This is a genomic window from Rhizobium sp. 1399 (assembly GCF_031455475.1).
Lineage (GTDB): Bacteria > Pseudomonadota > Alphaproteobacteria > Rhizobiales > Rhizobiaceae > Rhizobium.
Genome location: NZ_JAVDSU010000004.1, coordinates 1 through 113,088, shown reverse-complemented (window position 1 = coordinate 113,088; position 113,088 = coordinate 1). Strand labels below are relative to the sequence as shown.

110 protein-coding genes, 1 tRNA gene and 1 pseudogene (1 of these 112 only partly in view) are annotated in these 113,088 nt (G+C 60.6%); 63 read left to right on the top strand and 49 right to left on the bottom strand.

All coding sequences use genetic code 11. The annotated features are described in order from the left end of the window. From J2X71_RS14880 to J2X71_RS14860, 5 genes and pseudogenes are all read left to right on the top strand, one after another. Positions 1–1,962, top strand: partial view of a LysM peptidoglycan-binding domain-containing protein gene (locus tag J2X71_RS14880; protein ID WP_310382829.1) — the 3' portion only. Its footprint begins 84 nt before the window's first position; 1,962 of the gene's 2,046 nt are visible here — the last part of the coding sequence; its start codon lies off the left edge, out of view; the stop codon is at positions 1,960–1,962. A 163-nt stretch (positions 1,963–2,125) separates the two neighbouring features. Then, positions 2,126–4,003: an ABC transporter ATP-binding protein/permease gene (locus tag J2X71_RS14875; RefSeq protein WP_310382828.1), complete on the top strand. Its 1,878-nt coding sequence runs from the start codon at positions 2,126–2,128 to the stop codon at positions 4,001–4,003. A gap of 133 nt (positions 4,004–4,136) precedes the next feature. Next, positions 4,137–4,838 (top strand): annotated as a pseudogene (locus tag J2X71_RS14870) (phosphatidylserine decarboxylase); the annotation flags it as partial. Between the two features lie 18 nt (positions 4,839–4,856). Next, complete coding sequence (pssA, locus tag J2X71_RS14865; RefSeq protein WP_113324910.1) at positions 4,857–5,702, top strand: CDP-diacylglycerol--serine O-phosphatidyltransferase; 846 nt, start codon at positions 4,857–4,859, stop codon at positions 5,700–5,702. A gap of 166 nt (positions 5,703–5,868) precedes the next feature. Beyond that, entirely contained in the window at positions 5,869–6,003 is a 135-nt protein-coding gene (locus J2X71_RS14860; protein WP_018115574.1) for a hypothetical protein, read from the top strand. Positions 6,004–6,190: 187 nt separating this feature from the next. Here J2X71_RS14860 and J2X71_RS14855 read toward each other — a convergent pair whose 3' ends face one another. Next, positions 6,191–6,955: an SOS response-associated peptidase gene (locus tag J2X71_RS14855; RefSeq protein ID WP_310382827.1), complete on the bottom strand. Its 765-nt coding sequence runs from the start codon at positions 6,953–6,955 to the stop codon at positions 6,191–6,193. A 95-nt stretch (positions 6,956–7,050) separates the two neighbouring features. Beyond that, the gene (locus J2X71_RS14850; RefSeq protein WP_113324908.1) at positions 7,051–7,371 is read right to left on the bottom strand and encodes a YnfA family protein; all 321 of its coding nucleotides are present in this window, start codon (positions 7,369–7,371) and stop codon (positions 7,051–7,053) included. Between the two features lie 106 nt (positions 7,372–7,477). Between J2X71_RS14850 and J2X71_RS14845 the strand changes: the two genes are divergently transcribed. From J2X71_RS14845 to J2X71_RS14810, 8 genes are all read left to right on the top strand, one after another. Continuing rightward, positions 7,478–7,894 (top strand): NUDIX domain-containing protein, encoded by a 417-nt coding sequence (locus tag J2X71_RS14845; RefSeq protein ID WP_310382824.1) that lies wholly within the window; start codon positions 7,478–7,480, stop codon positions 7,892–7,894. Positions 7,895–7,945: 51 nt separating this feature from the next. Then, entirely contained in the window at positions 7,946–8,416 is a 471-nt protein-coding gene (locus J2X71_RS14840; protein ID WP_310382823.1) for a TIGR02301 family protein, read from the top strand. A 103-nt stretch (positions 8,417–8,519) separates the two neighbouring features. Next, positions 8,520–8,777: a hypothetical protein gene (locus J2X71_RS14835; protein WP_007820178.1), complete on the top strand. Its 258-nt coding sequence runs from the start codon at positions 8,520–8,522 to the stop codon at positions 8,775–8,777. Positions 8,778–8,796: 19 nt separating this feature from the next. Beyond that, complete coding sequence (locus J2X71_RS14830; RefSeq protein WP_310382822.1) at positions 8,797–9,549, top strand: hypothetical protein; 753 nt, start codon at positions 8,797–8,799, stop codon at positions 9,547–9,549. A gap of 162 nt (positions 9,550–9,711) precedes the next feature. Next, positions 9,712–10,551 carry a folate-binding protein YgfZ gene (locus J2X71_RS14825; RefSeq protein ID WP_310382821.1) on the top strand — a complete coding sequence of 280 codons (840 nt, stop codon included), beginning with the start codon at positions 9,712–9,714 and terminating at the stop codon, positions 10,549–10,551. Next, positions 10,548–11,156: an HD family hydrolase gene (locus J2X71_RS14820; RefSeq protein WP_310382820.1), complete on the top strand. Its 609-nt coding sequence runs from the start codon at positions 10,548–10,550 to the stop codon at positions 11,154–11,156. The genes J2X71_RS14825 and J2X71_RS14820 overlap by 4 nt, the downstream gene beginning before the upstream one ends. After that, positions 11,153–11,683, top strand: coding sequence for a tyrosine phosphatase family protein (locus J2X71_RS14815; RefSeq protein ID WP_310382819.1), 531 nt, complete (start codon positions 11,153–11,155; stop codon positions 11,681–11,683). The genes J2X71_RS14820 and J2X71_RS14815 overlap by 4 nt, the downstream gene beginning before the upstream one ends. A 54-nt stretch (positions 11,684–11,737) precedes the next feature. Then, the gene (locus tag J2X71_RS14810; RefSeq protein ID WP_310382818.1) at positions 11,738–12,658 is read left to right on the top strand and encodes a mechanosensitive ion channel domain-containing protein; all 921 of its coding nucleotides are present in this window, start codon (positions 11,738–11,740) and stop codon (positions 12,656–12,658) included. A 1-nt stretch (position 12,659) separates the two neighbouring features. Here the strand turns inward: J2X71_RS14810 and J2X71_RS14805 are convergent, their stop codons facing one another. Together J2X71_RS14805 and J2X71_RS14800 are read right to left on the bottom strand one after the other, a co-directional pair. Continuing rightward, a complete protein-coding gene (locus J2X71_RS14805) occupies positions 12,660–13,175 on the bottom strand; it encodes a superoxide dismutase family protein (protein ID WP_310382817.1) in 516 nt (171 codons plus the stop codon). Between the two features lie 126 nt (positions 13,176–13,301). After that, complete coding sequence (locus J2X71_RS14800) at positions 13,302–13,643, bottom strand: hypothetical protein (RefSeq protein ID WP_310382816.1); 342 nt, start codon at positions 13,641–13,643, stop codon at positions 13,302–13,304. Between the two features lie 469 nt (positions 13,644–14,112). Here J2X71_RS14800 and J2X71_RS14795 point away from each other — a divergent pair, with 469 nt between their 5' ends. From J2X71_RS14795 to J2X71_RS14785, 3 genes are all read left to right on the top strand, one after another. Continuing rightward, positions 14,113–16,014 (top strand): EAL domain-containing protein, encoded by a 1,902-nt coding sequence (locus J2X71_RS14795; protein WP_310382815.1) that lies wholly within the window; start codon positions 14,113–14,115, stop codon positions 16,012–16,014. A gap of 73 nt (positions 16,015–16,087) precedes the next feature. Beyond that, positions 16,088–16,732: an HD domain-containing protein gene (locus J2X71_RS14790; RefSeq protein ID WP_113324897.1), complete on the top strand. Its 645-nt coding sequence runs from the start codon at positions 16,088–16,090 to the stop codon at positions 16,730–16,732. 9 nt (positions 16,733–16,741) lie between these two features. Next, positions 16,742–17,599, top strand: a complete 858-nt coding sequence (locus J2X71_RS14785; RefSeq protein ID WP_310383296.1) for an MOSC domain-containing protein — start codon at positions 16,742–16,744, stop codon at positions 17,597–17,599. A gap of 8 nt (positions 17,600–17,607) precedes the next feature. On the opposite strand, the gene J2X71_RS14780 is transcribed toward J2X71_RS14785, so the two are convergent. The 14 genes from J2X71_RS14780 to rpoZ all read right to left on the bottom strand — a co-directional run bounded on the left by J2X71_RS14780 (position 17,608) and on the right by rpoZ (position 31,039). Continuing rightward, complete coding sequence (locus tag J2X71_RS14780) at positions 17,608–18,603, bottom strand: aldo/keto reductase (RefSeq protein ID WP_310382814.1); 996 nt, start codon at positions 18,601–18,603, stop codon at positions 17,608–17,610. A gap of 110 nt (positions 18,604–18,713) precedes the next feature. Then, positions 18,714–19,484 carry a DNA repair protein RecO gene (gene recO / locus J2X71_RS14775; protein WP_310382813.1) on the bottom strand — a complete coding sequence of 257 codons (771 nt, stop codon included), beginning with the start codon at positions 19,482–19,484 and terminating at the stop codon, positions 18,714–18,716. 54 nt (positions 19,485–19,538) lie between these two features. Further along, positions 19,539–20,030 carry a chemotaxis protein CheY gene (locus J2X71_RS14770; RefSeq protein ID WP_310383294.1) on the bottom strand — a complete coding sequence of 164 codons (492 nt, stop codon included), beginning with the start codon at positions 20,028–20,030 and terminating at the stop codon, positions 19,539–19,541. A gap of 867 nt (positions 20,031–20,897) precedes the next feature. Next, positions 20,898–22,733, bottom strand: coding sequence for a methyl-accepting chemotaxis protein (locus tag J2X71_RS14760; RefSeq protein WP_310382811.1), 1,836 nt, complete (start codon positions 22,731–22,733; stop codon positions 20,898–20,900). Positions 22,734–22,925: 192 nt separating this feature from the next. Then, positions 22,926–23,147 carry a hypothetical protein gene (locus J2X71_RS14755; protein WP_310382809.1) on the bottom strand — a complete coding sequence of 74 codons (222 nt, stop codon included), beginning with the start codon at positions 23,145–23,147 and terminating at the stop codon, positions 22,926–22,928. A gap of 50 nt (positions 23,148–23,197) precedes the next feature. Then, positions 23,198–23,950 carry a Crp/Fnr family transcriptional regulator gene (locus J2X71_RS14750; RefSeq protein WP_310382808.1) on the bottom strand — a complete coding sequence of 251 codons (753 nt, stop codon included), beginning with the start codon at positions 23,948–23,950 and terminating at the stop codon, positions 23,198–23,200. Positions 23,951–24,203: 253 nt separating this feature from the next. Next, entirely contained in the window at positions 24,204–25,142 is a 939-nt protein-coding gene (gene era / locus J2X71_RS14745) for a GTPase Era (RefSeq protein ID WP_310382807.1), read from the bottom strand. 8 nt (positions 25,143–25,150) lie between these two features. Then, positions 25,151–25,867 carry a ribonuclease III gene (gene rnc / locus J2X71_RS14740; RefSeq protein WP_007820142.1) on the bottom strand — a complete coding sequence of 239 codons (717 nt, stop codon included), beginning with the start codon at positions 25,865–25,867 and terminating at the stop codon, positions 25,151–25,153. Next, on the bottom strand, positions 25,864–26,607 hold the full coding sequence (lepB, locus tag J2X71_RS14735) for a signal peptidase I (RefSeq protein ID WP_007820140.1): 744 nt from the start codon (positions 26,605–26,607) through the stop codon (positions 25,864–25,866). The genes rnc and lepB overlap by 4 nt, the downstream gene beginning before the upstream one ends. A gap of 111 nt (positions 26,608–26,718) precedes the next feature. Further along, positions 26,719–27,126 (bottom strand): holo-ACP synthase, encoded by a 408-nt coding sequence (gene acpS / locus J2X71_RS14730; protein WP_310382806.1) that lies wholly within the window; start codon positions 27,124–27,126, stop codon positions 26,719–26,721. Positions 27,127–27,160: 34 nt separating this feature from the next. Further along, positions 27,161–27,751, bottom strand: a complete 591-nt coding sequence (locus J2X71_RS14725; RefSeq protein WP_310382805.1) for a DUF2062 domain-containing protein — start codon at positions 27,749–27,751, stop codon at positions 27,161–27,163. Between the two features lie 145 nt (positions 27,752–27,896). Beyond that, a complete protein-coding gene (locus tag J2X71_RS14720) occupies positions 27,897–28,046 on the bottom strand; it encodes a DUF3563 family protein (RefSeq protein ID WP_018115599.1) in 150 nt (49 codons plus the stop codon). A 194-nt stretch (positions 28,047–28,240) separates the two neighbouring features. Next, entirely contained in the window at positions 28,241–30,475 is a 2,235-nt protein-coding gene (locus J2X71_RS14715; protein WP_113325272.1) for a bifunctional (p)ppGpp synthetase/guanosine-3',5'-bis(diphosphate) 3'-pyrophosphohydrolase, read from the bottom strand. 159 nt (positions 30,476–30,634) lie between these two features. Further along, positions 30,635–31,039 (bottom strand): DNA-directed RNA polymerase subunit omega, encoded by a 405-nt coding sequence (gene rpoZ / locus J2X71_RS14710; RefSeq protein WP_007820129.1) that lies wholly within the window; start codon positions 31,037–31,039, stop codon positions 30,635–30,637. Between the two features lie 297 nt (positions 31,040–31,336). Here rpoZ and J2X71_RS14705 point away from each other — a divergent pair, with 297 nt between their 5' ends. Continuing rightward, a complete protein-coding gene (locus J2X71_RS14705) occupies positions 31,337–31,918 on the top strand; it encodes an NYN domain-containing protein (RefSeq protein ID WP_007820126.1) in 582 nt (193 codons plus the stop codon). Positions 31,919–31,957: 39 nt separating this feature from the next. On the opposite strand, the gene smpB is transcribed toward J2X71_RS14705, so the two are convergent. Then, positions 31,958–32,437 carry an SsrA-binding protein SmpB gene (smpB, locus tag J2X71_RS14700; RefSeq protein WP_007820124.1) on the bottom strand — a complete coding sequence of 160 codons (480 nt, stop codon included), beginning with the start codon at positions 32,435–32,437 and terminating at the stop codon, positions 31,958–31,960. Between the two features lie 150 nt (positions 32,438–32,587). Continuing rightward, a complete protein-coding gene (dapA, locus tag J2X71_RS14695; protein ID WP_113325274.1) occupies positions 32,588–33,472 on the bottom strand; it encodes a 4-hydroxy-tetrahydrodipicolinate synthase in 885 nt (294 codons plus the stop codon). Positions 33,473–33,687: 215 nt separating this feature from the next. Between dapA and J2X71_RS14690 the strand changes: the two genes are divergently transcribed. Beyond that, positions 33,688–35,766: a lytic transglycosylase domain-containing protein gene (locus tag J2X71_RS14690; RefSeq protein WP_310382804.1), complete on the top strand. Its 2,079-nt coding sequence runs from the start codon at positions 33,688–33,690 to the stop codon at positions 35,764–35,766. A gap of 64 nt (positions 35,767–35,830) precedes the next feature. After that, complete coding sequence (locus J2X71_RS14685; protein WP_310382803.1) at positions 35,831–36,724, top strand: alpha/beta hydrolase; 894 nt, start codon at positions 35,831–35,833, stop codon at positions 36,722–36,724. A 118-nt stretch (positions 36,725–36,842) separates the two neighbouring features. Here the strand turns inward: J2X71_RS14685 and J2X71_RS14680 are convergent, their stop codons facing one another. Then, entirely contained in the window at positions 36,843–37,880 is a 1,038-nt protein-coding gene (locus J2X71_RS14680; RefSeq protein ID WP_310382802.1) for a porin, read from the bottom strand. Between the two features lie 193 nt (positions 37,881–38,073). On the opposite strand from J2X71_RS14680, the gene J2X71_RS14675 reads away from it, so the two are divergent. Further along, positions 38,074–38,478, top strand: a complete 405-nt coding sequence (locus J2X71_RS14675; RefSeq protein ID WP_310382801.1) for a hypothetical protein — start codon at positions 38,074–38,076, stop codon at positions 38,476–38,478. Positions 38,479–38,566: 88 nt separating this feature from the next. After that, positions 38,567–38,899 (top strand): hypothetical protein, encoded by a 333-nt coding sequence (locus J2X71_RS14670; RefSeq protein WP_310382800.1) that lies wholly within the window; start codon positions 38,567–38,569, stop codon positions 38,897–38,899. A gap of 138 nt (positions 38,900–39,037) precedes the next feature. Here the strand turns inward: J2X71_RS14670 and J2X71_RS14665 are convergent. The 3 genes from J2X71_RS14665 to J2X71_RS14655 form a co-directional block, all read right to left on the bottom strand. Further along, positions 39,038–39,127, bottom strand: a tRNA-Ser gene (locus J2X71_RS14665). A 141-nt stretch (positions 39,128–39,268) separates the two neighbouring features. After that, positions 39,269–40,486 (bottom strand): FAD-dependent oxidoreductase, encoded by a 1,218-nt coding sequence (locus J2X71_RS14660; RefSeq protein WP_310382799.1) that lies wholly within the window; start codon positions 40,484–40,486, stop codon positions 39,269–39,271. Between the two features lie 86 nt (positions 40,487–40,572). After that, positions 40,573–41,688, bottom strand: coding sequence for a Gfo/Idh/MocA family oxidoreductase (locus J2X71_RS14655; protein WP_310382798.1), 1,116 nt, complete (start codon positions 41,686–41,688; stop codon positions 40,573–40,575). 207 nt (positions 41,689–41,895) lie between these two features. Here J2X71_RS14655 and J2X71_RS14650 point away from each other — a divergent pair, with 207 nt between their 5' ends. From J2X71_RS14650 to J2X71_RS14615, 8 genes are all read left to right on the top strand, one after another. Further along, a complete protein-coding gene (locus tag J2X71_RS14650) occupies positions 41,896–42,768 on the top strand; it encodes a MurR/RpiR family transcriptional regulator (protein ID WP_310382797.1) in 873 nt (290 codons plus the stop codon). Positions 42,769–42,861: 93 nt separating this feature from the next. Next, positions 42,862–44,796 (top strand): 5-dehydro-2-deoxygluconokinase, encoded by a 1,935-nt coding sequence (gene iolC, locus J2X71_RS14645; protein ID WP_310382796.1) that lies wholly within the window; start codon positions 42,862–42,864, stop codon positions 44,794–44,796. Between the two features lie 24 nt (positions 44,797–44,820). After that, on the top strand, positions 44,821–46,671 hold the full coding sequence (gene iolD, locus J2X71_RS14640; RefSeq protein ID WP_310382795.1) for a 3D-(3,5/4)-trihydroxycyclohexane-1,2-dione acylhydrolase (decyclizing): 1,851 nt from the start codon (positions 44,821–44,823) through the stop codon (positions 46,669–46,671). A gap of 66 nt (positions 46,672–46,737) precedes the next feature. Next, complete coding sequence (iolE, locus tag J2X71_RS14635; protein ID WP_310382794.1) at positions 46,738–47,655, top strand: myo-inosose-2 dehydratase; 918 nt, start codon at positions 46,738–46,740, stop codon at positions 47,653–47,655. Between the two features lie 16 nt (positions 47,656–47,671). After that, the gene (gene iolB / locus J2X71_RS14630; RefSeq protein ID WP_310382793.1) at positions 47,672–48,469 is read left to right on the top strand and encodes a 5-deoxy-glucuronate isomerase; all 798 of its coding nucleotides are present in this window, start codon (positions 47,672–47,674) and stop codon (positions 48,467–48,469) included. Between the two features lie 91 nt (positions 48,470–48,560). Then, the gene (locus tag J2X71_RS14625) at positions 48,561–48,806 is read left to right on the top strand and encodes a DUF1127 domain-containing protein (protein WP_113324165.1); all 246 of its coding nucleotides are present in this window, start codon (positions 48,561–48,563) and stop codon (positions 48,804–48,806) included. A gap of 49 nt (positions 48,807–48,855) precedes the next feature. Continuing rightward, complete coding sequence (locus J2X71_RS14620) at positions 48,856–49,689, top strand: helix-turn-helix domain-containing protein (protein ID WP_310382791.1); 834 nt, start codon at positions 48,856–48,858, stop codon at positions 49,687–49,689. A gap of 88 nt (positions 49,690–49,777) precedes the next feature. Then, positions 49,778–49,942 (top strand): hypothetical protein, encoded by a 165-nt coding sequence (locus J2X71_RS14615; protein ID WP_310382790.1) that lies wholly within the window; start codon positions 49,778–49,780, stop codon positions 49,940–49,942. A gap of 96 nt (positions 49,943–50,038) precedes the next feature. Here J2X71_RS14615 and J2X71_RS14610 read toward each other — a convergent pair whose 3' ends face one another. Together J2X71_RS14610 and J2X71_RS14605 are read right to left on the bottom strand one after the other, a co-directional pair. After that, the gene (locus J2X71_RS14610; RefSeq protein WP_310382789.1) at positions 50,039–51,406 is read right to left on the bottom strand and encodes an MATE family efflux transporter; all 1,368 of its coding nucleotides are present in this window, start codon (positions 51,404–51,406) and stop codon (positions 50,039–50,041) included. A 37-nt stretch (positions 51,407–51,443) separates the two neighbouring features. Next, on the bottom strand, positions 51,444–51,884 hold the full coding sequence (locus J2X71_RS14605; protein WP_310383292.1) for a glyoxalase superfamily protein: 441 nt from the start codon (positions 51,882–51,884) through the stop codon (positions 51,444–51,446). A 368-nt stretch (positions 51,885–52,252) separates the two neighbouring features. Here J2X71_RS14605 and J2X71_RS14600 point away from each other — a divergent pair, with 368 nt between their 5' ends. Next, entirely contained in the window at positions 52,253–52,591 is a 339-nt protein-coding gene (locus tag J2X71_RS14600; protein ID WP_112544807.1) for a hypothetical protein, read from the top strand. Between the two features lie 72 nt (positions 52,592–52,663). Here J2X71_RS14600 and J2X71_RS14595 read toward each other — a convergent pair whose 3' ends face one another. Beyond that, on the bottom strand, positions 52,664–53,110 hold the full coding sequence (locus J2X71_RS14595) for a host attachment protein (protein WP_007821673.1): 447 nt from the start codon (positions 53,108–53,110) through the stop codon (positions 52,664–52,666). Between the two features lie 155 nt (positions 53,111–53,265). Between J2X71_RS14595 and J2X71_RS14590 the strand changes: the two genes are divergently transcribed. The 3 genes from J2X71_RS14590 to J2X71_RS14580 all read left to right on the top strand — a co-directional run bounded on the left by J2X71_RS14590 (position 53,266) and on the right by J2X71_RS14580 (position 55,454). Continuing rightward, a complete protein-coding gene (locus J2X71_RS14590) occupies positions 53,266–53,667 on the top strand; it encodes a DUF2177 family protein (protein ID WP_310382788.1) in 402 nt (133 codons plus the stop codon). 181 nt (positions 53,668–53,848) lie between these two features. Beyond that, complete coding sequence (locus tag J2X71_RS14585) at positions 53,849–54,247, top strand: hypothetical protein (protein ID WP_007821677.1); 399 nt, start codon at positions 53,849–53,851, stop codon at positions 54,245–54,247. Positions 54,248–54,341: 94 nt separating this feature from the next. Further along, positions 54,342–55,454: a pyridoxal phosphate-dependent aminotransferase gene (locus J2X71_RS14580; protein WP_310382787.1), complete on the top strand. Its 1,113-nt coding sequence runs from the start codon at positions 54,342–54,344 to the stop codon at positions 55,452–55,454. A gap of 178 nt (positions 55,455–55,632) precedes the next feature. Here J2X71_RS14580 and J2X71_RS14575 read toward each other — a convergent pair whose 3' ends face one another. After that, a complete protein-coding gene (locus J2X71_RS14575; protein ID WP_007821684.1) occupies positions 55,633–55,902 on the bottom strand; it encodes a sel1 repeat family protein in 270 nt (89 codons plus the stop codon). A 431-nt stretch (positions 55,903–56,333) separates the two neighbouring features. Between J2X71_RS14575 and J2X71_RS14570 the strand changes: the two genes are divergently transcribed. The 3 genes from J2X71_RS14570 (at position 56,334) to amn (ending at position 58,558) form a co-directional block, all read left to right on the top strand. Continuing rightward, positions 56,334–56,672 (top strand): DUF2147 domain-containing protein, encoded by a 339-nt coding sequence (locus J2X71_RS14570; protein WP_113324171.1) that lies wholly within the window; start codon positions 56,334–56,336, stop codon positions 56,670–56,672. Between the two features lie 131 nt (positions 56,673–56,803). Further along, on the top strand, positions 56,804–56,983 hold the full coding sequence (locus J2X71_RS14565; RefSeq protein WP_113324199.1) for a hypothetical protein: 180 nt from the start codon (positions 56,804–56,806) through the stop codon (positions 56,981–56,983). A 72-nt stretch (positions 56,984–57,055) separates the two neighbouring features. After that, positions 57,056–58,558 carry an AMP nucleosidase gene (gene amn / locus J2X71_RS14560; RefSeq protein WP_310382786.1) on the top strand — a complete coding sequence of 501 codons (1,503 nt, stop codon included), beginning with the start codon at positions 57,056–57,058 and terminating at the stop codon, positions 58,556–58,558. 46 nt (positions 58,559–58,604) lie between these two features. On the opposite strand, the gene J2X71_RS14555 is transcribed toward amn, so the two are convergent. Next, the gene (locus tag J2X71_RS14555) at positions 58,605–58,772 is read right to left on the bottom strand and encodes a hypothetical protein (RefSeq protein ID WP_310382785.1); all 168 of its coding nucleotides are present in this window, start codon (positions 58,770–58,772) and stop codon (positions 58,605–58,607) included. A gap of 155 nt (positions 58,773–58,927) precedes the next feature. Between J2X71_RS14555 and J2X71_RS14550 the strand changes: the two genes are divergently transcribed. Genes J2X71_RS14550 through J2X71_RS14535 form a run of 4 tightly spaced genes read left to right on the top strand, consistent with a single transcriptional unit; the run spans position 58,928 to position 61,267 of the window. Further along, the gene (locus tag J2X71_RS14550; protein WP_310382784.1) at positions 58,928–59,278 is read left to right on the top strand and encodes a YciI family protein; all 351 of its coding nucleotides are present in this window, start codon (positions 58,928–58,930) and stop codon (positions 59,276–59,278) included. Positions 59,279–59,290: 12 nt separating this feature from the next. Continuing rightward, entirely contained in the window at positions 59,291–59,650 is a 360-nt protein-coding gene (locus J2X71_RS14545; RefSeq protein ID WP_310382783.1) for a YciI family protein, read from the top strand. 2 nt (positions 59,651–59,652) lie between these two features. After that, the gene (locus J2X71_RS14540) at positions 59,653–60,012 is read left to right on the top strand and encodes a YciI family protein (protein WP_310382782.1); all 360 of its coding nucleotides are present in this window, start codon (positions 59,653–59,655) and stop codon (positions 60,010–60,012) included. 19 nt (positions 60,013–60,031) lie between these two features. Then, entirely contained in the window at positions 60,032–61,267 is a 1,236-nt protein-coding gene (locus J2X71_RS14535) for an RNA polymerase sigma factor (RefSeq protein ID WP_310383288.1), read from the top strand. Here J2X71_RS14535 and J2X71_RS14530 read toward each other — a convergent pair. Beyond that, a complete protein-coding gene (locus tag J2X71_RS14530; protein WP_113324176.1) occupies positions 61,257–62,225 on the bottom strand; it encodes a lysylphosphatidylglycerol synthase domain-containing protein in 969 nt (322 codons plus the stop codon). The genes J2X71_RS14535 and J2X71_RS14530 overlap by 11 nt on opposite strands. 79 nt (positions 62,226–62,304) lie before the next feature. Here J2X71_RS14530 and J2X71_RS14525 point away from each other — a divergent pair, with 79 nt between their 5' ends. Next, the gene (locus tag J2X71_RS14525; RefSeq protein ID WP_007821703.1) at positions 62,305–63,315 is read left to right on the top strand and encodes a glycosyltransferase family 2 protein; all 1,011 of its coding nucleotides are present in this window, start codon (positions 62,305–62,307) and stop codon (positions 63,313–63,315) included. Between the two features lies 1 nt (position 63,316). Further along, the gene (locus J2X71_RS14520; protein ID WP_310382781.1) at positions 63,317–64,807 is read left to right on the top strand and encodes a glycosyltransferase family 39 protein; all 1,491 of its coding nucleotides are present in this window, start codon (positions 63,317–63,319) and stop codon (positions 64,805–64,807) included. Here the strand turns inward: J2X71_RS14520 and J2X71_RS14515 are convergent. Beyond that, positions 64,804–66,171, bottom strand: coding sequence for an aspartate aminotransferase family protein (locus tag J2X71_RS14515; RefSeq protein ID WP_310382780.1), 1,368 nt, complete (start codon positions 66,169–66,171; stop codon positions 64,804–64,806). The two genes, J2X71_RS14520 and J2X71_RS14515, sit on opposite strands and share 4 nt — an antisense overlap. A gap of 45 nt (positions 66,172–66,216) precedes the next feature. On the opposite strand from J2X71_RS14515, the gene J2X71_RS14510 reads away from it, so the two are divergent. Then, positions 66,217–67,593 (top strand): glutamine synthetase family protein, encoded by a 1,377-nt coding sequence (locus tag J2X71_RS14510; RefSeq protein WP_405049715.1) that lies wholly within the window; start codon positions 66,217–66,219, stop codon positions 67,591–67,593. A gap of 164 nt (positions 67,594–67,757) precedes the next feature. After that, positions 67,758–69,536, top strand: coding sequence for a diguanylate cyclase (locus J2X71_RS14505; RefSeq protein ID WP_310382778.1), 1,779 nt, complete (start codon positions 67,758–67,760; stop codon positions 69,534–69,536). 3 nt (positions 69,537–69,539) lie between these two features. Here J2X71_RS14505 and J2X71_RS14500 read toward each other — a convergent pair whose 3' ends face one another. Further along, positions 69,540–70,484 carry a diacylglycerol kinase family protein gene (locus J2X71_RS14500; protein WP_113324182.1) on the bottom strand — a complete coding sequence of 315 codons (945 nt, stop codon included), beginning with the start codon at positions 70,482–70,484 and terminating at the stop codon, positions 69,540–69,542. Positions 70,485–70,786: 302 nt separating this feature from the next. On the opposite strand from J2X71_RS14500, the gene J2X71_RS14495 reads away from it, so the two are divergent. Beyond that, positions 70,787–72,019 (top strand): MFS transporter, encoded by a 1,233-nt coding sequence (locus J2X71_RS14495; protein ID WP_310382777.1) that lies wholly within the window; start codon positions 70,787–70,789, stop codon positions 72,017–72,019. Here J2X71_RS14495 and J2X71_RS14490 read toward each other — a convergent pair. Continuing rightward, the gene (locus J2X71_RS14490) at positions 71,987–72,388 is read right to left on the bottom strand and encodes a helix-turn-helix domain-containing protein (RefSeq protein WP_310382776.1); all 402 of its coding nucleotides are present in this window, start codon (positions 72,386–72,388) and stop codon (positions 71,987–71,989) included. The genes J2X71_RS14495 and J2X71_RS14490 overlap by 33 nt on opposite strands. A 104-nt stretch (positions 72,389–72,492) precedes the next feature. On the opposite strand from J2X71_RS14490, the gene J2X71_RS14485 reads away from it, so the two are divergent. Together J2X71_RS14485 and mgtE are read left to right on the top strand one after the other, a co-directional pair. Further along, a complete protein-coding gene (locus J2X71_RS14485; RefSeq protein ID WP_310382775.1) occupies positions 72,493–73,506 on the top strand; it encodes a zinc-binding alcohol dehydrogenase family protein in 1,014 nt (337 codons plus the stop codon). A 316-nt stretch (positions 73,507–73,822) separates the two neighbouring features. Next, positions 73,823–75,196, top strand: a complete 1,374-nt coding sequence (gene mgtE / locus J2X71_RS14480; protein ID WP_029868602.1) for a magnesium transporter — start codon at positions 73,823–73,825, stop codon at positions 75,194–75,196. A 316-nt stretch (positions 75,197–75,512) separates the two neighbouring features. Here the strand turns inward: mgtE and J2X71_RS14475 are convergent, their stop codons facing one another. From J2X71_RS14475 to J2X71_RS14455, 5 genes are all read right to left on the bottom strand, one after another. Further along, on the bottom strand, positions 75,513–76,325 hold the full coding sequence (locus tag J2X71_RS14475; RefSeq protein ID WP_310382774.1) for an ABC transporter ATP-binding protein: 813 nt from the start codon (positions 76,323–76,325) through the stop codon (positions 75,513–75,515). After that, positions 76,322–77,326, bottom strand: coding sequence for an iron ABC transporter permease (locus J2X71_RS14470; RefSeq protein WP_310382773.1), 1,005 nt, complete (start codon positions 77,324–77,326; stop codon positions 76,322–76,324). The genes J2X71_RS14475 and J2X71_RS14470 overlap by 4 nt, the downstream gene beginning before the upstream one ends. Beyond that, entirely contained in the window at positions 77,323–78,336 is a 1,014-nt protein-coding gene (locus J2X71_RS14465; protein ID WP_310382772.1) for an iron ABC transporter permease, read from the bottom strand. The genes J2X71_RS14470 and J2X71_RS14465 overlap by 4 nt, the downstream gene beginning before the upstream one ends. 6 nt (positions 78,337–78,342) lie before the next feature. Then, positions 78,343–79,275, bottom strand: coding sequence for an ABC transporter substrate-binding protein (locus tag J2X71_RS14460; RefSeq protein ID WP_310382771.1), 933 nt, complete (start codon positions 79,273–79,275; stop codon positions 78,343–78,345). Between the two features lie 134 nt (positions 79,276–79,409). After that, positions 79,410–79,883, bottom strand: coding sequence for an Lrp/AsnC family transcriptional regulator (locus J2X71_RS14455; RefSeq protein ID WP_113014089.1), 474 nt, complete (start codon positions 79,881–79,883; stop codon positions 79,410–79,412). A 144-nt stretch (positions 79,884–80,027) separates the two neighbouring features. On the opposite strand from J2X71_RS14455, the gene J2X71_RS14450 reads away from it, so the two are divergent. Then, positions 80,028–80,933, top strand: coding sequence for a DMT family transporter (locus J2X71_RS14450; RefSeq protein ID WP_310382770.1), 906 nt, complete (start codon positions 80,028–80,030; stop codon positions 80,931–80,933). 77 nt (positions 80,934–81,010) lie between these two features. On the opposite strand, the gene J2X71_RS14445 is transcribed toward J2X71_RS14450, so the two are convergent. Both J2X71_RS14445 and J2X71_RS14440 read right to left on the bottom strand, forming a co-directional pair. Further along, positions 81,011–81,631 (bottom strand): L,D-transpeptidase, encoded by a 621-nt coding sequence (locus J2X71_RS14445; RefSeq protein ID WP_029868659.1) that lies wholly within the window; start codon positions 81,629–81,631, stop codon positions 81,011–81,013. Between the two features lie 229 nt (positions 81,632–81,860). Next, positions 81,861–83,525 carry an electron transfer flavoprotein-ubiquinone oxidoreductase gene (locus J2X71_RS14440; protein WP_310382769.1) on the bottom strand — a complete coding sequence of 555 codons (1,665 nt, stop codon included), beginning with the start codon at positions 83,523–83,525 and terminating at the stop codon, positions 81,861–81,863. 255 nt (positions 83,526–83,780) lie between these two features. Between J2X71_RS14440 and J2X71_RS14435 the strand changes: the two genes are divergently transcribed. Continuing rightward, positions 83,781–84,569: an SDR family oxidoreductase gene (locus tag J2X71_RS14435; protein WP_310382768.1), complete on the top strand. Its 789-nt coding sequence runs from the start codon at positions 83,781–83,783 to the stop codon at positions 84,567–84,569. A gap of 9 nt (positions 84,570–84,578) precedes the next feature. Here the strand turns inward: J2X71_RS14435 and J2X71_RS14430 are convergent, their stop codons facing one another. Further along, the gene (locus J2X71_RS14430; RefSeq protein ID WP_310382767.1) at positions 84,579–85,448 is read right to left on the bottom strand and encodes an aminoglycoside phosphotransferase family protein; all 870 of its coding nucleotides are present in this window, start codon (positions 85,446–85,448) and stop codon (positions 84,579–84,581) included. A 296-nt stretch (positions 85,449–85,744) separates the two neighbouring features. Here J2X71_RS14430 and J2X71_RS14425 point away from each other — a divergent pair, with 296 nt between their 5' ends. Together J2X71_RS14425 and J2X71_RS14420 are read left to right on the top strand one after the other, a co-directional pair. Continuing rightward, positions 85,745–87,064, top strand: a complete 1,320-nt coding sequence (locus J2X71_RS14425; protein WP_310382766.1) for an efflux RND transporter periplasmic adaptor subunit — start codon at positions 85,745–85,747, stop codon at positions 87,062–87,064. Continuing rightward, the gene (locus tag J2X71_RS14420) at positions 87,061–90,177 is read left to right on the top strand and encodes an efflux RND transporter permease subunit (protein ID WP_310382765.1); all 3,117 of its coding nucleotides are present in this window, start codon (positions 87,061–87,063) and stop codon (positions 90,175–90,177) included. Before J2X71_RS14425 ends, J2X71_RS14420 begins: the two co-directional genes overlap by 4 nt. 36 nt (positions 90,178–90,213) lie before the next feature. Here the strand turns inward: J2X71_RS14420 and blaOXA are convergent, their stop codons facing one another. After that, positions 90,214–91,038, bottom strand: coding sequence for a class D beta-lactamase (blaOXA, locus tag J2X71_RS14415; RefSeq protein ID WP_310382764.1), 825 nt, complete (start codon positions 91,036–91,038; stop codon positions 90,214–90,216). Positions 91,039–91,142: 104 nt separating this feature from the next. Between blaOXA and J2X71_RS14410 the strand changes: the two genes are divergently transcribed. The 5 genes from J2X71_RS14410 (at position 91,143) to J2X71_RS14390 (ending at position 94,982) form a co-directional block, all read left to right on the top strand. Further along, a complete protein-coding gene (locus tag J2X71_RS14410; RefSeq protein ID WP_310382763.1) occupies positions 91,143–92,033 on the top strand; it encodes a LysR family transcriptional regulator in 891 nt (296 codons plus the stop codon). A gap of 144 nt (positions 92,034–92,177) precedes the next feature. Beyond that, positions 92,178–93,473, top strand: a complete 1,296-nt coding sequence (locus J2X71_RS14405; RefSeq protein ID WP_310382762.1) for an Hsp70 family protein — start codon at positions 92,178–92,180, stop codon at positions 93,471–93,473. 68 nt (positions 93,474–93,541) lie between these two features. Beyond that, positions 93,542–94,444, top strand: coding sequence for a uracil-DNA glycosylase family protein (locus J2X71_RS14400; RefSeq protein ID WP_310382761.1), 903 nt, complete (start codon positions 93,542–93,544; stop codon positions 94,442–94,444). Between the two features lie 134 nt (positions 94,445–94,578). Continuing rightward, complete coding sequence (locus J2X71_RS14395) at positions 94,579–94,770, top strand: hypothetical protein (protein WP_113324116.1); 192 nt, start codon at positions 94,579–94,581, stop codon at positions 94,768–94,770. 65 nt (positions 94,771–94,835) lie between these two features. After that, a complete protein-coding gene (locus tag J2X71_RS14390; RefSeq protein ID WP_310382760.1) occupies positions 94,836–94,982 on the top strand; it encodes a hypothetical protein in 147 nt (48 codons plus the stop codon). On the opposite strand, the gene J2X71_RS14385 is transcribed toward J2X71_RS14390, so the two are convergent. Both J2X71_RS14385 and J2X71_RS14380 read right to left on the bottom strand, forming a co-directional pair. Beyond that, positions 94,983–95,855 (bottom strand): hypothetical protein, encoded by an 873-nt coding sequence (locus J2X71_RS14385; protein ID WP_310382759.1) that lies wholly within the window; start codon positions 95,853–95,855, stop codon positions 94,983–94,985. Positions 95,856–96,102: 247 nt separating this feature from the next. After that, positions 96,103–97,041 carry a DMT family transporter gene (locus J2X71_RS14380; protein ID WP_310382758.1) on the bottom strand — a complete coding sequence of 313 codons (939 nt, stop codon included), beginning with the start codon at positions 97,039–97,041 and terminating at the stop codon, positions 96,103–96,105. A gap of 452 nt (positions 97,042–97,493) precedes the next feature. On the opposite strand from J2X71_RS14380, the gene J2X71_RS14375 reads away from it, so the two are divergent. From J2X71_RS14375 to J2X71_RS14365, 3 genes are all read left to right on the top strand, one after another. After that, the gene (locus J2X71_RS14375) at positions 97,494–98,600 is read left to right on the top strand and encodes a methyl-accepting chemotaxis protein (protein WP_310382757.1); all 1,107 of its coding nucleotides are present in this window, start codon (positions 97,494–97,496) and stop codon (positions 98,598–98,600) included. Between the two features lie 186 nt (positions 98,601–98,786). Further along, the gene (gene pepN, locus J2X71_RS14370; protein WP_310382756.1) at positions 98,787–101,435 is read left to right on the top strand and encodes an aminopeptidase N; all 2,649 of its coding nucleotides are present in this window, start codon (positions 98,787–98,789) and stop codon (positions 101,433–101,435) included. A 204-nt stretch (positions 101,436–101,639) separates the two neighbouring features. Continuing rightward, positions 101,640–103,955, top strand: coding sequence for an ATP-binding protein (locus J2X71_RS14365; protein WP_310382755.1), 2,316 nt, complete (start codon positions 101,640–101,642; stop codon positions 103,953–103,955). A gap of 12 nt (positions 103,956–103,967) precedes the next feature. On the opposite strand, the gene J2X71_RS14360 is transcribed toward J2X71_RS14365, so the two are convergent. The 4 genes from J2X71_RS14360 to J2X71_RS14345 all read right to left on the bottom strand — a co-directional run bounded on the left by J2X71_RS14360 (position 103,968) and on the right by J2X71_RS14345 (position 110,839). Further along, on the bottom strand, positions 103,968–106,925 hold the full coding sequence (locus tag J2X71_RS14360; RefSeq protein WP_310382754.1) for a bifunctional [glutamine synthetase] adenylyltransferase/[glutamine synthetase]-adenylyl-L-tyrosine phosphorylase: 2,958 nt from the start codon (positions 106,923–106,925) through the stop codon (positions 103,968–103,970). Positions 106,926–107,006: 81 nt separating this feature from the next. After that, a complete protein-coding gene (locus J2X71_RS14355) occupies positions 107,007–108,413 on the bottom strand; it encodes a HAMP domain-containing sensor histidine kinase (protein WP_113324124.1) in 1,407 nt (468 codons plus the stop codon). Then, positions 108,410–109,156: a response regulator transcription factor gene (locus J2X71_RS14350; RefSeq protein WP_029616368.1), complete on the bottom strand. Its 747-nt coding sequence runs from the start codon at positions 109,154–109,156 to the stop codon at positions 108,410–108,412. Before J2X71_RS14350 ends, J2X71_RS14355 begins: the two co-directional genes overlap by 4 nt. A gap of 117 nt (positions 109,157–109,273) precedes the next feature. Next, positions 109,274–110,839, bottom strand: a complete 1,566-nt coding sequence (locus J2X71_RS14345; protein ID WP_310382752.1) for a Do family serine endopeptidase — start codon at positions 110,837–110,839, stop codon at positions 109,274–109,276. A 242-nt stretch (positions 110,840–111,081) separates the two neighbouring features. Here J2X71_RS14345 and J2X71_RS14340 point away from each other — a divergent pair, with 242 nt between their 5' ends. The 4 genes from J2X71_RS14340 to J2X71_RS14325 are packed head-to-tail and all read left to right on the top strand — an operon-like array spanning position 111,082 to position 112,754. Next, positions 111,082–111,429: a metalloregulator ArsR/SmtB family transcription factor gene (locus J2X71_RS14340; RefSeq protein WP_310382751.1), complete on the top strand. Its 348-nt coding sequence runs from the start codon at positions 111,082–111,084 to the stop codon at positions 111,427–111,429. Positions 111,430–111,469: 40 nt separating this feature from the next. After that, positions 111,470–111,946 carry an SRPBCC domain-containing protein gene (locus J2X71_RS14335; RefSeq protein WP_310382749.1) on the top strand — a complete coding sequence of 159 codons (477 nt, stop codon included), beginning with the start codon at positions 111,470–111,472 and terminating at the stop codon, positions 111,944–111,946. A gap of 5 nt (positions 111,947–111,951) precedes the next feature. Continuing rightward, positions 111,952–112,368 carry a VOC family protein gene (locus J2X71_RS14330; protein WP_310382747.1) on the top strand — a complete coding sequence of 139 codons (417 nt, stop codon included), beginning with the start codon at positions 111,952–111,954 and terminating at the stop codon, positions 112,366–112,368. After that, complete coding sequence (locus J2X71_RS14325) at positions 112,365–112,754, top strand: DoxX family protein (RefSeq protein WP_310382745.1); 390 nt, start codon at positions 112,365–112,367, stop codon at positions 112,752–112,754. The genes J2X71_RS14330 and J2X71_RS14325 overlap by 4 nt, the downstream gene beginning before the upstream one ends. A gap of 43 nt (positions 112,755–112,797) precedes the next feature. Here the strand turns inward: J2X71_RS14325 and J2X71_RS14320 are convergent. Next, positions 112,798–113,088, bottom strand: a 291-nt coding sequence (locus tag J2X71_RS14320) for a cytochrome c-type biogenesis protein (protein ID WP_310382744.1), incomplete at its 5' end; no start/stop codon positions are given.

Genomic DNA, 113,088 nt, shown 5'->3' with positions numbered 1-113,088 from the left:
CTCGGCTCTGATGTGGCGAAGGTTGGTGACGCCATCAACCAGGCCGGCACCGAGGTCAACAACACGGTTAACGAAGCGTCTAAGACTTCCCGCTCCGCTGCAGCGGATGCCACAGAGGCCGCCCAGAAGATCGGCAGCCTCACCGCCGATGCCGTGCGGTCTCTCTCCGGCCTGAAGGCGCTGTTTGCGGACAGCAAGGTGCCTGCGGCCGATGCGCTTGCAGGCGCGAAGACTGCCACCGTGAATACGCTGACCACGATCGTCGATTTCGCTGCCCCCGAAGGTCTCGACACCACCACCGCAAGCCTCGTCTCCAAGGCCAAGGACGGTGCGGGCAAGGCGCGCGACATTATCCGCAATCTCCCTGAAAATGCGGCCGACGCATTGGCCGCCCTCGCACGGGCCGAAGCCGCGCTGACCGGTGCGCCGGAGCCAGCCGGCCAAGCGGCCGCAGCCAATAACCAGACTGCTCCCACAGCCGATATCGCTGCCAGCACCGGCCCGAAGATCCCTGCTTTCGACGTGCTGCGTGTCGAGCCGGATGGTTCGACCGTCATTGCCGGCTCGGCTGAGCCGCATGGCAAGCTGGAAGTGCTCGACGGCGACAAGGTGGTCGTGACAACCGATGTCGACGGCACCGGTGATTTTGCGGCCGTTCTCGACAACCCGCTTCCAGCCGGCGACCACCAGCTCGTGCTGAAGGTAACCGGCAAGGATGGCAAGACCACGCTGTCTGAAGAAGTTGCAACCGTTTCCGTGCCGAAGGACGGCAGCGGCAGCGAGTTGCTCGCCATGGTTTCCAAGCCGGGCACGGCAAGCCGCATCATCACCGCACCGAAGGCTGAGGTCGCAAACGCCCAGCCGCCGGCTGCTGACGGCTCGCAGCCTGCTACTAACAGTGGTGCTCCGAGCGACCAGGTCGCGATGCAGACGCCGAATATGCCCGTGACATCTGGTGATGCGGGCAATACGGCACCTCCTGTTCCCGGCACTCAGCAGGGCACCGATGCTGTTGCCGATGTGGTGATCACCGCCGTGGAGATCGAAGGCAACAAGATCTTCGTGGCCGGCACGGCGCGCGCCAATGCCAAGGTTATCGGTTACGCCGATGACGCGCTGATCGGCCAGGATACGGCGGAGCCTGATGGTCACTTCGTCATCAGCGGCGCGATGGACCTCCCGGTCGGCGATCACAAGATCCGTGTCGATGTCGTCGATGGCACGGGCAAGGTCCTCATCCGCGCGACCGTCAATTTCAACCGTCCGGAAGGCGATCAGGTAACGGTTGCCGCGCAGTCCGGCAGTAATGCCAATGTCAATCCGGCGACGGTGCCGCTCGACGAGGGCCAGCTCGGCAAGCTCAAGGGCGATGCGACGAAAGCCTTCGGCCTGCTGAAGGGGCTGTTCGCAGACGGCAAGTTGCCGGGTGCCGAGCAGCTTGCGGCAGCCCGCTCGGCCACCGAGTTCGCGCTGCGCTCTCTCGTCGACTTCCGTCCGGGCATCGATGCTACCGACGCCTTCAAGCAGGCATCGGCTTCCGCCTCGCAAGTTGCGGCGAATGCGCTGACAGTGCTGCAGAGCCTGCCGAAGGATGCCAAGTCGGTCGGCGCGGCACTCGACAAGCTCGGCTCGATCATCGCCGAACTGACGGTTCCCGGTGCCAATGTCGCGCCGATGCCCTCAAACGATGTATCGGACGCCAGCCAGCCAAAGACGATCGAGCAAGCGCCGCTGACGGCAAACAACAACGCGGTCATCATCCGCCGTGGCGATACGCTCTGGCAGATCTCCCGGCGTACCTATGGCCTTGGTGTGCGCTATACGACGATCTACATCGCCAATGAGGACAAGATCCTCAATCCGGACCGCATCCGTCCGGGCCAGGTCTTCGGCCTGCCGAAGGATGCGCTTCCGAATGCCGAGGAGCTGCACCGCAAGCGGCTCTCGGGCGGGCATCTCTAAATCAAAAAAACGGCGGCCCATCGGCCGCCGTTTTCGTTAGGACCGGCGCGCAACACCTCGCCTATAAAATCCCTGTCAATGTTGTAATCCGCCAGCCGGTGGCATATCTCGCGGGAGCGGCGACAAGCCGCGGCGATAGCGGCCCGCCGGGCTGGAGAAAAGCATGGCAAACGGCAAGACAGTTTCAGACTCCAACCTGTTGGGAACGCTCTACAATCTCTGGCCTTATATGTGGCCGAAGGATAGGCCGGATCTCAGGATGCGGGTCGTATGGGCCTCGGTCTACCTGCTGATCTCGAAGTTCGTCCTGCTGCTGGTGCCCTATTTCTTCAAGTGGTCCACCGATGCGCTGAACGGCAGGATGGATCTGCAGGGCACGCTGCCGCCGCTGCTGATCGGCGTTACCGCCCTCGTCATCGCCTATAACCTGACGCGCCTCATCCAGCTCGGCCTCAACCAGCTCAGAGACTCGCTCTTTGCCAGCGTCGGCCAATATGCGGTGCGCCAGCTTGCCTACCGCACCTTCGTGCATATGCATGAGCTTTCTCTGCGCTTCCATCTGGAGCGCAAGACGGGCGGGCTTTCGCGCATCATCGAGCGCGGCACCAAGGGCATCGAAACGATCGTGCGTTTCACGATCCTGAACTCGATCCCGACGGTCATCGAATTCCTGCTGACGGCGGCGATCTTCTGGTGGGGTTACGGCTTCTCCTATCTCGCCGTCACCGCCTTCACCGTTTGGGCCTATATCTGGTTCACGATCCGCGCTTCCGACTGGCGCATCTCGATCCGTAGGGCGATGAACGACAGCGATACGGACGCCAATACCAAGGCAATCGACTCGCTCCTCAATTTCGAGACCGTCAAATATTTCGGCAATGAAGAGATGGAGGCCAAGCGCTTCGACAAGTCGATGGAGCGTTATGAGAAGGCGGCAACCGACGTCTGGACCTCGCTTGGCTGGCTGAACTTCGGCCAGGGCGTGATCTTCGGCATCGGCACGACGATCATGCTGGTTCTCTCGGCCTGGTCGGTACAGAGCGGCGAACATACGGTCGGCGATTTCGTTTTCGTCAATTCCATGCTGCTGCAGCTTTCCGTGCCGCTGAATTTCATCGGTTTCGTCTATCGCGAAATCCGACAGGGGCTGATCGACATCGAGCAGATGTTCGATCTTCTGGAAGTGAAGGCCGAAGTGCTGGACGCGCCTGACGCGAAGGACCTTGCCGTCGCCCAGGGCGCCATCTCCTTCAAGGACGTGCATTTCGCCTATGATCCGGCCCGGCCGATCCTGAAAGGCATTTCCTTCGAGGTGCCCGCCGGCAAAACGGTTGCTGTCGTCGGCCCCTCGGGTGCCGGCAAATCGACAATCTCGCGCCTGCTCTATCGCTTCTACGATATCCAGGGCGGCTCGATCACTGTCGACGGACAGGACATCCGCACGATCACGCAGAAGAGCCTGCGCTCGGTGATCGGCATGGTGCCGCAGGATACGGTGCTGTTCAACGACACCGTCGCCTATAATATCCGCTACGGCCGCCCTTCGGCCAGCGAAGCCGAGGTGAAGCAGGCGGCTGAAATCGCCCAGATCGGGCATTTCATCGAAATGCTGCCGGAGGGTTTCGAAACCAAGGTCGGCGAACGCGGGTTGAAGCTTTCAGGCGGCGAAAAGCAGCGCGTGGCGATTGCCCGCACCATCCTGAAGGCTCCGCCGATCCTGATCCTCGACGAGGCGACATCGGCCCTCGACACGACGACAGAGCGGGAAATCCAGACGGCACTCGATGTCGTTTCCAAGAACCGCACGACGCTGGTCATCGCCCACCGCCTGTCTACCGTGATTGGTGCCGACGAGATCATCGTGTTGAAGAGCGGGGAGATTGCCGAGCGCGGCACGCACGCGGCCCTTCTCGAACAGAATGGCCTCTATGCCTCGATGTGGAGCCGTCAGCGCGAAGCGACACAGGCCGAAGAGCATCTCAAGCAGGTTCGCGAAAGCGACGAGCTCGGCATCGTCAACCGGCTGGCGCCGGCGAGCTAGCGCAGTAAACGGGCGAGATCGTCCGTTTTGTTGTTCAGAACCGACGCGCTGGAGGCGGCCTGAGATCCACGCCATTGCTCCTCCTGTCGTTTTTCTGTAACCAGCGGATACGAAAAACGACAGGAGACCGGCATTCATGAGCTTGTTCGATACGGTTCGCAACACGATCGTTCCGGTGCACAAGGAGGGTTACCCCTTCGTCGCCGCCTTCTTCGTCGCGTCGCTCGTATTGGGCTGGATCTTCAAGCCGCTCTTCTGGATCGGCCTCATCCTGACGCTCTGGTGCGCCTATTTCTTCCGTGATCCCGAACGCGTCACGCCGCAGGACGACGATCTCGTCATTTCGCCGGCCGACGGCAAGGTCTCTTCGATCCAGATGGTCACGCCGCCCGCCGAGCTGAACCTCGGCAACGAACCGATGCTGCGCATCTCCGTCTTCATGAACGTCTTCAACTGCCATGTGAACCGTGCGCCGATGCGCGGCCGCATCGTCAGCATCAATTACCGTCCCGGTACCTTCGTGAATGCCGAGCTCGACAAGGCGAGTGAAGAGAATGAGCGCAACGGCCTCGTGATCGAGACCCACCACGGCCAGATCGGCGTGGTGCAGATCGCCGGCCTCGTAGCACGGCGTATCCTCTGCTTCTCGCATGCCAATGAACCTCTCGATGCCGGCGAGCGTTTCGGCCTCATTCGCTTCGGTTCGCGCCTCGATGTCTTCCTGCCGGCGGGTGCCGCCCCGCGCGTCTCGCTCGGCCAGACGGCGGTTGCCGGCGAGACTGTTATCGCCGAATTCGCCTCGACCAAGGGTCCGGTCATCAGCCGCCGCAGCTAATATTCAGGAGAGCGCGATATGGAAACACCCTTTCCGCCCTTCGAACCGAACGGCCCGAACGACGATTCGGCCCGCGGGCCGCGCCTGCGCGAGATTCCGATCCGGCTCGTCGTTCCGAACCTCATCACTATCCTTGCCATCTGCGCCGGCCTGACCGGCATCCGGCTTGCCTTCGAAGGCCGCTACGAACTGGCTGTCGCCATGGTGCTCGTCGCCGCATTCCTCGACGGCATCGACGGCCGTGTCGCGCGGCTGATGAAGGCCACGTCGAAATTCGGTGCGCAGATGGATTCGCTTGCCGATATCGTCAATTTCGGCGTCGCCCCTGCCCTCGTGGTCTATGTCTATGCACTCGACGCGGCGCGTTCGCTGGGCTGGATCGCGGCGCTCATCTACACGATCGCCGCCGGCCTCAGACTGGCGCGCTTCAACGTGATGTCGGAGCGCGAGAACCGCGCGCCCTGGCAATCGGAATATTTCGTCGGCGTGCCGGCCCCGGCCGGCGCGATGCTGGTGCTTCTGCCTGTCTATCTCGGCTTCCTGGGCCTCACCACCGACCGGACCTTCGCCTTTCTCTCCTCGGGCTACACGGTCCTCATCGCCTTCCTGCTCATCAGCCGTCTGCCTGTCTGGTCCGGTAAATCCGAAAGCCGGATGCGGCGCGATCTCGTGCTGCCGGCCATGCTCGGTGTGGTGATCTACGTCGCGCTGCTGATGAGCTTTACCTGGGAAGTGATGGTCTTCACCGTCTGCGCTTACCTCATTTCGCTGCCCTTCGGCGCACGAAAGTGGAAGCGCAAATATGGCACGCTGACGATCGAGGAACCCGGTATCGGCGAGGACGACATCGGTCGTCACATCTGAGCATCTACTTTATTAAGTAAGTATTAACGAACGCAGGCTTCGGTTAAGCCTCGCGAATTATGGTCTGTGTTTACATTTCCTGATAGGCGATGCCTCTCTTTTGTCGCTATTAAAGACAAAAGAATAAGACAGATAAAATTCTAGAGAAACACGTAAGGAGAGTATCGTGACCTCGAAGAAGTCGGAACAGCAGCAGGCAGCCAAGCCGGATCTCGCGACCAACTACCGCCCACTCGGCCTCAAGGCCGTGGCTGCGGCCTCGATGATGGCAAAGCCGGCACCGGTCAAGAAACTCGCCTAAGCGGGTGCGAAGAAGCGCACGAGCAGGCTGTTTGACAGCAGGCTCATGACGATGCCGGATACGGACATCCAGAACCCGCCATGCGGTGGGTCTGGCAAAAACGGGCTGCGGGAGAAGCGCCCCTCGGCCAAAACCGGCCGGCAGAGATCACCGGGTTTTCCATTCAACAGGATGGTGGGTTCGGTTTTCAAAAGAAGCTGAGCTGGCCGTCGTCAGATGTCTTTTTCTGCGGCTGCTTCGGCACCTTTTCGAGCGGCACTGGATCCTGCAGATCCGGCCCCATATTGGCGACCTTGTTGACCTTGTCGGAGACCGGGATCGCCTCGAAGAAATCCTCCTGGACCGGCTGCATCAGGTCGGCGACCTCACGCGGCTCCTGCGTCTTGCAGTCCAGCCAGCGGGAAAAATCCTCAGGCTTGATGACGACGGGCATGCGATCGTGGATCGAGGAGATCGCGCTGTTGGCCTTGGTCGTCAGGATGGCGCCGGTATCGACCTCCGAACCATCGGCCGAGGACCATGTCTCCATGAGGCCGGCGAAGGCGATAACGCCGCCGCGGCGCGGCCGGATCCAATAGGCCTGTGCCTTCTCGCCGCTTTCCTTCGAAGGGCGATGCCATTCATAGAAGCCGGAGGCCGGGATGAGGATGCGGCGATGGCGCATGGCGGCGCGGAAGGAGGCTTTGCCGATTGCGGTTTCCGAGCGCGCATTGATCAGCAGCGGAAATTCCTTGGGATCCTTGACCCAGCCCGGCGTGAAACCCCAACGCACCAGCAAAGCGCGGCGATCCGGCAGGTTGCTGCCCGGTTCCTGCCCCTCGCCGGCGATGACGACGAGGATCGGCTGCGTCGGCGCAATATTGTAACGCGCCGGAAAGCCTTCCAGCTCAGCGAGACTGAAAGCTTCGGCGATATCCTTGACCACTTCTGTCAGGGCAAAACGTCCGCACATGGGGATGTCTTTGCATCGTGCCCGACATCGGTCAAGGCGGTTTACCCTCAAGCAATTCCGAATGGGAGACGCTGCACATCTTTTGCGCAATTGTTCTAACTGCGCGGTGCAAAGAGGATGATCGCCGTGCCGGCGAGGCAGACCATCGCGCCGCCGATGTCCCAGCGGTCGGGAACGCGGTTTTCCGCCAGCCATAGCCATAACAGCGAGGCGACGATGTAGATGCCGCCATAGGCCGCGAAAGTGCGCCCGGCCGCCTCGCTCGGCACCAGCGTCAGCAGCCAGGCAAAGAGCGCCAGCGACACCATGCCGGGCGCCAGCCACCAGACGGGCTTTGCCAGCCGCAGCCAGGCCCAGAAGGCGAAGCAGCCGGCAATTTCGAAGAGGGCGGCAAGAGCATAGATCAGGTAGGTCACGGGCGTCTCGCAGGAATCATGGAGCCATATTCCACGCAATGCCGACAGTTGCGCAAGGTGAGCCGCCCGTGGGATAAGGCGCCATCACAGCAAAGCGTGCGAAGCAATGACCTCCCAAGCCAAACCCGCCTCTTCCGCCATCCTTGAACGTGATGGCCGGTTCCTTCTCGTGCTCAGGCGAAACCCGCCTTCGGCGGATATGTATGCCTTTCCCGGTGGACGCGGCGAACCCGGCGAGACGCCCGAGGAAACCGCACTGCGCGAATGCCTCGAGGAGACCGGCATTCAGGCACGAAATCCGCGCCTGTTCTCCACCTATGACCTGAAGACGCATGCACCCGATGGCAGCATCAGCAGCCATTACTTCCTCTCCGTCTTCCGCGTCGAGGCGGACCGCCACCTGGTGGCTGAAGCCGCCGACGATGCGGCAGCGATCGGATGGTACAGCGTGGAAGAGATCCGGCGCATGCCGGTGCCACAGAGCGTGCTCGAATGCGCGGAGCGGTTGGCGGTCGGTGAATGAGGCCCTCGCTAGAATAGAAGTGGAAATTGCCGCATCCGCCTTGTTCCTGTCATGCTCCCTGTATCAACTGGGAGCATGATTCCCGTTCGACGCGTTGTTTTGTCATCTCTCGTCTTTGGCGGCCTCGTCTGGGCCGGTCCCACAATGGCGCAAGGTGGGGCGCAGGGCGGCAAGAATGCGCCTCCGCCGGTGGAGGAGGTAGTGCCGCAGGTTGCGACCGTACCCTATGACGACAAGCTCGCGCGGCTGGCGGAGGTTCTGGGCTCGGTGCATTATCTGCGCACGCTCTGCAAGGCGCCGGGGGCGGACGAATGGCGGGCCGACATGCAGCAACTACTTGATTCCGAAACGAATGGGGAGCCGCAGCGCAAGGAAAAACTGACCGCAGCCTTCAATCGCGGATACCGAGCATTCGCCTCTGTTTACACGGATTGCACGCAGGCGGCCATCGTGGCAGAAGAGCGCTACCGTAACGAAGGTGCAACACTTGCCACAGAAATTACTTCGCGCTTTGGAAATTAACGTTTAATTAACCTGATTTCGCATGCGGCCGTGTCGTTTTGGGAAAAGGCTGTTAGTGTTGTTAACGTAGCGGTAAGACATGAGAAGTTCTGAGGAAAAGATAATGGAACCAAGCCTCAACGACATCGACGACATGATCGTCCACGAAAAGATGCAGGCGGCTCTGGAATACCAGAACGAGGCTTGGGCTGACGGCATGGCCGATGGTATCGAGCCTGAAATCATTGCCGATGCTGCGATTGCTCATGCGCTGCGCGAGACGATCAGACTGCATGGAGAAAACAGTGCCGAGGCCTTGCTGGACTCGTTGCGCGACCGCATGCTGGCAGGTGAGTTTTCCACCAACAGGACCCTGCAATAGGGGCAATACAGAGAGTCTCATGCGTACCGGTAAAGATATTTCCTCGCGAATTTCGCTCGCGCCGGTCCTGCTTGCCGTCGGCCTCGCCGCAGGCAGCATGCTGTCCGCTTCTTCCGCCTACGCGCTTTCCGAACTTCAGAAGATCCCGGGCCAGCCCGATGCGCCTGCCACGGCGCAGCAGAGCCCACAGCAGCCCGCTCCACCGCAGAACGGTTCGTCAGGCATTCCCCAGCCCGATCCGCTCGTCAACAAAGAGAGCGGTCAGAGCGTCGACAAGACGCCAGGCGCATCCGACGATTCCAAACCCGTCGAAGTGATCTACGACATCAGCAAGGCGCCGGAACCGGTGCGCAAGATGCGCGAACAGATCGTCGAGGCAGCCGCCTCAGGCGATCTCGAACGCCTGCGCCCGCTGATGGGGACCGGTGCCGATCAGACCCAGGTGACGGTCGGCGAACCTACGGATGATCCAATCGGCACACTGAAGGATCTCTCCGGCGATCCTGATGGCGACGAGATCCTCGCGATCATGCTCGACGTTATCTCGACTGGTTTCGTGCATGTCGGTCAGGGCACGCCCGAGGAAATGTATGTCTGGCCCTATTTTGCTGAAAAAGACTTGAAATCGCTGACACCGCCGGAACGCGTGGAACTCCTGCGCATCGTCACGGCAGGCGACCTCTCCGACATGCAGGAATTCGGCGGCTATAATTTCTATCGCGTCGGCATTGCGCCGGATGGCAAATGGAAGTTTTTCACAGCCGGCGACTGACGCTGGAGCGCCGTGCGTCCATTCGGACGCACTAACTCCTTGAATCTACGCATCAGGCTTTTTGAAAATCGATTCCGATTTTCGGGCCGATACTGTAGAGCGCTTGCACCATCCGCTTCAAAGACTTACCTCTGAGCGATCACCAACGCGACAGGTTTCGCCATGCCAGCCGTATTCCTGAAAGACCGCTCGCTCATTGCCGTCGGCGGCGTGGAAGCAGAATCCTTCCTGCAGAATCTGATCACCACAGACATCGTCTCGCTCGGTGCGGACGAGGCGCGGCCGGGCGCATTGCTGACGCCGCAGGGCAAGATCTTGTTCGACTTCGTCATCTGGCGCGAGGGTGATGACTTCATCATCGAAACGGATGCGACCCAGCGAGAAGCCCTGCTGAAGCGGCTGACCATGTATCGCCTGCGCGCGCCGGTGACGCTGACGCCAGGTGCCGAAGATGGTGTTACCGTTTCCTGGGGCGAGGATGCCGAAAAAGGCGTCAAGGACAGTCGCTTTGCCAAGGCTGATGTTACCGTTCTGCGTCGTGCCGGTCATCATGGCAGCGATGATGCGGCGCTCTACGATGCGTTGCGCATCGAGAATGGCATCGTCACGTCAGGACCTGATTATGCGCTTCAGGATGCTTTTCCGCATGATGTGCTGATGGATTTCAACGGCGGCCTCTCCTTCAAGAAGGGCTGCTATGTCGGCCAGGAAGTAGTGTCCCGCATGCAGCATCGCGGCACGGCACGACGCCGTGTCGTGACCGTTTCGGCCGGGGCCGCGCTGCCTGCAAGCGGCACCGAAATAACCGCCAATGGCAAGCCGGTCGGCATGCTCGGCTCCGTCGAGGGGTCGAGCGGATTGGCGATCGTGCGCATAGACCGCGCAGGCGAAGCCATGACATCCGGCACGCCGCTGCTTGCCGGCGATGTTTCCGTGACGCTCAGCCTGCCCGCCTGGTCCGGGCTCAGCTTCCCGACTTCCTCAGACGAGGCCAGCGCGTGACGACTGCGAAGGCTCCACGTGCCTGGCAACGCATGCTGTCCGGCCGGCGGCTCGATCTGCTCGATCCCTCGCCGCTCGACGTCGAATTGAGCGATATCGCCCACGGACTTGCACGCGTCGCCCGCTGGAATGGCCAGACGTCGGGTGACCATGCCTTTTCCGTTGCGCAGCACTGCCTTGTCGTCGAATCCATCTTCCGGCATTTCAATGAGGCCACACCTGGCGATTGCCTGATGGCGCTGCTGCATGACGCGCCCGAATATGTGATCGGCGACATGATCTCCCCCTTCAAGGCCGTCGTCGGCGGCGGATACAAGACCGTCGAGAAGCGACTGGAAGCGGCCGTGCATCTGCGTTTCGGCCTGCCGCCGCACCCCTCCCGCGAGCTCAAAGACAAGATCAAGAAGGCCGATACGATCGCCGCCTATTTCGAGGCAACTGTCCTTGCCGGCTTCACGCCTGCGGAGGCGCAAAAATTCTTCGGTCAGCCGCGTGGCATCACCCGGGATATGCTCTCGATCGATCCCGTCCCGGCGCTCGAAGCGCAGCGGCTCTTCTGTGAGCGTTTCGCTGAGATCGAGGCGAAGCGGGGCATCGCGTCGTGACCGTCATCGTGGTTTCTCCACTGGCGCGCATCGCCGAAATGGCCGTGCGGCACAAGGCGCGCGAGATGATCAGCCTGATGGCAAAGGAGCAGGCCTTTCACCGGCCGGGCGTCATCCAGGCCGACCGGCATCTGCTGCTCAACATGAACGATATTGCCTTCAAGGGCACGGGCGATCTAGTGGCGCCTGACGAACAGCATGTGCGGGCGATTATCGATTTTGCCGCCGGCTGGCAGCAGGACGCACCGCTGATCGTCCATTGCTGGATGGGCGTGTCGCGCTCGCCTGCCGCGGCGCTGATAGCGGCTCTCTCGCTCGCGCCCGAGCAGGAGGATATGGCGCTTACCCGGCGGCTGCGAACCGCCTCGCCCTATGCGACGCCGAATGCCCGGATCGTCGAAATTGGCGATGCGCTGCTTGACCGGCGCGGCCGGCTCGTCGATGCCGTGAGAGCCATCGGCCGTGGTGCGGACGCCGACGGCAACGCGCCCTTCGTGCTGACCGTCAGGGGCGATTCAAACGGTTGACGCTCCTCACCCCTGCTCCATCTAGCCTTCGACAAGGCATTCGAGGAGCACGTGATGGAACAGCAGGCCACCGACCTTATCATCGCAACCCGCTCAGCGCTCGATCAGGCGAGCGCGCTTGCCGTACAATATTCCTTTTCCATCCTCGGGGCGATCATCCTGCTCATCGTTGGCTGGGTGACGGCGAGCCTCATCAGCCGCTGGGCCTATGAGGGCATCTCGCGCGTGCGCGGCATCGACGAGACGCTCGCCCGTTTCTTCACCAATGTGGTGCGCTATGCGCTGCTGGTGCTGGTCTTCGTCACCGTTCTCGGGCAGTTCGGCGTGCAGACGGCATCGATTATCGCCACACTCGGCGCCGCCGGCCTTGCCGTCGGTCTGGCGCTGCAGGGCACGTTGCAGAATATCGCTGCCGGCATCATGCTGCTCGTGCTGCGCCCGTTCCGCGTCGGGGAATATATTGAGACGAGCAGTGTCTCGGGAACGGTTCTTGAGATCGGCCTGTTTGCCACCGAGCTTAGAACCGGAGACGGTCTCTACCGGTTGGCACCCAATTCAACGCTCTGGAACACGCCGATCACCAATTACAGCCGCCAGCCGACGCGACAGAACGAAGTGAAGATCAACATTACGCATCAGGAGGATCTCGATCTCGCCATGGAGACGCTGATGAAGCTTGCAACCGCCGATAAGCGCGTACTCAAGACGCCGGCGCCGAGTGTCTTCATTGATAGTCTCAGCGACAGTGCGGTCAGCGTGACGTTGCGCTACTGGGCATCGACCGGCGACTGGTGGGGCCTGAGTCGCGACATGATCAAGCGCGTCAAGCTTGCCTTTGACAAAAGGGGCGAGGTTGGCGACGCTCCGGCGGAGGTTTCGAACGCTCCCGTTCCCGAACCTGCACCAGAGGAAGCGCAGGTCAGGGTTTCGGCCCGCAAGAGGACGCCGAAGACGTCCGCGCAAACGCAGCCATAACCTATTTGATCACGCCGCAGGCGATCCTGTCGCCGGCGCCGCCCGAAGGCTGGGTTCGATAATCATCGGAATCGGCATGCACCATCAGCGCGCGGCCACGCACACCATCCTCCTTGCCGTCGAGCGAGATCATGGTGTCGAAGACCTGTGCGCGCAGGATGCCGTCCTGACCGACATATTGGTTCGGCATATCGCCGGCATGCGGTCCCTTGGCGGCCAGGAAACCATGCTCGGCCTTGGTCGGATTGAAATGACCGCCGGCCGATTCGTGATGGGTTGCGGCATCGCAGCGGCCGGTCTCATGAATATGAAAGGCGACCCATTTGTTGACGGGCAGGCCGGAGATTTCCGCCTCGATGAAGACGCCACCATTGGCCGCAGCGGTCAGTGTGGCGCGGCCGGCCTCCTTGCCGTCAGGGCCGATAAAATTTGCCGTCGCCGTCTGCTTGTCCTGGGCAAAGCCTTGGGACGCCGCCGCAAGCAGCCCGAGGGCAGCGATGGTGCATATGATTTTCATCAGGTTTCCTTCCGTTTCGGGGACTGTGTCCCAACGCCTCACGAAAGAAGGTGTTCCTGCCTGCATAAAAGGCAAGAAAAAGCCGGCCACGAGGCCGGCTCGACTTCTGCAGCCTACGACTAAGGCTCAGGCGGCGATACCGAGATCGAACTCGCCGTAGGTATTGCGATAGATCTGCATCGCTTGGTCATCAGCATCAGGAGCAACCTGCTGCAGCGCATAGGGAACGGCCGTGCCGGTTGCCGAGCCGTTGTCGCTGTATTCCATCATGAGTGCGACGAGGCTGCTCGGATATTTCGGCTGCGTATTATCGCTATCATCATCTTCGAGAAACTCTCTGATGATGCCGGGCTTCTCATCTGCCGCACGTTCCGTGCGGCTCAAGACGCCGTCACCATTGGCATCAAGCCGCGAGAGCGTTGCCAAATATGCATAAGAGATGTTTGGAAATGATGAAATAACAGTCATACAAACCTCCGTTCACCGCTTCTTCCGGCGAGAGTTCTGTACGCAATACGCGGGTGGGAAATATCAAGGACTGGATTGTTGACTAAACTGATTTGCGGCTTCGGTCAATAAGCTGTTAACACTCGATTAACCATAGTTGACAAAGTGTAACGACCCATTTCCGCGGCACTTTCCAATTGCCTCGAAAAACCAGGTTTCCTCGGTATTTCAGTAGTTTGCGAGATACACACAAATTGCCGGCTAGCTATAATGGCCGGCGAGTTGCAACCGATTATTAATCGGCCCGGTAGAAGATGCCGCTTGCGAGTTGCCGGAAATGGCCACCTGCTGCTTACAAAAAATGATTCTTGCATTCATTTTAGAGAGGTCTTTTTCATGCCCGGCTCGATATGGCACCTTTGCCAGTCGAAGACGCCTTCGCCTTTTGCCATGCTTCCATCGCAATCGTCCCGCGAGGGGACTCGTGCGCATGAAAGCTGAGACGCTTTTCTGGCAACAGTGCACGCAGGCCGTCGATGAGGACGGATCGATCGATGCAGAGCATCTGATGGAGCTCGTCATCGCGACCTATCGCAGCCATGAAAGCGAATATGATGAAATCGAGCGCAGCGCCGGAACGTTGCTCATCGAAAACCGCGAACTGAAGAAGACGATCAGTTCCACCACGCAGGTCCTTACGGAACAGCGCAAGCTCTTCGAAATCGTCCTGAACAACCTGCCGCTCGGCCTCAGCGTGTTCGATGCGGACCAGCGGCTGACCCTTTCCAACCTGCGCTTCCGCCAGCTCTTCGGCTTTAGCGACGGCGATGTTGCGCCCGGCACGACGATTGCCGACCTGATGCACAAGACGCGTGGCACTGAGCAAGCCGGAGCCAGGACACGCAGCAGGAAGGAAGGCCAGGAAGCTTCCTCGAAGGCAGGGCGCATCCGCCGGCGCGAATGGCTGATGGATGATGGCCGCATCATCCAGAGCGTCGTTACCATCCTTGCCGACGGCAGCAATATCGCCATCCATGCCGACATTACCGAAGACCGCAGGGCCGCCGAGCGCATTACCTATCTCGCCCATCACGATCCGCTGACCGGTCTGCCGAACCGCATTCGCTTCCGCGAGCAACTCGATGCGGCCCTTGCCGAGCGCAAGGAAGACGAGCAGATCGCGCTCGTGCATCTCAATCTCGACCGGTTCAAGTCGATCAACAATACGATGGGTGTTTCTGCTGGCGACAAGATCCTGCAGCAGGTCGCAGAGCGCATCCGCGCCTCGGCCGGCTCGGAAAACATTCTTGCCCGTCTCGGCTCGGACGAATTCGCGATCCTGCAGACGCACCGCCAGCAGCCGTGGAACATCACAGCACTTGCCGATCAGATCCGCCGTGAGCTCAGCGAACCCTTCTTCCGCAGCGACAAGCAGGTGGAACTCAGTGTTTCCATGGGTATTTCGATTGCCCCTGACGATGCTGTCGAGACCGACAAGCTGCTGCGCAATGCGGCGATGGCACTCTCCCACGCCAAGGCGGACGGACGCCGGCACGAGCGCTTCTTCACCGTCGAGATGGACGAGAAGATGCAGGCTCGTCACGCGCTGGAGGCCGATCTGCGGGCCGCCGTGCAGAACGAGGAATTCGAGCTTCACTACCAGCCGCTCTATGATCTCACGCAACACCGCATCTGCGGCTTCGAGGCGCTGATCCGCTGGAATCATCCAGTGCGCGGCCGGGTCTCGCCGATGGAATTCATTCCGCTTGCCGAGGAGGTCGGCCTCGTGGTCGATATCGGCCGTTGGGTTTTGCGCCAGGCCTGCAACGATGCAGCACAATGGCCCGAGGACATCAAGATTGCCGTCAATGTCTCGGCTATCCAGTTCAGCAGCAGCGACCTGCCGAAGGATGTCGGCGAGGCGCTTGCTGCCGCAGAACTTTCTCCTTCGCGTCTCGAACTGGAGATCACCGAAAGCGTGCTGATGGAAAATCGTGATGAGGTAATGCCGATCCTGCATGCGCTCAGGGAACGCGGCCTCCGCATCTCCATGGACGATTTCGGGACCGGCTATTCGTCGCTGAGCTACCTCTCGAGCTTCCCGTTCGACAAGATCAAGATCGACAAGTCCTTCGTGAACGACATCGCCGAGAACAGGGAAGCACATGCGATCATGCGTGCGATCATCCTGCTTGGCGATGCGCTTGGCATGCGCGTGACCGTGGAGGGCGTGGAAACCGCAGAGCAGATGGCGCTGCTCGAACGCGAGGCATGTGACGAGATCCAGGGCTATTATATCAGCGCCCCAAAACCGTTCGGCGATGCGACCCGCATGCTGTCCATGCCGCCAAAGGCGAATGGCATTACGCCGTTCGCCAAATTCCGGCGCTGATCTCGGCACGTTGCGACTCGCCGGCCAAGCCGTTATCGACGGTATACGAACCCTTTGAAAACCGGTGACGACGATGTTCAAGGCCGAAGCCTTCTCTCCCCACGAGTCTCTGGCTGTGGAGCTCATTCCACATGCGACCGAGGGTGACGACGGGTCCCACGACCTCGCCCATATCCTGCGTGTCTTCCGTAATGCCATGCGCCTCCACGCCGCAGAAGGCGGCAAGGGCCACGTGCTGGCCGCTGCCGTTCTGCTGCATGATTGCGTCGCCGTCGAGAAGAATTCGCCGCTGCGCGCCCAGGCATCGGCACTCGCCGCAGAAAAAGCGTCGCGGATATTGAAAGAGCTTGGATGGGGCGATGAGGATATCGCTGATGTCGCCCATGCGGTGACCGCGCACAGCTTCTCGGCGAACGTGCCGCCGGAAACGCTGGAGGCGAAAATCCTGCAGGATGCCGACCGGCTGGATGCCATCGGCATGGTCGGCGCGGCGCGCTGTTTCTATATTGCAGGTCGGCTCGGATCGGGCCTCTACGATCCCTTCGATCCGGCTTCCGAGGACCGGCCGCTCGATGACAAGCGTTATGCGATTGACCATTTCCAGACGAAGCTGTTCAAACTGGCGGATGGTTTCCAGACTCGGACCGGCCGCGAACTGGCCGCAGCCCGCGACAGAAGCCTGCGCGACTTCCTCGCGGCATTTATGGATGAAATCTAGGAGCCTATGATGCGTGTCAGCGATCTCTTCATCTACCCGCTCAAGAGCGCCCGCGGCATCGCCCTGCCCTCTACCGAGATCGATGCCTATGGCCTGCCCGGCGACCGGCGCGCCATGGTGACGGACGCGGACGGACATTTCATCACCCAACGCGAGCTCCCGGCCCTTGCCCGCATCGACGTACGGCCCGAGGCCGGCGCCTTCCGGTTGATGATGCAGGGCGAGCCTGACATCGCCGTACCGCCGCCGCATCCGGACCGGCGGCTCGATGTCACGGTCTGGAAATCGGTCGTCAGCGCTGCCGTTGCCGACGATGACAACAACGGTAGGCTCTCGGAATGGCTCGGCCGCGACGTAAAGCTGGTCTTCTTCGACGGCGCTGCCAGACGAACGGCAAATGCCGAATGGGCGGGCGAAAACACGCCGGTGACCTTTGCCGACGGTTACCAGATCCTGGTGACGACGACGGGATCGCTGACGGCGCTGAACGCCGATCTCTCGGCCCATGCCGAAGGCGGCATCGGCATGGAGCGCTTCCGGCCGAATATCGTCATCGACACGGACGAGGCCTGGGCCGAGGACCGCTGGGCTGCGATCGAGATCGCCGGCATCCGCTTCGACCTCGTCAAGCCCTGCGCCCGCTGCATCATGACGACGCAGGACCAGTTGACGGGGTCACGCGAGGTGGCGAACCCCATGCCCGCCATGGGCCGCATCCGCATGTCGGGCGATCGGCGCGTGCCTGGTCCGCTTTTCGGCTGGAACGTGACCCCGCGCGGTACCGGCAGGGTCGCGGTCGGCGATGAGGTGAAGATCATAGAAGCGCGGCCGGAAGGCTGGACCTTCAAGGTTCGCGCCCGAGCCTGAACCCGATCTCAGACGCGGGCCAGTGCCGCGTCGATCTCCGCCATCACATCGGCCGGCAATGGACCCTTTTCCAATGCGCCGGCATTTTCCTCGACTTGGGCCACGGTCCGGAAACCGGGAATGGGCAGGGTGCGCGGCGAGCGCGCCCAGAGCCAGGCGAGCGCGCCCTGCGTCAGCGTGCGTCCATCAGACGTGAGCAGGCTGCGCACGGCATCGAGCCTTGCTGCAAATTCCGGCGCGATGCGGCCATCCTTAAAATAGACCATCCATTCGAGTGCTGCACCGCGCACGTCCTTGGCGCCAACGGCCTTGTCCGGCGTGAACTTGCCTGTCAGCAGGCCCATGGCAAGCGGACCGCGGTTGATGGAGATGAGACCGTTCTTTTCGACGACATCGATCATCTGGGGCACGGGCTCGAAGACGTTCATCGTATGCTGGATCGAGACGAAGCCGGACCGACCGGCATGGCGGGTGGCGCGATCGGGGAAATCCGTGCTCCAGCCGAAGGCATCGATCTTGCCCTCTGCCCGCAGGGCCTGAAGCGTATCGAAGACTTCGTCGGACTGATCCAGCGGGAAATCATTGATGTGGAATTGCAGGAGGTCGAGACGCTCCCGCTTCAGCCGGCGAAGCGACGTCTCGACGGACTGGCGGATGAAGGCCGGATCGGCAAAGGCACCGGTCGCCTGCTTCGTCTCCGGATTGGTGGCAAAGCCGAACTTGGTGGCGATGACGATGTCGGCGCGATTGCCGATCGCCTGTCCCAGAACCTCTTCCGAATGGCCGGCGCCGTAATTCGAGGCCGTATCGAAAAAGCGAATGCCAAGGTCGATGGCCCGGTTGATCGCGGCAATGGATTCATTGTCGTCCACCTCGCCCCAGCCGAGCGGCGTGTCGCCCGCGAAGAACGGACCGCCGATCGCCCAGCAGCCCATGCCGAGGCGGGGAACCTCCTGCCCGTTCCAGAGCGTGATGGTGGTCGATGTATCGGGCCTGGTCAGCATGGCTTCCTCCTTGAGCGCTTAGAGACTTTCCATTGCCGGAGAGATAGGGGTGCGGCGCATGGGGGTAAACCGCCAAAACTGAAGACCGTTTTGCAGGGATGAAAAGCCGTTCACGCAGAAAGTTCATCCGGCCGTAAAAGCGTCCGCGCAGCCGGATTCAGCGCCTTGAGTGCCGCTTGAACGAAACCTTCACGCGCTGCCGAAGCCTCCAGACCACGCGGTTCATAGACATGGCGATGCAGAAAGAATCCGGTCAGACGGAATGCCGCCGTGAGGCTTTCGAAATCGGCCGCATGATTTTCCTGCGCACTCAGAAAAGCCGGCAAAAGCAGCATCTTGTCGGCCCAAGGCTCTCCCGCACCACGGCTCACCGCACGGCCGGATTTCGGCGAGACATAGGCGAGATCGGCGCGGGTCCCAGTCGCCGCACATTCGGTAAGATCGAGTCCGAAGCCGAGGTCGTTCAGCACCGCAAGCTCGAAGCGTACGAAAAGCTCACCGGCATCGGTGGGATTGTGGAGATGATCGAGGATGACTTCCAGCGCCTCGAAGAGATGCGGATGCGGATCGCGCTCCGGCAGCAGGCGCAGCAGGGCGCCCATGGCCTGCACGCCGTAGACGGCGGTCGCCGTCTCCATCAGCCGTGCGGCGCGCAGCTTTACCGGTTCGAGGCGGAATTCACCGAGATGTTCATCCAGCCGGGCACGCCAGGTGACTTCCACCTCATTGCCGGGCTGCAGCACCGGCTGCATGGTGCGCGAACGGCCGGAGCGAACGAGGCCGAGATGACGGCCGCGCTCACGCGTCATCACCTCGGCGATGACACTTGTCTCGCCGTGGCGCTTGACGCCAAGAATGATCGCCTGGTCCTGCCATTGCATCGGAAAACCGTCCTTCAGCCTGCCGATTCATTTTAGAGCAAGGCTAGGTCGCTGTCATTCCGCCGGCGACGGGAAAAGCTTCTGGAGGAAGTCACGCATTGCATTCTCGTCGAAAGGCTTGACGAGAAGGGGCACGTCCTGAAGGTCGGTCGGGAAATCCAGCGTATCGGAATAGCCGCTGACAAAGCCGAACGGAATATTGGCCAGCGACAGATCGCGCGCGAAATCGAAGCTCATCGCCTCTCCCAGATTCACGTCGAGAAGCGCGAAATCGTAATCTGTGACCTGGATTGCGTCCCTGGCCTGATCGACGCTATTGGCAATATCGATAGTATCAGCACCAACGAGACGCAGGATGTCCTCCGCCTCCATCGCGATGATCAGACTGTCTTCCAGGACCAGAACACGGGTTCTTGCGTTCATGATCTCCATGCCCCTCGTGAAGCGCAAACATTGCAGCGCTTCGGCCTTTTTGCAAACATCATTCCGTCGGTACCCCGCCTGGACCGTTGACGGTGGTTGCCCACCATAACTGAATAGCCACATTTTTGTCTCCGGTCGATAAAAACGAAAGTCGGAGGAAAGATGACGTGACTGTATTTTCTCTGACGCCAATTTGCATTTAAAAAAGACATCAAGGCTGACCAATCCGACCAGGAGAGATTCTAAAGCGTATCGCAATCTTTCAGATCCGCTCGCAACGCTTTAAGTTATTGTTTGCCGCATGTCGTTGTCGCAAAACCGCTGCACAGTTTTGCGCGACATGCTCTAAGGCCTGTTGAGATTCATCGGGAATTGATCACTGCTGAGCAGATAGATGATGGCTGAGAAGCTCTGGTCGGTTTTGTCCGATCTCATTGCGATGCACTTGAACTCTTTGAGTTTGCAGAAAAAATTCTCGATCGTATGTCGCCATTTGTAGAGTTCGGCGTCGGGCGGCAGCGGCGAGGCCCGCCTTGGATGTTGTGAGATGACGATCTTTGCGCCCCGAAGGTTAGAACGAGGAGGATCTGCCGAGCCATTGGCTTAAATTGAGAGCTTACTACACGTACCTTGTGTCAGCTGGAGATGGTATCGCAGGCATAATCCGGCCAATTCAATCACCGCATCGCGGCATTGCGGTGGCCCTGAAGGGACACGAACACCGTCATACTCGGCCGACCTCACATAGCCCACCAGATTCCGTTGAAGACTGAATGTGATTCATAGAACGTCCGTCTGCGCAACAGATAATGCGGCTGTCTTTGACGTGAGCGAGCGGCTAATGATCTGAAAGCGGGCCATCTGAAGCCTGCGCGGCGTCCGAGGTAGCCACAATTCTACCTCGCTCCATCCCCAGCTGAAGTAACGCCCGGAGCAATGGCGTGTCTGCTGCTACGGCCTGTATTTGACGACGCAGTCAAGAAGCCACCACTACGCTGCTCTGATCCGTACAGTCGTTCTCATCGCAGCGGTCTGGCCGGGGTTGCTGTCGAGATGAAACTGGTTAACTAGATCACGCAGCCTGCTCGCCTCACTCGACAAAGACGCGGCCGCTGCGGTGGATTGTTCGACCATCGCCGCGTTCTGTTGAGTGGATTGATCCATTTGGTTGACGGCGGTGTTGATTTCGCCAAGTCCCGTGGACTGCTCTCGCGCGGACGTCGCGATCGCCTCCATCAGCTGATTGATCCGAGACACATGGTCACTGATCGATTTCAGCGACTGACCCGTCTCAAGAACCAGTCTCACGCCGGTGCCGACTTCGGCAGAGGACTTTTCGATGAGACCCTTGATCTCCTTCGCCGCTGTTGCCGCGCGTTGTGCGAGCTCGCGAACCTCTTGAGCGACAACTGCAAAGCCTTTACCGGCTTCCCCGGCGCGGGCTGCTTCGACGCCTGCGTTCAGTGCCAGCAGGTTTGTCTGGAACGCGATTTCGTCGATGACACTAATGATGTTGGAGATCTGCTCCGAGCTGTCCTCGATTCGCCTCATCGCCTGTTCGGCTTCTGACACGACTGAAGCGGAACGTTCCGCACTGACATTAGCTTCGTGTGCGACATTGCGAGCCTCGTCGGTCCGCTTGGAGGCTGTCGTAACATTGGCGGTAATCTCATCGAGGGCTGCTGCCGTCTCTTCCAGAGAGGCTGCCTGCTGCTCCGTGCGCTTGGAAAGGTCTTGCGCGCCGGACGCGATTTCGCGCGTTCCGCTATCGATGCTGTGCGCAGTCTTCAGCACAGCACTGATCGTCGTACCGAGCTGTTTGAGCGAAGCGTTGAAATCCTCGCGCAACTGCTCGTACGCCGAGGCGAAAGGCTCCGCCAGCTGGAAGGAGACATCGCCGCCTGCCAGACGCCTTAATCCATCGCCTAACGTTGTTGTCGCAAACCTCAGTTGTTCCGCTTCTCTCTCGGCACGCTCCTGTGCTGCGGTACGAGCCGCCTCTGACTGGCTCCGCGATGCCGATGCCTCCTGCTCCAATCGAAGAACGTTTATCGCGTTCTGTCGGAACACCTCCACTGCTGCCGCCATCGCGCCAATCTCATCCGCGCGGCCGGCGTAAGGAATAGCGCTTCCCAGATCGCCGTCGGACAAGATCTTCATGGCAGAGGCGATCCGGCGTATCGGGTTTGCGATACCGAACACGGCAAATATTGTTCCGGCCAAGGCGACTAGGATTGCGAGAGTTGCGATTAGTGCTGTAACTGTGAACGCGTAGCTTGCCGTGGCGCTACTTGCGGCGACATATGATTCGGTCTGACTCAAAATGAAGGCCACCAGATCTGCAATCTTCTGGCTCACCAGATCGGATTGCGGCTCCATGCTCTCGCGGAAGAGACTGGCAGCTTCGGCTCCGCTCGCGCTATCCTGCAATTGGACCATGTGGTCGGCAAGCTCGTCGTATTTCTTAAGCTCGGAGTTGACCTGATTGATCAGCTCGCGGCCTCGCTCGGTGCGGACACCTTTCACATATTCATCGATCGAACTCTTGACCGCAGAATTCGTGTCGTCAACCAGCTTCGCTCCCGCGGCTCGCTTTTCTGGTGACGCCTCCAATAGGTAGCGCGCGTAAGCCAACTTCAGATCGGAGAAGTTTCCCTTGATATCTCTGGCAGTGACCAGACGTTTCATCCAGAAGCTGCCAATTTGCTGGGTGTTGTCGTTCAGCGTCGAAATCGTGCTGAGAGAATTGTAGGACAAGACAACCAGGAAGGCACAGATGACGGATAAAACGGCAATAAGGGCTTGCTTGACACTTGGGCGCTTCATTCAGGTCTCCAGCTCCAAAAGGGCGACCGCGCGGATCGGATAGCTGCAAGAATTCGCCAGATTTGCTAATTTAGAATTAACTTTATTCGATCCAGCCCTTGCTGGCTGGATTATCTATTCTGCTTACAAACGACACATAGCAAGGTCTCCTTATCTGCTATCCAGGGTTTGCATTCGGGCGCTGACTGCGAATCAGGGTGGGGATACAGCCCGACGCACCGAAGTGTGGCCTCGCGAGGCCCGTCTTGGATGTTGTGAGATGACCATCTTTGCGCCGCGTTCGTTGAGATCGGCGATGATGTGATTGCTGTCGAATGCCTTGTCGGCGATCATGCCATCGAATTCGACACCGTCAATGAGGGCTGCGACGCCGACTGTATCGAACCGCTGCCCCGGCAGCACAACGAAACGCACGGGGTTGCCCAAGGCCCAATCAAAATGGGAATCCTGAATCTCAACAAGCCTTAGATGAAAGGGCGCTTTCCTTCGCGCAGCCCTTCCCAGCCGGCCACCTGCATCAGCCCCTCCCCGTCCAGCACGTCGCAGCCGCGCTCCTGCCAACGGATCAGGTTGCGTCCTGCAAGCTTTTTCAGGGTCTTGTTGGTGTGAACGATCGAAAGACCAAGTGTGTCGGCAATATGCTGCTGCGTGATCGGGATGACATTGCGGCCGTTGAAAAGGTTGAGCTTCCTTGCGCGTTCAAACAGGAAGGCGATGAGATAGGCGGCTCTTTCGAGTGCCGTACGACGGCCGATGCTCAACAGGTGTTCGTCGAGAATGCGCTCCTCCTGCGCCGCGATCCAGGTAATATCGAAGGCAAGCGAAGGGTGCTTGTTATAAAGGGTCATCAGCTTGTCGCGCTCGAAGACGCAGAGCGTCACCGGCGACAGGGCCTCCACCGAATGCTGCATCTCGCCCATGATCGTACCCTGCAAGCCGATCAGGTCGCCCGGCATGATGTAGTTCAGGATCTGCCGGCGACCATCCTCCAGCATCTTGTAGCGGAAGCCCCAGCCCGAGAGCACTGTAAAGAGATGGGCGCTGTGGGCACCTTCGACCAGGATGGTCGCGCCGGCATCGACGGCCAGTTCGCCCCTTTTGAATGTCGAAACGAATTCCAGTTCGTCGCGGCTGAACTCTCGGAAATGCGGCAATGGCCGCAACGGACACTGCTCGCAGGGCGTCTTGAAGGAATGGGTGGGTTTTGCCGTCGCCATCTTGTCCCTGCTGTCGCAAAAACCGGCGCTGCAGGGTGCAGCGCCGTTGGCAGATCAATGCGCAGCCAAGCTGATTTGTTCCTTGGAACAGGCAGCGATTTTTATAAAAAAACAAAGGGCTGAGTGCCCCTTGTCAATTTTCTTGTCAAACTAAAGCGTGTCGCGATCTTTCAGATTCGCTTGCCGCGCTTTAAGTCTTTGTTTTACGCATGTCGTTGTCGCGAAACCGCTGCACACTTTTGCGCGACATGCCTTAGCGCGGAAATTCGAGGCCCATTTCACGGAAGCGCTCGGGATCATCGCCCCAGTTCTCACGCACCTTGACGAACAGGAAGAGATGGACTGGCTGTTCAAGGATTTCCGCCAGCTCGCGGCGCGACGCCGATGAGATCGCCTTGATCGTTTCGCCGCCCTTGCCGAGTGCGATCTTCTTCTGGCTGTCGCGCTCGACATAGATCACCTGTTCGATGCGCACGGAGCCATCCTTGCGCTCTTCCCATTTTTCCGTCTCGACATGCGAGGAATAGGGAAGCTCCTGATGCAGGCGCAGGAAAAGCTTCTCGCGGGTGATTTCGGCGGCGAGCTGGCGCATCGGCAGATCGGAGATCTGGTCTTCCGGATAATACCAGGGGCCTTCCGGCAGGGTCTTTGCCAGATAATCCATCACATCGTCGCAGCCTGAACCGTTCTCGGCCGAGATCATGAAGGTCTGCTCGAACTCAACCTTCTGGTTTGCGGTGGCAGCAATCGCCAGAAGCAACTCGCGGTTGACGCGGTCGATCTTGTTGAGAACGAGGATCTTCCTCTGGGGAACATCCTTCAGGCCTTCGAGAATGGCTTCGGCATCACCGCGCAGACCGCGTTCGCTGTCGATCAGCAGCATGATGAGATCGGCATCCTTGGCGCCACCCCAGGCCGATGTGACCATGGCGCGATCGAGGCGGCGGCGGGGCTTGAAGATGCCGGGCGTGTCCATGAAGACGATCTGCGCGTTGTTGTGGATGGCAATGCCACGCACGATGGCGCGCGTCGTCTGCACCTTGTGACTGACGATCGACACCTTGGCGCCAACGAGGCGGTTGACCAGCGTCGACTTGCCGGCATTGGTCGGGCCGATCAGGGCGACGAAGCCGGAATGCGTCGGATTGCTTTCAGCGGAGCTCTCGGCCGCCATTTCGTTTTCTTCTGTCATTGATCCCGTCAATTTCCGGCAGATGTCGACTGCCAAATGCCTTCGCGCTCGAGCATTCTCGTCGCGGCGACCTGTTCTGCGGCGCGCTTAGAGCGCTCTATGCCTGTTTCCGGTGCAACGCCAGCGACTTCTACAGTCACCTTGAAGCGTGGATCATGATCCGGTCCGCTGCGTTCTTCAACCCGGTAGACGGGTGTGACGCCATATTTGGCGTGCGACCATTCCTGCAATTCGGTCTTTGCATCACGGCGGGCGCCATCGGCGCGCACCGCCCTGCCCTCCCAATAGCGCAGAATGAAGCGTCGGGCGACCTCCAGGCCGCCATCGAGATAGAGCGCGGCGATCAGGCTTTCGACGACATCGGCGCGCACGTTCATCATGCGCTTGCCGGTCAGTTTCTTCACGTCGGCGCCGGTGCGGATATAGAGGTGGAGATTGAGTTCATCGGCAACTGCCGCGCAGGTTTCGGCGCTGACGAGCTGGTTCAGCCGCACCGAAAGCTCGCCTTCGGTCGCGGCACCGAAGGTGCGAAACAGCAACTCGGCGATACAGAGCCCGAGAACCCTGTCGCCGAGAAATTCAAGCCGCTCGTAATTGCCCTTGTCGGTGCGCGCACTGGCATGGGTCAGCGCGCGATCCAGACGTTCCTTCTCGGCAAATTCATGCCCGATCAGGCTTTCAAGCTTTGCGCGGTCCGCCGCTGAGAGCGCCTGCGCCTTGCTCATTCAACAACCTTGAAGAGACGGTCCCAGCGCATGTTGGTCGGCCATTTCCAGATTTCGCGGAAGGACGTATCGTTGCCCAGCGAGAAGAAGATGACGCTGGCGCGGCCGACAAGGTTTTCCGCCGGGACGAAGCCGACGTCGAAGCGGCTGTCGAGCGAGTTGTCGCGATTATCGCCCATCATGAAGTAATGGCCTTCCGGAACGATGAACTCGCGGGTGTTGTCGCCGCGCGAAACCGGCGACTGGTCGAGCGTGTCATAGGTCTTGCCATCATCCAGCGTCTCGCGGAACACCGGCACGTCCTGGCCCGGATCGAGCTTGTAGTCGGAATTGAAGGTACCATCGGGCACCTTCGGAACCGGCTTGCCGTTGATGTATAGAATACCGTCTGTGACCTGGATATGATCGCCCGGAAGGCCGACGACGCGCTTGATGTAATCGACCTCAGGATTCGGCGGGAAACGGAAAACGACGATATCGCCGCGCTTCGGATCGGAACCAAAAATGCGGCCGCTGAAAATGTCCGGCGAGAAAGGCAGCGAATATTTCGAATAGCCGTAAGCAAATTTGTTGACGAAGATATAGTCACCGACCAGCAAGGTCGGCATCATCGAGCCCGAGGGAATGGTAAAGGGCTGGAACAGTACAGTCCTGATAACCATCGCCAGGACGAGAGCCTGGATGATGACCTTGATATTTTCCCAGAGGGCATTCGGCTTGGCTTCGACTTTTTCGGACACGCAGTCTTGTTCCTTCAAGACGCCATGAAGGCGCATTTCTTTCTGATGTTCTCTCTAGCGGCTTCGGCCGGTGGCGGCAATAACGACAGCATTAAAAGCGACGAGGTGTCGCTATGATACGGCATTCGGCAGCGCTTCAATGATCACAAAAGCCTGAGCCAAGGGATAATCATCCGTTATTGTCAAATGAATGGCGGCCTTATGGCCGGCCGGCAGCATGGCCTCAAGGACGGCGGCGGCACCGCCCGTCAGCTGCATCGTCGGCTTGCCGCTCGGCAGGTTGACGACGCCCATATCCTTCCAGAAAACGCCCTGCGAAAGCCCGGTGCCGAGCGCCTTGGAGCAGGCTTCCTTGGCGGCGAAGCGCTTGGCATAGGATTCGGCGCGGTTGGCGCGGCGATCCGAGCGGGCGCGCTCGATCTCGGTGAAACAGCGATGCGTGAAGCGCTCACCGAAGCGCTCAATGGATTTCTCCACGCGCCTGATGTCGATGAGGTCGCTGCCAATGCCGATGATCATGCGAGAGGCCTTTCGGGATAGAACTGCTTCGGGCTCAACCGGTCGGCATCTCGGTGGCGGGATCGGCGAGCCGTAGCCGCGTATGCTCCATCAGCCGGGCGCGGCGACGCGCCTGAAAGCCCCTCACGGTGTAGAATGTCAGTACATAAAGCGCAACCGAGGTGATGGCCGCCGGCGGGATGGCGCCGATCAGCATCGGCTCCAGCACCGGTTTCCAGAGTTCCGTAAAATGCAGCTTGTGGAAGAGCTCGGCGAGATCGATCGTCTGTCCGGCCATCTGGTCCTGCCGGCTGAGCAGCAGGTGACCGACTTCCCAGGTGATGCCCCAGATGAAGGGATAGGTCAGCGGATTACCGAAGGCCGCGCAGCCAAGTGCCGCCGCCACCATATTCCCCGACAGGAAATAGGTGATGAGGAAGGCCATGACGAAATGCACGCCGATAAAGGGTGTCCACGAAACGAAGACACCCGCAGCGACGCCCACCGCAACGGCATGCGGCGAGGCAGTCAGGCGCAGGACGCGCATCATGAGATATTTTGGCGGGCGCAGAAAACCCTTGCGAGGCCACACGAGCTCTCGCAGCTTTTCCTTAAATCCCGCAGGCTTGCGACGGCGAAACAACATGGCGCGTATTTAGTGCAGTGCACACCGCCATGACAAGAGCGGCAAATGGAACCGCTTCACAAACAGGCCGCCTATTCTTCTTTTCTTCCAAGGGGCGTGGACCATGCATAACGCCCCCTTCCTTACTTCAAGTATATATCAGTGATCAGCGATTGCGGAAGATGCCGCGATCGACCTGACGCTGACGATATTCAAGATCAATACGGTCATGCGAGCCGTTGAGATATGCCATCTCACGTTCCTGAGCGGTCGGAGCGCGAAGGGCGCGGGCGAATTTCCTGATCGGTTCAAACATTGCTTTGCCTCATCTTCGTTTCATTTCTTGATGACCAGAAGATAGTCGCGGCATCGGTTAATTACTAGCGCTGTAACCGGAGCACAGCCATGCAGAAGGCGCATGGCTTGCCGTTTCAATATGCCGATTCGGCCATTAAATGATCACAAAATATGCAAAGCGCAATTTTGCGATCGGCAAAACTTTAATAAATTCTACTCGTAGAGGCGCCGGACCGTCGCGATGCAGTCCAGGTCCTTGAGCTGAGAGAGAAGCTGGTTCAGCTGACGCAGGTCCCAGACTTCCACTTCCAGCACCATTTCGGTGAAGTCGGCGGCCACGCGTACCGTGTTCAGCATGCGGATATTGACGTCGAGGCTTGCGACCGTCTGTGCCACCTTGGCCAGCGTGCCGGGCTCGTTCAGCGCGTTGACCATGATGCGAGCCATGAACCGGGATTTGTTGGCCTCATCGAGATCCCAGCGTACGTCGATCCAGCGATCCGGCTGATCATCGAAGCGCTGCAGCGATGGCGACTGGATGGGATAGATGGTGATGCCCTTGCCCTTTTCCATGATGCCGACGATGCGATCGCCGGGCACGGCGCCTGTTGGTGAGAACTTGACGTCGACATTGCCGGAGAGGCCGCGGATCGGCACGATATCGGGATCGCTCTCGGTGGAGGCGCGCTCGCCATCGAGATCGGCCTTGGTCTTGCCGGGGATCTTGAAGATCATGCCCGCGGCGCTGCGGACATTGAACCAGCCCTCGTCGCCGGCCGGCTTGACGGTGACACGCTCGTCCTGATGATCGGGATAGACGGCGCGCAGGACGTCGAGCGAAGACATTTCGCCGCGGCCGACGGCAGCGATCGCATCTTCCACATCCTTCTGCCCCAGCCGGTGGAGGGCCGGCTTCATGGCGTCACGCGAGAAGATCTTGCCGGCGCGCTCGAAGGTGCGCTCCAGGATGCGGTGGCCGAGACCGGCATATTGCTTGCGGATCGCCATGCGCGTCGCGCGGCGGATAGCTGCGCGCGCCTTGCCTGTCACGACGATCTCTTCCCAGGCGGCCGGCGGCACCTGCACGCCGGAGCGGATGATCTCCACTTCGTCGCCATTGTTGAGGCGGGTCACCAGCGGCATGATGCGGCCATTGATCTTGGCGCCGACGGTCGTGTCGCCGATGTTGGTATGAACGGCATAGGCAAAGTCGATCGGTGTCGCACCGCGCGGCAGGGCAATCAGCTTGCCCTTCGGCGTGAAACAGAAGACCTGATCCTGAAACAGCTCAAGCTTGGTGTGCTCGAGGAACTCTTCGGGGCTGTCACCTTCGGCGAGCGCCTCGATCGTGTGCCGGAGCCAGGAATAGGCATTGCTTTCGCGCGAGAGGATATCGCCATCGGCATTGGTGGCGCCGTCCTTATAGAGCGTATGAGCGGCAATACCGAACTCGGCGATCTCATGCATGCGCTTGGTGCGGATCTGCAGTTCGATGCGCTGCATCGACGGGCCGACGATGGTGGTGTGCAGCGACCGGTAGTCGTTCTGCTTCGGGGTCGAGATATAATCCTTGAAGCGGCCGGGCACGACGCGCCAGCGCGTATGCACGATGCCGAGCGCACGGTAGCAGGAAGGAATATCCTCGACGATGAGGCGAAAACCGTAGACATCGGAAAGCTGCTCGAAGGAGAGCGACTTCGACTGCATCTTGCGGAACACCGAATAGGGCTTTTTCTGCCGACCCTTGACATAGGCAGTCGCCAATCCATTGGCGATCAGCAGGTCGCGCAGTTCGGCCTCGATCTTCTTGACCAGACCTTCATTGCGCTTCGACAGTTCCTCAAGGCGCTTCGTGACGGTCTCGTAGGCTTCCGGGTTCATGTGCCGGAAGGAGAGCTCCTCCAACTCCTCGCGCATGTCCTGCATACCCATGCGGCCGGCGAGCGGCGCATAGATTTCCATCGTCTCTTCAGAAATGCGCGCGCGCTTTTCCTGGGACATATGGTCGAGAGTGCGCATGTTGTGGAGACGATCGGCAAGCTTGACCAGCAGGACGCGTACGTCATCGGAAATGGCAAGCAGCAGCTTACGCAGATTTTCCGCCTGCTTGGCCTTCTTGGTGACGAGGTCGAGCTTCTTGATCTTCGTCAGGCCCTCGACCAGGCGGCCGATATCCTCGCCGAAGAGTTCATCGATCTCGGCGCGCGTCGCCGTCGTATCCTCGATCGTGTCATGCAGAAGGGCGACTGCAATCGTCGATTCATCGAGATGCATGTCGGTCAGGATGGCGGCCACTTCGAGCGGATGCGAGATGTATGGGTCACCGCTCGCTCGCTTCTGCTGCCCATGCTTCTGCATGGCGTAGACATAGGCTTTGTTCAGCAGAGCTTCGTTGGCATCGGGCTTGTATTTCTGAACCCGCTCCACGAGCTCGTACTGCCGCATCATTCCAAAGCCACTCCAATAAAATAAAAGCGCGCCAATCGCAGATTGGCGCACACATGGGCAATATTATGCCTAAGCTTTACAGGCGCAAGATTGATGATTGGTAATCGTCGATCTTTTGCCGCGCAGGAAGCCCCGGCCGTTCAAGGGCCAGGGATGCGCTTAGTAATCGTCGCTCTTTTCCGGCGGAACGAGACCTTCGATGCCGGCCAGAAGCTCTTCTTCCGACATCTGGTCGAAGGTGATCGTTTCCGGCAGGTCGTCCTGCTCTTCGCTGTCGGCATTAGCCGTTGCACCGGCGGCGATCAGGCTTGCCGGATCGGGCTCGGGCTCGTCCACTTCCACATGCTTCTGCAGCGAATGGATCAGGTCTTCCTTCAGATCGTCGGGAGACAGGGTCTCGTCAGCGATTTCGCGCAGAGCCACAACCGGGTTCTTGTCGTTGTCGCGATCGATGGTGATCGACGCACCCTGGGAAATCAGCCGGGCGCGATGGCTGGCGAGCAGAACCAGCTCGAAGCGGTTCTCTACCTTGTCAATGCAATCTTCTACTGTGACACGGGCCATTGCCTGTCCTTTGCGGTCGTCTTTTCGGGATTAACACGCCCGATACAATTAAAACCGGGCAAATTCAAGTTTTTCGTTAGGGTCCCCTCGCCTTTATCCGCAGCCGGTCTAAATTTCCATGCACAATATGACATTTCCACCGGGGGTTGCTTGGAATATCCCGAATCGTGCCCTAAATCTTTCATATATGAATAATTCATAAAGTACGGAACAGCTCGACGCCACATCCGCAAGCCGCTGTTTTTATTAGGCTTAGTGGCTTATGGATTTCGATTACTCTCTTTGGATTGGTAAGCGATGTTTGACCCACGCGAAAAAATTGCACTATTCATAGACGGCGCCAACCTTTACGCTGCATCCAAGAGTCTGGGCTTTGATATCGATTACCGCAAGCTATTGAAAGCATTTCAGAAACGTGGATATCTGCTGCGCGCATACTACTATACCGCGCTTATCGAAGACCAGGAATATTCCTCGATCCGTCCGCTCATCGACTGGCTTGATTATAACGGCTACAAGGTCGTGACGAAGCCCGCCAAGGAGTTTACCGACTCCATGGGACGGCGCAAGATCAAGGGCAATATGGATATCGAGCTCGCAATCGATGCCATGGAACAGTCCGAAACGGTCGACCATCTCGTCATCTTCTCCGGCGACGGCGATTTCACCAATCTGGTCGAAGCGCTGCAACGCAAGGGACGCAAGGTTTCGGTCATATCGACCATGTCGACCCAACCGCCAATGATCGCCGACGATCTGCGCCGCCAGGCCGATCACTTCATCGATCTTCTGTCTCTGAAAGCCGAGATCGGCCGGGATCCTTCCGAACGTCCGCCGCGTCCCGCCGAAGTGGCGCCAGCCAGCGATTTCGAAGACTAAACCTTCATTCACGAATAGTGCAATGCTGCAGGCAAAGAGTCAGCCGTTGTCTTTCAACAGACGGCTCTTCTGCCTGTTCCAATCGCGCTCCTTCTCGGATTCGCGCTTGTCGTGAAGCTTCTTGCCCTTCGCGAGCGCCAGCTCGATCTTGGCGCGGCCCTGATCGTTGAAGTAGATCTTCATCGGGATCAGTGTCATGCCTTCGCGATTGATGCCCGCGCGCAAACGGTTAATCTCACGCCCGGACAAAAGCAGCTTGCGGCGGCGACGCGGCTCATGGTTGAAGCGGTTCGCCTGCAGATATTCCGGCAGATAGGAATTGATCAGCCAGATCTCACCATCCTCATCGGAAGCGTAGGATTCGGCGATATTGGCCTTGCCTTCGCGCAATGACTTGACCTCGGTGCCCATCAGCACCAAGCCCGCCTCATAGGTATCGATGATCTCGTAGTTGAAGCGGGCCTTGCGGTTTTCCGCGACGACCTTCTTCACGATACGCTGGCTGCCTTTGGGGGCCATGACGATAATTCCATTAGAGGGGCGCGAATGCCGCGCCCTCATTTCCTGTCATCTATGTAGGAGAACGGCCCGGTCTTGTGAAGACGGGCCGGGTTTACGCTTAAGGCATTTCGTTATCGCAAAACCGCCGCACAGTTTGCGCGACATGCTTTAGTTCAGCAGGCCGGCGTGACGCATAGCGGCGTCGATCGCCGTTTCCGTCGAGGGCTCCAGCGAGGACATTAGCGGCGAGCGCACGGTGCGGCTCATGCGGCCGAGCTTTGCGAGGCCGTATTTCGCGCCACAGACGCCGGGTTCCATGAAGACTGCCTTGTGCAGCGGCATCAGCCGGTCCTGCAGCTCCAGCGCCTTGGCGTAATTTCCTGCGGTCGTCGCTGCCTGGAACTCGGCACAAAGGCGCGGCGCGATGTTGGCCGTCACCGAGATGCAGCCAACGCCGCCATGGGCGTTGAAGCCGAGAGCCGTCGCGTCCTCGCCGGAAAGCTGCTGGAACTCCTTGCCGCAGGTGATGCGCTGCTCGGAGACACGCTCGATCTTGCCGGTCGCATCCTTGACGCCGACGATGTTCTTGTGCGCCTTGGCAAGCGCGCCCATCGTCTCCGGCGTCATGTCGACGACCGAACGGCCGGGGATGTTGTAGATATAGATCGGCAGCTTCACGGCCTCGGCGATCGCCGAATAGTGAGCGATCAGGCCCTTTTGCGTCGGCTTGTTGTAATAGGGCGTGACGACCAGAACGGCGTCCGCCCCGACCTTCTCGGCATGCTGGGCAAGTTCGATCGCTTCGCGCGTATTGTTCGAGCCGGCGCCGGCCATGACGGGCACGCGTTTGCCGGCAACTTCGATGCAGAGCTCCACCACACGTTTGTGCTCGGCATGCGACAGCGTCGGCGACTCACCGGTCGTGCCGACCGGAACAAGGCCGCTGCTGCCCTCCCCGATCTGCCAGGCGACATGGGCGGCGAAGCTGTCTTCGTCGATCAGGCCGGCATCGGTGAAGGGGGTTACGAGCGCGGGGATGGACCCATTGAACATGCAAAGCTCCTCACGGCCGATATCCTTGGTTCAGCCGCATTCCATGAATAAGAGTTGCGCACCATAGAGCGGCAAAAAGGCTGCGACAAGCGCGCATAGGTCGGTTAGGGCAAATTCCGATAGCAAATGTGAATGAATTTTACCCGAGACGGTAAGGTTTCATTAAGATGCCTCCAGCCAAATGGAGGGGCATGGTTTCGTTGCGAGTAATCCGGATGAAGAGAGCCGTTCTGATCCTGTCCGTCTTCGGCCTGGTCGCCGCGGCATGGGGCAGCGTTGCATCGCCGCTCCCCGGCGAGGGCGCCCCTGCGCCGGCCGTCAAGCCGCTGGGTTTCGTGCCGGAAACCGCGTCTTTCCCCGAGGCGATTACAACCGGGTCCATTCCGCGCAATGCGGCGATCGCCCCCGTCAACAGCGATCTGAAGGCTGGCCTCGATGCGCTCTCCAACAAGGATCCGCAACAGGCGCTTGCCATCCGCAATACGATGGCGGCAGGTACACTCGACCGCCATATCCTGACCTGGGCAATCGCCACTTCCGGCCTGAAAGGCGTTCCCTCCTATGAGATCGCCAGTGCTTCGGACGAGCTGAATGGCTGGCCAGGTCTGGAACGTCTACGCGGCAATTCCGAGCGTGCGCTCTACGACGAGAACCCAGCCCCTGCCGCCGTGCTGAACGCCTTCGGCGATACGGCGCCCGAGACGTGGCAGGGCGCGATCATTATGTCGCGCGCGCTCGTAGCAACCGGCAAGTCTGCGCAGGCGGCGAAATATATCGGCAAGATCTGGCGCGGACAGGCGCTCGACAAGGCAACCGAAGACAGGGTCCTGGCCGAATTTGCCGGCCTGCTGACCGCCGCCGACCACAAGACGCGGATGGACTACCTGATGTATCGCGGCCGCGTGGCACAGGCCAAGCGCTTCGGCGACATGGGCCAGGCGCAATCGCTCTACAAGGCCTGGGCTGCCGTCGACAACAATGCTGGCAATGCCGGCGCATTGCTGAATGCGATCGATGCGAAATGGCGCAGCGATCCGGGCTTTCTCTTCGCGCGCATCGAATATCTGCGCAAGCAGGACAAGTATCTCGACGCCGCCACGCTGCTGCAGCAGATACCGCGCGACCGAACCGAGCTGATGAACTCGGGCGAATGGTGGAACGAGCAGCGGATCATCAGCCGCGGCCTCGTCGATCAGGGACAGTTCAAGGCAGCCTATCAGATCGTTGCCGCCTCCGTTGCAACGGTGCCGACGGATATCGTCGAAGCACAATTCCATGCCGGCTGGTATGCGCTGCGCGGACTACAGGACCCGACGACGGCCGAGACGCATTTCCGCAAGATCCTGCAGGTTTCGAACGGCCCGCTCTCCGTTTCCCGCGCCTGGTATTGGCTCGGGCGTTCTGCGGAAGCCGGCGGACCGGGCAAGGCCAGCGAATTCTTCGCCAAGGCGGCGAATTTTCCGGGCACTTTCTACGGCCAACTCGCCGCCGAGAGGCTTGGACGAAAGACGCTTAACGTGACTTATCCGTCACCGACGGCTGGCGACCGCCAGAATCTCCAGCAGCGCGAGGCCGTGCAGGCGATCGGACGGCTGGAGGCAGCAGGTCATGGCTGGCGCGCAGCAGCTCTCTATCTGGCACTTGCCGACCAGCTCCAGAGCCCCGGCGAGCTCGCAATCCTGACGGCCAAGGCCGAGCAGGCGGGCGACCATCATCTTTCGCTGCAGATCGGCAAGATCGCCTATGGGCGCGGTATCGATGTCGCGGCGCTGGCCTTTCCGGTTGGCGTCATTCCCGCCAACGCCAATATATCCGGCTCCGGCAAGGCGCTCGCCTATGCGATCGCCCGACAGGAAAGCGCCTTCAATCCGGTCGCGGTTTCCGCCGCCAATGCCCGTGGCCTGCTGCAGCTCCTGCCGGGCACGGCCCAGGCCGTCGCCAAGCGGAACAACATCACCTATTCCAAGGACAAGCTGACGGCTGATGCCGGCTACAACGCAACGCTCGGCGCGCATTACCTCGGCGAACAGATCCAAGCCTTCGGCGGCTCCTATATCCTGACTTTCATCGCCTATAATGCCGGACCGAAGCGTGTGCCCGAATGGATCGGCCGCTATGGCGATCCGCGCGGCAAGCCGGTTGACGAAATCGTTGACTGGATCGAGCGCATCCCCTTCCCCGAAACACGCAACTACGTGCAGCGGGTGATGGAGAATTACGAGGTCTACAAGGCTCGCCTCGGGCAGACACCTGACATCGAGCGCGACCTCATCGGGGGCCGCAGCGCGACCTGAGGCCGATTGGCAGACTTGCCGAAAGCACGCTACATCTCGTTTTGGCAGACGGGATGGAGATGTCATGGCTGACGCAGTCACGAACGGGTTTACCGAAAAATTCTATGGATCAACCGATGGGCTGAGGCTTTACGCCCGTAACTACCAGCCGACCGGCGGAGATACCGACCGGTTGCCGGTCGTCTGCCTGCCGGGCCTTACGCGCAATGCCCGCGATTTCCACGAACTCGCATTGATTCTGTCGCGCGACGCAGCTTTCCCACGGCGTGTCATGGCATTGGACTATCGCGGACGTGGCCTGTCTGATCGGGATGATAACAAGGCGAATTACAATCTCGCTGTCGAATGCGGCGATGTGATTGCCGGCTGCGCTGCGTTCGGCATCGACCGCGCAATCTTCGTTGGGACCTCGCGCGGCGGGCTGATTCTGCATCTGATGGCGGGAATAAAGCCGGAGCTGCTTGCAGGCGTCATCCTCAACGATATCGGCCCGGTCATCGAGCCCGCCGGGCTGATGGCGATCAGGGACTATCTCAACCGTGACCGCAAACCTCAAAGCTGGAGTGAGGCGGTCGATATCCTCAGGGAGAATCATGGTGCTGCCTTTACCGCACTCAGTCTCACCGACTGGGAGGGCATGGCGCACGCCATCTATCGGGAACAGAATGGCATACCTGTCGCCGATTATGACCCGGCGATTGCCGAGCAGTCGAAAACAATCGATTTCAACAATTCCCTGCCCGACCTCTGGCCGCAATTCGAGAGCCTGGGCTCCATGTCGCTGTTGGTGATTAGAGGAGAAAATTCCAATCTGCTATCGCGGCGGACGACAGACGAGATGGCGAAGCGGCATCCTGATATGGCGCCGATCACGGCGAAAGGCCAAGGTCACGCGCCGCTTCTGCATCTAGGAGACATTCCGGAGGCGATCAGGATATTTATCGGCAGGCTGAGCTGAGCTTTCGTGATGCCGCCTAGCGCCGACATCAAAACACCACCCGCCACTTCGAAGGTGGTATTTAACAAAAAAGCCCGGCTCAAAAGCCGGGCTTCTCTATGACCGAAGTCAACTCGAATTAGAACGAGCGCTGCAGACGGAAGTAACCGGTCGTGACGTCGTCTTTATCTTCCGGATCCAGCCACTGTACCGAAGCCTTGGCGTAAAAGTTGTCAACGATCTGGTAGTCAACCGTCAGACCGACCTTCCAGGCATCACCGAGACCGTCGAAGTCATCCGGAACAGCCTTGCTGCCGCCGAAGTAGTTGCCGTAGTACTGAACAGCCGGAGTGATCTTCAGCTTGTCCGTTGCCTTGATGGCGTATTCGGCAGCAACTGCCCATTCAGCAGACGAGTAGTAGGAGTTCGGGCCGCTGGAGTAGACAGCTGCGAGGCCGAGCGTGCCCGGGCCGAGTTCAGCCGTACCCATAGCGCGGATAGCGCCGTCTTCGTTGTCGAAGTCCCAGCCGCCGGTGACCTGGTAGGTGAAGGCGCCAGCCTTGCCGCCGAGGCCGAAAGCAACGCCGACATTGTTCGGAACTTCGCCAGGCTGAAAGACGCCGTCTTCCAGTTCGTCGACGCTGAGACCAGCGTAGAAGGAGCCGGTTTCGTACTGATAACGGAGCGAGTTATGCAGCGTTACGACAGAACCGATATCGTCCGTTTCGCCGGAGAGACCATCGTCCCACCAGGAGTAGAAGAGACCAGCGCGGAAGCCGGCAATGTCGAGGTAAGCGGAGTCAAGCTTAGAAACCTGCGACGAAGCATTGTCCGCATTGGTCTGGAGAACGATCACGCCGGTGAGCGGGCCGTACTCGGTGTCGCTCTTGGCAGTGAACTGAAGCTGACCGCGGGTTACAGCATCCCAGCTGGAGTCGTTGGTGGTTTTGTCGCCGCCAGCGTTCGGGCCGACGTTAACCTGGAAACGGATGTAACCGTTGATCTTCAGGCAGGTTTCCGTGCCCGGGATGTAGAAGTAGCCGGTGCCGTAGGCGTCGCAGACGCGAACGTATTCAACCGGTTCCGGCTCGGCAGCAACGATTGCGTCAGCTGCCTGAGCGCCGGATACTACTGCCATAGCAGCAGCGGAGCCGAGAAGAAGGCTCTTGATGTTCATAATGACCTCCAATTCAAGTTTCGATCGGAGATAGGATCACGCCTGGACAGCGTTTCCCTGCCCCATCTCCGGTGTTTGAAGAAGTCGGGCGGTCAAGCCCTTGCTTCCGAGAGTGAAAATACAAGACGAAAGCTGTCACGCAATCACCAACTTGTGTTCGGGAGGGGTTTACGAAAGCCTTACCGAAACCCTGTTGCTGAAAGGCCACAAGTTGGGCAACGGGGTCGCCGCTTGTTTAGGCTTTATTAAGAAAGTGCTTATTTTCTCGGTATTTATTGGGCTTTACAAGAAGGCAGCGCAGCCCGCTGTGCCAAATCGGCACCATTCTTCTGCCAGATTCGGCTTTTTTGAGATAACCGGCCAACGACAGGTGAAGCTCGCCAATGCGAAAATCGAAACCGATTTCAGCTTTAGCCGACGAGAGGCGATTGATTTCCGTATGCGATTCGCCCGGCGACCATCGCGATTCCGGAACGAGGGCATACGACAGGGAGAATTTCGAGCGGAGAAAATAGACAGCGGAAACGAGAAGCCGCGCGCAAAAGGCCATAGCACTATCAATGACGGAAAATGGACCTCCAACACTGTGGCCGGCTGACGGCGATTCCAGGCCGCTCGATCGATGAAGCCGTTCATCGGAGGTTCACGCCTGGGGGCTCAAGCTGAAAACCTGAGAGGATACGTCGATGAGAAAGCTATTATCAGCACTCGCAGCCGTCGTCCTGGCTGCATCTTTCGCCCCACCGCTAAACGCGGCTCCGATCTTCGTGCCGAGAGCAGAGCAAGTGCAGATCGGCAATGTCGAGCAGGTCAGACATCGGAGCCATCGGAATTGGCGTGCGGATCGCTACCGGAACCACCGGTACGCCTACCGTTCCTGCGGATATTATGGCAGATGCTACGGATATCCGCGCTACGGTTATAGATACCCGCGGTATTACGATCGCGATTATTACGGCTACCGCGATTATTACGGCTACCGTCCGCGGTCAGGAGTGACTTTGTATTTTCGTTTCTAGCCGGCGACACTTGTCCGCCATATCGCAGGGCGCGGCATTCAACGGCCGTCGCCCAGCCCGATTAAGGCAAGCGAAAATCGCGTTGTGGCTGGATTGCCCCTGCTGCCATCTATCTGATTTCATTTAACAAAAAATAGATGGCGGAGAAGATGGGATTCGAACCCACGATACCCTCTCGGGTATACTCCCTTAGCAGGGGAGCGCCTTCGACCACTCGGCCACCTCTCCGGTGGGAGCCCTGATATGGGTATTCACCGGTACGATCAAGCTTTTTTTGCAGTTTTCACACGTCCTTTATTTAGGCGGCAAACGCGACGGCGACAGTTCAAAACTGAAACTGCCTGCAGAGCCGGGCGAGCCCGGCTCACCTCAGCCCAGCAATTGCTTTAGATCGGCCGCAGGATCGGCCAGGATTGCCCGATCGGGGTTGACGCCTGATTCCAGCATCTTCTTGCCCGTCACATAGGCCTTTGCATCATTGATGGCGTCGACGGCAATCAGCCTGCCCTCGCGGAAATACCAGACGGAGTTCGCTCCTTCGCGGGCACCGGGGCGCAGCAGCGTGTCATCATAGCCCATATTGAAGCCGGCAATCTGCAGCTTCACATCATACTGATCCGACCAGAACCAGGGTTTCGGGTCATAGGGTTCGTTGCCGCCGGCGATGACCGCTGCGGCGGCGTCCGCCTGATCGACGGCGTTCTGCACCGATTCGAGCCGGATGCGGCCGCCCTGCCAGGGCAGGCTCGCGCAATCGCCGGCCGCAAAGATCGACGGGTCGGACGTACGGGCGAATTCGTCGACGATGATTCCATTGCCGACTTCAAGCCCTGCCTCTTTCGCCAGAAGGTCGTTCGGCACGACGCCGATGCCGACGATGACGAAATCCACGTCGATGGTGCTGCCATCAGAGAGTTCGGCGCCGGTCACGCGACCATCCTTGCCGATCAGATGCTTCAGGCCGGTCTTTTCACGAATCGACACATCATGGCTCTTATGGATCGCGCGCATGATGTCGGCGGTTTCCCTGGCAGCGACGCGCTGCAGGATCCGGTCGGCCATTTCGATGACGGTCACCTCCAGGCCGAGATGGCGAGCGACGGCTGCGGCCTCGAGGCCGATATAACCGCCGCCGATGATGAGCACACGGCGGCCGGGTCGCATTTCCCCTGCCAGTAGGTCGGCGTCGCGCTTGTCGCGGGCGACATAGACGCTTTCCAGATCGCCGCCGATCGCCGCCGGTAGGCGGCGGGGCGTGGAGCCCGTCACAAGCGCCAGTGTGCCATAGTCGAGAACGGAGCCATCCTGCAGCAGGACCTGTTTCGTGTCGCGCTTGATCTGCTCGGCCCAGGTCGAGAGACGGATCTCGACATTATTGTCAGGGTACCAATGCTCGGGACGGAACAGCAGGCGGTCGAAGGCCATCTCACCGAGCAGATACTTCTTCGACAGCGGCGGGCGCTGGTAAGGAAGCACGTCTTCGGCGCCGATCAGCGTGATCGGACGCGCATCCTTCAGCGCACGCAGCTTGGCTGCCAATGCGAAGCCTGCCTGCCCCGCGCCGATGATCACCAGTCTATCCGTCACGATGTCACTCCCGAATATCAGCTCTTCCACAGGGACAAGGCCTATCCCCTGCCCCAAACGCCGTCAACGGAAGCGAGGGTTTTGCCTCAGCCGATCTCGATCCAGCGGCGCTCATGGAAGGACTGTGCCATGGCGTGAACCGACTTCTCTATCCTGAGACCGTCTTCGAATGTCACGATCGACGCCGGCTCTCCGGAAATCGCGCGGATCAGCTCGCGGCATTCGATGATCTTGAGATCGTTGAAGCCGAGGCCGTGGCCGGGCGCCGGAATGAAGCGATCGTAGGGCTGATGGGCGGGTGCTGCCAGTATCTTGCGGAAGCCCTGCTCGGAGCCTCGGCCTTCGGCCTGATAGAGCTCGAATTCGTTCATGCGCTCCTGATCGTAGAGGATCGAACCTTTCGAGCCGTAGATCTGCAGCGCGATACGGCCCTTGCGGCCCCAGGCGGCCCGGTTTGCCATCAGCACGGCCGAAATGCCGCCGCCAAGACGCATCAGCACATTGGCCGCGTCGTGATTCTCGACCGCGCGGCGGCCGCCTTCCTTCAGAGGGCGGTCAGCATAGGGTTTGACCATATCCGTGGTGACGGCCTCGACATGGCCGAAGAGATACCAGAGCAGCGACAGCGGATGGACGGCGAAATCGTCGAGTGCGCCGTAACCGGCCGACAGCTCGCTCTTCCAATAGAAGAGGACGTCAGGATCGGCCATGAAATCCTCGTCCATTTCGACGCGGATATGATTGACGGAGCCGATCGCGCCTTCGCCGATCAGCGTCTTGATATGCCGCATGATCGGGTTCTGGATATAATTATAGCCGAGTACAGCGACCTTGCCGGACTGCCTGGCGATCTGAAGCATACGCTCGGCATCGGCATAAGCAGGCGCCATCGGCTTTTCACACCAGACATGTTTGCCGGCCTGAAGGGCGGCGATCGCCATTTCGGCATGGAACTGGTTGGGTGTGGTGACGGAAACGACATCCACTTCAGGATCGGCAATCAGCGCCCGCCAGTCGGCCGTTGCCTTCTCGAAGCCGAATTCGCCAGCGCGGGCGCTTGCGAGCCCTGCATTCGCCTCTGCAAGATGCACGAGGCGCGGGCGCTCGACATCGCCGAAGACCGTTTTCACCGCATTCCATGCCAGTGCGTGGCACTTGCCCATATAACCGGTGCCGATCAAACCTATGCCGAGTGGCTTCATGTCAGGGTCTCCTCCTCAAATCCGAAGAATTTTTGGAATATTTGGACCATTTTGACAAGCACGTCCTGATGCATCATTTCGCCTCACCTTGTCGAAGACTGTCTAAAACCCTTCATTTTCAGCCTATTAAAAACAATTAGGCGGCTTCGCGGAAATCGTTTATGCTCCGAAATATGGAATGTTTGTTTCATCTTCTGAGCTGTCAGCATGGATAGTGACCCCCAAAGAGCGCGTGTGCCGCGCGATTTCGAAAGCCTGCGCAGTACGATCATCGAGCGGAAGGCGAGCATGCCGAAACGGTTGGCACAGGTCGCCGCCTTTGCACTCGGCAATCCCGACGAGATCGCCTTCGGCACGACGGCGAGCATTGCCGCGGCCTCCGATGTACAGCCGTCCACGCTGGTGCGCCTCGCCCATCACCTCGGCTATGAGGGCTTCTCCGATCTCCAGAGCATTTTTCGCGAGCGGTTGCGCGACCGGACGCTGAGCTATGAGGAACGCCTTGTCACGCTGGAACAGTCCGGCGGGGATGACGAGGATGCAACCTTGCTTTCCGGCTTCATTTCGGCGGCCAGCCAGTCCGTGAACCGGCTTGCGGCGACGGTGCAGACGGACACTTTTGCCAAGGCCGTCGATATCCTGGCGGCGGCGGAGACCATTTATCTTATCGCCAAGCGGCGCTCCTATCCGCTGACGGCGCATATGACCTATGCCTTTTCCAAGCTGAACATCCGCCATCAGATCGTTGCCTCACCGAACGGCGTCGATCCGGAGATGGTGCAATTCGCCACGCCGCGCGATGCGGCGATTGCGGCAAGCTTTTCGCCCTATGCCGCCGACAGCCTCACCCAGAGCCAGGAACTTGCCGATCGCGGCGTGCCTGTTATTGCGATCACCGATTCGGCCTTTTCGCCGCTGGCGGCCTGCGCCACACATTGGTTCGAGGTAGCGGAGGCTGATTTCGGCGGTTTTCGCTCGCTCTCGGCCTCAATGGCGCTCACCATGGCGCTGCCGGTCGCCATCGCCGAGCGGCGACGCAAACTGCAGCATTCAAAACCCGTAAAGGCAAAAATGGAATAAACATTCCGAATTGACAAAGAGACGGAACCGATGTTTCATTATTCAAAATTCGCGGGCGTTTCAGGCCGCGTAAAAATCTAGCGGGAGGACATCATGGTACAATCGAATCCGGGCTCACAGCCGGAGCCGACACTCGACGTGATCACCATCGGCCGTTCTTCCGTCGATCTCTACGGCCAGCAGATCGGTTCGCGGCTGGAAGATATCGGCTCGTTTGCCAAGTCCGTCGGCGGTTGCCCGGCCAATATCGCCATCGGCACGGCGCGGCTCGGGCTGAAATCGGCGCTGATCACCCGCGTCGGCGACGAGCAGATGGGGCGCTTCATCATCGAACAGTCGGCGCGCGAAGGTGTCGAGACCAAGGGCATAAAGACCGACAAGGATCGGCTGACGGCGCTGGTGCTGCTGGCGGTAGAGGCTGAGGGCGTCTCGCCGATGATCTTCTATCGTTCCGACTGCGCCGACATGGCGCTCGACGAAGCGGATATCGATGAGGATTTCATCAAGTCCTCGCGCGCCGTGCTCGTCTCCGGCACACATTTCTCCCGGCCCAATACTGAGGCCGCGCAGCGCAAGGCGATCCGCATTGCCAAGGCCAACGGCCGCAAGGTGATTTTCGATATCGACTACCGACCGAATCTCTGGGGCCTTGCCGGCCATGCCGAAGGCTTCGAGCGTTATGTGAAGTCTGACCGCGTCTCCTCGAAGATGAAAGAGACGTTGCCGGATTGCGACCTGATCGTCGGCACGGAAGAGGAAATCCTGATTGCATCGGGTGCCGATGACGTACTCGGCGCACTGAAAGAAATTCGTCGCCTTTCGCCTGCGACCATCGTTCTGAAGCGTGGCGCCATGGGCTGCATCGTCTATGACGGCCCGATCAGCGACAATCTGGAAGACGGCATTGTCGGCCAGGGTTTCCCGATCGAGGTGTTCAACGTGCTCGGCGCGGGCGATGCCTTCATGTCCGGCCTGCTGCGCGGCTGGCTGAAGGATGAGCCGCTGAAGACCTGTGCCACATGGGCGAACGCCTGCGGCGCCTTTGCAGTTTCCCGCCTGCTCTGCTCGCCGGAATATCCGACCTGGGCCGAGCTCGACTTCTTCCTGAAGAACGGCAGTAAACACCGCGCGCTGCGCAAAGACGAGGCGATCAACCACATTCACTGGGCCTCCACCCGCAAGGGCGCAATCCCGCTTCTGATGGCGCTCGCCATCGATCACCGTTCGCAATTGACCAGTGTCTGCGACGAGCTCGGCGTCGACTACAAGCAGATCGTCGCCTTCAAGCGGCTGGCGGTGGAAGCAGCCTCCCGCGTCGCAGGTGGGCGGCAGGGCTATGGCATGCTGATCGACGAGCGCTTCGGACGCGATGCCTTCTTCGATGCCGCCAAGAAGAATTTCACCTGGATCGGCCGGCCGGTCGAGCTTCCGGGCTCCAAGCCGCTACGCTTCGAGTTCAGCCAGGATATCGGCTCGCAACTGGTGGAATGGCCGCTCGACCATTGCATCAAGTGCCTGTGCTTCTACCATCCCGACGATCCGGCAGCGCTGAAGAGCGAGCAGCAGGAGAAGCTGCGCACGCTCTTCGAAGCCGCGCGCAAGGTCGGTCGCGAACTGCTGGTGGAGATCATCTCCAGCAAGAACGGGCCGCTGACCGACGATACGGTCTCGACGGCGCTGGAGGAACTCTATGCGCTCGGCATCAAGCCGGACTGGTGGAAGCTGGAGCCGCAGGCCTCAACCGGCGCCTGGAAGAAGATCGATGCAGTGATTGCCAAAAATGATCCATGGTGCCGCGGTATCGTGCTGCTGGGGCTCGAAGCTCCCGCCGACGAACTGGTGAAGGGTTTCGAGGCGACACTGGCTGCGCCCTCAGTCAAGGGCTTTGCGGTTGGCCGCACGATCTTTGCCGATGCCGCGCGCGGATGGCTTTCGGGCAAGATCAACGACGAGCAAGCGATCGGCGATATGGCAGGCCGCTTCAAACAATTGACAGAGGCATGGCTGAAAACGCGTGGCCTCAATTAAGAGAGTGAATTTGGGAGGCGCCTGATGGGCAAGACGGTAAGATTGACGATGGCGCAGGCCGTCGCGCATTTCCTTAAAGCACAGATGACCATCGTCGATGGTAAGAAAGTGCCGATCTTCGGCGGCGTCTGGGCAATCTTCGGCCACGGCAATGTCGCCGGCATGGGTGAAGCGCTCTACCAGGTGCGCCAGGAACTGCCGACCTATCGCGCCCACAACGAACAGGGCATGGCGCATGCTGCGATCGCCTATGCCAAGGCGAGCTTCCGCCAGCGCTTCATGGCCTGCACGACCTCCATCGGCCCCGGCGCGCTGAACATGGTGACGGCGGCCGGTGTGGCGCATGTCAACCGCATCCCGGTCCTCCTCCTGCCCGGCGATATCTTCGCCAATCGCGCGCCCGATCCGGTGCTGCAGCAGATCGAGGATTTCGGCGACGGCACGGTTTCGGCCAATGATGCCTTCCGCCCGGTCTCGCGCTATTTCGATCGTATCACCCGGCCGGAGCAGATCATCACGGCGCTGAAGCGCGCCATGCAGGTGCTCACCGATCCGCTCGATTGCGGCCCGGTGACGCTGTCGCTCTGCCAGGACGTTCAGGCGGAAGCCTTCGACTATCCGGAGAGCCTGTTTGAGGAAAAGGTCTGGACGGTGCGTCGTCCGCAGCCGGATGCCGACGAGCTTGCCAATGCGATTGCGCTGATCAAGGCCTCGCAGAAGCCCGTCATCGTTGCCGGCGGCGGCGTTCTCTATTCGCAGGCGACCAAGGAGCTTGCAGCCTTTGCGGAAGCGCATGGCGTTCCCGTCGTGGTCACACAGGCCGGCAAGTCGGCGATCGACGAGCGTCATCCTCTGGCGCTCGGTTCCGTCGGCGTGACAGGCACATCGGCTGCCAATGCGATTGCCGAGGAAACCGACCTGGTGATTGCCGTCGGTACGCGCTGCCAGGATTTCACGACCGGCTCCTGGGCGCTCTTCAAGAATGAAGGCTTCAAACTGCTCAGCCTGAACATCGCAGCCTATGACGCGCTGAAGCATGACAGCCATCCGCTCGTCGCCGATGCGCGCGAGGGACTGAAGGCACTCTCGGCCGGTCTCTCAGGCTGGAAGGCGCCTACGGCGCTTGCCGAAAAGGCAACCAAGGAAAAGAAGGTCTGGATGGAGGCTGCCGCCAAAGCGATGGGCGCCACCAATGCCGCCCTGCCCTCCGATGCGCAGGTTATCGGCGCGGTTGTCCGTTCGATCGGCGGCGAGAAGACGACGCTGCTTTGCGCGGCCGGCGGCCTTCCGGGCGAGCTGCACAAACTGTGGCCGGCCACCGTTCCCGGCAGCTACCACATGGAATACGGTTTCTCCTGCATGGGCTATGAGATCGCCGGCGGCCTCGGCGCCAAGATGGCGCACCCGGAAAAGGACGTCGTCGTCATGGTCGGCGACGGTTCCTACATGATGTTGAACTCCGAGCTTGCGACCTCGGTCATGCTCGGCCTCAAGCTGAACATCGTGCTGCTCGATAACAGAGGCTATGGCTGCATCAACCGCCTGCAGATGGCGACCGGCGGCGCCAACTTCAACAACCTGTTGAAGGACTCCTATCATGAGGTAATGCCCGAGATCGATTTCCGCGCGCATGCGGAAGCGATGGGCGCCATTGCGGTGAAGGTTTCCTCCATCGCCGAGCTGGAACAGGCGATCGCCGATTCGAAGAAGAACGACCGTACCTCGGTCTTCGTCATCGACACCGACCCGCTTGTTACAACGGATGCCGGCGGCCACTGGTGGGATGTCGCGGTGCCGGAAGTCAGCCCGCGCGGCGAGGTCAACAAGGCCCATGAGGCCTATGTCAAGGCACGCGCCGCCCAGCGCGTCGGTTGATCGGATTGCTGTCATTTTCTGGAGGAGCGGAAGCGCTCCTCCGCGCTATTTTTAAGGAGACTATCGATGAAGGCCAAACTCGGCATGTCGCCCATCGCATGGTGGAACGACGATCTTCCTGAACTCAGCGACGACGTGTCCCTGGAAGAATGCCTGCGGCAATCCCGCACTGCCGGGTTTACCGGCATGGAGCAGGGTCGCCGGTTCCCCAGCAATCCCCAGGAAATGCTGCCCATCCTGCGTGCTGCCGATGTGACGCTCTGCGGCGGCTGGTTCTCGGGTACGCTGGTCAACGAGGAGCTTGCGACCAACAAGGACCGCATCGCGCCGATGATCGAACTGTTCAAGGCGGTCAATGCGCCCTGCATCGTCTATGGCGAAGTCGGTCGCTCGATCCAGGGCGATCGCTCCAAGCCACTCGCGACCAAGCCGCGTCTTGGAGATGACGAGATGAAAGCCTATGCGCGCCGCGTCACCGAATTCGGCGAATGGTGCGCGGACCAGGGCATGCCGCTTTCCTATCACCACCACATGGCGGCCGTCGTCGAGACCGAGCCGGAACTCGATGCCTTCATGAAGAATTCGGGTGCCGGCATTCCGCTGCTGCTTGATGCCGGCCATCTGGCCTTTGCCGGCGGCGACGTGCTGCGTGCCATCGACAATCACCACGCCCGCATCAACCATGTGCACGTGAAGGACATCCGGAAGTCCGTCGTCGACGGGCTGGATCGCAGCAAGCAATCCTTCCTCGATGCTGTGGCGCTCGGCGCCTTCACCGTGCCGGGCGACGGCTCGCTCGATTTCGGCGCCATCGTCAAGCGGTTCGCCGAATACGGCTATGAGGGCTGGTTCGTTGTCGAGGCCGAGCAGGATCCGCGCAAGGCGCCGCCGCAGAAGATGGCGGAGATCGGCCATGCGGAATTGATGCGCGTCATGACGGCGGCCGGTTATACGGTGGAGACGGAAGGTTTCCCGAAGGGATAACGGAGGAGAAACACCAATGCCAAACCTCAAGGTAAAACCGTCAGGCAAGACCGGCCGCGTCACGCATGTGACGCCCGAAAGCGCCGGCTGGACCTATGTCGGCTTCGACATGTACCGCCTGAAGCCGGGCGAGACGACCGCTGGAGAGACGGGCGAGCGGGAAGTCTGCCTCGTCTGGGTGAGCGGCAAGGGCAAGGCTTCGGCCGGCACCAGGGATTTCGGCACGCTCGGCGAGCGCATGAGCCCCTTCGACGGCGCGCCGCACGCTCTCTATATACCGATGGAATCGACATGGTCGGTGACGGCCGAGACCGATCTCGAGCTTGCCGTGTGCTCCGCACCCGGCGGCGGTACCTATGAGGCGAAGGCCATTCCGCCCGGCACCCACCCGCCGGTGACGCGCGGCAAGGGCACGAATGTGCGCCACGTCAACAACATCATGCCTGAGGATGACAGCTCGGCGCATTCGCTGCTCGTCGTCGAGGTCATCACGCCCGGCGGTCACACCTCTTCCTATCCGCCGCACAAGCATGATCAGGACAACCTTCCGCATGAGAGCATGCTGGAAGAGACCTATTACCACCGCCTCAATCCGCCGCAGGGTTTCGGCTTCCAGCGTGTCTATACGGACGACCGCTCACTCGATGAGGCGATGGCCATCGAAGACGGCGACGTGACGCTTGTGCCGAAGGGGTATCATCCCTGTGCGGCGACGCATGGCTATGATCTCTATTATCTCAATGTCATGGCCGGGCCGAAGCGCGTTTGGAAATTCTACAATGCGCCGGAACATGAGTGGCTGCTGAAAGCCTGAACGGGCCGCAGATCGCTAAATAATCTGACAGCGGGCGGGCCGCGCAAATGGTTCAATCCTCCCATTCAAACGCAATGGATGGAGGAATACCATGCGCGGCTCAAGCCTTACCGTTTACTCTCAGACCACTCGCCGGACAGAAATCAGGCAATCCCGTCTTCTTGCCAAACTCCTTGATGGTTTGCGCTGGCTGGCGCGCAAGATTGCCGAGCGGCGCAATCGCAGCGCCGTCATGGAACTGTCCGACGATCAGCTCAAAGATATCGGCCTTTCCCGCGGCCAGATCGAAAGCGACGTGCATATCTCAAGCCACTACTGGAACAACAAAGGATTGTGATAGGCTGGTGCGGCGGGCGATGCTCGCCGCCCGAATTCCGGAAAGACCGATGTCGCAATTTTCGACCGCATTGCTCCTGAAGACGAAGACCGTCACGATCCGTGACATCGTCTGCAATGGCGAATGCCGTCACAAGAGCGACGAGGAATGCGCGCACAAGACCAGTCTCGTCTATCCCTATCGCGGCGTCTTCATGCGCCATGTCGGGCGCAACGACACCGTGGCGGAAGCCAATCAGGTACTGTTCTTCAATGTCGGGCAAGGCTACCGCATCAGCCATCCGGTCGATGGCGGCGACGCCTGCATCGATCTGTCTATCGACGAATCCCTGCTTGCCGAGCTTGCGCCTAGGGATCAGGTACAGGCCGGCGAGTTGTTCGGCTTCAAACGCCAGCGCCGGCGTGTCGATCCGCGCGCGCAGGCGCTTGTCGCCCTTCTGCGCCATGGCCTTCGCCGCAACGTTGCCGAGACATTGGAGGCGGAAACGCTGGCGCTGACGCTCGTACGCCGCTCGCTCGGCGAGCGCACCTCGCATGCGGCGGGTGCCAGTGCCGGACGGCAGAAACTTGTCGACCGGGCAAAGCTCGTGCTCTCCGCTGATCTGGCGCGGCGGTGGACGCTGGCGGAAATCGCGACCGAAGTCGGCGTTTCGCCTGTCTATCTCACGCAGGTCTTCCAGCAGGTGGAGGCGACGCCGCTCTATCGCTACCAGCTTCGGCTTCGCCTTGCCCGTGCGCTCGATCTGCTCGGTGAGTATGAGGATCTGACTGCGCTCGGCCTCGATCTCGGCTTTTCCAGCCACAGCCATTTCACCTCATCCTTCCGCCAGGCCTATGGCCAGACGCCGGCAGAGTTCCAGCGCGCAACGCGGCTGCGGGCGTAAAGTCGCTAAAGAATTCGACAGCGACGAAAGGGCCAGCAGTGGTCTTATGATCCTACCCCAGACGGGGACCCAACCGGAGGATGACAAGATGAAGAAGACCACATGCGCTGCCTGCGACTGCGAACTCGGACCTGATGCCATCAGCGTCAAGCTTGGCGGGAAGACCGTCGAGGTCTGCTGCGAGGAATGCGCTCACGCGCTGGGGGAAGCAGAGGCTGCTACGGCATCCGCACCTGCAGCCGCCAAGGATTGAAAACAAGGCCGCGCCCAAAAAGGCGCGGCCTTCTCCTTTGTTTTATGCATTCCGGACGCAAAACCGCTGCACACTTTTGCCGGAATTGCTTTGCCTTCAGGCAGGCAGCAGGCCATAACGCCAGCCGAGCCGCCTGGCATTCCGGGCAAGCACGGCAAAGGCCAGCAGGAACATGCAGGCTTCGGCAAAGACCGGCACCATCCAGATACCCATCTCCCCGAAAGCATGCGGCAGCAGGAAAGTCAGCGGCAGCGTGAAGAGATAGGCGCGCGACAGGCCGAAGATGGCCGCACGCTTGGCATCGCCGATCGCCTGGAAATAGCCTGACAGCACCATCATCTGCCCGAACAGGAAATAGGCACCCACGGTCCAGGGCAGGATACGCGAGACCTCGGCGATAACGACCGGGTCGGCGACGAAGACATGGCCGAGGCGGGCCGCCAGCAATTCCACCGTGATCTCGACGCCTGTGCAGTAGACGAGGGCCGCGATCAGGGCAATCTGCAGGCTGCGGCCGACGCGTTCGGAAAGGCCAGCTCCGTAATTATTGCCGCAAATCGTCTGAGAGGCGATGTTGAGGCCGAGCAGCGGCAGATAGGCGAGCGTCATGACGCGGGTGATGATGCCGTAAGCGCCGATGGTTGCGACATAGTCGCCCTCGCCCCAGATCGACAGGTTGAAGATCACGGCTGCCGAGCAGAGCGAGATGCCGATGAAGCCGAGGCTCATCGGCGCACCAAGCGCCAGGATCGGCCGCCAGTCAGCAAGCGGAAAACGGGATGCCGGACGAAGTGCGCGCTCATTGCGCCAACGGTAGATCAGCACGGCAACGAGGCAGATCGCCTGCGCCAGCACGGAGCCCAGCGCCGAGCCGGCCACACCCCATTGCAGGATTGCCATGAAGAACCAGTTGGCGGCGATGTTGAGTGCGGTCGCAGCGAGCATCACCATGGTCATGAAGCCGATCCGGCCTTCGCTGCGCAGGGCGTCGATATTGAGCGACAGGAAGAAGGCGATTGGCGCGGCAACGACCATGATACCCATGAAGGTGCGGGCATTTTCGGCAACTGCGAGGTCACCACCTGCCGCATTTGCGACGATGTTCCAGCCGACGGTCCAATAGATCACGTTGATGACAAGCACCACCACGATTGCCAGCACATGGGCAGCCGCGAAGGTGCGCCGGGCGGCATCGCGATTGCCGCCGCCAAGCTCGCGGGCAAGGATGCTTGCCATGCCGTTCGAGACGAGCGACTGAAGGGCGACGAGCAACATCAGGCTAGGGAAAATCAGGGTAACGGCAGAGAGTGCGCCAGCCCCGACATAGGCGCCGAGGAAATAGGCGTCCACCACGGCGAACAGGCCGTTGATAGTGGTGATCAGGATGATCGGCAGCGCCGTGCGGGCAAAAACGGCGGGCAGCGGGCCAGTCAGAAAGGTATTGGTTTCAGAACGTGAGGTCATGGACGGAATCCGGGTGTTGCGGGCAGCGATTTGGCGATCAGATATCGAGAACGAGATGCGGCAGACCGTTCGAGGTCTTGCGCGGTGAAACGCCGTTCTCGTCGATCTGGGCGTGGATGCGCTGGCGGAAGGCCGAGAAGCTCTCGAAGGTCACGACATCGACAAGCTCATCGAAATGGATTGTGACCCTGTAGAACTCGCTGCCTGCGATAGCCGAAAGCGCCAGAACCTTGCCGGTGAAGGGCTGGTTCAGGTAACGCCCGCGAATGTGGGCGCCGACGAAGATCGGCGAGATGGGCTTGTCATTGGGCTTGGCTGCAAGGGCCGACAGCGTGTTCCAGTCGCGGGTGCCATATTGGCGGGCGATCAGTTCGAGGGCGGCGGCATGGCTCATCTCGCTGCCGCGCTCGGCCATGGCCTGGCGCAGGCGCTTTGCCTGGGCCTTCAGTTCGTCGACCGGTGGATAGGTCCCAGTCATGGGTATACGAGTCACGGGTTCAGCCTTTCAAAGGCATGCCATTCGACTGTCAGGGGGGCTCGCATTGCCGTCAGTCAGCATGCATAGGGGCTGTGACCATGATCGCGAGGGCTTCACCATGGATCTTCATCCGCGAGCGGCTGGTGCCTCGAACCGGCTTTTTATGCGCGACGACAGACGCCAAGTCAAGATCGGCACACATCTGGTGAAAAAATGGGCAGATTCTGGACAGTATTGCCGACGATAAAAGCGCTATGCCGTTAGATTTTGCACAAGCTTTTAATTTTAAAGATATTGTTCAGCAGATGTGAGCAATCCTGCGTTAAAGTCTGATCATACAACAAGCGGAGGCTGACATGGCCTTTCAGATGCACCTCGACACAGAACATCCCAAGCCCGAACAGGCTTACAGAGAATTCAACCTCGATCGGCCCGGCAACATCATCTTCGTCGGCCATCACCTCAGCACCGGAACGCAAGTCCGCTGCCTGATCCGCACCATCACGCTCGCCGGGGCGCTGCTGGAAGTCAGCCCCAGCCTGGAAATGCCGCAGAATTTCTTCCTGGAAATCCTCGGCATCCATGACGAGATCGGCGCGACCGTGGTCAAGCGCGAAGACGAGTTCGTGACCATCAGCTTCAACATGCTGCTGAACCCCGAATTCCTGCATCACGTGCTGCGGCTCAGCTTCGAAACCAGCCTCTGATTTTAGACCTTCTCCCCATAAGGAAACGCGGGCCATACGACCCGCGTTTCGAACAGCGATGATTTATCGCGATCAAGCGGCGAGGTGCCGCTCGATCTGGTCGATTGGCAGATTGGTGTAATCCTTCGCCACTTCAGCCGAGATCGCTGCCTGGGCATCGGCGCTGAGATTGGGCCGCAGCGTGCCGAGCGCGCGCGGCGGCGCCACCAGAACGATGCGGCTTGCCTCCTTCTCATGCACGAGCTCGTCGAGCTTTACGGCAACTTCCTTCAGGAAGTCGGCTTCGGCCTGGTCCTGCCAGTTGGTCTCCTCCATGGCGCTGCCGCTCAGTCCGTCAGGCGCGTAAGAGCGCCCGGGCTTGTCGGTGCCGAGTTCACGGTCAGGTTGGTTGGGCTGCGTGAGCGTTTCGCGGACCTGGAGATTCATCAGTTCCGCATCGCCGGCATTCTGCAGGATCAGGGCCTTCGCCCCATCGCAGACAACGACCCAGGATTCCCAGGGGACTTTGACGTCAGTCATTTGATTTCCTCGCTTTCATGATTGGAAGCAGCGTACCGCTTGAGGAAAAACGCCCGGCAACTGAAAGAGTTCGGGAAAAATCTGCGCAAAGAGAATCAACGGCGATCCGGAGGGCATGCCATGGCGTAGAAGGGCAAAGCGGGAGATCAAAGACGATGAAGACAGCGCTTGTCGCCTATGCCGGTTGCCTTCTCACCCTTGCCGTCATCGACGCAATATGGCTCAGCATCGTCGCCCGCACCTTCTACCGCGATCAGCTCGGCGAGCTGATGCTGCCCTCGCCGAACCTTGGCATCGCCGCCCTTTTCTACCTGCTCTTCACAGTTGCAATTGTCATACTAGCGGTTTTGCCCGGGCTTTCCAGCGGCTCGCTCGGCACGACGCTGCTCTATGGTGCCATTTTGGGACTGGCGGCTTATGGCACCTACGACATCACTAATTTGTCGACACTGAAGAACTGGCCGCTCGCAATGAGCCTTGTAGATATGGTCTGGGGAACCTTTCTGACGGCACTTAGCGCTGCTGGAGGCTATTGCGCGGCAAGATTGCTGGCCTGAGCGTGAATGGTTTATTCCCAAGAGGGCACAATAGATGTGCCGCTAACGCACAAATTTCAAACTCGCTAAAATTGTAGTTTTATATTTGACGAATGTGAAAAACATTCGTGTGAGCCTCTCCGTCGAACAGCCTGAAATTTGAACTGCCCCAAATTTTGAACTGCCTGACGGAGAATGCGAAATGGAAATGCTCCGCGCAACGCACCTCGCCACGGTGAAGTCGGCTGTCTACGACATTCGCTGGGAGGAGTTCAACGTCAAACGACCGGCTCGTATCGTCGCCGTTCGCCCCTGTCTGACCGGGATTTCGATGCGCAGCGCCGAAATCCTCGATATTTCCCAGGGCGGCGCGACCTTCGTCGTGTCGACCACGGCGGGCCTGCCCAAACATTATTATCTCAACATCCTGGGGCTTGCCTACCGCATCGGCTGTGCCGAGGTCTACCGCCATCATGAGCGTATCGGCGTTCGTTTCATCAACCTGATAGAGCCGGATGTTCTACGCAAGGTAGTGCGCGCCGACTTCATGATCGGCAACACGGAAGCGATCGACGCCCGCCGCAACGGCAGCCGCGTCTGAGCCGTCACGAACGAGAAATAATCTTGCTTGCCTTGGCAAAGTGAGAGCCTATTGTTGCGCGGCATTTTCAATAATTCCGGGAAATTGCCCTCGCATGTCTGCCTTTTTGCGCTTCACGCCGCTTGCCAGCGCCCTGCCCTCCACCGTTCCTTTCGTTGGCCCCGAGGCTATCGAGCGCCAGCGCGGCGTTAAAGTCGAAGCGCGCATCGGCGCCAATGAAAACGGCTTCGGCCCGGCTCCCTCGGTCATTGCCGCCATGCGGGAACAGGCCGGCGATATCTGGAAGTACAACGATCCGGAAAATTATGCACTGCGGGGGGCGCTCGCCACCCATCTCGGCGTGACACCGGCCAATATCGCCGTCGGCGGCGGCATTGACGAACTGCTCGGGCAAATCGTGCGGCTGGTAATCGAGCCCGGCGGCACCGTCGTGACCTCCTTCGGTGCCTATCCGACCTTCAATTTCCACGTGAACGGTTTTGGCGGCCGACTGGTCACCGTTCCCTATGCCGGCGACCGTGAAAATCTCGACGCGTTGCTCGATGCAGTCAAGCGCGAGAATGCGCCACTCGTCTATTTCGCCAACCCTGACAATCCGATGGGAAGCTGGTGGGATGCCGACAAGATCGTCGCCTTCGCGCGCGCCCTGCCGGAAACCTGCCTGATGATCCTCGACGAAGCCTACAGCGAGACCGGCCCGGCCTCCGCCCTGCCGTCGATCGGGTCGCTCATCGACCTGCCGAACATCGTGCGCACCCGCACCTTCTCCAAGGCCTACGGTCTTGCCGGCGCCCGCGTCGGCTATGCCATCTCGACACCGGGCACGGCGCAGGCCTTCGACAAAATCCGCAACCATTTCGGCATGAATCGGCTTGCGACGGTCGCCGCGCTCGCAGCCCTCAAGGATCAGGCCTATCTTTCCGAAGTGATCGGGAAAATCCATGCCGCGCGCGACAGGATCGCTGATATTGCCAGGGCAAACGGCCTGCAGCCGCTGGCATCGGCCACCAATTTCGTAGCTATTGATGCCGGACGTGACGGCACCTACGCACGGGCCATCGTCGATGCGCTGATGGAACACGGTGTCTTCATCCGCATGCCGGGTGTCGCACCGCTCAACCGCTGCATCCGCGTCAGCGTCGGGCCGGAAGCCGACATGGCGCTGCTCGAAGAAGCGCTCCCACTGGTCTTAAAAAAACTCGCCTGACAATGGGAAACCAAACGGGTAAACCGCGGCCGGCGGGAGGGCGCCGGTCGCGGTTTCCTTCTCCCGGCGTCGGCCCCGTCCAAAGCGCCCCGCCAGCTCCCCTCTTTTGAGGTTGTTATTTCGAATTATCTTGTTGCAGACGGTCCTCAGTGCATGTCGCGCCAAGCGACTATACGCTTTAGTGGATCGTCATCCATTCGCGGGCGGCGCGGAGCGCTTCGGCAAGCTGCATCTTGCTCATCGAAGCGGCCACATCGGCGCGCAGCTCGGCGGCGCGGTCGTTGCCCTTGATTGCAGCGATGTTCAGCCACTTGTGAGCGGAGACGAGATCGATCTCGCAACCACGGCCGGTCGCATACATCAGACCCATTTCGCAGAAGACATCGGCGCTGTTGTTTTCGCCACCCATGGTGGCCATTTCAGCATTGTGCATTTCAAAGCGTGCCATCGGTTTCTATCCCTGTTTAGCCTGTTAAGACGTACCCTGTTTTACCTTTGGGCCTTGCCATCTTCTGCGGCTTTCGGCCTCTCCGGTCCGGCGGGTTTGCCCCGCTCGTTTGATGGGTTCACTATGCCAAACTGCTTTCAAAAAACGCCTAAAATGCATGATTAATTTGACGCAAACAAAGTGCAAATGCTTGGTAAACTTGGGTTTTTGTTAAACATCGGAATCCCTGCAAATTAAGGATTTTTGCGCGCCTTTTACGAAAAATTCAGATTTGGAAATTGAGGATTTGTTCACTATGAAATCAGCATCGATCCGGCGATCATCAGAAAAAACCTGACGGGAAGGCCGGAATTTGGGCTCTTCGGAGGCGTATTTACCTTTACGTTCGCGTCAGTTATTTTCGCGCCATTTCATATCTTATGGAGGAAGAGATGATCCGTACCCTCGTTCTCGCCGGCGCGCTGGCACTTGTTGCAGGCCTTGCACAGGCGGATGAACCGATCGTCGGCAACTGGAAGACCCGCGCCGGCGACACGGCGGCGATTGCGCCCTGCGGCGGCGCTTACTGCATCACGCTGAAGACGGGCAAATATGCCGGCAAGAAGATCGGCAGACTATCCGGCACCGGCGGCAGCTATAGCGGCGAGATCACCGATCCTGCCGACGACAAGACCTATAGCGGCTCGGGCAGCATCTCCGGCGGCTCGCTCAAGATGCAGGGCTGCGTGATGCAGGTCTTCTGCAAAACGCAAACCTGGACCCGTCTCTGAGACGTTCAGGCAGGCTCTGAGAACCTTAGCCGGCCTCAGAAACTGAACGCAAAATGAACCGCCATCTCAGCACCCGTTCAGCCACATCATGGCAAAACAGCACCATGAAGGGCGTATATCGGGGTAAGGACGTGGACGTGTTCATTCTGGCGAGACGGTTTACAATCATAACGCTGTTTGCGGCGATCTTCGCGATCTCTTTTTCGGCGGTCGTCGTGCGCACCGGCGGCGGCGGCGCACAGCAGTCGCATTTCGGCGCGAACTATACCTGCCTGGAAAGCAGCGGCGGTTACTGCACCACCATCCGCTGAGACCCGGGAAAAATCTGGGTCTCAGCCTTTGAGCGTCGTTTGCTTGTTAAAAACGACTCTCTATAATGCCTCATGAGCAAACGAATCTATCCCCTGTCCGCTTTCGACATTTCGTCCCCTCCCCCTTTCGAGCCGCAAGCCTTCGATGATCCGGCAAAAGCCGTCGAAGCTTTGACGGAGCTCTACGAGCGCAACACCTCGTTCCTGATCGACAGCTTCACCAAGCTCGCGCAAGGGGCGCCGGTCACCTCCCGCTACCGCGCTTTCTATCCGCAGGTCAGCATCGAGACGACGAGTTTCGGTCATGTCGACTCCCGCCTTTCCTATGGCCACGTGACGGCACCGGGCGTCTATACGACGACGGTCACGCGACCGAAGCTCTTCAAACATTATCTGAAGGAGCAGTTGCTGCTCCTGATGAAGAGCCACAATGTGCCTGTCGTCGTCTCGGAATCCCCCACGCCGATCCCGCTGCACTTCGCTTTCGGCGAAGGCGCGCATGTGGAAGCGTCTGCGGCGGCTTTCGTCGATATTCCGCTGCGCGATCTCTTCGATACGCCTGACCTCAACACGACGGATGACGAGATCGCCAACGGCGAGTATTTGCCGCCTCCGGGCGAGCCCTCACCGCTGGCACCCTTTACCGCACAGCGCATCGACTATTCGCTGGCCCGCCTGTCACATTACACGGCGACGGGTGCCGAGCACTTCCAGAACTTCGTGCTGTTTACGAACTACCAGTTCTATATCGACGAGTTCTGCTCCTGGGCGCGCAAGCTGATGGCAGAGGGCGGCGATGGCTATACGGCCTTCGTGGAGCCCGGCAACATCGTCACGCTGGCAGGATCGAGCGTTCCGGAAACGGATGCCACACTTGCCCGCCTGCCGCAGATGCCGGCCTATCACCTCAAGAAGAAGGGCCATGCCGGGATCACCATGATCAATATCGGCGTCGGTCCCTCCAACGCCAAGACGATCACCGACCATGTGGCCGTGCTTCGCCCGCATGCCTGGCTGATGCTCGGCCATTGCGCCGGCCTGCGTAACAGCCAGCGCCTCGGCGATTATGTTCTGGCGCATGCCTATATGCGCGAAGACCATGTGCTCGACGACGACCTGCCGGTCTGGGTGCCGATCCCGGCGCTCGCCGAAGTGCAGGTGGCGCTCGAGGCGGCCGTTGCCGAGATCACCGGTTACGAAGGCTTCGAGCTGAAACGCATCATGCGCACCGGCACGGTCGGCACGATCGACAACCGCAACTGGGAACTGCGCGATCAGGCCGGCCCGGTGAAGCGCCTGTCACAGGCGCGCGCCATCGCGCTTGACATGGAATCGGCAACGATCGCCGCCAACGGCTTCCGCTTCCGCGTACCCTATGGGACGCTGCTCTGCGTTTCCGACAAGCCGCTGCATGGCGAACTGAAGCTGCCGGGCATGGCGACTGCCTTCTACCGCACGCAGGTGAACCAGCATCTGCAGATCGGTATCCGGGCGATCCAGAAGCTTGCCGCCATGCCGCCGGAAACCTTGCATTCGCGCAAGCTGCGCAGCTTCTTCGAAACGGCGTTTCAATAAGATATCAGGCGCGGCCCGGCCTTATCCTCCGGGCCGCGCACTGTTCTCAAGCGCTTGCGGCAAGCTGCAGCGCTGCGATCAGGCCGGCAAACGCCGCCAGCGCAATCACGGTCCTGACCAGCACCTTTATCACCTCGACATTCTCAAGCGGCGGCATCTTGCGTGCGCCGCGTGTGACGATCAGGTGTGCTATTCCGATTTCAAGCATGCTCATTGCTCCATCTCCTCGATGTTGTCAGATGAAGCTTTGTCGAGCGCTGCCTCGGCTGTTCGACATTCAGGCCGCTTAAAAGATATTTTTCTTCCCTGTCGAAAAGCGCCTAGGCTGTTCGTCCAAGGGCTGTGAAAGCACAGCGTGGAGGATAAGCAATGAAATATCTTTGCCAGGTCTGGTTCGACGGCACGGTGCTGTCGGCCATGTCGCAGGAAGAGAAGAACAAGCTCGACCGGGATTCGCTCACCTATGATCGCGATCTTGCCGACAGCGGTCATATGATCGTTGCCCAGGCGCTGCAGTCGCCACAATCGGCGGTCACGGTCCGGGTGCGCGGCGGCGAGATGTCGGTCACAGATGGCCCCTTCATCGAGACGAAGGAGGCGCTCGGCGGCTTCATCCTGATCAACGCCAAGGACCTCAACGATGCGATCCGTGTTGCCGCCGGCATTCCGCTGGCGAAGCTCGGCGCGATCGAGGTTCGCCCCATCCATGAATTCGGCTGAGGAGGTGACGCCATGAAGTTTCTGGGCCAGATCTGGTTCGATACCGAAAAGAGCAAGCGGGTTACGCCAGAGGAATGGGAGGCCGTCACCCAAGAATGCATCGTCAGTGACGATAGCTGGCGCGAAAGCGGCCATATGCTGAGCGCGCTGGCGCTCTACGAGCCGGAGCAGGCAGTGACGCTCAGGGTCCGCAATGGCACTGTCGCTGCAACGGATGGTCCTTTCGCCGAGATCAAGGAACATCTCGGCGGTTTCGTCGTGATCGAGGCCGGGGATATGGAGGAAGCGAAAGCGATCATTTCTACCTTCCCGATCCTCAAATATGCATCGATCGAAATCCGGCCCGCCTATTCGATCAAGGATGGGAGATAGCCATGCGCTTCGTCTGCCTCATCTATAATTCCGCCGATACGGACGGCACACTCAGCCAGGCCCAGGGCGACGAGCTCGTCAGGGCGCATTTCCAGTATGACGAGGAACTTCAGCGCAAAGGCATCATGATCCATTCCGATGCATTGGAAGGTCCTGACTGTGCCTCCGTGTTGAGGGTGCGCGATGGCACTCTGTCTTCGACCGACGGCCCATATGTCGAGACCAAGGAACATCTGGCCGGCATCTACATCATCGAGGCGGCCGATCTGGAAGTTGCACGCAAGGTCGTCGCGGGCATTCCGAGCGTCCGGGTCGGGTCGATCGAATTGCGCCCGGTGAGACTGCTCACCCTGCCGCAGTGAGGGTCGGCCGTTGAGACAGGTGATCGGGGAACAGGTGATCGAAGATATCTACCGGCAGCATTCGCGCCGGGTTCTGGCGACGCTGATCCGCCTGCTCGGCGATTTCGACCGGGCGGAGGAAGCGTTGCACGACGCCTTTGCGGCGGCAGCGCGGACATGGCCGGTTGACGGCATGCCCAACAATCCCGTCGCATGGCTGGTTTCGACCGGCCGCTTCAAGGCGATTGATCACCTCAGGCGGCGGGCGCGCTTCAACGCCTCGCTGCAGCATATAGAGGACGGCCTTTACCCTGATGGCACAGAAACGGAGATCGGCGATATGGAACCGATCGAGGACGACATGCTGCGGCTGATCTTCATCTGCTGCCATCCGGCTCTTGCCGCCGATGCACAGACTGCGATGGCGCTGCGCGAGGTCTGCGGATTGACGACGGAAGAGATTGCCCATGCCTTCCTGGTGCCGGCGCCGACCGTCGCGCAGCGCATCGTGCGCGCCAAGAACCGCATCAGGACGGAGAATATCCCTTATGAAGTGCCTGTCGGGGCGGAGCTTCCGGAGCGGCTCGACCGGGTGCTGCATGTCATCTACCTCGTCTTCAACGAGGGCTATTCGGCATCCTCAGGCAACACGATCGTCCGCGCCGACCTGACGGCCGAGGCGATCCGGCTGGCGCGGCTGCTGGCAACCCTGCTGCCGCATCCGGATGTCGCAGGCCTGCTTTCGCTGCTGCTCCTGCAGGAGTCGCGCCGTGCTGCCCGACAGGATGTCGACGGCGCGCTGGTGCTGCTTGCCGATCAGGATCGCTCGCGCTGGGACCGAAGCAAGATTTCAGAGGGGCTTTCGCTGCTCGCAAGCGCCATGCGCACGCCTGATATCGGCATCTATACGGCTCAGGCGGCGATCGCGGCGGAGCACGCGAAGACCGGCAGCATCGAGGAAACGGACTGGCGGCGCATCGCCTTCTATTACGACCTGCTGATTGCTGCCCACCCTTCGGCAATCGCCGAGCTCAATCGCGCCGTCGCAATCGCCATGTCCGAGGGGCCGGAAAAAGGACTGGCGCTTGTCGACGCCATTCTCGGCAAGGGAGAGCTGACGACCTATCACCTCGCCCATTCGGCGCGGGCCGATTTCCTGCGCCGGCTCGAACGCCGTGCCGAAGCGATTCAAGCTTACGAGACGGCGCTGACATTCTGCCGACAGGAACCGGAACAGGTCTTTCTGCGCAAGCGCATTCTGGAGCTTACGACCTAGCCTTGCGGCGCCGGCCGAGGGGAAGCGAGATGGCGGTCCCGGTCAGGGCCGAGACGATGATGAGCAGGTGGGCGTTGACGCTTGCCTGGGCCAGCGCACCCAGCGCAGCGCGTTCGCTTGAAGCACCGAAAGCGATCGCGCCGGCGGTGATGCCGGCCGGATAGGTGCCGACGCCACCGGGCGCGTGGACCGGAAGGACGGAGGAAAGCTCACCGCCCAGCGCACCACCGAAGCTTGCGGCCATCGGCATCACGCCCATCAGGCCGAGCGCCCAGGCGAGCACCAGCACCTTCACCAGCCAGTTGACGATGGTCATCGCCCAGGCGCGGCTAAAGGCGACGGCATCGAAAGGCAGTCCATTCTCGATTTCATGAAGCAGAGCCTGCGCCTTGCGCGGCAGAAGTTTTGCGCCGAGGCGCAGCAGCGGCTTGCGGGCAGCGAAGGCGAAGACCGGCAGGAACAGGAAGATGACCCAGACAAGCCATGCAAGGGCTGCGTTCGGGGCGGCGACAGCAAAGCCGAGGCCGGCGGCGGCCAGCAGCGCATGCAGGTCCAACAGCCGCATGACCAGCAGAGCGGAGGTGCCGCGTGTCAGGGGAATGCCGAATTCCGTGCGCATCAGCACCGGAAAGCTGGTTTCGCCGGCGCGGAAGGGCAGCATGATGTTCAGAAGGTTATGGATCTGGGTGACCCGGAAGAGCGTTGCGAAACGGCCCCCTGTCTCCCGTGGAAAATAATCGTAGATGCGCCATGTACGCAGGAAATAGGTGCTGGTCAGGAGTATCAGCGCGCCGATGACCGGACGTGGACCGACGGCGGCCCATTGTTCCAGTATGACCGACCAGCCCCAGAACCATTCGATGAAAAGTGCATAGGCTGCGACGATTGCGACCGTCAGGAGGCTCATGCGATTGCGCAGAAACCAGGATTGCCCGCTTTCAACACTCGGGGTCTTCATGTATCAGGCTTCCTAAGTTTGGCTGCGGCGGCTGGCTTCCATTGGCTTCCATTGCCGCGCCTTTTAGGAGAAATGAAAGTTGCAGACAACGGTAGAGTCCATTCGCGATGCGAATGATCAGGTGCAACCGCTCGAACTGTCGCTGGTCGTTCCAGTCTTCAACGAGGAAGAAAGCATCGGCCCGCTCGTCGAGCGCATTGCCGCGGCGATGGTAGACTATCCGCATCGCTGGGAACTGATCCTCGTCGACGACGGCAGCACGGACGCAACGCTCGTCAATGCCCGCAAGTTCGTCAACCGCGAAGAGCTGGCGCTGCGCATCGTCGAGCTGCAGCGCAATTTCGGCCAGACCGCCGCCATGCAGGCCGGCATCGATACGGCGCAAGGCCGGCTGATCGCCACGATGGACGGCGACCTGCAGAACGACCCGAAGGACATCCCTTCGATGGTCTCGGAGCTGGAACGGCGCGAACTCGACCTGCTCGTCGGCTGGCGCAAGAACCGCCAGGACGGGCTGCTGCTGCGCAAAATCCCCTCCTGGTGCGCGAATTACCTGATCGGCCGCATTACCGGCGTGAAGCTGCACGACTATGGCTGCAGCCTGAAGATCTACCGTGCCTCGATCATCAAGCAGGTGAAGCTGATGGGCGAGATGCACCGCTTCATCCCGGCCTGGGTTGCCGGAGTCGTGCCGAGCTCGCGCATCGGCGAAATGGCCGTCACCCATCACGCACGCCAGCACGGCACCTCGAAATATGGCATCTCGCGCACCTTCCGCGTGATCCTCGACCTGCTGTCGGTGATGTTCTTCATGCGCTACAAGGCGCGTCCGGGCCATTTCTTCGGCTCGCTCGGCCTCGGCCTCGGCGGCCTCGCAGCGCTGATCCTCATCTATCTCGGCTTCGACAAGTTCATTATGGGCAACGATATCGGCACGCGACCGATGCTGATGGTCGGCGTCGTGCTGCTGCTTTCTTCGGTGCAGATGATCACGACCGGCATCCTGGCGGAGATGATCGCCCGCACCTACTACCGCGACGACGCCTCGCCGAATTATATCGTGCGCCAGATCTTCTCTCGAGAAAGCTGACGTGCAGAGCCTTTTCAGCCGCCGGCCACATCTGATCCTGGCGGTGCTCGGAACCTATTTTCTGCTCCACCTGATCGTGCGGCTCAGCATCCCCAATGCGCTGGAGCTGGACGAGGCGGAGCAGATGCTGCTCTCGCAGTGGTTCGCCTTCGGCTATAATTCGCAGCCGCCCTTCTACAATTGGGTGCAGTATGGCGTGACATCGCTCGTCGGCGTCTCGCTCTTTTCGCTGTCGCTCCTCAAATGCAGCATGCTGTTCCTCTCCTACACCTTCTACTGGCTGACGGCGCGGCTGACATTGAAGAACAGCAGCTTGGTCGTGGTGGCGACGCTTGGCCTCCTCACCGTGCCGCAGGTCGTCTTCGAGGCGCAGCGCGATCTGACGCATTCGGTGGCGACGATCTTTGCCGGCTCGCTGTTCCTCTACGGCTTTTTCCGGACGCTGAAGACGCCCTCGGCAATCTCCTATGCCATCGTCGGCATTGCGACCGGCATCGGCATGATATCGAAGTATAATTTCGCGCTTCTTCCTGCCGCCGCTCTGGTCGCCGCCCTCATCGACACCGATTTCCGCAAGCGGATTTTCGACTGGCGGCTTGCGCTGACGATCGTCTTGTCGATCGCTATCGTGCTACCGCACGCGCTGTGGTTCCTGCAGCATTTCGACCTTGCGGTCGATCGCACGCTGCACAAGATGACCGGTGCGGGTGAAGGCTTTCTGTCGCAGGTATCGACCGGCTTTTTCCGCTTCATCTCCGCGATGGTCGGCATCGCCGGCGTCTCGGTCGTCATTTTTCTGGCGCTCTTTGCCAAATCGCTGCGGGCAATGTGGCGCGCTTCCAGCCGCTGGACACGAATTGCCGGGCGCATCCTGCTGATCGAGATCGGCGCCATTGCGCTGATGATCCTGCTTGCGGGCGTCGACAACGTCGCCGACCGATGGCTGACACCACTCTTCCTCATCCTGCCGCTCTATATCTGCATGAAGGCCGATAGTGCCGAAGTCGATGCAGGAGCGCCCTTGCGGAAATCGCTTGCTGTTGGTGGCGTGATCATGGGCGTCGTGTTGGCTGTACTCGCCATGCGCGCCTATTACGGCCCGCTCCTCGGCAAGTATCAGCGGCTGAACATCCCCTATGCCAGCTTCGCCGAGACGATCCGCAAGGATATCGGCGGCGAGCCGGGGTTGATCGTCGGTTACGACCCGCATCTCGACGGCAATATGCGGCTGCTGATGCCCGACACCCCGGTGCAGTCCTATTTCTATCCGGACTTCAAGCCGAAGTTCCAGCTGGATGCGAAACATCCCGTCGTCTTCGTCTGGCGCGACGACAAGGGCAGAACGCCGCCGGCCTGGCCGGAATACTATTTCAAGGATGTCATTGCGCAAAACGGCTTGAAGCAGCCGGAGACGCATATCGTTGCCCTGCCTTATATCTATGGCCAGCCGGGTGACACCTATCAATTCGCTTATGCCGTCGCCTATCCCTAAGCGCGTAACTCCTTCCAGGCAGCATCCAACGCAATCTTGGTGATGCGTGCCATCTCATCGACCTCTTCATGGCTGATGACGAGCGGTGGCGAGGCCAGCATGCGGTCTCCGGTGGCGCGCAGCACGAGGCCGTTTGCGAGCGCGTGATTGCGCACCGCCGAGCCGATCGGGTCCGGCTTTTCGAAACGGGTGCGGGTTTTCTTGTCGGCGGCAAGCTGCAGGCCGCCCATCAGGCCGACGCTTTCCGCTTGTCCTACGAAATCATGTTCGGCAAGGGCTCCCCACCTCTTTGCGAAATAGGGGCCGATGTCGTCGCGCACGCGCTCGACCAGTTTCTCCTCCTCAATGATGCGCAGGTTTTCGAGGGCTGCGGCAGCGCAGACCGGGTGGCCGGAATAGGTGAAGCCGTGGTTGAAATCGCCGACCTCGTTGATCAGAACGTCGGCGATGCGATCGCTGACGAGCACGCCGCCGATCGGCAGATAGCCTGATGACAGCCCCTTGGCGATCGGTGCAAAATCCGGCTCGACGCCGAAATATTGATGGCCGAACCATTCACCGAGGCGACCGAAGCCGCAAATGACCTCGTCGGTGACGAGCAGGATGTTGCGCGCCTTGCAGATGCGGTCGATCTCCGGCCAGTAGGTCTCCGGCGGGATGATGACGCCGGCGGCCCCTTGGATCGGCTCGGCGACGAAGGCGGCGACGTTCTCCTCGCCGAGCTCATCGATCTTGGCTTCCAACTCTCGGGCAACCTTCAGCCCGAATTCGGCCGGCGTGAGATCGCCACCCTCCCCATACCAATAGGGCTGGCCGATATGGACGATGCCCGGGATCGGCAGATCGCCCTGTTCATGCATGTATTTCATGCCGCCGAGGCTGGCGCCAGCGACCGTCGAGCCGTGATAGCCATTGCGCCGGGCGATGACCGTCTTCTTCGACGGCTGGCCGACCGCCGCCCAATAGACGCGGGCCATGCGGAACCAAGTGTCGTTCGCCTCCGAGCCTGAGCCGGTGAAGAAGACATGGTTGAAGCGCAGCCCGGCCTTGGACGTCACCTTCTGTGCCAGCAGGGTCGTCGGCGGCGAGGTCGTGCCGAAGAAGGTGTTGTAATAGGGAAGCTCGTTCATCTGCTTTACAACAGCATCGGCGATTTCCTTGCGGCCATAGCCGATATTGACGCACCAGAGGCCGGCGAAGCCATCGAGATATTTTTTGCCGTTGTTATCGAAGATATGCACGCCCTCGCCGCGCTGGATGATGCGCGTGCCGTCGGCATTCAGTTTCTTCATGTCGGAGAAGGGATGCAGATGATGGGCGGCATCGATCGCGGCAAGGTTCGACAACGGATAAGTATCGGACATGATTAGACCTTCGGATTGAAAGGCTTTCGGTGATAGTTTACGACCTTGGCCTTCTGCGAGAGGATTTTCAAGGTCATGGCGAGCAAGGGCAAAGAGGCTGGAGAGGGCGATCCGCGTTTCGAGATCCTGGTTGTCGGCATGAATGGCGATCTGCGCGGCAAGCAACTGCCGCTTTCGGCCGAAAAGAAAGTCTGGGCTGGCGACATCCGCCTGCCGACCTCCACGCAGTCGCTCGATATCTGGGGCGATGACAATGACGACATCACCGGCCTGTCGCTGACAATCGGCGACCCCGACGGCAATGTCATTCCCGACAAGCGCAGCCTGACGCCGATGCCCTGGGCGCCCGAGGGATCGATGCAGGTGCTTGCCATGATGCATGAATTCGACGGCAGCCGCAGCTTCATGGATCCGCGCAGCATTCTCGCTTCCGTGCTTGAACGCTATGCCGAACGCTGGCTGACGCCCGTCGTCGCGACCGAGCTGGAATTTTATGTGGTTGAGGAGAACTGGCGCGAGACGGGCATTCCCTCCCCGCCTGCAAGCCTCACCTATCGCGGCAATCCGAACGGCTTCCAGCTCTACGACATGAGCGCCGTCGATGCACTCGACGACTACCTGCAGACGCTGCGCGCCTACGCCAAGGCGATGAACCTGCCGGCGGAGGCAACGACGGCGGAATTCGGGCCCGGCCAGTTCGAGGTCAACCTGCTGCACCGGCCCGATGCGCTGGCTGCGGCCGACGACTGCCTCTACCTGAAACGCGTTGCCGAACAGGCGGCGCGCAAGCACGGGCTGAAATCGACCTGCATGGCCAAGCCCTATTCGGACCAGGCGGGATCGGGTCTGCATGTGCATGCCAGCATCATCGACAGGGATGGCAACAATATCCTCGATGCCAAGGGCAGCGAGCCGACACTTCTGAAATCGGTGACGGCAGGCATGCTGCAGACCATGCAGGAGGCGCAGCTCGTCTTCGCCCCCTTTGCCAATTCCTATCGCCGCTTCCAGCCGGGCTCGTTTGCGCCGACCGATCTGACCTGGGGTAGCGGGCATCGCGGCACGGCAATCCGCATTCCTGATAGCAACGGGCCGGCGGCGCGCATCGAGCACCGCGTGGCGGGTGCGGATGCCAATCCCTATCTGCTGCTGGCGACGATCCTCGGCGGCATGCTGCTCGGCCTCGACGGAGATCTCGATCCCGGCGAGGAAACGACGCCCGCCTATACGCCACCGGGCGCGAAGCGTCTGACGCATGATTTCCTGACGGCGGTCGAGGCCTTCCGGCAGTCGGCCTTCATCGCCAATATCTTTGGCGACAAGTATCGAAAGTTGTATGGCGATACGAAGTACAAGGAAGCAATAGCGTACCTGCGCACCGTGTCGGATTTCGACTATCGTACTTATCTTGCGCGCCTGTAGTTAATAGCGCCCGTCACATAACTTACACCTAGATGCTTTTCTTAACCCTGTTGGCATTATCGATGACCTATACTCGAAATCGGTAATATATGCCCGGTATCAGCATATTCAGTAAACCGGCAACGGGGCCGGATTGGATGACGAGTTGAAAGGGATCCGGTTTGATGAACCGCATCACTCTTGAGGGAAAGCTGCTCTTTGCAACCGTCATCGTGGCGTTTCTGACCCTCATTCTGACAGCCAGCGCTCTCATTCCGACTTATGAAAGCTACCGCTCGACCCACGACAATCTGCTGGCTGTAGAGCGCTTCCGCCAGGTTCTGGAAGCGGCGAGCCGCATGTCGGCGGAGCGCGGACCGGCCAACGACATCATGGCGATAGAGCCAAATAGCAGCGCGCCCGCAACAGAGCGTTTAAAGGTCTTCCGGCGCATCAGCGATCTCTCGCTCGAGGCGCTCGATGAGCCGCCCGAAGTCGATCTATCCTCCTCGCTTCCCGATCTCCAGGGGGCGCTCTCTGAGACAAGGGCGCAGCTTCGCAGGGCTCGCCAAGCCGTCGACCGCGTTGCCGCAACACCGCTCGCCGACCGCGAGCCCGGCGATGTGCAAAACGCGATCGGCGAAATGATCGAGGTGATCGAAACATTCCAGCATGTCGTCGACTGGCACATAGCCGCTTTCACCACCCGCCGGTCGGAACTGACCGCGCCATTCCTGACGGGGCGGATGATCAGCGACATGCGCGAATATGGGGGCCGGGCCGCCTCGCAGATCATGGGTCCGATTGCCACCCGCCAGCCTTTACGCGACAGCCATATCACCGACGCGAACCGCACCATTGGCCGGCTTCTGGAACTGCGTGCGCTGATGCAGGGCCAGACGATCGTCAGCGATCGCGAGGCGCTCTCTGCGCAGCTCATGAAGGATGTCGATACGATCTTTTTCGGGTCTGGCCTCGAACTCGTCAAGATATTGATCGAGCAAGGCAAGATCTCGGGGGACTATTCGGTTTCCGCAGTTGACCTGACACGCGACTATGTTCCGACGCTGCAGCCGCTGGAGCGGCTGCGTACGGTCTTTCTCGACGATGTGGTGAAGCGCTACCGGACCCAGCACTACGCCGCTTCCTATCGCCTGGCGGTCATCGCTGTGATCACGGCCTCCGCTCTTGCGGTGCTGTTTACGCTCTTCCGCTCCATCCGCCTGCACATGCTCGGTCCGCTGCTGACGGCACGACGCCAGATCATCGCGCTCGCAGACGGCAGTCCCGCGACCGACCTGGAGACGATCTCCAAGGCGCCGGAGATGCGCAGCCTGTTCGAGGCGCTGGAATTGCTGCGCGGCAAGCTGGACGAACGGGCCGAATATGAGGCCCGCCTGAAGATGCAGGCCGAAAAGGACGGGCTGACCGGTGTCTGGAACCGCCGGGCGCTGGAAGGCTTCGGCAATGCCCCTTCGGAGCGCGAGGAAGATGTCTGCCTGATGCTGATCGATATCGATCACTTCAAGACGGTGAACGACACCTATGGCCATCTGACGGGCGACGCCGTGCTCATCGAAATCGCCACCCTGCTGCAGGGCGCGATGCGTCCGACGGACATCGTCGCGCGCTATGGGGGCGAGGAATTCGCCGTTCTCGTTTCCACATCCGATCTTTCGAACACCTTGGATTTTGCCGAAGAACTTCGCAGCCGCATTCAGGCGCATGTCATCCGTGACGCGGAAACCGGCGTCGCTCTCTCGATCACTGTCAGCATCGGCGTCGCCTCCGGCGCCTGTGGTGCTGAAGGCTGGCGACAGCTCATCGCATCAGCCGACGAAGCGCTGTACTGCGCCAAGAAGAAGGGGCGCAATCGCACCTGTGTTTTCGGCGACGAGGCGGACCGGGATATCGTCGAAAGCGCTCTCATTCCTTTCAGGGCCAGACGCTCCGCTTCGTTCTGAAAATCACGCGGCCGGTTCGCGCCGCTCCCTCTCGCCTTCCTGCGCGGCCAATCCCTGCTTGACCAGCACCTTCAATTCGCCCGGATGCAGCTTGACGGTGACATCGCGCTCCAGCGGCAGAAGCTCGCCATCCATCACGCAGTTCGCCTTGGCGCGCAACTTCGGGAAGTGCAGATGCACCTCGGCCGGATGCAGGACCATGACCGCATCGTTTTCCCGGAATCTGCCGCGCAGCATGTCGATCGCCAACCGTGCGACGCCGAGCGGTTTCAGCGGTTTTGCCGTGTAGAAGCCGAGTTCGCCGCTGCGCAGATTGTCGGCATAGAGCAGCGCGTTTTCGCCGAAGGGGTTGTTGGAGACTGATATCGCCGAGACGCGTCGGGTCTCCTTCATGCCGGCCGCCTCGAACTCGACCTCGAATTCCGGCGGATTGAAGACGACGCCGAAGGCAGCGCGAGTGCTGGCGCCCATCTTTCCGAGGCGGGAGCGGTAGCTGTAGGAATTGCGGTAGCGCACCATGCGCGCATGCAGGCCGGCGGAGAACTGGTGGATGAACGGCCTTCCGTTGGCGCTGGCAATATCGATATTGTCGACTTCACCGAAAGCCAGCACATCGAGCGCCTGCCAGATATCGAGCGGCACTTTCAGGGAGCGGGCAAAGAGGTTCATGGTGCCGGCCGGCACGACGCCGAGCGCCACGCCGTTCTTCCAGGCAATCGATGCGGCCGCCGAAATGGTGCCGTCGCCGCCGCCGGCGACGATGCCGTCGATGTCGTCGCGCCGTGCGGCCCGTTCCATGGCGGGAACGATCTCGTTGCCGGAGAAGACGATCGCTTCGAAATCATGGCCGGCTTCGCGGAAGACTTCTTCCGCGCGTTTCTCATAAGCCTGCATGTCCGTCGTTCTGAAGGTACCGCCGTCGCGATTGAAAAAACCGACGAGCTTCATGAGGTGCCTGTTCCTATCCCGCTATCCATGCCCTCAAGAAATGGTTGATGCACCTGCGATTTCAAGCCGGATGGTTTTCCGGGTCACATCGCCGAAACGCAAATATTGCAATGGACGTATGCAGATAGCAGGACGCTGCACTGCAAAAAAAGCACTCGACGCTTCCGGTTTCCCGTTCAATAGATGGGATATTGGAGATCATATCTCCGCCCCCCGCCATTTCTGCCCACCAATTGCAAATGACCGGCCCTGCGCGTCCCGCCAGCGGCCGTCGCCAAGCTTAGATCCTCCGAGGACCGCCCGTGAGCCAGGTTGCCGTCAACGATTCCATCGATGATTCTGTCGATTCCGGGCCGGAGGCAGCGCTTCCCTCGGCCATGACCGTCGCACTGGTGCAGCTGGCGCTCGCCGCCGGCGGCTTCGGTATCGGTACAGGCGAATTCGCGATCATGGGCCTGCTGCCGAATGTGGCGGATACTTTCTCGGTCACGACCCCGCAGGCAGGTTATGTCATCAGCGCCTATGCGCTCGGCGTGGTGATCGGCGCGCCCGTCATTGCCGTGCTCGCCGCCAAGATGGCGCGGCGCACGCTGCTGCTCTGCCTCATGCTGCTCTTTGCGGTCGGCAACATCCTCAGCGCCGTCGCACCGACCTTCGAGAGCTTCGCGGTGCTGCGTTTCATCACCGGCCTGCCGCATGGCGCCTATTTCGGCGTGGCAGCGCTCGTCGCCGCTTCCATGGTGCCGGTGCATCGCCGCGCACGGGCCGTCGGCCGTGTCATGCTCGGCCTAACGGTCGCAACCCTGCTCGGCACGCCGCTGACGACCTTCTTCGGCCAGGCGCTCGACTGGCAGGTCGCCTTCCTGACCGTCGGCATCATCGGTTTCGTGACGGTCGCGCTCATCTGGTTTTACGTGCCGCACGACAAGGTCGCCGAAGGGGCAAGTGCGCTCCGCGAACTCAGCGCCTTCCGTCGTCCGCAAATCCTGCTGACGCTTGCCATTGCCGCTGTCGGTTATGGCGGCATGTTTGCCATGTTCAGCTATATCGCCTCGACGACGACGCAGGTGGCGATGCTGCCGGAAACGGCCGTTGCGCTCATGCTCGTGCTGTTCGGCGTCGGCATGAATGCCGGCAATGTCATCGGCTCCTGGCTGGCGGACAAGTCACTGCTCGGCACGATCGGCGGCTCGCTGGTCTATAACATCGTCGTGCTGACGATGTTCTCGCTGACTGCCTCGAACCCCTACATGCTCGGGCTCTGCGTCTTCCTCGTCGGCTGCGGTTTTGCGGCAGGCCCGGCGCTGCAGACGCGGCTGATGGATGTCGCGGCCGATGCGCAGACGCTTGCCGCCGCCTCCAACCACTCGGCCTTCAACATCGCCAACGCGCTCGGCGCGTGGCTCGGCGGCCTCGTCATTGCCGCGGGTTATGGCTTTGCGGCAACCGGCTATGTCGGCGCCGTGCTGTCCTTCCTCGGCCTCTTCGTCTTTGCAGCGTCGCTACGCCTGGAGCGCCGCAGCCGGAGCGCTTAGCGCCTTTGCGATACGCAGCTCCCGTCCCTCGGGGCTGCAGAAGACGAATTCATCGCCCCAGGCTGCAAGCGCCCGGATGACCGGTTTCAGCGTCGAGCCGAGCGGCGTCAGCGCATATTCGACGCGCGGCGGCACGACCGGGTAAACTGTTCGTGAGATCAGGCCGGACTCTTCCAACTCGCGCAGCTGCTTCGTCAGCATGCGCTGGGTTATCGCCGGCAGGTTACGCCTCAGCTCGTTGAAGCGCAAAGTCCTGTCCATCAGGTGGAAAAGGATCACGCCCTTCCACTTTCCATCGAGATAGGTCAGCGTCGCCTCCACCGGGCACCCGGGGAAATTCTCGACCAGTTTGGCGCGCGGGCGTGACATTTACAGTATCCTTTTTGGTACTACGTACAGAATTTGTGCATTCTTGCGTTGCCGGAACATAGGTCGCATCTAGCTCTCGTACAACAGACACAGGAGTTACCAAGATGCGCGCCGTCGCTTACAAGACCCCACAGCCCATCGCCGCCGAAACCTCGCTGATCGATGTCGAACTACCGACGCCCGAGGCCAAGGGCCATGACCTGCTCGTCGAGATCAAGGCCGTCTCCGTCAACCCCGTCGATGTGAAGGTGCGCGCCAACATGGCGCCGCCCGCCGATGAGCTAAAGGTGCTCGGCTTCGATGCCGCCGGCATCGTCAAGGCCGTCGGTTCCGATGTGACGCTGTTTACGCCAGGCGATGAGGTCTTCTATTCCGGTGTCATCAATCGCCCCGGCTCGAATGCCGAGTTCCAGCTCGTCGACGAACGCATCGTCGGCAGGAAACCGAAGACTCTCGACTTCGCCGCTGCGGCCGCCCTGCCGCTGACATCCATCACCGCTTACGAAGCCTTGTTCGACCGCCTGCGCGTCACCGATCCCGTGCCGGGCGCGGCCCCTGCCGTGCTCATCATCGGCGGCGCCGGCGGTGTCGGCTCGATCGCCATCCAGATTGCGCGTGTGCTAACGGATCTGACGGTCATCGCCACGGCCTCGCGTCCGGAAACTCAGGACTGGGTGAAAGAACTCGGCGCCCATCACGTCATCGACCACTCGCGGCCGATCGCGCCGCAGGTCGCCTCCCTCGGCATCGGCGCGCTGGGCTTCATCTTTTCCACCACGAATACGGACAAGCATGTCGCCGACATCGTGGAGGCGCTTGCGCCGCAGGGCCGTTTCGCACTGATCGACGATCCCAAGACCTTCGATGTCGTTCCCTTCAAGCGCAAGGCGGCTTCGGTTCACTGGGAGCTGATGTTCACCCGCCCGCTTTTCGGCACGCCCGACATGATCGAGCAGCACAAGATCCTCAACAAGATTTCCGAGCTCGTCGATGCCGGCAAAATCCGCACGACGCTGTCGGAAACCGTCGGCGCGATCAACGCCACGAACCTGAAAAAGGCGCATGCCATGGTCGAAAGCGGCAAGATGAAGGGCAAGGTCGTCCTCGCCGGGTTCTGAGGTTTTCGAGGTCGAAAATCCGCCTTTTCCGACGCTCGAAATATTGCGTAAAGGATGCTGACCTATAATGCCGCGCCGAGGGTGCGGCATTCTGGCGTTAAGCATTTAAGTAGCTTGACTTTTTCCGCATTCGAGACCACCTAGTGTGACACGTGGATGACGTACGTCGTGCACGGATATCAACGGAGCCATCATCACGATGCCAAGCGACAGTAGCAGTCGATTGCCTTTGCCGTACGCGGCCTTCGTGCGCTGACCTGGTTGCTCCGGGCTCGCCCGATCGGACGCTACGGCGGATCGACGGAAAGGCGAGCCAATGAATATCAATCGCTTCCCTCTGCGGGCCGGCTATGCCGCCCGTGCGTTCATGAATAACAGCCGTGTTGCGTCCATCGCCGAGCGCGTGGAATCGCTGAACGGGCTTGCCCCGGCTGAAGCCGGCCGCATCCTCTCGCGGATGCCGCAGGAATATGCCGTCAACATTCTCGACCGTCCGGAGCTGCGCAACGCACCGGCCATTCTGGCGCTGATGGACAGTGCGGATTCGGCCCGGCTGCTGCACGGCATGTCGAACGACCGCGTCGCCGACGTCCTGCTGGAACTCGACATCGATGACCGCGTACGCCTGTTCTCCAGCCTGGAAGAACCCGTCCGCATCGCCATCCAGCACCTGATGGGCTATCCGCCGCGCACGGCCGGCAGCATCATGACGACGGAATTCGTCAGCGTGCCCGATGACTGGACGATCGCTCAGACGCTGGACCATGTCCGGCAGGTCGAACGCTCGCGCGAAACCGTCTATGCGATCTATGTGCTGGATCATAATTCCGGCGCGCTGCTGCATGTGGTCACGCTGCGCCGCCTCATCACCGGCGAGCCCGATGCCTCGATCCTTTCTGTTGCCCAGAAGGGCACGCCGGTTTCGGCCAATGCGCTGATGAAGCAGGAAGATGTCGCGCGGCTGATCCGCAAGCACGACCTCCTGGCACTGCCCGTCGTCGACGACCATGGCATGGTGCTCGGCATCGTAACGGTCGATGACGTCATCGACACGATGATCGCTGATACGACCGAGGCCGCGCAGAAATTCGGCGGTATGGAAGCGCTCGGCAAGCCCTATATGAAGATCAGCTTCGGCGGCATGATCCGCAAGCGTGCGGGCTGGCTCTGTGCCCTCTTCCTCGGTGAAATGCTGACGGCAAGCGCCATGCAGCATTTCGAAGGCGAGCTGGAAAAGGCCGTCGTGCTGACTCTCTTCATTCCGCTGATCATGAGCTCCGGCGGTAACTCCGGTTCGCAGGCGACCTCGCTCATCATCCGGGCGCTTGCCGTCGGCGAGTTGAAGCTGACGGACTGGTGGCGGGTGCTGCTGCGCGAACTGCCGACAGGCATCGTGCTCGGCGCCATTCTCGGGCTTGTCGGCCTGCTGCGCGTGATCTTCTGGCAGACTGCCGGGCTCTATGATTACGGCCCGCATTGGCAGCTGGTCGGCCTGACGGTCTTTGCCGCATTGGTCGGTATCGTCACCTTCGGCTCCATATCGGGTTCGATGCTGCCGTTCATCTTGCAGAAGCTGCGGCTCGATCCGGCAACGGCATCGGCTCCGTTCGTCGCCACGCTGGTCGATGTGACCGGGCTCGTCATCTATTTCTCGGTGGCGCTGCTGATCCTCAGCGGGACGCTGCTGTAGATCCTGCTTCAGATTTCAGGCCGGTCGGCCTGAAATCATCCGCATCCAGAGCTTTGTTCTGATGCAATTCCGGACGAGGCCCTCAGTGCCTGCATAGGATGCATAAGATGCATAGGCAGTTTTCCACTGCTCTATAGGAAATGCCAGATACACACCTGTCATGTCACCATCTGACATTTCCCACACGGCGTATGGAAAATCCTATGCAAGTTATGCATCCTATGCACCCTACCAATGATCTGGCTGGCTCTGCGCAAGAACAGCTCCATCCCATCACCTCAACGCAAAATCGCTGCACATTTTTGTTGGAATGGCTCTAACGTTCGACGAAGGGGAGGCAGAGTGGTGTCCCATCAACGGGATGGGATATCACGACGGCGTCGATGCCGAAGACTGCGCGAATGAGCTCCGGCTTCAGAAGATCGGCAGGGCTGCCTGCCGCGTGAATGCCGCCATCGGCGACCGCGATGATGTGGTCGGCATATTGGGCGGCATGATTGAGATCGTGGACGACCATGACGATGGTGCGTCCACTCTTCTCGTTCAATTCCTTCAACAGTTCCAGAACTTCCAGCTGATGGGCGATGTCGAGATAGGTCGTCGGCTCGTCCAGCAGCAGGATCGGCGTTTCCTGCGCTAGCGCCATGGCGATCCAGGCGCGCTGGCGCTGGCCGCCGGAGAGGCGGTCGAGCGGGCGCTCGGCGAGATCGGTCAGGCCAGTCGCGGCCAGCGATGCCTCGACGATCTGCTCGTCATGGCGCGTCGTGCGCGACAGCATGCCCTTGTGCGGATGGCGGCCGAAGCGGCAGAGCTGGCGCACGGTGAGACCATCGGGTGAAACAGGGCTTTGCGGTAAGAGCGCCAGCGTCTGCGCAATCGTCTTGCCGGGCATGGAAGCGATCGCCTTGCCGTCCAGCGTCACGGTGCCGCCGAGCGGCTGGATGATGCGACCGAGCGCGCGCAGCAGCGTCGATTTGCCGGAGCCGTTGGCGCCGATCAGGGCAGTGATCCTGCCGTCGGGGATCGTGACATCGACATGGTCGAGAACCTTGATCGCGGCATAGCCGAGCGTCAGATCCTTGACGGAGAGGCGCGAATGGGCGACATCAATCATACCTGCATCAGTCATGGGCGGCCTGCCTCCTTGATCAGCAGGAAAATGAGATAGGGACCGCCGATCACGGCAGCGACGATGCCGGCCGGGATCTCGTTCGGCAAGGCCACCAGCCGGCCGATCATATCGGCAGCGGAAAGCGTCAGGGCGCCGATCAGGGCGCTTACTGGCACCATGTGGCGGGCGCGCGGGCCGACGAGCAGCCGGGCGGCATGCGGTGACAACAGGCCGAGGAAGCCCATGCTGCCGACGGCGGCGACACTGCCGGCGCAGAGCAGCACCGAGACGACGATGAGGCCGCCGCGCAGGAGACCGGGCGAGATACCCAGGCTCGTCAACGTATCGTCGCCGAAACCGCCGGCATCAAGCCGGATGGTGGCGATCAGCACGAAAGGCAGGCAGGCGATGAGCCAGAGCGAGAGAGCGACCACATCGGTCATCGTCGAGCCATAGACGCTGCCGGCAAGCCAGACCATCGACTGGTCGGCGCGGGTCGGGACGAGCACCATGACATATTGCATCAACGCCTGGGCCAGCATGCCGAGCGCGACGCCGACGAGCGCCAATGCCGCTATGCCGCCACCGAAGCTGCGGCCGATCGCGAGCAGTACCAAAGCGCCAGCAACTGCGCCAGCGATGACACCTGATGGAATGGCCCAGACGGCCCAGGCCGGCGGGGTGAAGAGACCGGCGAGAAAGGCGCCGAGGCCGGCCCATTTGGTGATGCCCACCACATCGGGTGAGGCCAGCGGATTGCGCAGCGCACCTTGCAGGAAGGTGCCGGCAATGCCGAGCGAGGCCCCGGCGAGGATGGAAACGATGACGCGCGGGGCGCGGTACTGCATGACGATGAAGGCGCTCTTGCCGCCGGCGATACCATCCAGCACCTGGCCGACCGAGAGCGTGACGGCGCCGATCGTCATGCCGAGCACGGCAATGATGAGGATGAGAACAGCGACGACGAGGCATACGCTTGCCGCACGCAGGCTCTTCGATGGCAAGGCCGCACTGGTCATTTTGCCCTCTGCCGCCAGAGGATGGCGACGAAAGCCGGCGCGCCGATCAGGGCCGTCACGATACCGACAGGGGTTTCGGCCGGAAAAGCGGCGACGCGGCCCAAGAGATCGGCGGCAGTCAGCAGCAAGGGACCGGTGACGGCGCTCAGCACAATCACTGTCAGCTGGTCGTTGCCGGCGAGACGCCGCACGATATGGGGCACCAGCAGACCGATGAAGCCGATGGGGCCGCTGACGGCGACGGCGGAACCGGCGAGAATGACGATCAGCACTGCAGCAAGGCCGCCGACGCGCCGGGCATTCTGGCCAAGCGAAACACCGGTGGTCTCATCGAGCGCCAGCACCCCGAAATGACGACCGGCGATCAGGGCGATCCCCCCGCCGAGAAGCGTGAAGGGCAGTATGATCCAGACCTTGCTCCATTGCGCGCCATTGATGGAGCCGGCGAGCCAATAGACGATATCCTGCCCGGCATTGTTGGCGATCAGGATGGCCTGCACAAGTGCCGCAAGCACGAGCTGGATGGAGATGCCAGCAAGGGCCAGCTTCATCTCGTTCATGGTGCCCGATACCGACAGCGCCCACATGGCGAGACCTACGGCAGCCGCGCCAATGAAGGCCGACCAGACCGTGCCGCCGGCACTCAGGCCGGGCATGGCGATGAGAGAGATGACGATGACCAGTGAGGCCCCGGCATTGATGCCGAAGGTCTGTGGCGAAGCGAGCGAATTGCGGGTCAGCGTCTGGATCAGCACGCCGGCAACGGCGAGATTGGCGCCGACCAGCATGGCGAGCATTGCCCGCGGCAGGCGCACATCCCAGACCAGCGCGCTATCCGGCGAGCCGTCGGGTGTGAAGAGCAGATGAAGCGCGCGGGCGACCGGCAACTCAGAGACGCCGAAGGAAATGCCGGCGAGAATAACCATGGCGAGCGCCAGCAACAGGCAGAATGCCAGCAGCACGGGGCTGCCGGTTTCATGCCGCATGGCTGCGCCGCCTTTTGTCGTCATTGGCGCTTATCCGGCCTGATAGACCTTGGCGAGGATTTCGCGGGCGATCATCTCTGCCGTCGTCAACCCGCGGAAACGGGAAAACTGGTTACGGTCGACCTGAAAGACCATGCCGGCCTTCACCGCCGCAATGTTGTTGAAGGCGGCGTTGCTCTTCCACTGGTCGAACACGGTGGCGCCGGTGTCGGTCGCGACCAAAAATACGTCCGGATTGATGGCGACGAGACGCTCGATCCCTGCCCCGCTTTCCACGGCATCGCTGGAATCGATCGCCGGCGTCAGGCCCATGGCCTTGAAGACGGAACCGGTGAAGGAGGAGGAGCTATGCAGGCTCATGGAATCCGGATTGGCGACGGCGAGCAGGAAGCGGCGCTTTTCGCCGGCCGGGATCTTTGCGACCAATCCGGCGATAACGGCTTCATGGGCGGCAAGCGCCTGTTCACCCTTCGCCTTTTCGCCCAAGGCATCTGCGATGGTCACGACCGAAGATTTGATAGTCTCGTAGCTGCCTTCCCAGCTGTTCAGCACGATGGTCGGCGCAATGGCACTCAATTGTACGTAGATCGCCGAATGGCGGAGTTCATCGGCAATGATGAGATCGGGCGTCAGGGCGGCGACGAGCTCAAGATTGGGCTCCAGCCGCGTGCCGACCGAGCTGTAGTCGATCTTCTTGCCGAGAAGCTGTTCGATACGCTTCGGCTGGTTGTCGTCGGTAATGCCAACCGGCACGACATCGACTGCATTCAGCGCCTGCACGAAGGAGAATTCGAGGGCGACGACACGCTGCGGCTTGCCGGAGATTTCGGTGGTGCCGAGCTCGTGTTTGATCGTGCGCTTGTCATCATCGGCAAGGGCAATGCCCGGTACGGCAGCGGCGGCACAGGCCGAGAGCAACAGGCCGAACTGGCGGCGCGACAGCGGAATATCAAAAACGCTCACGGCAAATGTCCTCATACTGAAATGATCACCGGCCCTCACACCGGATGAGACACCCGCTACAGAAGTGAAGTGAATTTTTCAAGTAAAGTTTACAAAAACAATCACCTTATTGGGATGCCTTGTTGAGGTGTGCGTCAATTGCGCTCGGGCAGCTTCAGTGGTCCATGCGTCTTGATGCTGCGGATGGCGAAATTCGAGCGGATATCGGTGACATTCGGCAGGGTCAGCAGTGTCTCCGTCAACAGCCGCTCATAGGCCGAGAGGTCTTCGACCACGACTTCGGCGAGGAAATCGGCCGTGCCCGAGATCAGGAAACAGGAGACGATTTCGGGGATGGCGAGCAGTGCCGCCTGCTGGGCCTCGGAATTTTCCCGGCTGTGATGGGCGACCTTGAATTCCACGAAAACGGTGAGGCCGAGGCCGACCTCCTTGCGATCGATATCAGCCGTGTAGCGGCGGATGACGCCGAGCTTTTCGAGGTTGCGGATACGGCGCAGGCAGGGCGATGGCGAGAGGTTCACCTTCTCGGCGATCTCGACATTGGTGGCGCGCGCATCCTCCTGCAGGCATTTCAGGATGGCAATATCGAATTTATCAAGATTTGGCATATTTGCGAAATCCATCGGCATGAATTGGCAGATCATTGCGCATAGCACGTTTTTTGAGCCACAGATAGCAAGGACATGCCTCGGCCTCTGGCGCTAATCTTCCTGTCAACCGGATGACATCCGGACGGAGGAAAGGACAGGACGATGAGCACGATCGCATTTTCAAACGAGAAATCGCCTTCGCAGACACTGGGTTATGCCGCTGGCACGATCACCGTGCTGATCTGGTCGACATGGTTTCTCGCGACCCGCCACAGCGCTGCAACGCCGCTCGGTTCGATCGATATCGGCCTCATCCGCTTCGGCATTCCGGCGCTCGTTCTCTCACCGGTCTGGCTACGCACCGGGCTCTTGCCAAAGGGCCTTCCGCTTCATCTGCTGGCAATCATGGTCGCCGGCTGCGGTGCGATCTTCTTCCTGGTGACGACGCTTGCCATTCACTCCACACCGGCGGCCTCGTCGGGTATCCTGCTCGGCGGCTCCATGCCGCTCGCCACCGCCTTGATCGGCATTCTGCTCTTCGGCGAACGGCCGGATGCCACACGCATTGCCGGGCTGGTGGCGATCGTCGCCGGTGTGCTGATCCTGCTCGTGCGCAGCCTTGCCGATGCTTCCCTGCCCTGGACGAGCTTCGTGCTGCTGCCATCAGGCGCCGTTCTCTGGGCAAGCTATACGCATGCCTTCCGCCGCTCGGGTCTGACCGCCATCCAGGCCAGCGCGCTGATCGCCATCTGGTCCTTCCTGATCATGGCCGCCCTTGCGCTGGTCTTCGGCATCTCGCTGCCGCAGGCCCCACTTCCGGAAATCGGCCTGCAGGTTCTGAGCCAGGGCATTCTTTCCGGCCTCGTTGCCATGGTCGCCTACGGCACGGCGGTGCGCACCCTCGGCGGAACGCAGGCTGCGGCTTTCACCGCGCTGACGCCGGTGCTTGCGACACTCGGCGGGGGTTTCCTGCTGGGCGAGCAGATGGGTCTTGCCGAAATCAGCGCGGCCGTGATCACCGGCATCGGCGTGGCGCTCTCGACCGGCATTGCCGCCAAGCGCCGCTGAACATTCGCCAAAAACAAAAGCCGCCGATAGCGATCCGCTGCGGCGGCTTTTGCATGCCTATAATTCGGGCTTCTGGTTCAGGCTGTCGCCTGGATGACGACGACCCTGGCGCCGACTTCGACGCGGCTGTAGAGGTCGATCACATCGTGGTTCATCATGCGGATGCAGCCGCTCGACATGGCGAGGCCGATCGATTGCGGCTGGTTGGTGCCGTGGATGCGAAAATGCGTATCGTTGCCGCCGCGGTAGAGATACATGGCGCGCGCGCCCAGCGGATTGTTCGGGCCGCCCGGCATGCCGCCGGCAAGCTTGCGATAGCGCTCCTCGCGGCGCTGCATGTTTTCCGTCGGCGTCCAGCTCGGCCACTCCGCCTTGCGACCGACATAGGCATTGCCGGCAAAGGCCAGACCTTCGCGACCGACACCGACGCCATAGCGCATCGCCCTGCCATCACCGAGGATATAATAGGCGCGCCGTGCCGGCGTATCGACGACGACAGTGCCCGGCGCATAGCCGCCTTCATAGGTGACTTCGGTGCGGCGCAGCTCCGGCTTGATCTGATCGATCGGCACCTGCCTCAACGGAAATTTCTCATCCGGAAGTGCGGCATAATTCGTCTGGCTATTCAGAGTGGTCGAAGAGCAACCGGCGACAAATAGGGGCAGAGCGATCAGAAAGCCCCGGCGCGAGATCGTCATGAATGTGTCCTTAACGCGTCAAGAAGATGTCGCAAGCTAAGGAGATTATGGTTAATGAAATGATAAACCGGAGCGGCAGAAAGAGATAACGAATGTGTTATCAGGTATAGGCGGAGCATTGCTCGGCGCAGATTTTAGTACTACTCGCAGCCCAAGATATTGATCTGCGGCAAGATTTTTCCGAGGTTATTTCGGCGCCGGGTTTACGGCACCGAACAACCGACCGGCCTCACATATTCGGATAGACCGGCCCCTCGCCACCCTGCGGCGGCACCCAGTTAATGTTCTGGTTGGGGTCCTTGATATCGCAGGTCTTGCAGTGGACGCAGTTCTGGGCGTTGATGACGAAGGTCTCTTCGCCGTCCTTTTCCACCCATTCGTAGACGCCGGCCGGACAGTAGCGCGCCGACGGGCCGGCATAGATGTCGTGTTCGGACGATTTCTGCAGGGCCATGTCCTTCACCTGGAGATGGACCGGCTGGTCCTCCTCGTGGTTGGTGTTCGACAGGAAGACGGAGGACAAGCGGTCGAAGGTCAGGACACCGTCGGGCTTCGGATAATCGATCTTCTTGTGCTGCGAAGCAGGTTCCAGCGAGGCGGCATCGGTCTTGCCGTGACCAAGCGTGCCGAAGAAGGAGAAGCCGAAGAGCTGGTTGGTCCACATGTCGAGACCGCCAAGAGCGACGCCCAAGGCCGTGCCGAACTTCGACCAGAGCGGCTTGACGTTGCGCACGCGCTTCAGATCCTTGCCGATATCGCTCTTGCGCCAGTCGGTTTCGATCTCGACCACTTCGTCATTGGCGCGGCCGGCAGCAATCGCCTCGGCGAGGCGGTCGGCGGCCATCATGCCCGAGAGCACGGCATTGTGGCTGCCCTTGATGCGCGGCACGTTGACGAAGCCGGCCGAACAGCCGATCAGCGCGCCGCCCGGGAAGGAGAGCTTCGGCACCGACTGATAGCCGCCCTCGGTGATGGCGCGCGCACCATAGGAGAGGCGCTTGCCGCCCTCGAAAGTGCCGCGGATTGCCGGATGCGTCTTGAAGCGCTGGAATTCCTCGAAGGGATAGAGATAGGGATTTTTGTAATTCAGGTGGATGACGAAGCCGACGGCAACGAGATTGTCTTCCAGGTGATAGAGGAAGGAGCCGCCGCCGGTGGACATATCAAGCGGCCAGCCGAAAGAGTGCTGCACCAGGCCGCGGCGGTGGTTTTCCGGCTTGACCTCCCAGAGTTCCTTGATGCCGATGCCGAATTTCTGGGGTTGGCGGCCGCTCGAGAGATCGAACTTGGCAATCAGCTGCTTGGCGAGCGAGCCGCGCACGCCCTCTCCAACAAGCACATATTTGCCCATGAGCGCCATGCCCCGCGCATAGTTCGGGCCGGGCTCGCCGTTCTTCTCGATACCCATGTCGCCGGTCGCGACACCAATGACGGAGCCCTCGTCATTGTAGAGCACTTCGGTTGCGGCAAAGCCTGGATAGATCTCGACGCCGAGTTCTTCCGCCTTTGTCGCCAGCCAGCGACAGACATTTCCGAGCGAGACGATGTAATTGCCGTGATTGCTCATCAGCGGCGGCATCATGATGTTCGGCAGGCGGATGGAGCCGGCGGGGCCGAGCAGCAGGAAGTGATCGGCATTGACCTCAGTCTTGAAGGGGTGGTCGGCCTCCGTGCGCCAGCCGGGAAGCAGGCGATCGATGCCGATGGGGTCGACGACGGCGCCGGAGAGGATATGGGCGCCGACTTCGGAACCCTTCTCCAATACCACGACCGACAGTTCCGGATTGACCTGTTTCAGGCGGATGGCGGCTGAAAGGCCGGCCGGACCGGCGCCGACGATCACCACGTCGAATTCCATGCTCTCGCGTTCCGGCAGCTCAGTCATTTCGGTCATCGATCCGTCTCCGCTCGGCCCTCTCAAGGCCGTTCATCCCCATTCCTGAGGTATTCTCTTGTCAAAACCGGAAAACATTGTCGAGCCGGGAAGCGACAGCCAATCCTCCAATTCGCACAATGATGTTCCTCCGCACAGAAGATTATATGACGCTTACGTTAACGTCAATTATTGGGGTACCGTGAAAGCGGTCTTCGCGCTTTTCTTTCACGGGACTTGCGCCCTATAGAAAGGGCACAGGAAATGGAGGAAATCATGGATCTCGGCATCAAGGGCAAACGCGCACTCGTACTGGCTTCCTCGCGCGGCCTCGGGCTCGGCATTGCGAAGGCGCTGGCGCAGGAAGGGGCAAACGTTCTTCTCTGCGGGCGCAGCGGCGAGCAGCTGGACGCCAATTGCAAGGCGATCAATGAGCAAGGAAATGGCCGGGCCGACTGGATCTGGGCCGACCTTTCCGAGGACAATTTCATCGCGAGCGTAACGGCTGCCGTGCAGGAGAAATTCGGCGGGCTCGATATTCTCGTCAACAATACCGGCGGCCCGACGCCCGGCACGACCGAGGACATGTCGCCGGAAAAGCTCGAAACCTATTTTCTCTCCATGGTCGCGCGCGTCATCACGCTGACCAACGCCCTGCTGCCCGGCATGAAGGCGCAGGGCTGGGGCCGCATCCTGACAGTCGCCTCGTCAGGGGTGATCGAACCGATCGCCAATCTGGCACTGTCGAACACGCTGCGCCCAGCGCTTGCCGGCTGGAGCAAGACGCTGGCATCGGAAGTGGCCGGCTATGGCATCACCACCAACCTGCTTCTGCCCGGCAGCATTCTCACCGCACGGCTCGACGACCTCGACGGTGCGGCCGCCAAACGGACCGGCAAGAGCGTCGAGGAGATTCGCGTGGAGAAGGAAGCACGCATTCCGGTCGGGCGGTACGGCAAGGTGGAGGAATTCGCCGCAACGGCGGCCTTCCTCTGCAGCCAGCCGGCAAGCTACATCACCGGATCGCTGATCCGTTGCGACGGGGGTGCTGCGCGCTCCGTCTGAGCAACTGCATCATCCAGCAGCGGCCCATGCTTTGACGCTGTCGATCATCTCGCCGGCATAGGTCGGATCGTCTGCAAATTCTGCGAGTTCCGACAGGCGGTGGAAGCCGGTGAGGATAGCGATGCGCCGGCGGTCGAGCCGGCGGTCGGTCAGTGTCTCGTAGGCCGAGACGATGCGTGATGTCAGATCGGGCGAGATGAAGTTCGAATAGATGAACTCCTGATGCAGCGGGCCGAAGCCTGAATCCGAGAAATCATAGAGGCCATTCAGCCTGCCCTCAGCATGGTCGAAAGCCATATTCCAGCCATGACCGTCGAAGAAGCCATAAATGACCCCGTAAGGATCTGGCGGTAAAGCAATGAAATCCCAGATAATCCTTTCTGCATAACTTACCAGCTCGGACGACAGCAGCGGTAGCGCCTTTTCCCGCACCGCGTCAGGTGATTGCCAGGGCAGGATCGGGCCGGCGCCGAGCGCGCGCAGGCGGTCGACATCGAGAGCATGCAGTTCAGCATAGAAGCGGGCGAGGTCGTCGCCGAGGCGCTGGCGGGCCGCTTCCGGCAGAAGCTCGTAATCGCCGGCGATGAGATGTTCGCCCCGGATCTTGGCATGGCTGGAGAAGATCGGCGGGCCGTCATGGATGCGCATATCGGGAACCGCCATCGACAGCGACGGCCTGATGATGCCGAGAAGGGCCGCCTCTTTGACCAGTGCCCTCTCCGCGGCCAGATCGCGCGGGAACTTGAAGATCAGCCTGTCATCCACATCGATGGCTATCGAATCCCAACCCTTCGTCGCGAGCCGGAAAACGGAGGCCGTAAGCTCCGGAAAGATGTTGGTGATGAGTGAACGAAATTCACCGGCATTCAACTCGGCCATGACCGTCTGCCTCTGCGTTTTCCAGGGTCTATCCCGCGCACAAGACCTGCAACTCGGATCGAATAGTGTTTCGCCAATACAGCCTGCGCTAGCAGTCACCAAGGCGGAGGACGCTGCCTACCCGATTATATATTAGAATAGTTTGAATATTACAGGATGTTCATTACGAAAATTTAAGCCATTATAACCGGTTAGTGATCATCGCCGGGGTGATTATGTCTTTTTTGCGCCGCAATATAGGCGGCTCAATCACCGCAGAAAATCACGCAATCTGCCCAACAAAACCGGTCTTGCTCATGAAGAAATTTTGGATCACCGTCTGTATTGTAGCCGTGGCCGCGGTTGGCTTCTGGCAGTTCGGGGACAAGATCCCCTATGCTTCACGCATCCCCTATCTGTCACAGTTCATCAACAAGCCTGAGGGCGGCCAGAACAACGGCCATCAGCAGGCGCAGGCTGATCAGGCCCAGAGCGGCGACGGGCAGCAGGGTGGTCAACAACAGGGTGGCGGGCGCAGGCGCGGTGCGAACGGTGGTCCCACCATGATCAAGACCGTGGCAGCCGTGAAGGCCGCTCTGCCCATGGATGTGACGGCGACCGGTTGGGCCGATGCCGAGGACAATACGACCATCGCTGCACAGGAACAGGGCCTCGTCGTCAGCATCGAGGCCGAAGACGGTGCGACGGTCAAGGAAGGCGACCTGATCGCCAAGCTGGACGACCGGACGGCCAAGGCCGCCGTCAACAAGGACAATGCGATGATCGTGCGCGATACGGCGACGCTTGCAGAATCCGAGACAGCGCTGACCCGGGCGCAAGACCTCTTCAACCAGAAGGCCGGCACCCAGCAGAGCCTCGATCAGGCCAGGGCTGACCGCGATACTGCCGCCGCAACCGTAGAAGCCGACAAGGCTACGCTCGCTTCGGACCAGGTCATCCTCGAGCATACCGATATTCGTGCGCCCTTCGATGGCAGGCTCGGCGATATCGCCCTCAGCAAGGGCGCCTTCGTCAATGCCGGTGCGGCCATCGTCACCATCGCCAAATACGATCCGATCTATGTGAAGTTCCACCTGCAGGAGCGCTACCTGCGGATCCTGAAGAAGGCGCTGGTCTCCGGTCCGGTCGAGGTCAGCACGGCACCCGATTCCACCAAGGGGCAAGTGCGCAAGGGCGAGGTCAGCTTTTACGACAACACGGTCGACACGGCATCGGGCACGATCCTTGCCAAGGCGAAGTTCGAAAACGCCTCCGGCGCTCTGTGGCCCGGCCAATCGGTCAATATCGTCGTGCATTTCAACAATGACGAGCAGCAGGTGGTCGTACCGACGGTTGCCGTCAGCCCCGGCCCCGACGGTTTCTTTGCCTTCGTGGCCAAGGACGGAAAATCGCATCTGACGCCTGTTACCGTCGCCCGCGCCAACGGCGGCTTCACCGCGATCGCGTCAGGCCTTTCGGAGGGCGACCATGTGGTCGTCGAAGGCCAGGGTCAGCTCAGCGACCAGCAGGCGGTCAACGAACAATTCGACGACAAGACGCTCAACGTCGCGTCCGCCGACGTGCCTCAGCAACAGCAGCAGCAGGCCGAGACGATTGCGGTGGGGGCTGAACAATGATCCCGAATTTCTGTATTCAGCGCCCGGTCGCAACGACGCTGCTTGCGGTCGGTGTCATCCTGGCGGGCCTCGCGGGCTACCGGCTCGTGCCGGTTGCGGCTCTGCCGCAGGTCGACTTCCCGACCATCAACGTTTCGGCGCAGCTGAGCGGCGCCTCGCCGCAGACGATGGCGACTTCGGTCTCGACACCGTTGATCAAGCAGTTCGAGACGATCCCCGGTATCAGCGAAATCAGCGCGTCGAGCTCGCTCGGCAGCACCAGTATCGTGCTGCAGTTCGACCTGAACCGCGATATCGATGCGGCCGCCGCCGACGTGCAGGCGGCCATTTCGCATGCGACGCGGCAGCTGCCCGACAACATGACGACACCGCCGAGCTACCGCAAGACCAACCCGGCCGACGCGCCGATCATGCTGCTTTCGGTGCAGAGCAACACCATGCCGCGCAGCAAGCTCGACGAGATCGCCGAAGACATTATTTCGCCGTCGCTGTCGACGCTTCCGGGTGTCGCCCAGGTCAGCGTCTTCGGTGCGCAGACCTATGCCGTGCGCGTCGAAGTCGATCCCAACAAGCTGCTGACCCGCGGCATTGGCATCGACACCGTCAACAAGGCGCTTGCGGCCGCCAACAGCCAACAGCCGGTCGGCACGCTGCAGAACAATTCGCAGGCCATGACCATCACGGCGAATACGCAGCGCACGAACGCCGAGCAATTCCGTTCGCTCGTCATCGCCAATCCGAACGGCGCGCCGGTCCATCTCGGCGATATTGCCGATGTACAGGACAGCGTCGAGAACCAATATACGGGCAGCTGGTATGACGGCCAGCGCGGCATCATCCTTGCCATCCAGCGCCAGCCGGATGCCAATACGGTCGATGTCGTGGATGCGATCAACGCCAAGCTGCCGCAGCTCCACGCCGAAATCCCGCCCTCGGTCAACACGGTCATCATGAACGATGCCGCAAAGCCGATCCGCGACGCCATCGCCGACGTCAAGTTCACGCTGCTTCTGACGATCGGCCTCGTCGTTCTCGTTATCTACCTCTTCACCGGCCATGCAACGGCTACGATCATTCCGGGCCTTGCCGTTCCGCTGTCGCTGATCTCGACCTTCGGCATGATGTATGTGCTGGGCTACAGTATCGACAATATCTCGCTGCTGGGTTTGACGCTCGCGGTGGGCCTCGTGGTGGACGACGCGATCGTCATGCTGGAAAATATCCTGCGGCATGTCGAGGAAGGCATGCCGGTGCGGGAGGCGGCCATCAAGGGTGCGGGCGAAGTCAGCTACACGATCATCTCCATGTCAGTGTCGCTGATCGCGGTCTTCATCCCGATCCTCTTGATGGGCGGTGTCGTCGGCCGCGTGTTCAATGAATTCGGCATGGTGGTGGCGATCGCCATCATTGCTTCAGCCATCGTATCGCTGACGGTGACGCCGATGCTCGGCTCGCGTCTTTCCAACAACCACAGCCGTCCGCCACTCCTCATCCGCGTCTTCGATGCCGGTTTCGAGCGGACGCTGCGCGGTTACGACAATGCGGTCGGCTGGTGCCTTCGCCACCGCCCCTTCATCCTCGGGATCTTCCTCGCTTCCGTCGCGCTGACGATCTATTTCTTCATGACGCTGCCGACGAGCTTCTTCCCGCAGGAAGATATCGGCCGCCTGACGATCAGCACCCAGGCGCGACAGGACATTTCCTATTCGGCGATGGAAGCCCTGCAGCAGCAGGCTGCCGCGATCGTCAAGGCGAACCCGGCCGTCAACCATGTGATGTCGACGATCGGCGGCAACCCCAACAAGCCACAGAACAACGGCTCGATGTTCGTCGAACTGAAGGACAAGGATCAGCGCGCACCGCTTGACCAGACGCTGCGCGAGCTGCGCACGGCGATCAACAAGATCCCCGGCCTGCAGGCCTTCGTGACGCCGAACCAGAGCCTGCGCTTCGGCGGGCGCCAGACGGCCAGCCAATATCAGCTGGTCATACAGGCACTGAACGCCGACCAGACCAACTTGTGGGCAGGAAAGGTCCAGCAGGCGATGCGCGCCGACCGCCTGTTCACGGACGTGACCTCGGATGCGCAGAACAACGCCCTGCAAGCCAATATCGTCATCGATACCGAGCGGGCAGCCGCCTACGGGATCGACAACGACACGCTGCGCACGACGCTGCAGGAATCCTTCAGCGGCTTTGCGGCTGCGGAAATCCAGTCGACCGGCGACAGCTACGACGTCATCGTCGAATATGACACGAGCAAGCCCTGGGACGACCAGAAGCTTTCGGAAATCCGCGTCGCTTCTTCCAATGGCAGCCTGGTGCCGCTGTCGAACTTTGCGCATGTCGAGCGCACGGTCGGACCTGTCACCATCAACCAGACGGGTCAGCTCGTCTCGACCACCGTGTCCTTCAACCTGCCGGAAGGCGTATCGCTCAGCGACGCGACGGCCAGGATCGAGCAGATCAAGAAGGACCTCAACATGCCGGCCGACGTCTTCACGTCCTATGGCGGTACGGCAGAGATCTTCCAGCAGTCGCAGGGCAATACGCCCTATCTGATCCTGGCCGCTGTTCTGACCATCTATGTCGTGCTCGGCGTGCTCTATGAAAGCTTCATCCACCCGCTGACCATCCTCTCCGGCCTGCCGGCAGCGGCCTTCGGTGCGCTGCTGGCGCTGAAGATCATGGGCTTCGACCTGTCGATCATCGCCCTCATCGGCCTCTTGATGCTGATCGGCATCGTCAAGAAGAACGCGATCATGATGATCGACGTGGCGGTAGAAACCATGCGCACGACAGGCGAGAAGGCGACAGCGGCGATCCACGAAGCCTGCGTGCGACGCTTCCGCCCGATCATGATGACGACTTTCTGTGCCCTGCTCGGCGCCCTGCCGATCGCGCTCGGCACGGGTGCGAGCTCGGAACTGCGCCAGCCGCTCGGCATCGCCGTCGTCGGTGGCCTCATCGTCTCGCAGATGCTGACGCTGTTCATCACGCCTGTCATCTTCGTCGAGATGGACCGCTTCGGGAATTTCCTCCACCGCATGCTCAGCCGCGAGAAGAAGGAAGAGCATGTGGCAGCGGAAACGCGAGCGATGGCTGCGGAATAGAAAGACAAAAAGGGCGCCTTCCGGCGCCCTTTCGCATCAGCGGCCCTCGACCAGCTTTGGGAAATCCGCGACCAGCGTATCCCGCGTCTCGAAGCTGATCGGATTGTCGCTGTAGCGGTGATTGGCGATATAGAGCCTTGCGAAGATGAGCCGCCTGTCGCCCTTGGTCGCCCAGCCGACAAACCAGCCGAGCGGCCGCTCGTAGTTGGTCTTGCCGGCCGCATTGCGCAACCAGCCGGCGCCGGTTTTGCCCTGAATATCCCAGCCGCCAGCCGCCTGGAAATGCGGCACGATCGCCTCCGTCATCTGCCGCGCACGCTCCGAAATCGGCAGGCTGCCGGTCCGGAATCGGCGCAGGAAGCGCACCTGATCTTCGGCCGAGATCTTCAGCGAGGACATCAGCCAGGACTCGGTCAGTCCATCCGTATTGCCAGGCCCGCCCGTAACATCCTGATTGCCGTAGCCGAAACGCCTGACGTAATCGGCAAAGGCGCGCTTGCCGAGCTTGCGGGTCAGCGCCTGTGAGAACCAGACGATGGAATCCCGCTCCCAAATGGTCGGATCGGTATCCTTCTGCTCGCGTGGGGATCGCTTGAGCTTCGGATCATATGTCCAGAGCGGATTGTGCTCGTCGACCAAAATGCCGGAATCATAGCCCATCATGGCCAAAGGCAGTTTGAAGGTCGATTGCGGATAGAAGCCCTGGTCGCAATTGCCCTGACGATAAATCGTCTCGCCGGTCTTCTCATCGATGATGACGGTGCAGCGGATCGGATCGGCGGCATCGGCCGGCGATGCACCCATGGAAATTGCTGTAATACTTATGGAAAATGCCAGAAGAAGAAGTCTTTCGAAAGCCACTTTCGTTCTCCATATGGTTCGACCTCAGCTTTCTAGGCCGGCCTGGAAGGCCTGATCAAACGATGATATTTCCGGTCAGGCATAAATCAGATTAGGCCATTGCCATGGTTCGACCATATTTGCCGCTGAACTCGCTGCGCGCCTTCGAGGCGGCGGCGCGGCACCTTTCCTTCACCCGGGCGGCGATCGAACTCTGCGTTACGCAGGCGGCCGTCAGCCATCAGGTGAAGCTTCTGGAACAGCGCCTCGGGGTGAGCCTGTTCCGCCGCCTACCACGCGGGCTGATGATCACGGAGGAAGGGCTTGCGCTGCTGCCTGCCCTGCAGGATTCCTTCGACCGCATGGCCGATATGCTGGAGCGTTTCGAGGGCGGCCATGTGCGCGAGGTGCTGAAGCTCGGCGCCGTCGGCACGCTCGCCGTCGGCTGGCTGTTGCCGCGACTTGCCGATTTCCGCGAGCAATATCCATTCATCGATCTCAGGCTTTCGACCAACAACAATCGCGTCGATATTGCCGCCGAAGGGCTCGACTATACGATCAAGTTCGGCAATGGCGCCTGGCACGATATCGAGGCGGAGGCACTGTTCGAGGCGCCACTTTCGATGCTCTGCATTCCCGCAATCGCGCGCCAGCTTTCCTCCCCTGAAGATGTCGCCCATCAGACATTGCTGCGCTCCTATCGCGCCGACGAATGGCCAAGCTGGTTCGAGACGGCGGGTGTCACACCGCCGCCGATCCGGGGCATGGTCTTCGATTCCTCCGTGCTGATGATCGAGGCGGCGCTGCAGGGTGCGGGTGTGGCGCTGGCGCCGCCCTTGATGTTTTCCCGCCAGCTTGCGGCGGGCGAGCTGGAGCAGCCCTTCCCGATCTGGATTTCCAAGGGCAGCTATTGGCTGATGCGGCTCAAATCCCGCTCCGTCACGCCTGCCATGGAGATGTTTCGCAAGTGGATCGGCAAGGCGGCAGAGGAGACGCGCGAACGGCTCGAAAACTGATGAGAGCGGGTTGCTTTCCACCCTCTCCTGTGCGATCACGCGCCTCTCAAAACATCTTCGAGGGCGCAGCAAAGCGCCCTTTCGCGTTTCGGGGCTGCCGCCCCGGCTCATGGATTTTCGACATATTTGATAGGGAGCACGGCCATGGCACGGGCGCTCGGGCTTGACTTCGGCACGACCAATACTGTTCTGGCGCTGGCAGATGGCGGCGCAGACACGCATTCCATATCGCTTACCAGCAGCGCCGGCACGGCCGACAGCATGCGCACCGCGCTCTCCTTCATGAAGGATCCGCAACTCGGTGCCTCGGCGCTGAAGGTCGAGGCCGGGCACGCGGCGATCCAGCAGTTCATCGACAATCCCGGCGACTGTCGTTTCCTGCAGTCGATCAAGACCTTTGCAGCGAGCGCCCTCTTCCAGGGCACGATCATCTTCGGCAAGCGGCAGAGCTTCGAAGACCTGATGGAAATCTTCATCCGGCGCCTTCGCCATTACGCAGGCGAGAACTGGCCTGAGGATACTGGCCGCATCATCGCCGGCCGCCCGGTGCATTTTGCCGGCGCCAGTCCGGACCCGGTGCTGGCCGTGCAGCGCTACAACGAGGCGCTGACGCGCTTCGGCTTTCCGGAAATTCACTATGTCTACGAGCCTGTTGCAGCCGCCTTCTACTTCGCGCAAAACCTGAAGTCCGATGCGACCGTGCTCGTCGCCGACTTTGGCGGCGGTACGACGGACTATTCGCTGATCCGTTTCGAGACCAGGGCCGGCAAACTGACGGCAACGCCGATCGGCCATTCCGGTGTCGGCGTCGCCGGCGATCATTTCGACGCGCGCATGATCGACAACATCGTCGCGCCGCTGATCGGCAAGGGCAGCCATTTCAAGAGCTTCGACAAGATCCTTGAGGTGCCGTCAAACTACTATGCGAGCTTCAGCCGCTGGAACCAGCTGTCGATCTTCAAGACATCGAGGGAATTCGAGGATCTGAAGAAGCTGGTGCGTACGGCCCTGGAACCTGAGAAGCTGGAAACCTTTGTCGATCTCATCGATCATGACGAAGGCTATCCGCTCTATCAGGCGGTCTCGGCAACGAAGATGGCGCTTTCCTCCGCGGAGGAAGCACCCTTCGATTTCGCCCCGCTCGGGCGCGGCGGTCATCGCACGATCAAACGCCGCGATTTCGAAAGCTGGATCGTCGACGACCTCGCCCGCATCGAAGGGGCGCTCGACGAGGTGCTGGAAAAGACCAATACAGATGTATCCGGCATCGACAAAGTGTTCCTGACCGGCGGCACATCCTTCGTGCCGGCCGTGCGGCGCATCTTCACCGAGCGCTTCGACCAGGACAAGATCGAGACCGGCGGCGAACTGCTGTCGATCGCGCACGGTCTCGCACTGATCGGCGAACGCGACGATATCAACCAGTGGACTGTGCAATAGCAGCCGAAAGGGCGCCGGCAAACCTGCCCGCCCTTTCATTGCCGTTTTCGCTCCGCTAAAGTCTGTCCATGATCTCCGCCAACGACCTGAGTCCGGCCGAACTTTCAGCACTTCTGCATTTTCATGCTGAGGCGGGTGTGGACTGGCTGCTGGAGGAAGAGCCGGTCGATCGTTTCGCCGAGTTCGAGGCGATGAAGGCTGCGCGCCGTTCGGCGGCACCGGCCGCGCAACCGCAGCAGGATAGACAGGCACCACCTGAGAGGCAGGCGTCCTCCCGCCCTGCCCCACCCGCGCCGCAGCAGCACGCGGCCGTGTCGGCTCCTGCCTCGCGGCCACAACCGGCAATTCCCGACGGTGAGGCGGTGCAGCAGGCGCGGTTCGCAGCCGAGAGCGCCCGCTCGCTTGCAGAACTCAAGACGGCGCTCGAAGCCTTCAATGGCTGCAATCTGAAAAACAGCGCCCGCTCAACCATTTTCGCAAGCGGCGATCCGGCAAGCGGCATCATGGTGATCGGCCCGGCGCCTGGCGCCGATGACGAGCGCGAGGGAGCGGCCTTTGCCGGCAGGCAGGGCCAGTTGCTGGACCGGATGCTGGCCTCCATCGGCCTCGAGCGATCAGCCATTCTCCTGACGCAGATCATTCCCTGGCGTCCGCCAGGCAGCCGCATGCCCTCGGCGGCCGAGACGGAGATCTGCCGTCCCTTCATCGAGCGGCAGATCGCGCTTGCCGAACCGCGCGCCATTTTGCTGCTCGGCAACTATACGGCACGATTCTTCTTCGGCGAAACTGATACGATCCACGGGCTTCGCGGCCGGTGGAAGGAGATCGCTGTCGCAGATCAGGTCATTCCGGCCATTGCCAGCCTGCATCCGCAGGACCTGTTAACCGCGCCGGTAAACAAGCGGCTGGCCTGGAGCGATCTACTGGCCTTCAAGGCTAGACTTAAAGAGCTGTCTCTGCTTACAAATTAGCCAAGTTTGAAAATATTATGAATATGTCCATGCAATATACGCATGGCTGCATCCTGCAAGGGTGCATTGAAGAATCAATGCTGCACTGCAATATAGAAGGCGTGTCTTGGGAGGAATGAACAGGAACCAAGGCCATGAGCAAGCGTTTTCGTCCTATACATTGCGGGTTTGAAACCCTGCGCCAAGCAAGCGATCAGGTTCGCACCACACAGGGCTACAGCCGTTTTGGCTTTGCCACAAACGAACAGATGATCGCCCGCGGTACCGGCATCAACGGCCGTACTTCACGTCCGGTGATGATCTTCGCGGATTTCCAGGAATATTGAAAATTCCGGAATGATGATCCGGCAGGCGGTTCGCCTGCCTTTCGCATTTCAAGAAGTAACGACCGATGTCAACAATTCTGATTTCATTGCTGCGCCACCTCGACTCCTTCGAGCATATCCGTGCTGCCGTCTGCGCCGCGCACGAGTATCGCCGCGAGCTGTGCGACGCGCCGTCCGAGGTCAAGAGCCCGGCTTCCGCCATCGCGCTCTGATCAGGCGCCTGCGCTCTCGAATCTTTCCTTGGCGGATTCGAAGGCTTCGTCCACATAGGCGAACTTGATCGCCTGCCAGCCGACATATTCCTTCAGGAAATCGCGCGACAGCCACAGTTGCGACTTCTTCGGCTCGTCGTACCAGCCGACACAGCCGCGCTGCGCGCCCTTGGCGAGTAGCCGCTGGAGATGTGTGCGCGACATCATGAAATCACCGGCAAGCGCGCGGGTTTCCACCTTGCCGATCGCCAGCCTTGCCGGATCGGATCCTTCGAGATCGAGCCGGGACATGAAGTGATCGATGACCATACCGCCCGCTTCCGTCCAGAGGAACAGCGCCACCTGTTCAGGCGGTTCGCGCCAGTTGATATCCTCGAGGCAGTTATAGGCAACACGCGGCTGGATCTGGCGGAAAAGCGTGGGATTTTCCTGCAGAAACGCCGCCCGGCTTCCACCATCGATGAGATCAAGCGCGCCGAGGTTGGAGTACAACCAGCCGAACATTGCCTGGTGGCTGACTTCGGCCGGCTCGAAATGGCGAGGACGGCGGCGTTCGTCACCGGGCGTATGAGTGATGAAGCGATAGGTGAAGAGCTCTTCGATGAAGGCAAGCACCGTGTTGCGGCTGGCGATCTTGTGCGCCGTGATCTTGCCGGTCAGCCGGACGGCGGTGAAACCCGAGGTCACGTCCCGCGGATCATATTCCAGATGCAGCGCATAGGCCGTCTGCGTCAGCAGCCAGCGTTGATGCGAGGCCAGCAGGCGCGCCAGCCGCGGCCCCGCATCAAACATGCCGCGCATCTGCCCGGCCAGGAAGCGAATGCTCACTACAAAAGAAGGATCCCGCGCCAGTTGTTCCGCCGTGAACGCCATGATGCTTTTCCTCAACCCTCGCTCGCAAGCCAGCGTTCGGAGCAGCGATACCGAAACTCCCCCGGCATCTATGGCCTATCGATTATGCACGGCTTTGAATAAATGAAAGTAATTCACTTTCATAACCATATTTTTGCGAAAAGCGATATCCCAAGATTTCACCATCCCATTCTCTTTTGAGGGGCGGATGGCATAATTTTTCAATCAGAGCGATACAAAATTCTACTTGTGATACGGCTTCAGCCGCTCAGGATTGCGGCGCACCGGCTTTTCGCGCTTCGCGGCGCTCAAGGCCAAGCTGGTGCTCGCGGTAGATGATGAAGATGCCGGCGGCAATGACGATCACCGTGCCAAAAAGCATCGTACTGCTCGGAACGTCGCCGAAGACATAGTAAGCGACGATGCCGCCAAGCAGGATCGAGCTGTATTCGAAGGGAGCGACGGTGGAAACATCCGCGTGCCGGTAGCTCTCTGTCAGCAGGATCTGCGCCACACCGCCGCAGAAACCGGCAGCGATGAGGAAAAGAGCCGAGGACCAGTCGAGCAGAAGCCAGCCGAAGGGGACGGTCGCAAGCGAGAAGACCGAAGCAGTGACCGAGAAGTAGAGCACGATCGTCGCCGTCTTCTCTTCCTCTACGAGCCGGCGGACCTGGATCATCGCCATGCCGCCGAGCACGGCCGACAGCAGCACGCAGAGTGCGCCGACCGCCTGTTCAGCCGCCATGCCGCCCTCCCGGAACAGCGTGAGCTTCGGCCAGGAGATGATGGCGACACCGATGATGCCGAAGCAGACGGCGCTCCAGCGATAGACGCGCACCGTTTCTCCTAAGAAAACCGCCGCGAAAATGACGGCGACGAGCGGCGTGGCATAACCGAGCGCGATCGCCTCCGGCAGCGGCAGATGCAGAAGCCCGTAGAAGCCGAGCCCCATCGAGATGATGCCGAGCGTGCCGCGCTTCAGATGGCCGATCGGATTGGCCGTATAGAAGGCAGAGCGCAGCTGACGCCGGTAGCCGAGATAGGCCATGATCGGAAACAGCGCGAAGAAGGAGCGGCAGAAAGTCACCTGCCCCGGCGGAATATCCGACCCAGCCAGCTTGATGAATGTCTGCATGGCCAGGAAGACCACGACCGACGAGACTTTCAGCGCAATGCCTCTCATCGGGTTTCTGAGAACCGATTCCATAATCCAGGCTCTTATGCGGGCATGCCGAGCGGGGGAGACGCGTTCGACTCGAACGCAGCGGATGATTTCTTCATCGTAACCGAAGAAATGCACCGGTGGGAAAAAATCTGCGCGCAGTAGAGCGCCGCGCATCCATTCGGACGCACAAAGGACGCTCTAACTCTTGGAATCTACGTATCAGGCTTTCCGAAAATCGATTCCTGTTTTCGGGCCAATTCTGTGGGCGGCAAGTATTTACCCGCTTTTTGCCTGCCGCTTTTCTGTGCAATTCCGTTTTCTGATGAAAAAACTTCGCGTTTTACGCTTATTCGCCCGAAAATGTTCGCATCCGCACCCGCTGCGTTAACCGGTTGCAAACCATGCCGCCGCATCGTTCTCACCTAATTAATCATACAAAAGAATCGCATTCCTTCCGCAGCCCGTCGCCTCAGATTATTTTCAGGATCTTTTTGATGAAGCCGCTCAGCGCAGAGATCGTTTCCCAGTCGCAGAACGCAACGCCCCGCTCGATGCGTGTCGTCACCGATGGCATCAGCACGGATCTGGAGCGCTTCAGCGCCGACAACACCAGCATCGTCAAGCAGATCAAGCTGCTTGCCATCAACGCGCTGATCGAGGCGGCCCGCGCCGGCGAAACCGGCAAGGGCTTTGCCGTCGTCGCCAATGAAGTGCAGCGGCTGGCGCAGATCGCCACGGAGATCACCAACAAGTTCGAGAGCAATGTGCTCGGGCGCATCGGTCTCAGCCGTGCGATGGCGGATTCACTCGTCACCGAAATGGAAGGCGTGCGGTTGACCGATCTCGCGCAGACGCTGGTTCAGCTCATCGTGCGCAACCTCTTCGAACGCACCGCCGACGTGCGCTGGTGGGCGACGGATCCGGCGCTCTGGCAGGCGCTGCAGGAGCCGGACAAGGATCGTGTCGCCTTCGCAGCCGAACGGCTCGGCGTCATCAACCGCTTTTATACTGTTTATCTCGACCTCGTCATGACCGATCTCTCCGGCCGGGTGATCGCATCGGCCAACCCGACCTTCCAGCGCAAGATATCAGGTTCATCGCTTGCCGGAGACCCCTGGTTCAGGGCCGCGGCGAGCTGCGCTTCCGGCGACGACTATATCGTCGATGAAGTAAAACCGAGCCTTCTCCACGACCAGCGGCATGCGCTCGTCTATGCGACCGGCATCCGCGAAGGCGGCAAACTCGACGGCAAGCTCCTGGGCACGCTCGGCGTCTATTTCGACTGGCAGAATCAGGGGCAGGCGATCGTCGAGAAGGAAGCGAACCTGCCGCCTCAGCTTGCGGAAAAGACCACCGTTTTGCTGCTCGACGGCGCAAGCCGTGTGATCGCCAGCACCAATCCGGCCATGCTCTTCACTCATTTCGCGCTCGCCAACCAGACCGGCCAGCCTAAGGGCAGTTATTACGACAATAACGGCTCCATCGTCGCCTTCGCGCGCACGCTTGGCTACGAGGATTATGACGGGCTCGGCTGGTATGGCGTTGTCATACAGCAGACGGAAAGCGACGCCGAGATCAAGACTGCACTCAATCTCAAATAGCAGTCTTCTCCTTTCAGCTGCACATGCACGACAATTTGACCATAATAATTTGGCTGTGAACTTCGTGTTCGCAGCCGATTTGCTTTAACTTTAGTTCAGACTTTAATGTAATTATGGCGGCCAAATTTCAGCAGAGTGCGCCCGCCTCTATATTCGGCCATTGTCTAATAAAGGTCTTCACGGAACATGCGAACAGATACCGGTCAGGTCATCAATCTGGCAGACTACCGCCCAACCGATTTCGTGCTGGAACGCGTCGACCTGACTTTCGAACTGGATCCGACAGAAACAAAGGTGGAAGCGCGGCTGATCTTCCATCGCCGCGAAGGCGCCGATCTTTCCGCTCCCCTCATCCTCGATGGCGACGAGCTCAATCTTTCCAGCCTTCTCTTCGACCAGAACGAACTGGCGCCGGAACGCTATACGGTAACGCCCGAAAGTCTGACCATCCGCGACCTGCCGGAAACGGTGCCTTTCGAAGTGACCGTCACCACGATCATCAATCCGGAAGCCAATACGCAGCTGATGGGCCTTTACCGCACCAGCGGCATCTATTGCACGCAGTGCGAGGCCGAAGGCTTCCGCCGCATCACCTATTTCCCCGACAGGCCGGATGTACTGGCGCCCTATACGGTCAATATCATCGCCGACAAGGATGCCAACCCGCTGCTCTTGTCGAATGGTAATTTCCTCGGCGGCGCCGGTTATGGTCCCGGCAAGCATTTCGCCGCCTGGTTCGACCCGCATCCGAAGCCGAGCTATCTCTTCGCACTGGTCGCCGGCGATCTTGGCGTCGTCGAAGACACGTTCACCACGATGTCCGGCCGTGAGGTCGTGCTGAAGATCTATGTCGAGCATGGCAAGGAGCCGCGCGCGGCCTATGCCATGGATGCGCTGAAGCGTTCGATGAAATGGGACGAGGAAGTGTTCGGGCGCGAATACGATCTCGACATCTTCATGATCGTGGCCGTGTCCGACTTCAACATGGGGGCCATGGAGAACAAAGGCCTCAACATCTTCAACGATAAATACGTGCTCGCCGATCCCGAGACGGCGACCGATGCCGACTACGCCAATATCGAGGCGATCATCGCGCATGAGTATTTTCACAACTGGACCGGCAACCGCATCACCTGCCGCGACTGGTTCCAGCTCTGCCTCAAGGAAGGCCTGACGGTCTATCGCGACCACGAATTTTCATCCGACCAGCGCTCGCGCCCAGTCAAACGCATTGCCGAAGTGCGCCACCTGAAGTCCGAGCAGTTCCCGGAAGACGGCGGTCCGCTTGCCCATCCGGTGCGCCCGACCAAGTATCGCGAAATCAACAATTTCTATACGACGACGGTCTATGAGAAGGGCAGCGAAGTCACGCGCATGATCGCGACCCTGCTCGGCCGCGAGACCTTCAAGAAGGGTATGGACCTTTATTTCGACCGCCATGACGGCCAGGCCGTGACGATCGAGGATTTCGTCAAATGTTTCGAGGATGCGAGCGGCCGCGACCTTTCGCAATTCTCGCTCTGGTACCATCAGGCCGGCACGCCGCTCGTCACCGCATCCGGCACCTATGATGCAGGCGCCAAGACGTTCAGCCTGTCACTGGAACAGATGATCCCCGCGACACCCGGCCAGCCGACCAAGGAGCCGATGCATATTCCGCTGAGCCTCGCGCTCTTTGCAGAGGACGGTTCCAAAATCGAGCCTGTTACCGTCGACGGCGCCGAATATGCCGGCGAGGTGCTGCATCTCACGGCGCGGACACAGACAGCCGTCTTCCACGGTATCGGCTCGCGCCCGGTGGTTTCGATCAACCGCAGCTTCTCTGCGCCGATCAATCTGCATTTCGATCAGAGCCCGGCCGATCTGGCGCTGCTCGCCCGCTATGAGACGGATCATTTCGCCCGCTGGCAGGCGCTGACGGATCTGGCGCTGCCGAACCTCCTGAAAGCCGCCGGCGATGCTCGCGAGGGTGCGCCGATCGTCTGCGAACAGACCTTCGTCGATACGCTGATTGCAGCGGCTGCCGATGAAAGCCTCGAGCCTGCCTTCCGCGCCCAGGCGCTGGCCTTGCCGAGCGAATCCGACATCGCCCGCGAGCTCGGCAGCAACATAGATCCCGATGCCGTCCATGCCGGCCGCCAGGCGATCATGAAGCAGATCGCCGAAGCCGGCAAAGCCACCTTCGCGGCCCTCTACGACGCGATGACCACACCGGGCGAATTCAACCCGGATGCCAAAAGCGCCGGCCGCCGCGCGCTGCGCAACACCGCCCTTACCTATCTCTCCTATGCCGAGGGCAGCCCGGCTCGCGCCAAGGCCGCCTTCGACGGCGCCAACAACATGACCGATCTCAGCCATGCGCTGACGATCCTCGCCCATCGCTTCCCCGACAGCGCAGAGGCCAAGGCGGCGCTCGAAACCTTCCGCAGCCGTTTCTCGGAAAATGCGCTCGTCGTCGACAAGTGGTTTGCGATCCAGGCCGGCATTCCCGGACCGGGCGCAGTCGATCGCGTCAAGGCACTGATGGAAAACCCGCTCTTCAAGCGCACGAACCCGAACCGCATGCGCTCGCTGGTTGGCACGTTCGCCTTCGGCAATCCGACCGGCTTCGGCCGCGCCGACGGCGAAGGCTATCGTTTCCTCGCCAGCCAGATCCTCGACATCGACCAGCGCAACCCGCAGCTTGCTGCGCGCCTGCTGACCTCGATGCGTTCCTGGCGCTCGCTGGAATCGGCCCGCGCCGATCATGCACGCTCGGCACTGATCGAGATCGAACGGGCGGCCAACCTTTCGACCGATGTCCGCGACATCGTCGAGCGCACGCTCAAGGGGTGATTTTCCGCAAATGATTTGCCGCCTAGCTGTCTTCCACCCATGGGGCAGCTAGGCCCGCCATCGGCGAATCCCTCCGAAAAACCAGCAATCCCAAATGGTTAATAAATTTTTACCGCCGGCTCTGGACAAGGCGAATCACGCATGATTCTCTAGGTGTAGTTCGAGCGAGCGGCGCGCGAATCACACGAGGGATTAGGTTCAGAGATGATGGACGTGCGGCGGGCAACCGCGGCCGAAGGACGGCTGCGTGTCGATTTTGGCGGGCTCAAAGCCTGGCGCGACAGCCTGTCCGGACAGACCGCAAAAGCTCCTGAGCCATTGCTGCGCCACCTGCCAAAGGCAGAGCTTCTCCTGAAGCGGACGATCCCTGTTCTCATTGTTGCCTTTCTTGCTGTCGTTGCGGCCTCGCATTTCTTCGGCATGGTCAGCGAATATAGCCGCATGGAAGCCTCCGCACGGCATGCAACGGCGCTTTCGGCTGCAACGGCGGCCGCCGTCTTTGCCGATGCGACCGATCTCTTCGACGGCGGCAGTACCGCAGAGGCGCAGGCGCGCCTTGCAAAATTCCTGCCGCAGGACCGGCTGGAGAACGGCGCCTTCGTGCTGCTGGTGCAGGCAAGCGGCAAGGTGTTTGCGGCAACGACGGCCGGTGCCTCGTATATCGGTGCGGATGTCTCGGCCCTCTTCCCGGAGATCTCCGCGATCCGCCGCTTCGGCGACCGCACTGATGTCATCGAAACCAGCATCGGCGGCGAGCTGCATTATGCCGAGATCTCCCTGATGGGCACGGCGGGCGGCTATATCGTTTCCGCCACGTCGCTCAACGAGATAAACCGTCTCTGGCGCGAGGAACTGACGCTCAACGTCACACTGTTTGCCGGCATCTCGTCCATCCTGCTCGTCATCCTCTACGCCTATTACATGCAGGTGAAGCGGGCGCGCGATGCCGACGACATCTTCCTGGAATCCAATCTCAGGGTCGAGACGGCGCTATCGCGCGGCCGCTGCGGTCTCTGGGATTTCGATTTCCACAATCGCGAATTTTTCTGGTCACGCTCCATGTACGACATGCTCGGGCTTGCCGGCTCCGACAAGACGATGGGCTTTGCCGATGCGGCACGGCTCATGCATCCGGAGGATAACGGCCTGCACGAGATCGCCCGCGCCGTCGCCAAAGGCGATTCCGGCCAGGTCGACCAGATCTTCCGCATGCGCCACGCGAGCGGCCACTATGTCTGGATGCGCGCTCGCGCTCAGGTGATCCGCGGCCATTCCGGCCGCGTGCACATGATCGGCATCGCCATGGACGTGACCGAACAGCATCGGCTTGCTCAGCGCTACGCCGAAGCAGACCAGCGTCTGGCCGATGCTATCGAGTGTACCTCGGAAGCCTTCGTGCTGTGGGACAAGAACGACCGGCTCGTCATGTGCAACGCGCATTTTCAGCAGGCCTACGGACTTCCGGACAGCGTCCTGGTGCCCGGCACGGAACGTACGGTCGTCCATGCCGCTGCGGCGCGCCCCGTCATCGAACGGCGCATTGCCGATGCAGACGGCTCCGGCTATTCGCGCACGACGGAAGTGCAGCTTGCCGACGAACGCTGGCTGCAGATCAACGAGCGTCGCACCCGTGACGGCGGCCGCGTATCGGTTGGCACCGACATCACGCCCTTGAAGCGTCACCAGGAGCGCCTGCGCGACTCCGAGCGCCGGCTGATGGCGACGATCAACGATCTCTCCGCCTCCCGCCAGACGCTGGAACTGCAGAAGGCCGAGCTTTCGACCGCCAACTCCAACTATCTGGTGGAGAAGGAACGCGCGGAGGCGGCCAACAAGGCGAAGTCGGAATTCCTCGCCAACATGTCTCATGAGCTGCGCACGCCGCTCAACGCCATCCTCGGCTTCTCGGAAATCCTGCAGAACCAGATGTTCGGCCCGCTCGGCTCGGCCAAGTACAATGAATATGCCCGCGACATCCATGACAGCGGCAAGCATCTCCTCAACGTCATCAACGATATTCTCGACATGTCGAAGATCGAGGCCGGTCACATGCTGCTGTCGCGCGAGCGCACCGACCTTGCGCCGCTGATCGAGGAAAGCCTGCGCTTCACCGCCATTCCGGCCGCTGAAAAGAACATCGTCATCGAGCAGCGCATCTCCTCGGGCATGACGCTGATGGCCGATCGTCGCGCCATGAAGCAGGTGCTGCTGAACCTGCTCTCCAATGCTGTGAAGTTCACCAACGAGGGCGGGCGCATTGCGGTTCGCACCCGCCGCGTCGCCGATGGCGTCATGGTCACCATCGCCGATACCGGCATCGGCATCCCGCGCGCAGCGCTTATCAAGATCGGCCAGCCCTTCGAGCAGGTGCAGAGCCAGTATGCCAAGAGCAAGGGCGGCTCCGGCCTCGGCCTCGCCATCTCCCGTTCGCTGACAAGCCTGCACGGCGGCAGCATGAAAATACGCTCGCGCGAGTCGGTCGGAACGGTCATCTCGCTGCGTATTCCCGATCACGCCTGAGGCAATCCGGTCCTACGCCTTCACCACCGTCTGAAGGACCTTACGGACCGCCTTGGAAAGCCGCTTTACTTCGCCCTCCAAAGTCTTGATGTCAGGGCAGTCTCCGGCCCGGCAGACGAGCTCGGTCAGGCCCGCGGGTGCTTCCTTCGGATCGAAGAGGCTGTCGATGCAGAGCCGGATCAGTTGCGAAAGCTCTGTGTAGAGTGCGAAAGCTTCGAGGCAGGTATCGAGATCGGCGGAGGTCATCAACTTGTCGCCGAGCGTCTTCAAAGCGGCACCGGTGGTAAGGCCGTTGATCTTGGTCTCGACACCCTTTACCGGCGCGATCAGGGCCAGATATTGGGCGATGAATTCGATATCGATCACGCCGCCCGGAATGAGCTTCAGATCCCAGCCATTTTCCGGCGCCTTTTCCTTTTCGATCAGCTCGCGCATCTCGGCGACGTCGTGGGCGACCTTGGCGATATCGCGTTTTGTTGAGAGCACGTCAGCAATGATGCCTTCCGCCTCGCCGACCAGGCTTTGGTCGCCGCAGATCAGTCGGGCGCGCGACAGCGCCATGTGCTCCCAGGTCCAGGCCTCTTCGCGCTGGTATTTGCCGAAGGAATTGATACGGGTCGCGACCGGTCCCTTGTTGCCCGAGGGCCGGAGCCGCATGTCGACTTCATAGAGCACGCCTTCGGCCGTCGGGGCGGAGAAGGCGGCAATCAGGCGCTGGGTGATGCGGGTAAAATAACGCGTCGCGTCAAGCGGCTTTGCACCATCGGATTCGGCGGCGGCATCGTCGTAGTCGTAGAGCAGGATGAGGTCGATATCGGAGCCTGCCGTCAGTTCGAAGCTGCCGAGCTTGCCCATGCCGGCAATCGCAATCCGTCCGCCGGGATAATTTCCGTGTGCAACGCGGATCTCGTTCATGACCGCGTCGAGGGCGGCTTCAATGATGAGATCGGCGAGATGGGTGAAGGCGCGCGCGGCCATGTCGCCATTGATTGCGCCTGTCAGCAGGCGGATCCCGATCAGGAAGCGCTGTTCTGACGCGAAGATGCGCAGCCGGTCCAGCACTTCCTCATAGTGTCGGGCCTGCACCAGCGAGGCCTTCAGCCGCTCGCCGAGATAGTCGCGCGTCGGCAGCTCGGCCATCAGGCCGGGGTCGAGCATGCCGTCGAAGACATGCGGGCGGGCGGCGATGACTTCTGCGAGCTTCGGTGCCGAGGACATGATGTTGACGATGAGGGAGAGCAGCGCCGGGTTGCTGCCAAGCAGCGAGAAGAGCTGGATGCCCGACGGCAGGCCGGAAATAAAGCTGTCGAAGCGCAGCAGCGCCTCGTCCGCCCGCTTGCTTTCGCCGAAGACGCGCAGAAGCCCGGGCGTCAGCTCCGTCAGCCGCTCGCGCGCCTCGACCGATTGCGTGGCACGGTAGCGGCCGTAATGCCAGGTGCGGATGATGCGGGAAATATCCGAAGGGCGTTCGAAGCCGAGTTTCTTCAGCGTCTCCAGCGTATCGGGATCGTCGCCCTGGCCGGTAAAGACGAGATTGCCTGTCCCAACGGAGAGTTTGGTTTCCTGTTCGAAGAGGTCGGCATAACGCCGCTCGACCGCCTTGAGCACCTCCACCAGCCGCTCGGAAAAACTCGGCGTATCGGTAAAGCCCATCAGGAAGGCGATACGCTTCAATTCCGCGTCCGTCTCCGGCAGAAGATGAGTCTGCTCGTCGCGCACCATCTGGATGCGGTGCTCGACATCGCGCAGGAACCAGTAGGCTTCGGTCAGCTCGTCTCGGGTTTCCGCGTCGATCCATTTTGCCCTGGTGAGTTCGGCCAGCGTCTCCTCGGTGACGCGGGAGCGCAGAGCCGGCATGCGCCCGCCGGCGATCAGTTGCTGGGTCTGCACGAAGAATTCGATCTCGCGGATGCCGCCGCGGCCGAGCTTGACGTTGTGGCCTTTTACGGCGATTGCGCCGTGGCCCTTATGGGCATGGATCTGCCGCTTGATGGAATGGATGTCGGCAATCGCCGCATAATCGAGATATTTGCGGAAAACGAAGGGAGCGAGGCCGCGCAGGAACTGCTCGCCTGCCGCGATATCGCCGGCAACCGCACGGGCCTTGATGAAGGCGGCCCGTTCCCAGTTCTGCCCCCTGCCCTCGTAATAGATCATGGCGGCATCGACGGGGATTGCGAGCGGCGTGGAGCCGGGGTCCGGCCGCAGCCTGAGATCGGTGCGGAAGACATAGCCATCCGCCGTGCGCTCCTGCAGGATGCGCACCAGCCTCCGCATCATGCGTGGGAAAATCTCGATCGCATCATCGGGGTCGGGCACGATGCCGGCCTCTTCATCGAAGAAGATGACGAGGTCGATATCGGAGGAATAGTTGAGTTCGGAGGCGCCGAGCTTGCCCATACCGAGAACGATTACGCCGGAGCCTTCGCTGGGAGCGGCGATATTTTTCAGTTTCAGCTTGCCGCTTTCATGCGTCGACAGCAGCAGGTGATCGATGGCCGCCTCGACCGAGGCCTCGGCAAGTTCGCTGAGCCAGCCGGTTGTTGCGCGACCGTCGAAGATACGGGCGAGATCGGCAAGGGCTACGAGGAAGGCCACCCTGCGCTTGACGATGCGCAGCCTGCTCATCACCTGGCTTTCGCCGGGCACGCTTCCTTCACTGTCCGGTTTCCAGCAATCGCGCGCTTCTGCAATCAACGCTTCGATCTGCGGCTCCAGCGGGTCGCTGATAGCGGAAGCAAGGATTGCCGGATCGAGATTGGCGATTTCGCGCAGGTAGGGAGAGAGCGTCAGGACGGCGGCGATAAAGTCGCGCAGCGACCCCTCGGCTTTCAGCATCTCAGCCACGACAGGCTCGCTCTTGCCGATATCCTGCAGGTCGGCAAGCGCCGACTTCAGTTCCGCCTGGCTCAGCGGCCGCAGGAGTCCTTCAGCGACATCCTTCAGGCCGTGGTTCGATTTCGTCAGCATTTGCTCTCCCTGCCATGCAGCAATGCGACTTTAAACTAGGGTGTCGAAACGAAAGCGCCAATATGAAAATGATCAAGAAAATCAGGCTGCCTTAGCGGGGAAAACCATACTGACGGTGAGGCCGGGGCGTTCGGTATTGCCGGGCTCGGTGTCGGACAGTTCCAGCGTGCCACCATGCAGCTCCATGATCGCTTCGACCAGCGAGAGGCCAAGGCCGGTGCCCGGCTTCGAGCGGCTTTCATCCAGGCGCACGAAGCGCTTCACTACGTCCTCGCGCCTGTCGAGCGGCACGCCCGGGCCGTGATCGGCGACGGAAAGGCAGATGCCGTCAGGGCGGCGGCTGAGCTTCACCGAGACGGCGCCTGGCCCTTCGGTATCAGCGGAATATTTAATCGCATTGTCGAGCAGATTGAAGATCGCCTGGCCGATCAGTTCGCGATTGCCCTGGATCTCGATGCTGGGCTCGATCTCCGAGGTCAGGGCCATGCCCGCCTCATCGGCAACAGGCTCATAGAGTTCGGCGCTGTCGGCGACGATGGCGGAGAGCTCGATCGGCGACATTTCGGCGGCGACGGAACCGGCTTCCACGCGGGAGATCATCAGCAGCGCATTGAAGGTGCGGATCAGCTGGTCGGATTCTGAGATGATGCCTTCCAGCGCGCCGCGGCGCACCTCGCCGTCCTCAATGTCGAGCGCATCGGCGGCCTTGTTGCGCAGGCGCGTGAGCGGCGTCTTCAGGTCATGGGCGATATTGTCCGAGACCTGCCGCAAACCTTCGTTCAGCTTTTCGATGCGTTCCAGCATGTTGTTCAGCGAGACGGAAAGTCGGTCGAATTCGTCGCCCGAGCCGGCGACCGGCAGGCGCTGCGAGAGATCGCCGGCCATGATCTTCTTGCCGGCGTCCGACATGCGGTCGATGCGTTTCAACGCGTTGCGGCCGATGCCGAACCAGATGATGATGGCGCCGAGGCCCATGATGGCGAGCGCGATCATCAGCGCCTGGCGCACCAGCACGCGGAAGCGTTCCGGCTCGCCGAGGTCGCGACCGATCAGCACGCGCAGGCCATTGTCGAGAACGAAGATGTTGGCAATCGCCGTATGCCGCACCACGCCGCTATCGGTATAGCGCTGATACATGAAGGGCACCGAGGTCCAGCCCTGCTCCTCGAAAACACCCGGCTGCACGGAGGCGACGTTGCCGGCAAGGATATCACCCGAGGGGCCTGCAATGAGGTAGAGATTGGCGCCCGGCTGACGGGCGCGGCGCTCCATCGTGCGCAGAAGCAGGTTCATGCCGCCGGCATCATAGGCGCGCTGGACCTGCGTCACTTCCTGGGCGACCGCATCGCGGATCTGGCCGGTCAGCAGCCGCTCGGACATCGCCGTCACATAGAAGACGAGCGTTGCAGCGCAGATGGCGAAAAGCAGGATATAAAGTGCCGAAAGGCGGACTGCGGTGGACTTGAAGAGAACCCGGAAACGGCTCATCCCTCATCCTTGATCATGTACCCCGCACCTCGGATCGTCTTCAGCAGCGGCTGGCTGAAGTCTTTCTCGATCTTGGAGCGCAGGCGCGAGACATGCACGTCGATGACATTGGTCTGCGGATCGAAGTGGTAATCCCAGACATTCTCCAGCAGCATGGTGCGGGTCACGACCTGACCGGCATTCTTCATCAAATATTCCAGCAGGCGGAATTCGCGCGGCTGCAGCGGGATTTCCTTGCCGCCACGGCGGACCTCATGGGAAAGGCGGTCAAGCTCGAGATCGCCGACGCGATAGACGACATCCTGATCCGGCGTGCCCTTGCGGCGGCCGAGCACTTCGACGCGGGCAAGCAGCTCACTGAAAGCGTAGGGCTTCGGCAGATAATCGTCGCCGCCGGCGCGGAGACCCGTCACGCGGTCGTCGACCTGGCCGAGGGCCGAAAGAATGAGAACGGGCGTGTGGATGCCCTTGCGGCGCAGCTCGCTGATAACGGAGAGACCATCGCGGCGCGGCAGCATGCGGTCGATGACGATGACGTCGTAAGTATTCTCCGACCCCATGAAAAGACCGCTTTCGCCATCGCTTGCATGGTCGGCAACGATCCCCGCCTCACGAAAGGCTTTCGTGAGATAGACCGCCGCTTCGAGATCGTCTTCGATAATGAGAATCTTCATGCGGCCGACATTACCCGCCGGTTGCTTTTCGGCAAGGCTCAAAGCGTCTTCCTGTTGGGGGGAGGTCATTGCGGGCGTCCTTCATAATTGAAGAATTTGGCAGCTGTGAAGAATTGGTCAGACTTGAGGCGTTGGAGCCGCGCGGCATTTGCGCCTGCACGGCTCCGGCATTCTGAGGCCAGAAGATCAGCCCTGGCCGTTGATCGGAAGGGCGACGAAGCGGCTGCCGTCCTTCGACTGGATCTGGAACAGCGCGCGGGTGCGGCCGTCCTTCTTGGCCTGGTTGATGACGCGGACGACATCGTCGGCGCTGGAGACATCCTGGTTGTTGACCGAGGTGATCGTCTCGCCTTCCTTGATGCCCTTGTCGGCAGCATCCGAATTCGGATCGATGCCGGTGATGGCGAGGCCCTTGCCGTCATCCGACGGGCCGACCGTCAGGCCGAGATCAGCAAGCGCCTTCTCGGAAGCCGGCGGCTGGACCTGGTCCGGCTGGCCGTTGTCGTCACCAGCGGAAGCCTGCTGGTCGGCCGGCAGCGTGCCGAGCTCGACAGTCACGGACTGGGCCTTGCCGGAACGCCATACCGAAAGCTCGACCTTGCTGCCCGGCGTCATCGCGCCGATACGGCGGCTGAGATCGCGGGCATCCTTGACAGGCTCACCATTGACGGCAGTGACGACGTCGCCAGTCTTCATGCCGGCCTTCTGGCCCGGCGTGCCTTCCTGAGCGGAGACGACGAGAGCGCCATTGGCTTCGGAGAGACCGAGGGAGTCGGCGATATCCTTGGTGACCGGCTGGATCTGAACGCCGAGGTAGCCACGCGAAACGGTACCGTCCTTCATCAGGTCGGCAACGACATCCTTGGCGGTGGAGGCGGGAATCGCGAAGGCGATACCGACACTGCCGCCCGACGGCGAGAAGATCGCGGTATTGATGCCGACGACCTGACCGTTGAGGTTGAAGGTCGGGCCACCAGAGTTGCCGCGGTTCACGGCTGCGTCGACCTGGAGGTAATCGTCATAGGGGCCGGAGCCGATATCACGGCCGCGGGCCGAAACGATGCCGGCGGTGACCGTGCCGCCAAGGCCGAAGGGGTTGCCGACGGCGACGACCCAGTCACCGACGCGGACCTTGTTGTCATCGGCCCAATTGACATAGGTGAACTTGCGGCCCTTGCCATCCACCTTCAGCACGGCGAGGTCGGTGCGCGGGTCCTTGCCGATCAGCTTGGCATCAAGCTCGGTGCCGTCGTTCATGACAGCAACGAATGCGGAGCCGTCGGAAACGACGTGGTTGTTGGTGACGATGTAGCCATCTTCAGTGATGAAGAAGCCCGAGCCCTGAGCGACCGGACGCAGACGACCCGGGCCGCCCGGCTGGCCGAAGCGGCGCTGCTGGTTCTGACCCTGGTGGCCCTGGCCCTGTTCGCCGAACTGACGGAAGAACGGCTTCAGAGCGTCAGGCAGATCGTCAAAGCCGCGACCGTTGAAATCGAAGGAGAAACCGTCGCCATCATCAGAGGCCGGCTTGACGCGGCTTTCGACGCGAACGGAAACGACGGCCGGGGAAACGGCGTCAACGACATTTGCAAAGCTCGGAACCGAGGGGGACTGGACATTGACAGCCTCGGCATAGGAACGGGAGATCTCGACAGGGATACCGGTTGCAAGAACGGCGGCTGCCAGACCTGCAACGGTGGATGCCTGAAGCACCGTTTTGAGGGACGGACATCCGCGGAAATTTTTCAGCATAAGAATACCTTCTTTTCTTGTTCAGACCTTCGTTCCGGCGGTGCCGGATCAGTTATGACCGAGATATAGGACGCCGCACCTTACTACGAACTGTCCAGCCCATGAAAAATTCGTAATGTACCAATATTCTTTTGGTTGCATGCCGAAGGGCGAGATTAATTCACCAAACCGCATTTAACCGATCGGTTGACAATCGAGGTCGTGCCCTGTATTTAACCATTGAGTTACGTACGAGGCCCATCATGCAAACCGACACTTTGAGCGCCGCTTTCGCAGCCCTCGCAGACCCCACACGCCGGGCGATCATCGCGCGGCTGGCCGAAGGCGAAGCTTCGGTCAACGAACTCGCCGCCCCCTTCGAGATGAGCCTTCCGGCGGTCTCGAAACATCTGAAGGTGCTGGAAAAGGCGGGGCTCATCAGCCGGGGCAAGGAAGCCCAATGGCGACCGGCCAGGCTAGAACCGATGGCGATGAAGAGCATTGCCGACTGGCTGGAGCAATACCGGCGGTTCTGGGAATCGAGCTTCGACCGGTTGGATGGCTACCTACAGAAGATCCAGAGAGCGGACGACAGCGGCCCACGCAACTGAATGTCGACCCCGCATTTTTCAATCACGATAGGGGAATATCATGGCCGATCAGCTATCGCGCCCCACATTGCATATGCAACGGATATTCAATGCACCGCGTGCCCTCCTGTGGGCCGCCTGGACCCGGCCGGAAATGGTCGTTGCCTGGCTCGGCCCTGTCGAATGGCCGGCGGTCAGCGTCGTGCAGGATCTGCGCGTCGGCGGCGCCTATCGGGCCTGCCTGAAGAACGCGGAGGACGGTCGTCTGCTCTGGCAAAACGGCGTCTACCGGGAGATCGAGGAGCCCTCGCGTCTCTCCTTCACCTTCCAATGGGAGGGATCGCATGAGGATGGCGAACCGGTCGTGACACTCGTGACCGTCGTCTTCGAGGAACTGGACGATGGCCGCACGCGGATGGATTTCACCCATGCGGACCTGAGGTCCGAGGAGAGCCTTACCGGACACAGACATGGCTGGGAGAGCACCTTCGGCAGGCTGGAAAGCTGGATTGCAACTCAAGGAAATCAGAGGGAGTGAGGACCATGAAACTCGTAACGAATCTCGTCTTCAAAGGCGAATGCCGGCAGGCCTTCGAATTCTACGCCAAAGTGCTCGGCGGCAAGCTGACAGGCATGCACACTTTCGGGGAAGCGCCCGGCGACATGCCGATCGATCCGTCCTTCAAGGACAAGATCATGCATGCCTGGCTCGATGTCGGCGACCAGTCCCTGATGGGCTGTGACGCCCCTCCCGGATATCAGGAGGACATGGGCGGCTTCAGCGCCACCTATCACAGTCAGGATGCGGCGGAAACGAAGCGTGTCTTCGAGGCGCTGTCAGAAGGCGGCAAAGTGACCATGCCCTTCAACGCGACTTTCTGGTCGCCGGGCTTCGGCATGTTCACCGATCGCTTCGGTACACCCTGGATGGTCAATACGATTCCGGCGGATCAGCGATGAACGATAAGGCCATGATCTGGACCGGTCGCGTGCTGACCGGGCTTTTCGCGCTCTTCATGCTCGGCGCATCGATCGCCCCCAAGCTTCTTGGCCTGCCGATTGCCGAGGAAACCATGACCCAGCTCGGATGGCCAAACGGCTATGTGCTGATGATCGGCCTGATCGAGCTGACCTGCCTCGTGCTCTACCTCATCCCGCAGACGAGCGTTTTCGGTGCGGTGCTGATGATGGGGCTGCTCGGGGGTGCCATGGCCACGCAGATCCGGGCCGGAAGCCCGCTCTTCAGCCATATCCTGTTCAGCATCTATCTCGGGCTGTTCATGTGGGGCGGCTTGTGGCTGCGCGATCCTGCCGTCAGGGCGCTCTTTCCCTATCGAAAGGCGTGAGGATCAACCAATCCGCCGTGGTTTGTCCCGGCGGAATGGTTTCCTATTTTTCCAGTAGCTCAGCGAGCTTCGCCTGCTCGTCATCCGTGAGTTTGCTGCCGGTGGGTTTGCCTACCCGCTTGCGGGCGAAGACGATGAGCGAGGCCCCGCCGGCGAGGATCAGCAGCACGGGTGCGCCCCAGAGCAGCAGCGTCCTGGCGCTGAAGCGCGGTTTGAGCAGCACGAATTCCCCGTAGCGTGAGACGATGTAGCTCAGCACCTGCTCGTCGCTGTCGCCATCGGTGATGCGCTCGCGCACCAGCAGGCGCAGGTCCTTGGCGAGATCCGCATTGGA

What these genes read in the sequence shown, in the direction of transcription:
- J2X71_RS14335 (WP_310382749.1), top strand. Translation starts at nt 111,470, where the DNA reads ATGGCCGATCAGCTATCGCGCCCCACATTGCATATGCAACGGATATTC.
- J2X71_RS14670 (WP_310382800.1), top strand. Translation starts at nt 38,567, where the DNA reads ATGAGAAAGCTATTATCAGCACTCGCAGCCGTCGTCCTGGCTGCATCT.
- J2X71_RS14355 (WP_113324124.1), bottom strand. Translation starts at nt 108,413, where the DNA reads ATGAGCCGTTTCCGGGTTCTCTTCAAGTCCACCGCAGTCCGCCTTTCG.
- J2X71_RS14800 (WP_310382816.1), bottom strand. Translation starts at nt 13,643, where the DNA reads ATGACTGTTATTTCATCATTTCCAAACATCTCTTATGCATATTTGGCA.
- J2X71_RS14715 (WP_113325272.1), bottom strand. Translation starts at nt 30,475, where the DNA reads ATGATGCGGCAGTACGAGCTCGTGGAGCGGGTTCAGAAATACAAGCCC.
- J2X71_RS14655 (WP_310382798.1), bottom strand. Translation starts at nt 41,688, where the DNA reads ATGAAGCCACTCGGCATAGGTTTGATCGGCACCGGTTATATGGGCAAG.
- J2X71_RS14805 (WP_310382817.1), bottom strand. Translation starts at nt 13,175, where the DNA reads ATGAAAATCATATGCACCATCGCTGCCCTCGGGCTGCTTGCGGCGGCG.
- J2X71_RS14360 (WP_310382754.1), bottom strand. Translation starts at nt 106,925, where the DNA reads ATGCTGACGAAATCGAACCACGGCCTGAAGGATGTCGCTGAAGGACTC.
- J2X71_RS14410 (WP_310382763.1), top strand. Translation starts at nt 91,143, where the DNA reads ATGGTTCGACCATATTTGCCGCTGAACTCGCTGCGCGCCTTCGAGGCG.
- J2X71_RS14600 (WP_112544807.1), top strand. Translation starts at nt 52,253, where the DNA reads ATGCACCTCGACACAGAACATCCCAAGCCCGAACAGGCTTACAGAGAA.
- J2X71_RS14395 (WP_113324116.1), top strand. Translation starts at nt 94,579, where the DNA reads ATGAGCAAGCGTTTTCGTCCTATACATTGCGGGTTTGAAACCCTGCGC.
- mgtE (WP_029868602.1), top strand. Translation starts at nt 73,823, where the DNA reads ATGAATATCAATCGCTTCCCTCTGCGGGCCGGCTATGCCGCCCGTGCG.
- J2X71_RS14855 (WP_310382827.1), bottom strand. Translation starts at nt 6,955, where the DNA reads ATGTGCGGACGTTTTGCCCTGACAGAAGTGGTCAAGGATATCGCCGAA.
- J2X71_RS14365 (WP_310382755.1), top strand. Translation starts at nt 101,640, where the DNA reads ATGATGGACGTGCGGCGGGCAACCGCGGCCGAAGGACGGCTGCGTGTC.
- J2X71_RS14795 (WP_310382815.1), top strand. Translation starts at nt 14,113, where the DNA reads ATGAAAGCTGAGACGCTTTTCTGGCAACAGTGCACGCAGGCCGTCGAT.
- acpS (WP_310382806.1), bottom strand. Translation starts at nt 27,126, where the DNA reads ATGATCATCGGCATTGGCAGCGACCTCATCGACATCAGGCGCGTGGAG.
- J2X71_RS14785 (WP_310383296.1), top strand. Translation starts at nt 16,742, where the DNA reads ATGCGTGTCAGCGATCTCTTCATCTACCCGCTCAAGAGCGCCCGCGGC.
- J2X71_RS14595 (WP_007821673.1), bottom strand. Translation starts at nt 53,110, where the DNA reads ATGACTGACGTCAAAGTCCCCTGGGAATCCTGGGTCGTTGTCTGCGAT.
- era (WP_310382807.1), bottom strand. Translation starts at nt 25,142, where the DNA reads ATGACAGAAGAAAACGAAATGGCGGCCGAGAGCTCCGCTGAAAGCAAT.
- J2X71_RS14440 (WP_310382769.1), bottom strand. Translation starts at nt 83,525, where the DNA reads ATGACCGAAATGACTGAGCTGCCGGAACGCGAGAGCATGGAATTCGAC.
- J2X71_RS14580 (WP_310382787.1), top strand. Translation starts at nt 54,342, where the DNA reads ATGTCTGCCTTTTTGCGCTTCACGCCGCTTGCCAGCGCCCTGCCCTCC.
- rpoZ (WP_007820129.1), bottom strand. Translation starts at nt 31,039, where the DNA reads ATGGCCCGTGTCACAGTAGAAGATTGCATTGACAAGGTAGAGAACCGC.
- J2X71_RS14685 (WP_310382803.1), top strand. Translation starts at nt 35,831, where the DNA reads ATGGCTGACGCAGTCACGAACGGGTTTACCGAAAAATTCTATGGATCA.
- J2X71_RS14690 (WP_310382804.1), top strand. Translation starts at nt 33,688, where the DNA reads ATGAAGAGAGCCGTTCTGATCCTGTCCGTCTTCGGCCTGGTCGCCGCG.
- J2X71_RS14650 (WP_310382797.1), top strand. Translation starts at nt 41,896, where the DNA reads ATGGATAGTGACCCCCAAAGAGCGCGTGTGCCGCGCGATTTCGAAAGC.
- J2X71_RS14750 (WP_310382808.1), bottom strand. Translation starts at nt 23,950, where the DNA reads ATGGCGACGGCAAAACCCACCCATTCCTTCAAGACGCCCTGCGAGCAG.
- J2X71_RS14430 (WP_310382767.1), bottom strand. Translation starts at nt 85,448, where the DNA reads ATGGCCGAGTTGAATGCCGGTGAATTTCGTTCACTCATCACCAACATC.
- J2X71_RS14840 (WP_310382823.1), top strand. Translation starts at nt 7,946, where the DNA reads ATGCTCCCTGTATCAACTGGGAGCATGATTCCCGTTCGACGCGTTGTT.
- J2X71_RS14425 (WP_310382766.1), top strand. Translation starts at nt 85,745, where the DNA reads ATGAAGAAATTTTGGATCACCGTCTGTATTGTAGCCGTGGCCGCGGTT.
- J2X71_RS14380 (WP_310382758.1), bottom strand. Translation starts at nt 97,041, where the DNA reads ATGGAATCGGTTCTCAGAAACCCGATGAGAGGCATTGCGCTGAAAGTC.
- J2X71_RS14400 (WP_310382761.1), top strand. Translation starts at nt 93,542, where the DNA reads ATGATCTCCGCCAACGACCTGAGTCCGGCCGAACTTTCAGCACTTCTG.
- J2X71_RS14810 (WP_310382818.1), top strand. Translation starts at nt 11,738, where the DNA reads ATGGAACAGCAGGCCACCGACCTTATCATCGCAACCCGCTCAGCGCTC.
- J2X71_RS14470 (WP_310382773.1), bottom strand. Translation starts at nt 77,326, where the DNA reads ATGACCAGTGCGGCCTTGCCATCGAAGAGCCTGCGTGCGGCAAGCGTA.
- iolD (WP_310382795.1), top strand. Translation starts at nt 44,821, where the DNA reads ATGGGCAAGACGGTAAGATTGACGATGGCGCAGGCCGTCGCGCATTTC.
- J2X71_RS14345 (WP_310382752.1), bottom strand. Translation starts at nt 110,839, where the DNA reads ATGCTGAAAAATTTCCGCGGATGTCCGTCCCTCAAAACGGTGCTTCAG.
- J2X71_RS14680 (WP_310382802.1), bottom strand. Translation starts at nt 37,880, where the DNA reads ATGAACATCAAGAGCCTTCTTCTCGGCTCCGCTGCTGCTATGGCAGTA.
- J2X71_RS14505 (WP_310382778.1), top strand. Translation starts at nt 67,758, where the DNA reads ATGAACCGCATCACTCTTGAGGGAAAGCTGCTCTTTGCAACCGTCATC.
- rnc (WP_007820142.1), bottom strand. Translation starts at nt 25,867, where the DNA reads ATGAGCAAGGCGCAGGCGCTCTCAGCGGCGGACCGCGCAAAGCTTGAA.
- J2X71_RS14845 (WP_310382824.1), top strand. Translation starts at nt 7,478, where the DNA reads ATGACCTCCCAAGCCAAACCCGCCTCTTCCGCCATCCTTGAACGTGAT.
- J2X71_RS14575 (WP_007821684.1), bottom strand. Translation starts at nt 55,902, where the DNA reads ATGGCACGCTTTGAAATGCACAATGCTGAAATGGCCACCATGGGTGGC.
- iolE (WP_310382794.1), top strand. Translation starts at nt 46,738, where the DNA reads ATGAAGGCCAAACTCGGCATGTCGCCCATCGCATGGTGGAACGACGAT.
- J2X71_RS14590 (WP_310382788.1), top strand. Translation starts at nt 53,266, where the DNA reads ATGAAGACAGCGCTTGTCGCCTATGCCGGTTGCCTTCTCACCCTTGCC.
- J2X71_RS14545 (WP_310382783.1), top strand. Translation starts at nt 59,291, where the DNA reads ATGAAGTTTCTGGGCCAGATCTGGTTCGATACCGAAAAGAGCAAGCGG.
- J2X71_RS14705 (WP_007820126.1), top strand. Translation starts at nt 31,337, where the DNA reads ATGTTTGACCCACGCGAAAAAATTGCACTATTCATAGACGGCGCCAAC.
- J2X71_RS14720 (WP_018115599.1), bottom strand. Translation starts at nt 28,046, where the DNA reads ATGTTTGAACCGATCAGGAAATTCGCCCGCGCCCTTCGCGCTCCGACC.
- J2X71_RS14570 (WP_113324171.1), top strand. Translation starts at nt 56,334, where the DNA reads ATGATCCGTACCCTCGTTCTCGCCGGCGCGCTGGCACTTGTTGCAGGC.
- J2X71_RS14725 (WP_310382805.1), bottom strand. Translation starts at nt 27,751, where the DNA reads ATGTTGTTTCGCCGTCGCAAGCCTGCGGGATTTAAGGAAAAGCTGCGA.
- amn (WP_310382786.1), top strand. Translation starts at nt 57,056, where the DNA reads ATGAGCAAACGAATCTATCCCCTGTCCGCTTTCGACATTTCGTCCCCT.
- J2X71_RS14760 (WP_310382811.1), bottom strand. Translation starts at nt 22,733, where the DNA reads ATGAAGCGCCCAAGTGTCAAGCAAGCCCTTATTGCCGTTTTATCCGTC.
- J2X71_RS14825 (WP_310382821.1), top strand. Translation starts at nt 9,712, where the DNA reads ATGCCAGCCGTATTCCTGAAAGACCGCTCGCTCATTGCCGTCGGCGGC.
- J2X71_RS14605 (WP_310383292.1), bottom strand. Translation starts at nt 51,884, where the DNA reads ATGACTGGGACCTATCCACCGGTCGACGAACTGAAGGCCCAGGCAAAG.
- smpB (WP_007820124.1), bottom strand. Translation starts at nt 32,437, where the DNA reads ATGGCCCCCAAAGGCAGCCAGCGTATCGTGAAGAAGGTCGTCGCGGAA.
- J2X71_RS14490 (WP_310382776.1), bottom strand. Translation starts at nt 72,388, where the DNA reads ATGTCACGCCCGCGCGCCAAACTGGTCGAGAATTTCCCCGGGTGCCCG.
- J2X71_RS14610 (WP_310382789.1), bottom strand. Translation starts at nt 51,406, where the DNA reads ATGACCTCACGTTCTGAAACCAATACCTTTCTGACTGGCCCGCTGCCC.
- recO (WP_310382813.1), bottom strand. Translation starts at nt 19,484, where the DNA reads ATGCAATGGCAGGACCAGGCGATCATTCTTGGCGTCAAGCGCCACGGC.
- J2X71_RS14875 (WP_310382828.1), top strand. Translation starts at nt 2,126, where the DNA reads ATGGCAAACGGCAAGACAGTTTCAGACTCCAACCTGTTGGGAACGCTC.
- J2X71_RS14405 (WP_310382762.1), top strand. Translation starts at nt 92,178, where the DNA reads ATGGCACGGGCGCTCGGGCTTGACTTCGGCACGACCAATACTGTTCTG.
- J2X71_RS14830 (WP_310382822.1), top strand. Translation starts at nt 8,797, where the DNA reads ATGCGTACCGGTAAAGATATTTCCTCGCGAATTTCGCTCGCGCCGGTC.
- J2X71_RS14625 (WP_113324165.1), top strand. Translation starts at nt 48,561, where the DNA reads ATGCGCGGCTCAAGCCTTACCGTTTACTCTCAGACCACTCGCCGGACA.
- J2X71_RS14555 (WP_310382785.1), bottom strand. Translation starts at nt 58,772, where the DNA reads ATGAGCATGCTTGAAATCGGAATAGCACACCTGATCGTCACACGCGGC.
- J2X71_RS14350 (WP_029616368.1), bottom strand. Translation starts at nt 109,156, where the DNA reads ATGACCTCCCCCCAACAGGAAGACGCTTTGAGCCTTGCCGAAAAGCAA.
- J2X71_RS14790 (WP_113324897.1), top strand. Translation starts at nt 16,088, where the DNA reads ATGTTCAAGGCCGAAGCCTTCTCTCCCCACGAGTCTCTGGCTGTGGAG.
- iolC (WP_310382796.1), top strand. Translation starts at nt 42,862, where the DNA reads ATGGTACAATCGAATCCGGGCTCACAGCCGGAGCCGACACTCGACGTG.
- J2X71_RS14450 (WP_310382770.1), top strand. Translation starts at nt 80,028, where the DNA reads ATGAGCACGATCGCATTTTCAAACGAGAAATCGCCTTCGCAGACACTG.
- J2X71_RS14455 (WP_113014089.1), bottom strand. Translation starts at nt 79,883, where the DNA reads ATGCCAAATCTTGATAAATTCGATATTGCCATCCTGAAATGCCTGCAG.
- J2X71_RS14585 (WP_007821677.1), top strand. Translation starts at nt 53,849, where the DNA reads ATGGAAATGCTCCGCGCAACGCACCTCGCCACGGTGAAGTCGGCTGTC.
- J2X71_RS14420 (WP_310382765.1), top strand. Translation starts at nt 87,061, where the DNA reads ATGATCCCGAATTTCTGTATTCAGCGCCCGGTCGCAACGACGCTGCTT.
- pepN (WP_310382756.1), top strand. Translation starts at nt 98,787, where the DNA reads ATGCGAACAGATACCGGTCAGGTCATCAATCTGGCAGACTACCGCCCA.
- J2X71_RS14500 (WP_113324182.1), bottom strand. Translation starts at nt 70,484, where the DNA reads ATGAAGCTCGTCGGTTTTTTCAATCGCGACGGCGGTACCTTCAGAACG.
- J2X71_RS14475 (WP_310382774.1), bottom strand. Translation starts at nt 76,325, where the DNA reads ATGACTGATGCAGGTATGATTGATGTCGCCCATTCGCGCCTCTCCGTC.
- J2X71_RS14390 (WP_310382760.1), top strand. Translation starts at nt 94,836, where the DNA reads ATGTCAACAATTCTGATTTCATTGCTGCGCCACCTCGACTCCTTCGAG.
- J2X71_RS14620 (WP_310382791.1), top strand. Translation starts at nt 48,856, where the DNA reads ATGTCGCAATTTTCGACCGCATTGCTCCTGAAGACGAAGACCGTCACG.
- J2X71_RS14445 (WP_029868659.1), bottom strand. Translation starts at nt 81,631, where the DNA reads ATGACGATCTCGCGCCGGGGCTTTCTGATCGCTCTGCCCCTATTTGTC.
- J2X71_RS14375 (WP_310382757.1), top strand. Translation starts at nt 97,494, where the DNA reads ATGAAGCCGCTCAGCGCAGAGATCGTTTCCCAGTCGCAGAACGCAACG.
- J2X71_RS14435 (WP_310382768.1), top strand. Translation starts at nt 83,781, where the DNA reads ATGGATCTCGGCATCAAGGGCAAACGCGCACTCGTACTGGCTTCCTCG.
- J2X71_RS14485 (WP_310382775.1), top strand. Translation starts at nt 72,493, where the DNA reads ATGCGCGCCGTCGCTTACAAGACCCCACAGCCCATCGCCGCCGAAACC.
- J2X71_RS14835 (WP_007820178.1), top strand. Translation starts at nt 8,520, where the DNA reads ATGGAACCAAGCCTCAACGACATCGACGACATGATCGTCCACGAAAAG.
- dapA (WP_113325274.1), bottom strand. Translation starts at nt 33,472, where the DNA reads ATGTTCAATGGGTCCATCCCCGCGCTCGTAACCCCCTTCACCGATGCC.
- J2X71_RS14325 (WP_310382745.1), top strand. Translation starts at nt 112,365, where the DNA reads ATGAACGATAAGGCCATGATCTGGACCGGTCGCGTGCTGACCGGGCTT.
- J2X71_RS14340 (WP_310382751.1), top strand. Translation starts at nt 111,082, where the DNA reads ATGCAAACCGACACTTTGAGCGCCGCTTTCGCAGCCCTCGCAGACCCC.
- J2X71_RS14515 (WP_310382780.1), bottom strand. Translation starts at nt 66,171, where the DNA reads ATGTCCGATACTTATCCGTTGTCGAACCTTGCCGCGATCGATGCCGCC.
- pssA (WP_113324910.1), top strand. Translation starts at nt 4,857, where the DNA reads ATGGAAACACCCTTTCCGCCCTTCGAACCGAACGGCCCGAACGACGAT.
- J2X71_RS14540 (WP_310382782.1), top strand. Translation starts at nt 59,653, where the DNA reads ATGCGCTTCGTCTGCCTCATCTATAATTCCGCCGATACGGACGGCACA.
- J2X71_RS14465 (WP_310382772.1), bottom strand. Translation starts at nt 78,336, where the DNA reads ATGACGACAAAAGGCGGCGCAGCCATGCGGCATGAAACCGGCAGCCCC.
- J2X71_RS14550 (WP_310382784.1), top strand. Translation starts at nt 58,928, where the DNA reads ATGAAATATCTTTGCCAGGTCTGGTTCGACGGCACGGTGCTGTCGGCC.
- J2X71_RS14615 (WP_310382790.1), top strand. Translation starts at nt 49,778, where the DNA reads ATGAAGAAGACCACATGCGCTGCCTGCGACTGCGAACTCGGACCTGAT.
- J2X71_RS14385 (WP_310382759.1), bottom strand. Translation starts at nt 95,855, where the DNA reads ATGGCGTTCACGGCGGAACAACTGGCGCGGGATCCTTCTTTTGTAGTG.
- J2X71_RS14770 (WP_310383294.1), bottom strand. Translation starts at nt 20,030, where the DNA reads ATGTGGCTATTCAGTTATGGTGGGCAACCACCGTCAACGGTCCAGGCG.
- iolB (WP_310382793.1), top strand. Translation starts at nt 47,672, where the DNA reads ATGCCAAACCTCAAGGTAAAACCGTCAGGCAAGACCGGCCGCGTCACG.
- J2X71_RS14330 (WP_310382747.1), top strand. Translation starts at nt 111,952, where the DNA reads ATGAAACTCGTAACGAATCTCGTCTTCAAAGGCGAATGCCGGCAGGCC.
- J2X71_RS14530 (WP_113324176.1), bottom strand. Translation starts at nt 62,225, where the DNA reads ATGAAGACCCCGAGTGTTGAAAGCGGGCAATCCTGGTTTCTGCGCAAT.
- J2X71_RS14780 (WP_310382814.1), bottom strand. Translation starts at nt 18,603, where the DNA reads ATGCTGACCAGGCCCGATACATCGACCACCATCACGCTCTGGAACGGG.